A 98,232-nucleotide genomic window follows, 5' to 3' on the forward strand; every position below is an offset into this window, starting at 1 on the left:
TCTATCTTCTCCTCACTTCTTTGGGATCTCTCTATAAAACTCTCAAAAAGCTCAAACTCAGTAAAAAACTCAGCCTCAGGAAAATTGCTATCCATTATGCCTATACCGTCATACGGGTCAAGAGCTGCCACCAGAGAGTTGCCTGTCTCTTTTATAGCCCTCATATGTCTTGGAGCTATATAACCGGCCGCTCCTATTAGTGCAAAGTTTTTCATACTCAAAGTCTCCATGTCGGTTTTTCCACGATTCCTTTTACGTCCAAGACTATTTCCTCACCTCTAGACATACTCTCATAATCTTCTTGTGTTAACTTCTTAAATTCATCATGGCCGACTGCCACTATTATTGCATCATATCTCTTAGAATCAAAAGGGAGCTCATCAAGAAAGTTAAGAGGTTTTGTCTCCTTGTCGCTTCTATCTACCCAGTAATCATACACTTCCACATTTAGCTCAAACTCTTTGAGCTCTTTTATTATATCAAGTACTTTAGAGTTTCTCATATCCGGGCAATTCTCTTTAAAAGTAACCCCAAGCACGAGCACATTTGCACCCTTTAGTTTTTTATCGCTTTTGATCATCAGCTTTATAGCCTTGTTAGCTATATATCTGCTCATGCCGTTGTTTATCTGTCTAGCACCAAGTATAAGGTTTGGCATATAGCCCAAAGACTGCGCTTTATGGGTTAGATAATATGGATCAACCCCTATGCAGTGTCCGCCTACAAGCCCGGGGAAAAGCTTTATAAAGTTCCATTTAGTGGCTGCCGCCTCTATCACCTCGCGCGTGTCTATGTTCATCATATCAAATATCATGGCAAGCTCATTTATAAGAGCTATATTTACATCTCTTTGTGTATTTTCGACCACCTTTGCCGCTTCTGCGACTTTTATACTTGAGGCTCTATATGTTCCGGCTGTTATTATCGAGGCATAAAGCTCATCTATCTTTTTGGCAATAGCAGGTGTGCTTCCAGAAGTAATTTTAAGTATTTTTGTCACAGTGTGTTCTTTGTCGCCGGGATTTATACGTTCAGGGCTGTATCCGCAAAAAAACTCCTCATTGAACTTAAGTCCCGACTCTTTTTCAAGTATCGGGACGCACACCTCTTCAGTCACTCCTGGATAGACCGTTGACTCATATATGACTATATCATCTCTCTTAAGTACTCTGCCGACAGTTTGTGTTGATTTTATAATTGGAGTCAGATCAGGCTCATTGCTATGATCTATGGGAGTCGGAACAGTCACAATATATATATTGCACTCTTTTATTTTATCTATGTCGGTAGTGTACTCAATGCCGTTTTTTGCAGCTTCTTGGAGTTCGTCTGCGCCAAGCTCTTGCGTTCTGTCAAACCCAGCGCAAAGCTCATCTATTCTGTCTCTGTTTATATCGTATCCAACCACACCATACTTTTTGCTAAATGCGTGAGCCAAAGGAAGTCCGACATACCCTAAGCCGATAATACATATTTTTGTCATGCCTTAAACTCCACAACTATCTCTTTTAATTTTGTCACCTTGTCTTTGGCTGTCATAAGCTCTGCAATATCGTTATTTAGTTTTTCTATATCCATATACGTCTTTTGAGCTACGGCTATAGAGTCATACTGCGTCTTTGCCTCACGCATATCCAAAAAAAGCTCCTCATACAGCTTTTCTCCCGGACGAAGCCCTATAAAACTTATATCTATTTCTTCTTTAGAGCTTAATTCTATCATCTTTTTTGCCAGATCCAATATCTTTACGGGTTCTCCCATATCAAGCACAAAGACTTCACCGCCTTTGCCTATGCTTGCCGCCTGCAAAACAAGCTCGCACGCTTCTCCTATAAGCATAAAGTATCTTGTAACATCAGGATGTGTTATAGTGAGAGGCCCACCATCTTGTATCTGCTTTTTAAATAACGGAATAACACTTCCGCTGCTTCCCAAAACATTGCCAAATCGCACTGAGACTATCTCCGTCTCTCTACATGGCACATTCTGGGCATAGAGTTCGCATATACGTTTTGTTGCGCCCATCACGCTTGTCGGTCTTACCGCTTTGTCCGTTGAGATAAGCACGAATTTTTCTACGCCGTGCTTTATGGAGAGGTCTATGCTGTTTTTCGTACCTATGACATTGTTAATTATCGCCTGTTCTACATTTTGCTCCACTAGAGGCACATGTTTGTATGCGGCCGCATGTATGACTATCTGCGGTTTGTAAGCTTCAAAAACCTTCTCCATTGACGCCTTGTCAACGACGCTTTGCATAACTAAAACCGCTTTATGGCTCTTTAACTCCTCTCCTATGCAGTAGAGGTTGTATTCGCTATGGTCTAAAAGTATAAGTTGTTTTGCTCCGTACTCCAAACATTGTCTGCTTATCTCGCTGCCTATACTTCCACCTGCTCCCGTAATTAGAATAATCTTTGAGTCAATAAAGTTTTTTATACTCTTTTTATCAAGATCTTTAGGGTGTCGTGCCAAAAGATCTTCGATGCTCAGGTCTTTGAGCTTTTTTTCCCTGTTTTTTAGCGATAAAAGCTTAATGTCATGTATTTTAAGTTTTTTGAGTTTTTCATATATTTCATTAAGAGCGTTTGCTTCAAAGTCTTTGGCTATTATGACCGATCTTATCTCAAGCGACTCAACTGCTTTGGCTATTTCGTTTATGCCGCCAACCTTCATATTTGAAAAATATGTTCCTATGTTTTCTTCTTCATCATCCACAACGGCAGCTATGTAGTAGTTTGTCTTGTCTTTTATAAGCGCTTGGGCAAGAGGCGTAGTGCCGATAAGCAGACTTTTTGTCAAGTTTAGATTTTTGTCATTTTCTACAATAAGTCTCTTCAGTACCCTAAATAGACCCAAAAAAAGAATGGACAAAAAGAAGTCAATCATTAAAACGCTTCTTGGAAAAGGGTTAAATGTCTCAGGCGAGAGGTAGTACAAAAAAAGCACAACAGGATAGGCAAACAGATGAACATACAAAATTTTCTTTAGCTCACCTAAAGAGAAAAATCTCCATGCTACGCCGTAGATGTGAAAGAGCGCCATAAAAGTGATCTTAACACTTGCGAGCAGAGCAAATACTGCTAAAAAATTCTCTATAAAGATATCTTCTATGGTAAAGTTAAATCTAAGATTATAAGCCAAAAAAAGCGTACCCAAAGAGATAAGTATGTCAAAGAAAAGAAAAAACAGCACTCTCTTTAACGGTGTTGGCTTCATTATTATAGCAAGCTAATCGTGGCGCTTTGTAAGCAGAATGCTTTATACCACCCAACAAACTCGCCTATTCCATCAGAGAGTTTTGTATCAGGTTTATATCCAAAATCATTCATCAAGCCGCTCACATCAGCATAAGTAGAGACGACATCGCCGTCTTGCATAGGCATAAAGTTTTTCTCTGCTTTTTTGCCGAGTGCGTATTCAAGCGTCTCTATGAACTCCATCAGACTTACTGGAGCGTTATTGCCTATGTTGTAGACATTATAATTAGATGGGTTGTCTATAACCTTTATAACGCCGTCGACTATGTCGTCTATATAGGTAAAGTCCCGGCTCATGTTGCCGTGGTTAAACACCTTTATGGCTCTGTCGTTTGATATTGCATCGGCAAATAGCATCGGTGCCATATCAGGTCTGCCCCACGGTCCGTAAACCGTAAAAAATCTCAGCCCCGTAGTCTGTATGCCGTAAAGATGGCTATATGTGTGAGCCATAAGCTCGTTTGATTTTTTAGTTGCCGCATAGAGGCTTATAGGAGTGTCCGTTTTATCCGTAGTTTTAAACGGCTGTGATTCATTAAGACCGTATACGCTTGAACTTGAAGCATACGAGAGATTTTTGACACCATAGTTTCTGCAAGCCTCCAGAATATTTAAAAATCCAACAACATTACTCTGAATATACGCATGAGGATTCTCTATGGAGTACCTAACACCTGCCTGAGCGGCAAGATTACAGACCGCTTCGAACTTTTCGGTTTCAAAAAGTCTGTTTAAAGCAGTAGCATCTTCAAGGTTTGCCTTTATAAACTTATGTTTTGAATATTTTGTGCTTATTGCTAAACTGTTCTCTTTTATCGATTCTTTATCAATGCCCAGTTCTGCAAGTCTTGCATATTTTAGGTTCACATCGTAGTAGTCATTGATGTTGTCAAGTCCTACGACCTCATCGCCACGCTCTAAAAGTTTTTTAGCCAAGTGGTAGCCAATGAAACCTGCCGTTCCTGTTACTAGTATCTTCAAATTAAATCCTCTTAACTGTCACTGTTGAATATATCTCTTGTATAGACCTTATCTTTCACATCCATAATGCTATCACTCAGTCTGTTTGCGACTATGACATCGCTTATCTTTTTAAACTCTTCAATATCTTTTATGACACGTGAATTAAAAAAACTATCATCCTCTAAAACAGGCTCATAGATAACGACTTCAACCCCTTTTGCTTTTATGCGCTTCATGATCCCCTGAATTGCAGAGCTTCTAAAGTTATCCGAACCTGTTTTCATAACAAGCCTGTAAACTCCCACAATTTTTGGCTTTTTAGCCAAGATGCTATCAGCTATGAAATCTTTTCTTGTCGAGTTCGCTTTTACGATCGCCTCTATCATATTTGACGGCACGTCTGCGTAGTTGGCAAGGAGCTGTTTTGTATCTTTTGGCAGGCAGTATCCGCCGTATCCGAAACTCGGATTGTTATAGTGAGTGCCTATGCGCGGGTCAAGCCCTACCCCCTCTATGATCTGCTTAGTATCAAGTCCATGCGTCTGCGCGTAAGAGTCAAGCTCGTTAAAATATGCAACTCTCATTGCAAGATATGTATTTGCAAAAAGTTTTATCGCCTCTGCTTCGGTAGAGTCTGTAAATAAAATCGCTATATCTTTTTTAATAGCGCCCTCTGCCAGAAGTGAAGCAAATATCTCCGCTCTTTTGCTTCTCTCTCCTACGATTATACGGCTTGGGTAGAGATTATCATGAAGTGCAAGCCCCTCTCTTAAAAACTCGGGAGAGAAGATGATGTTATCAGTTTTAAACTTCTCTTTCAGGCTATTTACATAACCTACGGGAATGGTTGATTTTATGACCATTACGGCTTTTGGGTTTATGCTTAGAACATCGGCTATGACATACTCTATGGATTTTGTGTTGAAATAGTTCGTCTGCGGGTCATAATCTGTAGGAGTTGCTATGATGACATAGTCGGCATCTCTGTAAGCGGCTTCTTTATCGAGCGTTGCAGTGAAGTTTAGATCATCTCTTTTTAAATACTCCTCTATCTCTGCATCTTCGATAGGAGATACTTTTTTGTTCAACATCTCCACTTTCTCAGGGATGATGTCAAGTGCGACCACTTCGTTATGCTGCGCCAAAAGTATGCCGTTGCTAAGGCCTACATATCCGGTTCCGGCTATTGCTATCTTATAACCCATTTAAATCTAAACCTTATCTGTTCTTTTTTATTTTATGAATGGGATTATACTAAAGCGTGACTTAAATTGCTCTATTATGTTAAAATGCCAAAAAATCTCAAGATCGGTATATCTATGCTTTTTAAGTTTTTTGCCCTGTTTCTTATCAGCTTTAACCTGCATGCAAACATCGAACTAGAGGGTGTTTACTATGTAGAGAACAGAGAGGTGAACTCGTCTGTTATTACACAAAATGAAGCGGACAGTTTTCATATTTTAACCATACCCGATAGCGACTACCTGGCAAAGATAAAAAGCAAAGAACTTATAGATCTGCTTCATAAAAACGGCTACAAGAACTACGAGCACAAAAGCAGCTACGTAAACTTCGTTTTAAAGAGCCCTATTGATACATCTTTTATAAAGCGCAGACTAATAGAGTATTATGAAAAAGAGTATGAGAGCATAGAGATCATAGATATTGTCGTAGAGCCAAGAGCCTATATGGAGAGCCTTCCAGATGAGTACACCGTAGATATAAGAGAGCGAGATTATCTCTTTAACGACGGTACCATAAGCATAAAAACCCCGCAAAATATGAAATACTTCTTTGACTACTACATAAAAGCGTACGTAAGTGTATATGAGAGCAGAGATAAGATAAAAAAAGATACCAAACTAACTCCTCTGCACTATATACAAAAGAAGGTTCTACTAGAGAGATTTAGAGCAAAGCCGCTTCAAAATATAGACAATATCCAGCTGCAGGCAAAACGCCATATACCAAAGGGCAGAATCATCACTCACAATGACGTGGAGCTGTTTGATGTAATCAGAAGAGATGCTATGATAAACGTGACGATGGTAAAAGAGGGAATGGTCATTACATTTAGCGCAAAAGCACTTCAAGACGCTAAAGTAAATGATATAATAAAAGTCCAAAACAGCAACGGAAAGATTTTAAAAGTAAGAGTTACGGGCAATAACAGAGCGGAGTTAGAGTGAAAAAACGTAAAATAGTAGTAGCGACCAGCGGTGCAAGCGGAGTAAATCTCGGCTTAAAGATAGTAGACCTGCTGCCACAAGAGATTGAGAAGCATTTTATCATGACGAAAAACTCAGAGGTGGTTTTAGACAAAGAGATGGGTGCAACCATTCATGACAATGCAGATATATCGGCCAGCATATCATCTGGCTCTTTTGGGGTTGATGCTATGATAATAGCGCCTTGCAGTATGAATACGCTTGCAAAGATAGCATGCGGTATTGCCGACAACTTGGTTACAAGATGTGCCAGCGTTATGATAAAAGAGCATAAAAAGCTCATCCTTGCTCCAAGAGAGATGCCCTTTTCCGCAATAGCTTTAGAGAATATGCATAAGCTTGCAGCTCTTGGCGTCATTATTGCGCCTCCTGTCATGGCGTACTACTCAGAACAGCAGACGCTTGATGAGATGGAGAACTTCCTTATCGGAAAGTGGTTTGATCTTTTAGGTATTGAAAACAGTCTTTATAAAAGGTGGGAGTAATGAAAAAAATAGCGATATATCCGGGGACTTTCGACCCGATAACGAACGGACATTTTGACATCATAGAGAGGACGCTTGTACTTTTTGACAAGCTCATTATAGCAGTGGCTATATCGCACGATAAAAAGCCGATGTTCACACTGGATGAACGCATCAATATGGTAAAAGAGTCGGTAAAAAATATGCCAAATGTAATAGTTGTCGGTTTTGACAACCTCACCGTAGAGCTTGCACGCTCATACAATGCAACGGTTCTGATCCGCGGACTTCGTGCGGTAAGCGACTTTGAGTACGAGCTGCAGCTCGGGTACCTGAACAACTCGCTTGACGACACTATCGAGACGGTCTACCTTATGCCAAAACTCCAACACGCATTTATCAGCTCCTCTATCGTACGCAACCTTCTAAAGTTCAATGGAAAAACAGAGCATCTCGTACCAAAAGAGGTTCAAAAAATCATAGGGAATATGAAATCATGTACATTACAATAGAAGGGATCGATACGGCTGGTAAAAGTACGCAGATCCAGAGGCTTAAAGAGCATTTCAAAGATGCAGTAATCACAAAAGAGCCTGGAGCAACAGATGCTGGAAAAGAGATAAGAGAAATTGTGCTTAGTGCAAAAACGAAGAGTAAAAAAGCGGAATTTTTGCTCTTTTTGGCAGACCGTGCAGAGCATATAAAAGAGGTAATTGAGCCAAATCTAGACAAGATGATCATCTCAGACAGAAGCGTTGTAAGCGGTGTTGCCTATGCCCTGACACAGGGTGAAATCAGCGAAACTGCCATACTGCACTTAAATAGATTTGCAACCGGTGGGCTCTATCCGCAAAAAGTTTTTTTACTCTCTCTCACCAAAGAGGAGTTGGAATTTAGGCTCTCACAAAAAAAACTTGACGGTATTGAGCTAAGAGGAGTTGCGTATCTCCTTGCAATACAACAAAAACTCATAGAAGCGGCGGGGCTTTTGAACCTGGAGCTTATAATCATAGATGCCACAAAAAATATAGATGCAATAACACAAGAGATAGTGACTAATATAAAACAAGAGGAGGCAGAAAAATGAGTCAAAAATTAGCGAATATTCTCCAGCTAAAAATTGGAAAAGTCACAAAGAACAAAAAACTGACAAGTGACAAAGAGTTTGAGTCTGGTATAAAAAAGTATCCGATCGACAGTGCGTTTATGACAAAAACAGGCTTCAGAGGGGATGAAGTAGCAGACCTTATCCATCACGGCGGAGAGACAAAAGCTGTGCTGTTTTTCTCTGCAAAAACTTACGAGAAGCTAAACAGATTAAGCGGCAACAGCTTTACGCACGATGATGTCGCGCACTACGGGGAGAATCTCTTAGTCGACTCCATTGATGAGTCGGATATGTGCGTAGGCGATATTTTAAAGGTCGGAGATGCGACATTTGAAGTCTCCCAGCCAAGGCAGCCGTGCTGGAAACTCTCTACAAATACCGCAACCAAGCCGATGACAAGCATCATTTATAACAACGGTCTTACAGGATGGTACGCAAGAGTCCTACAAGAGGGAGAGCTGAAAAAAGGCGACGAGGTTATTCTTATAAAAAGAGTCTATCCAGAGCTTAGCATCGAGGCTTTAAACAGGGTCATAGTCGATCCATTTAGTGACAAAGAAGTCACACTACAGGCTATAAAATGCCCGGTTTTAGGAGAGCAGTTCAGGGATTCGCTTGAGGGAAGAGCAAAGCTTAACGACCCGAAGAACGAGCCATTTTGGTATCATAATGAACCGCAGGAGTAGATAAAAAAGAGAGTTGATTTACATCAACGAAATTTATCTCAAAAAAACTTATCATACGCCAAATTTTTATCTATAGAGAGTTGGCGTTTGAAAAAATATTTTGCAAGAATGAGATCAAAAGAGATGCGTCCTGCACGAAAGCCTCTAAGCAAGATATTGTGGTCTACTTTAGGCGCTTTTATTAGCATCTATCTGCTCTCTTTTTTTAGTCAATACTTCTCACCTCAAGACGGCTTCTTTCTGCTTGGCTCTTTTGGAGCTTCGGCGGTGCTTGTTTACGGTGCGCCGGATGTTGCCTTTTCTCAGCCTAGAAACCTTCTTGGCGGGCATATACTCTCAGCTCTTATATCTGTTGTCTTGGTTAAGTTTTTTGAAGATACTCTAGAGATTGAAGCCCTATGCGCTCTTAGCGTCTCTTTGTCGATTCTGGTAATGCACTTTACGCTAACCATGCACCCTCCAGGCGGTGCGACGGCGCTTATCTACGTCATAGGAAGCGAAGAGATAAGATCTCTTGGATGGCTCTACCCTATAACCCCGATAGCCGCAGGAGCGCTGATCATGCTACTTGTAGCACTCATTATAAACAATCTCTCAAACAACTCTAAAAGGCACTATCCGCTTTATTGGTACTGACCCCGACTACTCTTTTGGCACCAACAAGCCAATATGCGACTGCAAGGGCTACTATTACTGCGCCTATTATCAAAAGCTCTTTGCCGCTCTCCGAGGATAAAGAGTAGATAAGAACCTTACGAATAAGCGCCGCCATAGCAAGCATTATAAACGCTCCGATAGCGAATCCTTTGCCTTGGAGATGATTTATCTCTTCATGTATAAGCTCTATCGCCGCCCAAAGAACGAGCAGACTTCCAAGAACGGTAAGTATCCCCTTCTCTATCCCGATGTCTGTAAAAAAGAGCAGATAGATGTCGTACCCAAAAAGCCCTATGGCAAAAAATGCCACTAAAGCCAGAGAACCGGCAAGAAAGAAGTTTACATAAGAGTTGAACCTTTTGAGTCCTGATAAAATTATTTTTTCAACTTTGGATAAAGATAAAAACTTTCCAAGCTCCTCTTCCCTGTACGAACTGGTCAATGTGTCCAGATTTATATCTACGATCTTTTCTACCGCTTCTATCTCCATCATGCTTCTTCTGTCGTTCTCGCAGTTTTCGTAAAGATTTTTGATTATAAAAGTTCTCACAAAAGTAAAAGCAGAGTTTACGTAGTGGGTTGGAAGCCCGATGCGGACATGAATTTCGCCTATTTTGTAAAGATATGTAAAATATTCCAGATCATACTTTCCGCAAAAGAGATTAACGAACCACGCCTTTATCTTTGTTCTGTGATAATCAATGATCTTTTGATTTTTCAGAAATTTTGCAGTTGACCCAAATCCCCAGATATAGTCATAAAACTCTTCTATAAACCTGTTTGATAGCTCCTCCATTCTAGGCTGAAGCTCTTTTAAGATAAGAGCCTCCTCCTTTGTGAACTTATAGTGCTCTTTTAAGCTCTGATGCTGCTGCATTTTTTGCCCTTTTATTTCAAGATATAAAATCCAAATGTGATGAATTATAACTAAATAAAAGGTAAAAATGGTATCCTTTCAGTTAAAAAATTTTAACTACAACTTTCAACGATACAAGGATAGAGATGATCGCTTCACTTAGGGGAATGAATGATATTTTAAGCGAGGATTATGAGAGATTTACATACTTCATAGAGACCTCCTCAGAGATCGCTAAAAGATATGGATTTCACTTTATTGAGACCCCTCTGCTGGAAGAGACCGCCCTTTTTAAGCGCTCGGTAGGCGAATCAAGCGATATTGTCGGCAAAGAGATGTACCAGTTCATAGACAAAGGCGAAAATGACGTCTGTCTTCGTCCTGAGGGAACGGCTGGGGTCGTTCGTGCATTTATACAAAAAAAACTTGACCGTGCCGGCGGTATACACCGTTTTTTCTACCATGGAGCGATGTTTAGATATGAGAGACCGCAAAAAGGAAGACTCAGACAGTTTCATCAGTTCGGTGTAGAGAGCTTTGGAGTTGAGAGCGTTTATGAAGATGCTGCTATGATAATGATGGTAAGCGATATTTTAAACAAGCTTGGGATCGGCTACAGACTACAGCTAAACTCTCTTGGATGCAACGAGTGCATGCCTAGCTACAAAGACTCCCTTGTGGACTATGTCAGAAAGTGCCAAGACGGCATCTGCATCGACTGCCAAAGAAGAGTAGATACAAACCCGATAAGAGTGCTTGACTGCAAGAACGGTTCATGTCAGGAGCTCTACGTAGAGGCTCCAAAGATCACTCAAAACCTATGTGCTTCATGCAACAGCGATTTTTCTCAACTGCAGAAGATATTGGATGATAACTCTATAAAGTATGAGATTGATTCAAGCCTTGTCAGAGGACTTGACTACTACTCAAAGACAGCGTTTGAGTTTGTAAGCGACGATATAGGAAGCCAAAGTGCGATCGCTGGAGGCGGAAGATATGACAGGCTTGTCGAGTTCCTTGGCGGTCGTCCTACTCCTGCCGTGGGCTTTGCTATGGGGATAGAGAGACTTATGGAACTTATAAAGATGCCGGAGTCCACAAAAGAGGGCTACTACATCGGAGCCATGGATGATGAAGCCTTAAGCAGCGTTATAAAAATTGCTCATCAAAAAAGAAAAACCCACGCTGTCGTTATGGATTACAAAACTAAAAACCTCAAAAACCATCTAAAAGCGGCGGACAAAGCAAATGTAAAATATTGCGCCGTAATAGGATCGGATGAGATGAAAAACAAGACCATCTGGGTAAAGAACCTTGAAGACAAGAGTGAAAACACTATACCGATAGCGGAGTTTTAATGGAGCTCATACACACTTTTTGGGGCTTTTTCATAGACTTTTTTGAGCTTATTATGCTCATAGTCCTTCTATTTTTGGTAAATCTCTTCATATATGACAAATATGTGCAAAGAAATCATGCACTCCTTATAAACTACCCTATCATCGGCAGGATGCGTTACCTTTTTGAAGCGCTCAGAGAACCGCTGCGTCAATATTTTGCGGATGAGTCCTTCTACGCTTCACGCGACAAGATCGAGTGGGTCTATAAAGCCGCAAAGGATGTTCCAAACTATAAATCATTCTCCGTATCTCAGCCGTTTGAGGGCTCCAGATTTATTATAAAACACTCTTCAAACGTACTAAATGAGGATGAAGTGAGTGATGATGTAAGCGTGATCTTCGGAAAAGATAGAGAAAACCCGTTTATATCACACTCGCCTATAATCCGCTCCGCTATGAGTGACGGCGCGCTCAGCCCTGAGGCGGTACGCGCATTTTCAATAGCGGGAGCCGCTACAAACCTGACCATTAACACCGGTGAGGGCTCTCTTACATCCAACCACCTATTTACCCACAAGCCAGACCTTGATAACTGTGAGTATCTGGAGATCGTGCAAAGCACTCTGTTTTCAGAGATTGTCTTTAAAATAGTTGATAAAATATTTAATCGTGCACTTGCCCTAAAAGCCTACAGAACGATTCTTCTCAACAATAAGACTCAAAACACATATATCTACGACAAAGCTTCTCACGTGCTATTTCGCGTAAACTGGGATGCGCCTCTGGAAGCGTTTCCAAAAGAAGTTCCTTCAGACATACCCAATATGATATTTCAGATGAGCTCCGGTCTTTACGGAGTCCGCGACAAAGAGGGCAAGTTTGATGAGCTAAGATACAAAAAAGTTATGAAGTTCTGCCGTATGACCGAGATAAAAATAGCTCAGGGCGCTAAACAGACCGGCGGAAAGCTTGCAGGAAGCAAAGTCTCGGCAGATATTGCATACTACAGAGGCGTGGACGAGGGAAGAGACCTCTTCTCTCCGAACCGTTTTCCTTATGCGGATACGACTGCGCATCTTTTGGATTTTATAGAGAAGCTTCAGCATCTCTCTAAAAAACCGGTCGGATTCAAGATCGTTATCTCGGATGCCGATTCCGTAGAGGAGATGGCAAAAGAGCTCTTAAAAAGAAAAGAGTCCGGCAGGTCTCTACCGGATTTTATCTCGCTCGACAGCGGCGAAGGAGGAAGTGCCACTGCCCCTCTTGAACTGATGGAGTCTGTGGGTCTCACAACCAACAATGCTCTTTATGTACTTGATACCATCCTTAGAAGATACGGCTTGAGAGAAGATATAAAGATCATAGCAAGCGGGAAGATTTTAACCCCCGATGATGTTATAATCACAATGGCGATGGGTGCTGATGCCGTAGGAATAGGCAGAGGCTTTATGATGAGCGGCGGCTGTATCCGTGCTCGTATGTGTTCAGGATTTGGTTCGCACGTCTGTCCTGTGGGCATGGCGACACAGGACCCAAAGAGAAGAGCCTCTTACCTTGTCGTCAAAAAAGGCAAGGAGATAGGTCACTATCACAACAATTTAATTAAAAATATGAAGGTTCTTCTCTCAGTTATGGGTCTTAAGCATATCTCCGAACTGAACAAAAGACATCTTACATTTAAAAACAGAAGCGGTGAGATATATTTCGATATAGATAAATATTTTCATCAAAAATTACATATATAGGTGGATAATTTTGAAAAACTTTGGTCTTAACATCTGGTCTAACAACAACTTCATTATTGAAGACGGCCAGATAAAACTCAACTACAAATGTATGCCTTCTCTTCTTCAGATAGTAGAAGATATTCGCTCAAACGACGTAAGAGGTCCTATTTTGCTTAGGTTTCCTCACCTTATAAAGAGCCAGATAAGAACTCTCTACTCATACTTTGACAAAGCGATACAACAAAACAACTACAGAGGAAGTTTTAATGCCGTATTTCCTCTAAAAGTAAACCAGTTTCCTCATGCGGTGGATGCGGTCACATCTCAGGGAGCTCAGTACAACTACGGGCTTGAAGCCGGTTCTAAAGCGGAGCTTATTTTGGCAATGAGCAAGACTCCAAGCGGCGCGAACATAACCGTAAACGGATTTAAAGACAAAGAGATGATAACTCTTGGTTTTATTGCGGCTCAAAGCGGGCACAATATAACAATCACCATTGAGGGGCTTGGAGAGCTTGAGACCATTATAGAGGTAGCTCAGGAGTGCAACCTAAAGGTACCAAATATCGGTATACGTGTAAGACTTCACAGTGCGGGCAGCGGCATCTGGGCAAAAAGCGGTGGAATGGATGCAAAATTCGGTCTTACCTCTACTGAGATCATTGAGGCTATATCGCTTCTAAAAGATGCCAAACTGCTTGGCAAACTAAATATGGTCCACTTCCATATAGGCTCTCAGATGTCGGACATCGCACCTCTTAAAAAAGCGCTTCGCGAAGCTGGGAACATCTATGCGGAACTAAAAAAGATGGGGGCGGACTCACTAAAGAGCATCAACATCGGCGGTGGCTTGGCGGTAGAGTATGACCAGCACGTGATGTCTAGTGCCAGAAACTACTCTATAGATGAGTTTTCAAGCAGTGTCGTCTTCTTGCTTGGCGAGATCATGAATGCAAAAAATGTTGACCATCCCGATATCTTTACAGAGTCCGGACGTTTCATAGTAGCTTCTCATGCCGTATTGATAACTCCTGTTTTGGAACTTTTCACTCAGGACTATCAGGAGAAGCTCTTAAACTTTAAAGAGGTAAACCCTCCTCTTCTTGTTGAGCTTATAGAGCTAAACGACCTCTTAAACAACACCAACTGTATAGAGTACCTGCACGATGCGCTTGACCATATGGAATCGCTTCTGACACTCTTCGATCTAGGTTATATAGACCTTCAAGACCGCTCAAACGCAGAGATACTTGTGCACAACATCATCAAAAAGGCTCTTTACCTCAAATCTGCAAACCCTACGGATGAGCTTGCACAGCTTCAGGTAAAGCTTCAGGAGAGATACCTTATAAATGCATCTATTTTCCAGAGTCTTCCTGATTACTGGGGACTTGGACAGCACTTTCCGGTCATGCCGCTGCATCATCTAAATACGACCCCGCTAAGAGCTGCATCTCTGTGGGACATAACATGCGACAGTGACGGAGAGATAGGCTTTAATCCTGACAAACCGCTCTATCTTCATGATGTAAACCTTGATGAAGAGGAGTACTTTTTAGGGTTTTTCAATGTCGGTGCATATCAAGAGACTTTGGGGATGAACCACAACCTCTTTACGCACCCTAGCGAATATACGATCACTATCGATGAGTACTCTTACGAGATCAAAAATGCGGTAGAGTCAAAAAGCATTCTTGATATCTTAGACTCCATTGGCTACGATGCGGAGATGTTGTCAAGCAGACTTAAGAGCGACCTTATGAAATCTGATTTTATTACAGAGCAAGAAAAAAATGATACACTTGCAAAACTGGAGCTGTTTTTAAAACAAAACGGCTATCTAAGAACTACTAACTAGGAGTTAAAATTGGGAATTTATGCTGATATCAAAGAAGATTTTTTAAATGTTTACAAAAATGATCCAGCCCTTAGCTCTAAGCTAGACTTCCTTTTTAACTACCCAGGTGTTTGGGCTATGGCTTGGTACAGAATAGCCCACGGACTCTACCGCTCAAACTTCAAGACACTCGCAAGAGTCATTATGGGGCTAAACCAGATATTTACGAACATAGATATACATCCGGGCGCCGTTATCGGCAGAAGAGTATTTATAGACCATGGTTTCGGCGTTGTAATAGGTCAGACCTCTGTAATTGAAGATGATGTCATCATATATCAGGGCGTAACACTAGGCGGTGTATCGCTCACTCACGGCAAAAGACACCCGACCATCAAAAAAGGCGCGGTAATAGGTGCCGGAGCTAAAGTTTTGGGAAATATCACTATAGGGGAGTATGCAAAAATAGGTGCAAATTCAGTTGTAGTAAAGCCTGTTCCAGACAACGCTACGGCGATAGGCATCCCTGCTCATGTTATAGAGAAAGGAAGATGTAAAGATCCATTAATGCACAATCTTCTTCCGGATATAAACAAAGAGATGTTCGAGTATCTTCTTAAGCGTGTTGCCGTTCTTGAGCATATCTTGGTCGAAGATAATAAAGAGCTTCTTGAACAAGACCTTCAACTGGAAAACATTTACGAATCTTTTATCCGCGCTATGAAAAACTAAAAATATTTTAGTATAATTCCGCAATATTTTCAAAAAGGGTTTGAGTCCTTAGTCATAAAGAACCCCAACTTCAGAAGCTTTAAAAGAGGGCTAATGTGAGGCGAAACTTTGCGGTTGCACTTATTGTGCTGCAAAAAGTTTTAACGAAGCAGTAGCCTTCTTTTTAAACTTCCCTTTGGGCAATAAGAAAACAACCCTATTGCGTCGTTAGATTTTCTTGAATTAGCACAGCTAGTCCTGCAAAAATCTGTCTAGCAATAGAGTTATTTTCTTACTTGCTGAAGCTGAGGTTATTTATGACTAAGGACTCACTATGCTAACAGACCGTATTAACACGCTATCCGAATCGATCACAATTGCAATCTCGACACTTGCAGGCGAGCTAAAAGCTCAAGGTAAAGATATCATCAGCTTCTCAGCAGGTGAGCCTGATTTTGATACGCCTCGCGTTATTAAAGATGCTGCCATTGCAGCTATCAATGAGGGTTTTACGAAGTACACCGCGGTTGACGGCATCCCTGCCCTTAAAGTGGCAATTGCAAATAAGCTAAAGAGAGACAACGATCTCTCGTACGCTCCAAACCAGATCATCACCAACAACGGTGCGAAGCACTCTTTGTTCAATCTGTTTGCGGCAGTCATACAAAAAGGCGATGAAGTGATCATTCCATCCCCTTACTGGGTAACCTACCCTGAGCTTGTTCTCTACTACGGCGGAACGGTTGTTGAGATAGAGACGCATGATGACAATGCGTTTAAGATAACTCCGCAGCAGCTAAAAGATGCCCTTACGCCAAAGACAAAGATGATTGTCCTGACAAGTCCATCAAATCCGACAGGTGCGGTTTACTCAAGAGCAGAACTTGAAGCACTTGGAAAAGTACTTGAAGGCACTGATGTTATCGTTGCAAGTGATGAGATGTATGAAAAGCTTATCTACGACGGCAGCTTTACATCTGCGGCGGCTGTAAGCGAAGATATGTACAATCGCACCGTAACTATTAACGGTCTTAGCAAATCTGTTGCAATGACAGGCTGGAGATTCGGCTATATGGCAGCGCACAATACGGAGCTTATCCAAGCGACTAAAAAACTTCAGAGCCAAAGCACCTCTAACATCAACTCTATCACGCAAAAGGCGGCAATTGCAGGCTTAGACGGTTCGGCAGACGAAGATATCGAGATGATGAGAGTCGCATTTAAAGAGCGCCGCGATGAGGCCGTAAAGCTCATTAACGCAATTGAGGGCTTAAGTGTTTATAAGCCTGACGGTGCTTTTTATCTTTTTGTAAACATAAAAGAGCTGAGCAACGACTCTATGGAGTTTTGTAAGCAGCTTTTAGAGAAAAAAGGGGTAGCCGTAGTTCCGGGTGTAGGCTTTGGAAGCGAAGGATATTTTAGATTTAGTTTTGCAACCGACATTGAAAGTATCCGCAAAGGTATCAAACGTATAGAAGAGTTCGTACAAGAACTAAAAGCATAAAAATCACTTTCAAGTTTTGCCCTACTTTATCTCTGCATCGTAATGGCAGAGATAAATCCGCATTTGTTTTAAATCGCTTTTTAAAAAACTAAAAACTAAGGATAGAGAATGTGAAAACATAATCTTATACTAGACAAAAAATAAAAAATAAAAAAGGATAATTATTGTTAGCAAAGTATTTTAAAAAAGAGGAGTGGTTCTCCAATATAAAAGGAGACACACTAGCAGGCTTAGTCGTCGCGCTTGCCCTTATACCCGAAGCCATAGCTTTCTCTATCATAGCAGGAGTCGATCCAAAAGTAGGACTTTACGCATCTTTTTGTATTGCGGTAGTCATAGCATTTGTGGGCGGTCGTCCGGGAATGATCAGTGCGGCAACGGGTGCAATGGCGCTTTTGATGGTCACACTCGTAAAAGAACACGGTTTAGAGTATCTTCTTGCGGCTACCGTTTTAACAGGAATACTGCAGATGATTGCGGGGCACTTTAAACTCGGTCAGTTGATGAGTTTTGTACCCCGTGCAGTCGTTGTGGGTTTTGTAAATGCACTTGCCATACTTATCTTTATGGCACAGCTTCCCGAACTCACAGATGTTACATGGCATGTCTATGCGCTTACAGCCGCAGGTCTTGGCATTATCTACCTTTTCCCTTACATACCAAAAATCGGAACCCTGCTCCCTTCTCCGCTTGTAACCATTGTAGTAATAACTTTGGTTGTAATACTGTTTAACATAGACGTAAGAAATGTCGGTGACATGGGCGCGCTCCCTGACACACTTCCCATCTTTTTGATCCCTCAGATCCCATTTAATCTTGAGACTCTGATGATAATTCTGCCATACTCTGTCTCACTGGCGGTAGTGGGTCTCTTGGAGTCTTTGATGACGGCTACTATCGTAGATGATTTAACGGATACAAAGAGTGATAAAAACCGAGAGTGCAGCGGTCAAGGTGTAGCAAACATCGCTTCTGGTTTTATGGGCGGTATGGCAGGTTGTGCAATGATCGGACAATCTGTTATCAACGTAAAATCGGGCGGACGAACAAGACTCTCGACTCTTCTGGCGGGTGTCTATCTGCTTATTATGGTCGTCTTTTTAAGCGATCTGCTCTCCATAATCCCAATGGCGGCACTTGTTGCAGTTATGATAATGGTCTCTATCGGCACGTTTGACTGGGGAAGCATTAAAAAATTAAAAACACTTCCTATCTCGACAAACGTTGTTATGGTGGCAACCGTTGTTGTCGTTGTCTGGACGCACAATCTGGCACTCGGCGTATTTGTGGGTGTACTTTTGGCATCACTCTTTTTTGCAAACAAAATCAGCCACTTTATGTACCATGAGACATCTTACGACGAAGCAACAGACACGAGAGAGTACAAGATTATCGGACAAGTTTTTTTCAACAGTGCGGACAGATTCGTAGAATTCTTTGATTTTAAGGAAGTTGTGGAGAATATAACGATAGACTTGAGTAGAGCTCACTTCTGGGATATTTCTGCCGTTTATGCACTTGACAAAGTAGTCATCAAACTGCGCCGTGAAGGTGCAAATGTGACACTAATCGGGCAGAATCAGGCGAGCAGTACAATCATAGACAGATTTGGTGTACATGATAAACCAGAAGAGATAGAAAAAGTTATGGGAGGACACTAAGATGCAAGATGTAAAAAGTATAGAACAGGCGGTTTTTGCCTGCGTTGACGGTTCAAAATACTCAGAGTCAGTATGTGATTATGCGCTTCATATAGCAAAGCAGCTGGGCCTAACATTAGTATTGCTAAATACGATCGAACACCCAAATGCCTCATCGGTTACAAACCTCTCGGGAAACTTGACTCTTGGAGAAAGAGATGTACTTCTTGATGAACTCTCAGACGAGGATGCGCAAAAGAACAGAGAGAGTATAAACCACGGCAAAGAGATCTTAAAAGAGCTAAAAGATAGAGTTGCCCACAAAGGCTACAGTAACGTAATCATCTCTCAAAGACATGGAACTCTATATGAAAACCTCAAAGAGCTCGAAGATAAACTAAGAGTAGTGATATTCGGCTTCTCAGGCATGGGACATATGCAAAAAGAGGATGAAGTAGGCTCTTGCGTTGAGAACATTATAAGAGATGTCGATGCACCGATAATCTTGGTAAACAGAGATTACTCCCCCATAAAAAGTGTCATGGTGGCTTTCAACGGCAAAAGCGGCTCCATCAGAGCTTTAGAAGAGCTCTCCTCTTCACCGATGCTTGAGCATGATATTAAAAGATACGTTGTAAATATAAACAACGATAAAAACAGCTCAGATGAGTTGATAGCCAAAGCAAAAGAGATTATCAAAGATGAGACTCTAAATTGTGAGTTTATCCAAAAATCTGGTGAGCCTCTAGAGAGCATCTTGGAGTGCATTAACAAAAACGATATTGATATGTTAGCCATAGGTTCTTACAGCCACGGCAAACTAAAGAGCGCTCTCTTTGGAAGCCTTACGACGAAGCTTATTCAAAACGTAAAGATTCCCCTCGTTATTTTAAAATAGTATCTTCAAGCTTAAAATCCTTAATGTAAAAGATACCGACACCCTGCCCGGTCTCTTTTACATCTACATCTATCCTAACAGATCTGCTGAGGCTGTACTGCAGCGTCAGGCTTGAAATATCATCGTTTTTATAGACCAGACGCACCCGTTTTCCAAAACGTTTTCCTATCTCATACCCCAGTGTTCCATCCTCATTTGTAAGGATATTGAGCGTATCTATCTTTAGGTTTGCCGAGCTGTTTAAAAACCCCTTTAACCCGGCACCCAAAGCCAGTGTGCCAAGAGAGCTTCTTGAACTCTCACCGCTTGTCTCAAAAACAGATGACGAGGCCTCGCCAAAGAGAATATATGAGATAATGTCGTCTTGACTCATCTGCGGGTTCGATGAGAGGATAAAGACTGGTGATTCCACTCTGTTTGTTATATATATCTCTATGTCTACATTATCAAGCGTGTAGTGGTGAAGATTGAGATTTAGGTACGGATTGGCGTAGTGCTCATCATGAAAATATATCTCGCTCTCGTCAAACTCAAACTCTCTCTCACTTATGCTAGCTGTCCCGCTGTGTATCTGCAGTGCGCCGAGTATCTGCAACAAAGAGCCGAACTCCTGATAGATCACTATGTTTGGAGTAACCAGAAGCTCTACATCCTTTATCTTGTACTCTATGGGTTTTGATGAGTAGACCCTTATATTTAGCTCTCTATTCTCATGCTCTTTTTTGGGCGGTTTAATATCTTGGATGATAATAATATCCTCATCCTTTATAGCATACTCTTTTTTTGGAGCATAGGTAATCACTCCGCCTAGTATCTCAATATCGCCGCTGACACTCTGTGAGCCGTTGCTATCCGCAAACGCTTTAATATCAACTCTTACACTTACATTTGCATCCTCTGATTCATAACGAAACTTATCGCTCTTTAGAGTAACGTCAGCACTCATTTTAGAGTAGTTCAGCTCTCCGCCTATAAGCAGATTGTCATAGACCCAAAACTCTTTTAACTCAATGATATCGCTTTTTCTTAGAGAAATTTTTGAGGCTCTTTTTGAATAAACTCTCTTCTGCATAACTCCAAGATCATAGCTTTTAACTATGACCTCTCTATCTGCATAAAAAAATTCAACATAAGAGTCTCTATCCGTATATATATTTTGAGGATCAAGCTCTAATCTATACCGGGGAACATCAACTCTTGCATCTACTTCAACTCTCTCTTTAAGTACTACTTTTGCTTTTAAGATGGCAGAAGCATCAAAAAGCAGACTCTCATCCATAAGTTCAAGTTCTAACAGAAGAGCTTTGATGGAGTCAATATTTGACTCCACCGTGAACTCTCTATTTTGAACATTTCCTTTTATGTCAAATCTGTTCTCCCCCGCCTTTATAACACCGACAAGACCATTTTCATCCTCAAAGAGCGTCAAAGAGAGCTTGCCGGTACCTATGCTTGCTCTTAAGCTCTTCTCGTTTTTTAACACAAAGATATTGAGCTTGGAGAATCTCTCAATGTTATACTCTCTTAAGTATGGCGCATCGCTTTTAGGATAGAGTTCGCCTACAAGCGTTACAGAGTCGCTCTTTAACTCGACTTTTGCATCCAGATCCGCATAGATGCTACGGCCATTTAGCAAAAACTCTTTAAAATCTTTTGTCTTTGCATTCAGGCTCATATCTTTTGCCGAAATATCAAACTGTGTCAGATTCTCATCACTTTTTATAGCAACACTAAATCTATCAAAAGGAAGACCAAGCTCATCTTGAACTATTTTTGCCTCTAGGTTTGATACAACTTTCCCATCAAACCCTACTCTGCTTTTCTGCTCGACTAAAATCTCATTTTTCTCATAAAGAGCGGTGTAATCGGATGAGAGCGTAAAGAGATCATCACCGAAACTATAAGTCGCATGAAGCTCTATATTTTCTAAAACAAGATCTTCAATATCTTTAAAGACAACGCTCTTTAGCGATGTTTTCATCTCTGCTTCTTTGCTAGATATGTCAAAAAAGAGCTCAATCTCGCTTGGCGCATATGTTAAAAAACCGAGATACTCATTATTAAACTTCTCACTTGGCAAAAGCGCAGATCTTCCTTTGATACTGTTTTTCTTCACACTCCCCTCAAGAGCAAGAGTTGCATAGGGAGTCTCTGCCTCAATAGCAATACTGCGCACATCTACCGTCTCTCTGATGCTTACATCTAAAGCTTTAAGGTTTAAGCCGTAGATATCCTCTTTGTAGGCTACTTTTACGTTTTGTATATCTACTTTTGAGATATTTAGAGCAAAAGCGGATGACTCCTCTGCACTCTTGGTTTCTAGAATTTTATCTGCATCAACAAAAACTCCCTTGGCACTGATGGAGCTTAATCTTGGAGTCGGACTCATCAGCATTAAAAGATTGTACTTCACCCTAAGCTCATCTATCTCTACGCTGTCCTTATACTTTACGCCTCTTATAACGACTCCGCCAAAGAGGGTTCCATCTATGCCTTTATACTCCACATCATACTCTTTTAGATAGTTCTGTGCCAGATAAGGCACTACATCTTTTTGAAAGAGAGCCATCAAGACAAGTACCGCTCCAAGCAGTGCAAAAAGAGTTGTAAAATATAAAAAGGCATAGACTCTTTTTATCAAAACAGCTCTCCTATGTGGAAGTGGATAGCATACTGCTTTGTGGGGTCTTCTATGTCAAAACCCATATCTATAGCTATAGGACCGATAGGTGTTCTGTAGCGAAGACCAAAACCCGCGCTGTAGTATCCGTTGTCATAGCTTGGCATACTATCGTTACCCAAAAAGGTGTTGTCGCTAAAGAGAACTCCTCTTAAGTTGCCTATTATGTCGAAGCGTATCTCAGCCGTTGCCTCTACTATGGAATTTGATCCGATCGGATTATTCCTCGCATCAGTCGGCCCCAGCTTTCTATAGCCGTATGCACGATTGCTATGCATACCGCCTGCAAAAAAGCGATAAGATGGAGGGACATCTCCATCTTTAATATGGAGCGTTCCAAAGGTGGCTCTAAATCCTGCAATATAGTCATCTATAATAGGCAGAATATAACCTCCCGTTGCCTTGAATTTATAGTAGGTAGCATCAGATATATCGCTCTTTAATGAACCCATTATTTGTGAGTTTATAAAGTATCCGCTTGTCGGGTCGAGTATCTTGTCTCTGGTGTCATAACTCCACTCCAGCCTAGGAGAGACCAAGAATATCGTATACTCGGGAATGAGTATCAGATCGTCACTGTCGTATGTTTTTGACCTGTCAATGTATATGCTCTCTTTAAAGAGATGAGGAGTTCTCTTCTGCAAAAGGTAAGGCTCAACAAAGACCCTGCTCTCTTTAAAGGTGACAAAATCCTCGTTCTCGTAACCTGCCTCTAGCCCGAGTGCATTTCTGTTTAATAGCGGCATATCAAAACCTGCTTTTAAGGACTGCTTTATCTGCGTTAATCTTGTTTCGATCCCAATAGTCTTCAGGTTTCCTAAAAAGTTTCTATGTTTGAGTCCAAGCATCAGCATTCCTCCCTCATCGCTGCTTGCCCCAAGACCCGCTTGAAAACGCAGAGGATTCTCATTCTCAACTACGCTTAGAGCCAGATCAACGCTGTTGTCTCTATTTACCTTTGTGTCTATTATCGCTTTTGATATACCCTCATGACCATAAAGGTTCTCATAACCCATAGCTATTTTGTTCGAAGAGAAAGGTTCACCCTCCTCTATATGCAAGATAGACTCAAGTATCTCTGCGTCGATATTTTTTGACGCCATCACCTCTATCTCTCCAAAGCGGCAGCTCTCGTTTTGCAAAACTTTATAGCTCAAATATGCAAGATTCTTCTCTATATCTATCCAAGCTTTTGCGTCAAGCTGGGCTTTACAAAAACTGCTCTGTGCGTAGAGAAGTTTTATATCTTTTTTGCTCTGTATAAACTTGTCGGCATCAAAAACATCCCCCTCTTCAAACGGTATCTGCTTGTCTATATCAAGAAGTGCGGAGTAAGTGATGGTTTTGACGATTATGGGCTCGTTCTCTTTGATGATTATGGTTATGGAGTCTTTATCTCTGATGTGGGATATCTCTGCGTGGTAAAAGCCTTTTGACCTGTAGTACCCTTTAAGAGCCTCTTTTGTCAGTTCTACATCTTTTGTCTCAATCACAGGCTCATCGGCATAAAATTCAAAAAAATAGGGCTTATGTAGCTCCAGCGCCTCATAAAGCTCTCTAGATGAGATCTCTTTGTTCTGGCTAAAAAAAAGGAGGGGAGTTTCGGCAAACAGAAGTGTAGAAAAGAGAAGAGAGATTAAAAATTTCGTTTTCAACTACACTCCCGTAACACCTTATTTTAACTCTTTAAGAGCCTCTATGACTTCATCTAGGTTTTTAAGCGGAATATGCACCTTCCACTCGGGCTCGTTTGCATTTCCTACAAGTGATATACCAATGCTAGCCACACTTGCACTTCCCGCACCGTAAGGCTCGTCTATCTTAGTTACGCTAATAACACCTTTTTTCGTTCCGCTTAATTGAATTGTTTTTGACATTAGCTCATCCTTTTGTTTCTTATTTGATTAGTTTAGCAATTTTACCCTGAAGTTTCAACCACAATCTGTGCTCCATCAGAGGAAATCCAGCAAAGGTTAAGCCGCTCTTCTCAATGCTCTTTGTAACACCGCTGCGTGCAGCCATAGTTGTAAAAGGAGCGATGCTTAGATGCCCTGCCGTAGCGCTCTGACCGCCCATGACCACGTTTCGCCCCATCGTAGTCGAGCCTGAGATTCCAGATTGGGCTACAAGAACGGAATACTCCCCGATAATGCAGTTGTGCCCTACCTGAACAAGGTTGTCTATTCTCACACCGCGTTTTATAAGGGTCGTTCCAAAAACCGCTCTGTCTATTGTAGTCGAGCTTCCGATCTCAACGTCATCTTCTATAACGACATTTCCATTTTGGTATATCTTTTTATGCTCGCCCATCTTGTTTGTCGCAAAGCCGAAGCCGTCGCTTCCTATGGTAGAGTTTGCGTGGATTATACAATCGCTCCCCACCTTGCAGTCTCTATATATTGTCACACTCGGATAGATTATTGTATTGTCTCCGACAACAGCGTTAGCACCTATATATACATGAGCCATGATCGTACAGTTCTGGCCTATAATAGCGCCGTTTGCTATCTCCGCCTTTGGGGATATTACAGTGCCTTCGCCTATCTTTGGCTCTGGCAGGGTCGCATCTTCAACAGGCGGTGCAAAATATTTTGAGATGGTTGCCATCTCCCAGTATGGATGCTCGACCACCAAAGCAACAGAGCCATCAGGAACGAACTCTTTTGTGTGCGCATCAACTATTATCGCGCCCGCATTTGAGTTTTGTATATCTTTTATATATTTTGAATTTGCAACAAAAGATAGCTCGCTTTTTGTAGCATCTTTAAGTGTATTCATCTTTGTAATCTCAAAACTCTCACCGCTAAAATCACACTTTAAGATCTCTGCAATCTCTTTTATATCCATTGTATCTCCTACTCGTTTAACTTCGCTATCCTTGCTTGAAGCCTTTTCCAATCTCTATGGTTCATAAGCGGAAACCCGCTGTAGACTCCGCCGCTCTTCTCTATGCTCTTTGTAACACCGCTTCTTGCCGTAAAAGTTGAGAACGGCGCAATGCTCAGATGGTCGCTAAAAGCACTCTGTCCGCTTACAACACAGTTGCGCCCGAGCTTTGTAGAGCCACCAACCCCAGTTTGTGCTACAAAAATAGAGTATTCACCGATGTCGCAGTTATGTGCGATGTGGATAAAATTATCAAGTTTTGTACCGCGTCTTATAATCGTAGAGTTAAAGACAGCTCTATCGATCGCACAATTTGCGCCTATCTCTACATCATCCTCTATTATAACATTTCCGTTTTGATATATCTTTATATGTTTGCCCTCTTTTGTGTGCGAAAAACCAAAACCATCAGCCCCGATAACCGTTCCTGCATGGATGATGCAGTCGCTTCCGATAACAGAGTCTCTGTAGATAGTGACATTTGGGTATATAACCGTATTGTCTCCGACTGTGACGTTCGTGCCTATATATGCACCTGCCATTATGGTCACGTTCGAGCCTATAACTGCACCCTTCTCAACTCTTGCCATCGTGTCTATATAACACTCCTCGCCTATGATCGCATCGCTAAGCTGCGGCTCAATAGGTTTTTTATGAAACAGCTTGGTAGCCTCTGCCATACAGATAGATACATCTTCGCATACAATATAAGAAGAACCATTTGGAAGATGCTCGATCAGTGCGTTTGTTATTAAAAAGGCGTTTGCCTTTGAGGAGTTTAACTCGTCTGCATATCTTTTATGAACTGCAAACGCCAATTGTGAAGGCGAAGAGAGGGATAGCTTGTTCATAGAGTCTATCTCTAAATCTTCTCCCACAAGCTTTAGTTTTAGATGCGAAGCTACATCGCTAAGAAGCACTTAGACCTATCTCTCTAGTGCTACGGCACCGCTTCTTACAATCTCTTTTGGATTGTATTTGTTTATTATCTTTAAGAAGTTGTCTACTCTCTTTGGCTCATCTGCGACCATTACTATGATCACATTCTCTCCCACGTTAACTATCTTTCCGTTGTATGCTCCGCAAAGCGTGCTTATATCCGTAATATTTTCAGAAACAGGGAACTTAATAAGCGCCATCTCTTTTTCAACCAGATCAGCGTGCTCATAAACCTTTAAAACAGGTATAAGCTTATGAAGCTGCTTTGTGATCTGCTCTATAACTCTAACCGAGCCTGACGTAACTATGGTAAGCCTGGAGTACTTACTCTCCGGGATAGGAGCTACGGTTAGCGACGTAATGTTATAACCGCGTCCGGAGAAAAGGTCTGTAATACGAGAGAGTACGCTCGCTTCATTTACGACAATAACAGAAATAACTCTTCTTTCACTCTTTTCCATTATTTTTTCTCCTTTTTCTCTAATAGCATCATATTAAAGAGCGAGCCTCCGGCAGGAACCATCGGCATAACGTTCTCCAATCTCTCGACCACGACATCTATAAAAGCAACTACATTTTTCTCGATAGCATCTTTGAGCGCTGCATCAAACTCATCTTTTGTCGTAACCCTATACCCTATTCCGCCAAACGCCTCTGCAAGCTTGACAAAGTCAGGCTGAATACTAAGGTCGGTCTCACTGTGTCTCTTTTCATAAAAGAGTGTCTGCCACTGACGAACCATACCCAGATAGTTGTTGTTAAGTATAATATTTATAACAGGCAGCTTCTTCTCAACCGCGGTCATAAGCTCTTGACAGTTCATAAGTATAGAGCCGTCCCCTGTAAAGTTTATGCTTATCTTCTCCGGCGAGGCAGCCTTTACACCCATAGCCGCAGGAAAACCAAATCCCATTGTTCCAAGACCGCCTGAACTTATCCATTGGCGCGGACGCGTGAACGGATAGAATTGCGCAGCCCACATCTGGTGCTGCCCGACATCTGTCGAGATATTTGCATCATCACCTAGAAGTTCGCCTACTCTCTCTATGACCCATTGCGGTTTTAATCTATCTGTATCTTCATGATATGTAAGCGGATGAAGCGTGTCAAAGTTCTTTATGATCTCTCTCCAAGATGCATATTTCGTAGGATTTATGTTTGTCGATTGCTTAAGCATCTCCTCTACAACGTTTTTAACATCGCCTACTATCGGATAATCCGCATTTACAAGCTTTGAGATACTTGCAGGGTCGATGTCAACGTGAATAACGCCTGCATTTTTTGCAAACTCGGATAGTTTTCCGGTTACTCTATCATCAAATCTTGCACCAAGGCCTATTACCAAGTCAGTCTCGCTCATAGCCATATTTGCGGCATAAGAGCCGTGCATACCGAGCATTGAGATGAGATACTCATCATCGTGAGCCAGAGTCCCTCTTGCCATAAACGTCTCAACGGCAGGTATACCAGTTGCATGAACCAGCTCTCTTACTTCGTAAGCCGCATTTGAGTTTATAATACCTCCGCCTAGATAAAAGAGAGGTCTCTTTGCTTTTGCGATAGCCTCCATAGCCTTTTTGATCTGACGCGGATTCCCTTTTGTATGAGGCTTATAAGTCTCAAGATCAAGTTCCAAAGAGTAGTCGAACTTCGCTATCTGAGCCGTTACATCTTTTGGAATATCGACATGGACAGGGCCTGGACGACCGCTTGCAGCAATATAGAAAGCCTCTTTAAGTATACGAGGAAGCTCCGTTGCATCTGTAACCAGATAGTTGTGTTTTGTGCATGAGCGGCTGATCCCGACAGCATCTATCTCTTGAAACGCATCAGTTCCTATAAGGCTCATTGGAACCTGCCCGCTTATAACTACCAATGGAATAGAATCCATATATGCGTCCGCAAGTCCCGTTACCGCGTTTGTAAAACCTGGACCGCTTGTTATCATTGCAACACCGACTTTTCCGCTGGCTTTTGCATAGCCCTCTGCAGCATGTACTGCAGCTTGCTCATGTCTAGTCAAAATATGTTCAAATTTATCTTGCTTATAAATCTCATCGTAGACATTCATAATTGCTCCGCCGGGGTAGCCGAATACCTTCTCTACACCCTCTGCAATTAAAGCTTCAATGACCATCTGAGCGCCACTTATTTGCATGAAAAGTCTCCTATATTAAAAAATTCGCCAATTATATATAAAATGAGCTATATCTGAGTTTAAATGCAAAAAGCACTTTTAAAATAAAATAATCACACAGTTTCATGCTCAAATTTTCATTTTGTGATAAAATTGTAACAAAATTAACATCTTAGAACAAATTTGTAAAGATATTGTAAAGACTTTGTCAAACAAAAATTGACACTCTTCTCATATACTTTTAAAATCTAATAAAAAGGATTTAGGATGTTGATATCAAAAACAACAGCTCCGTTGCTTGCTTTGCTTTTAGCAGCGTCTGCATACGGTGTTGAAAACGTAAAGGTAAGCGGGGGTGCGAAGTACTGGTACCAAACAACTGCAAAGCAAGATGCTGCAAGAAACGATATGTTTCAGCAGAACACAAGTGTTGGGGTTGCTGCTGTTGAGCTGGGAGTAAGTGCGGATCTTTACGAGGGGTTAAAAGGGAAAGCTAGTGTTATAGGACTTGACAGTCTTGGGCTGGAGCAGAGTTTTGTAAAAGATATCTCATCTGCGGGTGCCGGACGAGAGGCAGACAAAGGCTACTACAGAACACAGATATGGATAAGCGAGGCGAACCTTGATTATAAAATAGCAAATACATCTGTAATTGTCGGACGTCAAGCACTTAACACTCCGTTACTCTTTACAGAGAGATGGAACGCTTCTTATAATACATTTGATGCAGCAGTTCTGATCAACAGCGATCTTCCGTACACTACACTTGTAGCTGGTTACGTTCATCAGCACAACGGCGGTTCAAGTGCAGGAAACGCAACTGCAACCAACTTTCCAAGTACTACAATGCACGACGGAAGCTACTACGGTTTTGGAAGCTCTTATGACGGTACAAAAGTGACAGACGGAAAAAGAAGAGCGTATGCATTTGGTGCGATGATAAAGCCACCTGTTGAAAATCTGGCCGTAAATCTGTGGTACTACAATATTAACTCAACATTTACTGCTTACTGGGCGGATGCGGAGTATAAAAATTCCGGACTATTTTTCGGAATTCAAAATGCGGGTATAAATCTAGCGGCTTCAGGCATCGACGATGCGATGATTACTGCTGCAAAAGTCGGATACAGCGTGGATAAATTCAGCGCGGATATCTCTTGTTCTACTACCGCAACAGGTGAGAATGGTACGGCGACAATTGCAAATGCTGCAACGGGTGACAAATCTAAAGTATATACACAGTCGGTATTTCAAGACGGTGCATTTGTCGGTGCGCGCGATACTGATGCCATAAGAGCTGCGGCAAGTTACCAGTTTGACGGATTAAAACTAACAGCTTCACTGCAAAATGCAGAACAGACTTCAAAAGAAGGAATGGAATTTGACCTGATTGCATCTGCAAAACTGGGCAAGTATGTAAGTTTAACGGGAATTTATATTCATCAGGATGTTGATGAAAAAACAGCAGCAGACTTCAAGAACGATGCTATCCGTCTAATCGCTGCCGTTAAATTTTAGGAAAATCATGTTTAATGCTCTGGCTCTAAAAGTTTCTCTCCTACAATCAACTTAAAGAGCCCGCGCATCTGCCGATCTTGTTAGTACAAGATACCTTTATCAGGGTGAGGCTGCTCACCTCTGATAACCGACTTATCATCACTAGAGCTCTGAGCTGCGCTTAGAGCGATAGTCATACTCATCATCACAAAAATCATTGAGACAACTTTTTTCATAAGCAAACTCCTTTATCAAAAGATTCATACTTACATATCCGATCATCATCACAAATATGACCGAAAATATAAATGTGATAAAATAATAACAAAACTAAAGACTAATTTTGTCTTATTTAGCAAATAAATTAGAAAAACTTATCTTGCATGTACAAATTGTAACACTTTTTATTATAACGACCATATAGGTCGTCAAGATTTTCGTATGATTTTATTATAAAATGGAGTTTACTATCATAGATGGTCTCCAACTCTGTATGGAACCATGTTTTTGCGAGTTTATATTGATCTTACTATTAGGAAATTTGACCTTAAAATCCTCAAAAAAGCCCTCTATACGCTTTGTTAAGCCATAGTAGAGCATGTAGTTTTTTATCCCGTTCTCTACTCTTTTTTGATCCATTTCTTCATCAAGCGCTCTATAGAGCTGTGTTATATGCGCCTTTGAAAAGATCTCTGCTATATCTTGGATTTTGGACTTTATGCTCATATATTTTGCCAAAACTCCCTTCGCTCCCTCTATATCTGCATAAAGAGCGAAATCACCTGCTTTTTCAAGGTCTTCTTCCCACTCTCTATGGAGAATTCTGCCCTCTTGGCTCTCTTTTAGAGTCTTAAACTCATCCATAATTGTGTATGCAAGAGCTCTGTTTTGCTCTTTTATGGCAGTGAAAAACTTCCGTTTTGCCTCTATGAGGGCAATGCTCTCTTTTGCCTCATCCCTAAAGTCATCAAAGTCGAGCAATATGCGAAATATCTGAAGCGCTGAGTTAGATTCTCCATTGCCAAGCATCACCTGAGCTTTCATATACAGAGAGTCGGAGTAGTTAATAAGAGCTCTGTATTCAGGATACTCTTTTAAGAACTCAGCCTGTTTTACGATCTCTAAAGCGAGTTTGAACTTTCTGTGAGTTATCGCTTCTCTAAATCTTTTATAGACATTTACGTTTTGTATAAGTTCTTGGATAAGAGCCGTTTTTTCGCTTATTCCCCTATAAGGCAGCAGTATCTCTTGAACTTTATGGCTTAACTTTTGATCAAGCATATACTTTTTTGCAACTGCAAGGTCCCGCTCCCACTGAGCCTCCATCGACTTATAGACCTTTGTCTCTTTGTATAGCGGGTGAAGATTCACCAAAGCGTAGGCAAGGGAGAGCTTTTTTGCCTTTACGTATGATAAAAACTTCTCATACTCGGAATACTCTGCCATAAGCTTTTGCATCTGCTGTTTTTTAGAAGCAATAACCAGAAAATCTTTAAACAGACTCTCTGCCTTTGCTTTTTCAGAGTTCTCTAAAAGCAGCTTCGCTCTTTGAAGGGTCTTTTCCCAAAGCATCTCAAACGTTTTATAGGGTTTTGTATATACCAAAAGCGGGTTCTCTCTTATGCAGCTTGAGATGTTGGCGTACTTTTTCTGCTCAAGAAGTTCGCGCAGATGCTCCTCTTTATCAAAAATATCATATACGAGAAGTTCGCCGTTGGCACTCCCTGCAATAAGCTCCTCTTTTTCTTCATCAAAGCTCAAAGAGGTGATCGCATCTGAGAGTTTTATATACTTTTTTGATATCTGTTCGTAACTGCTAAGATCATATACAAGAACATACCCGAGCTTTGTACCCAAAAAAAGAAATCTGTTTTTGCTTCCCACGCATACAGAGAGAACTTCGTCATGTATCCCTTTGAGTCTTGCTATGACTTTGGCAGAGTTTATATCCCAGACTATCGCATTGCTCTTTTTATCAAGGCTAAAGAGCCTGCCCTCTTCTAAAAAATCAACCTTTAGCACGGGTGCTGAGTGGGCTTTTAACTTGCCGTGCGGAGTCATCATTGCCAGATTATACAAAGAGATGTTTTTGTCGTAGCCAGACGTTGCAGCCCATTTGCCGTCTTTTGTAAATGCTATATCGGTTACAAAATCTTTATGGGGAGGGAGCGTGAAAGTAAGCTGTGCACTATTTATATCTATGCCGTATGTGATCCCCTCATCACCGCAGGAGAACATATATCTGCCTTGAGGCTCTATCGCAACACAGGAGACCTCTCCTTGATGTCTATCGACCTTAGTAAGCAGCTTTTTACCTTTAGTCTCATAGAGCATAGATGTTTTATACTCTTTATCGATCAAAGCAAAATATTTTGCGTCACCGCTAAATGAGACTACTTTTGAGCCCTGTCTTGTATGAGCAACGTCAACTTTTAGCTCATCTGTGAGCTTTAGAGTCTCCAAATCAAGATATCTTATAGTAGTAAGAGCGTCGACCGCCAAAAGCGTTTTAGCGTCCAAAATCTGTGTATATATTACCGCTTCGCTAAAACTGCTTTTTTTTATCGGCTTCATTATCTGCTTAATCTCTTATGTAGTTTTCTTCTTTTAACACTTTATAGATCATATTTTGATGCTCTTCGCCCTTCGTCTCAACGTGAACGGTAACGTTCGCGTCACCGTAATCAAGCGATATAGAGGTTCTGTCATAGGCGATATGTACGATATTTGCATTAAGCTCTTGAAGTATCTGGGTAAAGCGCATCAAAGAGCCCGGTTTATCGACCAAAGTGACCGTGAGCTTCATCTTTCTGCCAGATTTCAGCAAACCCTTCTCAATAATAACCGAGAGAAGTGTTACGTCCATATTTCCGCCGCTGAGAACCAGAGCTACTTTTTTGCCTCTTAGGTGTTCGAGCTTCTCATGCAGAAGTGCTGCAACTCCTACGGCTCCGGCACCCTCGACCACAAGCTTTTGTTTCTCAAGCAGAAACAAAATAGCGCTTGCTATCTCCTCGTCATCCACACTTATGAATCTATCTACGCTTTGTAGCATATAACCAAGAGTGATCGGTGACGTGTCACGAACAGCAATACCGTCTGCAATAGTTCTCACACTTAGACTGTCCACCGGACTCTTTAACTCAAAAGAGTTCTTAAGCGCAGGAGCGCCCTTTGCACTCACCCCGATAACTTCTATCTTTGGATTAACGCTCTTAATTGCCGCAGCCATGCCCGATATAAGCCCGCCGCCGCCGACAGGAATGACCACCGCATCCAAATCATGACATTTGTCTAAAATGTCAAGAGCCAGCGTTCCCTGACCTGCTATGACCTCCTCATCCTCAAAAGGGTGAATGAACGTCAAAGAGTTTTTCTTGCCGTGCTCAAGAGCGTAAGCATAAGCCTCATCGTAATTCGTTCCGTGCAAAATCACCTCTGCACCGTAATTTTTTACGCCGTTTATCTTTGTAAGAGGCGTTGATTCAGGCATAACGATGACCGCTTTTATGCCGAACTTGGAAGCTGATAGTGCGACTCCCTGAGCATGGTTTCCTGCACTTGCCGCTATAACTCCGCACTCTCTTTGCGCATCACTGAGCGTTGCTATTTTGTTGTATGCGCCTCTTATTTTAAACGCGCCGGTTACTTGAAGATTCTCTTTTTTGAGATAAACCTGACATCCTGAACCATCGCTTAGATGGGGAGCGTATGAGAGCGGCGTATCTACGACGACATCTTTTATGCGCTCTCTGGCTTTGTAGATCTTTTTTACGTCAAACAACTATGCCCCCTCGTGCAAGTTACGATGTTCCACCATTGTGCACATATTTTGGACTACTCTCATGCCTGCAGCTTTAGCACGAGCGGCAGCTTCATTGTTTACGATCTCTTTTTGTGCCCAGAACACCTTAACATCACCACGTGCTATGCAGGCATCTGCCACGTTATCAAGCTCTTTTGGCTTTCTGAAGATGTCTACCATATCTATCTCAAACGGAACCTCCGCAAGTGAACGGTATACCTTCTCGCCTAAAATAGTATCCTCTTTAGGATAGATAGGAACTATCTTATACCCTTGCTCTTTTAGGTACTTTGCGACTCTGTTGCTCGCCTTTGTCTCATCGGGAGAGAGCCCGACAACCGCTATAGTTTTTGTAATATCAAATATCTCTTTAATCTCTTGCTTGTTTGAATTTACAGTTGGGAATTCGCACTCCATTATAAAACCTTTAATTTGAAAAATTTTCTAATTATATCCAAAGTTTCTCCTGCCCTATGCGGTAGAGTGCGAAATCATACTTTAGCGGGTCCTCTTTGTCAAACTCTTTTAGTTTTGCCGTAAGTTCTATCGCAGCTTGCAGGTCGTAGCTTTTTCTACTCAGAAGTCCCATCTTTTTTGAGACATTGAAAGTGTGTGTGTCAAGCGGGATGATAAGGTCGCTTTTGTCAACCCCGCTCCAAAGACCCATGTCGATGCTGTCCTCTCTTACCATCCATCTAAGATACATCATCCAGCGCTTTAGCGCCCCCGCTCCCTTTGTTTTTAGAGTGACTTGAGAGATTAGAAAGTTATAACCCATGCTCTCATATGGATAGAGTTCTCCAAGAGCTTTTATAACCTCGTTTATCCCCTCTATCGTACTTCTGTTTTTGCTATATCCTGTTTTAAATACCTCTTCCAACGTACTCTTTTCATTGAGCCGTTTCAGAGCGATAAACAGAGCCGCAACATCCTCGGACTTTTGAAATCTGTAGTAGTGATTTTTAAGCCCCTCTCTAATCTCATCATCACTTTTTTGCAGAAGCGAGAAGTCAAGAGAGTTTAAAAACTTCACTATCTGCTTTACATTTCCGTAGGCAAAAAGAGCACAGATAAGCGAGATGATCGGGTCTTTATACTTGTGCGCAACCATAATGGGGTCTAGCCGCTCCTCACATATCTCGCCCTCGCAGTTGCGCTTGGCAACTTCTAAATCAAGCAGTTGTTTTATCTCTATGTCTAATTTATTTAGGTTGTTCATTTTATTTTGCCTATCTTTTCAACTTCTTTGCGACTCAAAATCCTCATCTGTTCAATGGCTATTTTATTGAGTTTTTGAAGTCTCTCTTTTTGCGATAACCCATCATGTATGAAATGTGCATTCAGAGACTCCATATTTGCCAAACAAACTAGTTGATTTACATCTGCCTCATCTCGTATATTTCCTTTTTTATCTCCATTTTTGTCTCGCCACTCTTTTGCAGTCATGCCAAATAACGCCATATTTAAAATGTCAGCTTCACTTGCATAGACAAAGTTTATCTGAGCAGGGTTAAGCTCTTTTGGGATTAGATTTTCCTTGATGGCATCTGTGTGGATTTTGTAGTTTAGTTTTGTGAGATTTCTTCTTATATCCCAGCCAAGTTGCTTTAACTCAGCTTCTTTTAGCCTTTGAAACTCTTTGATAAGGTAGAGTTTAAACTCAACAGACACCCAAGATGCAAACTCAAAAGCGATGTCTTTGTGTGCATATGTCCCGCCATATCGCCCAGATTTTACAATCAGACCTATAGCATTTGTGCCGTTTATCCACTTTGTAGGGCTCATTGTGAAACTATTAAGTCCAGCTTCTTTTCTAAACCCGTCGAATTCGACGGGTTTAAAATCTGGGTTGTTGAGCTGTTCCCAAACGCCCAAAAACTCTATGGTATTACGATTACGAAGCCAGTTTTTAATGATGTCATTTGCAAGTGCATCATCTTTGTATTTTGCTATGTCGGTTATGCAGATATAGTCTTCTTCTCTAATCTTTAATGTTGCAATTTCACTGCTTAGTACTGTTATTTTTGCCATTTTGTTTTATTCCCTTAGAGTCAATTATGGCAAATTTGCCGTAATTAAAACTTATGTTTGATTTATTTAGCTTGTCCATTGTTCTGAGTTCCAAGTATTGATTTTATAAATAGTACTCAAATAATTTATTTTTATTAAAAAATATGTCATTTTGAAATATTTTTCTATTTATAAGCTCTAACTTAAGAATAATGAAGGTGTTTCTTTAATGCAAATGATAAAGTTTTTTTCGCTCGCTTGAACCTGCTATGTTAAGCTGTTTTCTGTATTTTGCGATGGTGCGTCTTACCATCTGGACTTTGAACTTCTCTTGGATGAGCTCCAAAAGTTTCATATCGCTTAGAGGCTTTGCCCTGTTCTCGTTTTTGACCAGATTTACCACAAACTCTTTTATAGCCGCATTTGAGACATCTTCATCTATAGCCGTGGTAAAGAACTCTTTCATGGCAAAGATGCCTCTGTTACATGCTATATACTTGTTCGCAATGGCTCTTGAGATGGTTGATGGATTGTGTCCGAACTCATCCGCCAAAGTTTTAAGAGTTAGCGGCATAATGGAGCCACCCGTGAAGAACTCATACTGATACTCGACTATCATAAGCCCGACTTTGTAGAGTGTCGCTTTTCTCATATCCAGCGCATCTACAAGACTTTTCGCCTCTTTTATCTTTTGAGAGACAAACTCATGCTCGACCCCGTAGTTAGTATCTATGTGAATCGTCGGATAGTAGGCGTCATTTAGCTTTACCTCTATCTGCTCATCTTCGTTGAAAAATATCATCAGATCTGGAACTATCTGTGATGACTCCTCTTGATACTCGATTGAGGGAGGATTTTTAAAAGTACCCAGAACACGCATGACCTCAGGAAAATTCTTCTCATCCGAATAGGCGTAAATATTCTCCAGATCTTCTATGACTTTTACAGCTAAAGAGTAAGCCTCATCACTCACATCGGAGCTGTCCAACTGAAACAGAAATGACTCTGAGAGGTTTTTTGCCCCGATGCCAACAGGCTCTACATGTGCAAAACGAAGTCGGATTTTTTCAAACTCAGCCATCTCAATACCGTTATTTGAACAGAACTCTTCGCTATTGCCTTCATAATAGCCGTTCTCATCAAGATTTGCGACAACAAAAGATGCTATTTTTTGAGATATGGGTGTAGGAAAAAGAGGAGCTTCCAACTGCTCATCCAAAACGTCAAAAAGTGAGCGGTTCTGAATGGTCAAGGCCTCTATCTGCTCGGTTCTGGAGTTGCTTATAGAGGAGTTTATGATCTTTTTGGGAATTCTCTTCTCAAAATCCTCCTCATATCCGCTCGATACTTCAACAACGGGATTTGACTCGACAAACGGAGCCATCGCCTCGCCTAGATCGCTTAAGCTTGAGTGCAAGATAGGAAGCCAGTTGCGCAGAGTGTTTGAGAGCTTGTGCTTGTTCTCTACGCTATGTGTCTGTCTTAGAGCCGCCATACTTTCTTAAGCTCCTAGAGCTTAAACTCCTCGCCCAAGTAATGTTTACGAACATCAGCATTCTGACCTATCTCGGCACTTGTTCCGCTTGCCAGCAGTGAGCCCGATTTTATTACATAGGCTCTGTCGCAGACATCGAGGGTCTCACGCACGTTATGGTCGGTTATCAGTACGCCTATTCCATAAGATGCAAGCTGTTTTATGACTGTTTGGATATCCATGACGGCTATTGGGTCAACTCCGGCAAAAGGCTCATCCAGAAGCAGAAATTTCGGCGAATTTACCAAAGCTCTTGCGATCTCTACGCGTCGTCTCTCCCCGCCGCTGAGGCTTATGCCTTTTCTATAGCGTATCGGCTCGATGTTGAACATATCAAGAAGCTCTAAAATTCTCTCTTCTTGAGCCTTTTTATCCTTTATCTTTACCTCTGCGGCGATTAAAAGATTGTCCTCAACGCTAAGGTCTTTAAATATTGAAGCCTCCTGAGGAAGGTAGCCTATCCCCTTTAGGGCTCTTAGATGCAGAGGCATACCAGAGAGGTTCTCATCATCAAAAAAGACCTCACCGCCGCTTGATTCAACAAGACCGCAGATCATATAAAAGGTTGTGGTCTTTCCCGCTCCGTTTGGTCCTAAAAGTCCGACAACCTCGCCGCTTTTAACCTCAAGGCTCACACCTTTTACGATCTCAAGGTCTTTTATCTTCTTTTTTAGCTCTACTGCTTTTAATGTGTGCATATTGTGTACTCTCTTTTATCATCAGAAATTTTTTCTATAGTAATAGTCATATTTTTAATCTCAGCCGAGTCTAATATCTCAGCCAACTCATCATCGCCCCACTCTACAAAATGAAGCCCCTCTCTATCAAGCTCTTCAAGCATTCCCAAAGAGATAAAGTGCTCAAGCCCGTGATTGTAGATGTCGTAGTGAAAGACCCTCTCCCCGTAACAGTGCTGCAGAGAAAATGTAGGCGATGTAACTTCATCTTCAATGCCTAGATGCTTGACCACTCTCTTTACAAAAGTGGTTTTTCCAGCCGCCAAGTCTCCGCGCAAAATAACCACGCCGTTTCTAAAATTCTCAACAACATCCTTGATCAAAGTGTCAAGCTCTTGGAGCGAAAGTAGATATTTTCTCATAATTTGTTTGATATTTCAATGATTTGTTTGAGTTTTTCTTTGGCTTTTGATGTTTGTATAACTTCTCGTGCCATCTCCAGACCATCTTGAATATCACGCGCCAAGCCGTCAACCATAAGAGATGCAGCCGCATTAATTAGCACTATATCTCTCTGTGCATCCGTTGCCTTGGAGTCAAGGATATTATATAAAATATGCGCATTGGCTTTTGCATCACCGCCGACGATGGCACTCAGAGGTGCTCTTTTTATATTATGCTCATGAGGGTCTATTATAAACTCGCTGATCTTGCCGCCACTTAGGCGTGAAGCGTAAGTTATGTCGCTGATGCTTATCTCATCCATCCCCTCTTTGGAACTAACGACCATAGCTGAAGTCGCACCGTTCATTCTTAGTGCTTCGGCTATTTTTGGCACAAAAGATCTATGAAAGACTCCCAGAAGTGACTTTCTTGCTCCCGCAGGGTTTGTTAAAGGCCCCAAGATATTAAAAATAGTCTTATCGGGGATGCTCTTTCTAACAGGCATGATAAACTTCATGGCTGGGTGGTGATTTTGCGCGAACATAAATGTAAAACCGCTCTCTTCAAGAAGTCTTGCGCTCTGATCAATATTGAGATCTAGCCTTACACCAAGCTCTTCGAACATATCCGCACTTCCCGATTTTGAAGTGACAGAGCGGCTTCCGTGCTTTGCCACCATACTTCCGCAGGAAGCGGCTATTATTGCTACGGTTGATGAGATATTAAAACTTCCTATCTTATCTCCGCCAGTTCCTACTATGTCGATAACTTTTGAGCGCAGATAGTTGGATATCGGCAGATTGATCGCAAAAGAGCGCATAACTTCTGCGGCAGCAGCTATTGTCTGAAACTCCGTGTTTTCATCAAGCTTTACACCCAGAAGAAGCTCTCTCATCTGCTCATCGCTCATCTCATGCTTAAAAAGCGAGGTAAATAGTTCTTTTGCCTCTTCGTAATTCATGAAATCTCCTTTATATACTCTTCTTGAAGGCTTTTTGGCGTTGATTTCGTCTGCGGTATCTGCAGGACTTTATACTTTTTTACCGAGTTTAGATAGTTTATGGTTATAACGTCTCCAACGGCAACGTTTTTACTCGCCTTTGCCACAACGTCATTTATAAGCACGACTCCGTTTGCTATCATATCCTGAGATACGGAGCGTCTTTTTGTAATATTTACCGAATTTAAAAATTTATCTACTCTCATAAAACACCGTTTGCATATTTTTGCATATTGTAGAGAAATAAAACTGAAATAGATGTAAGAGTTGGAACATTTTTTGCATTAAATCTTATCGGATGTATAATTTTTAAATATTTACGATGCAAATCCTGTTCTAAAACACTCTTTCTCAACAACTATTCTCTTCTGCTTCTCTTTTCTTTTGGTATCTTTTTCGACAAATATCTTTTTGCGGGTTTTTGGGTCCATCTCGGTATAGTACATCACCGCAGAGTATGTTCCTGGGGTCGGAGTGAAGACCTGAGCCTGTTCCGGGTTCATCTTCAGCTCCTGTGTTGTAAAGCGCTTTAACTCATGCATATCCTTCTCTTCGCACCCCGGATGAGCAGCGATAAGATAGTAGGTTAAAAACTGCTTCTTGCCCTCTTCCTTGTTCAACTGGTCATACATCTTTTTAAACTCCACCAATGTCTCTTTTCCAGGTTTTCCCATAAGCTCTAAGACATGCTGCTGCGTATGCTCGGGAGCAACTTTTAACTGACCTGAAATATGGTGTTTTACCATCTCTTTTAGATATGAATAGCCATGTTTTTTATCTGCCGTTATCAAATCGTACCGCACTCCAGAGGCAATAAACGCCTTTCTTACACCCTCGACTTCTCTTATCTTTCTAAGAAGGCTGAGATTTCGGCCGTGGTCTACATGCATAACCTTGCATAGTCTGTCGGCATCTACGCATCTAATGTCATCACACGTCCCTTTTTTTAGCTTTTTGTCGCACTCATATCCATACATGTTGGCCGTCGGTCCGCCGACATCGGCTATTATTCCCTTGTAATCTTTGTACTTGTTAAAATATTTCGCCTCTTGCAAAATATTCTCTTCCGTTCTGGTTCTTATGGTTCTTCCCTGATGAACTCCGATCGCGCAGAAGTTGCACTCTCCCCAGCACCCTTGATGCGTCATTATCGAGAACTTTATGGTCTCGAGACACTTCACTTTGCCATCTTTTGCGTAGTATGGATGAAGCTCTCTTGTAAAAGGAAGATTTGCGTTTGCGTCCATCTCTGCCTGATTCAGGTAGTCGCACGGCGGATTTTGTATAAGAAAGCGTGTGTCAACAGGCTGACATAAACCATTTGCGCTTATTGGATCGTTATTGTCGTAAAAATCATCAAAAAGGTCTATATACTTCTCTTTGTCATCCAAACACTCTTGATGTGAGGGAAGCTGTATGTACTCATATACGGGCTCTTTTGATATATAGCAAAGCCCGCGGATATCTCTGTAGTCCCTCCCCTCGTCCAAAGCGCGTGTCAGCTGCTCTATGGCTATCTCGCCCATTCCGTAAACCAATATGTCAGCTTTGGAGTCAAACAGGATCGGCTTTTTGAGTCTATCCGCCCAGTAGTCATAATGGGTGACTCTTCGCAGACTTGCCTCAATTCCGCCCAGAACAAGCGGCACCGTGTTTTTAAAGTATCTTCTGATCAGGTTGCAGTAAACGCTAAGCGCACGGTCAGGTCTTTTGTCGTTTTTTCCGCCCGGGGTGTAATCATCCGTGCTTCTAAACTTCTTTGTCGCCGTATAGTTTGAGACCATGCTGTCAACGCTGCCGCCGCTCACTCCCCAGTAAAGACGGGGCTCGCCGAGGCGCTTGATATCGACATCGCTGTTAACATCAGGCTGACCTATCATACCGACACGATACCCCATTCTCTCCAGCATCCGCCCGACCATCGCAACGCCTATGTAAGGAGAGTCTATGTAGGCATCGCCGCTAACTAAAATAATGTCGCACTGATCCCACCCTTTTGCATCCATCTCCTCTTTGGTAGTCGGAAGAAAATCTCTTGTAGTAAATGTTAACGTATCTCTTTTGGTATCTTTGGTTCTGTTTCTTCTGCTCAATTTGCACCCTTGAAGATGAAAAATCATATTTTTATCTTTTGTTTGTATAATAATACTCAATAATTTAGAGATTATAGATAAAGTGCGGATATGAAAATAGAGATAGACAGAGTAAAAGTAATAAAAAACGCCATTATAGTAGTGCTATCGCTTATCACTGTTTTGGTTCTTATTTTAGGCGTTTTAAGTTCAGATTTCACAAAACTTCAAAAATACGATGTGGCTGCTAAATCTCCAAGAGAGAGCGCTTACAACCGTACAATACTATCAAGTCTGAGCAACGGCATGAAAGTATCTATCAGCAGCGACTCAAAAGCTAATCTTGGCGACTTTGTCTTTAATATATCGGGTGATAAAAAACTTATTGCAAATATTGCTATAAAGTATAAACCTGTAAAAGATGAGAACTCTTGGTTTAGCGACAGTGATGAAATAAAACATGAGATACTTAAAAAAGGCGTTATTCTAAGGGATGCTACTATAAACACATTGCTTGGATACTCCGCCGCCAATGCTAACAATGAACAGATGAGAGAGAAACTGAAAGAGACTCTGAACAAAAACCTCTCTTCCTGCGAGATAGAAGAGGTATATTTTAACCAGTTCATAATTCAGTGATGATCTAGCTTTAAAATATAAAAACATACAAAATAGGCAAAATTATGTTATATTATTGCCTCTATTGTTAAAGGTTTAAATATGTTTAAAATAGATCTAAATCACAAATTATTTAAAACAGTTGCACTGCTAATCATATTTTCAAATGTCCTGCTAACTATCTATATGTACGATAAGGTCAAAAGCTTTATTGAGACAAGAGCATACCACAGGGCCGAGACTCTAAAAAACTATTTCTCATCCATGCGATATGTATATCATCAGCAGTTTATGAAGAGCGATCTTAAGATCGACAACTCTACTATCGGATTTCTGCCTGCTCACGCATCTTCATTAATCAGCGATAAGTTTTCAGAGCTATCAAACAATGACATCTCACTTAGGAATGTCACCAATAGGCCCAGAAACCCTGCAAATAAGGCAGATGTTTTTGAAGAGGAGGCAATGGAATATTTTAAAAATAACCCCTACGCCGATATGCATCTGGCAAAAATCTCAAAAAACAACAAGAGATACTTAAACTATACCTATCCTCTTAAAATTGAGCAATACTGCCTAAAGTGCCACGGCACGAAAGAGGAGGCAATGCCATCGATCAGAGAGAGATACGACACCGGCTATGACTATAAGCTAGGCGACATCAGAGGTGTAACTAGCATTAAGATACCTCTTGAATCCATCGCAGACCAGACTATGGAGATCTTCTATAAAACTATGGCCATGATCTGGTTTAGTATTATTTTTCTATTGACCATCATACACTTTGCCATCAAAGCACTTATGAAAAAAGACATTGAGCAAAAAGAGATATTGAAAAAAGAGGTGGAAGTAAAAACATCCTATCTGAAAAAACAGCAGAGTGAACTGCAGCATCTATTTGGCATCTTAAAAACGGTAAAAGATTTTAACCAGATCCTCATCAATGCCAAAGATGTTGACGAACTAATAAAAAATACGACTCTCTCCATGCACTCAAATACATCATTTGCCAACGTAAAAATATCACTATGCGAGGATGGCGAGCTTGTCGTAAAGAGCTCTGTGGGCATCATTAAAGAGACCGAGATAACACAGGTAGAGAGAGATGTCTTTGATAATAATCGCTACATCTTTTTAAAGAATTTTGATGAGACTTTGCATGAAGAGTGCATGGAGAAGGTAAAAAAATACGGCATTATCGAGATATACTCTCTTCCTCTTAGAAAATATCATAATGCGCAAGAAGCACTCGGCACGATCACTATATATTCTAAAGAAGATAAGGGGTTTAGTAAAGAGGAGAGAGATCTGATAGATGAGCTCTCAGGCGATATCGGCTTTGCCATAAACTCTTTTTACCAAAAAGAGGCGATCAACAAACTCTCTTTTTATGACCCGCTTACAAATCTTGCCAATCAATCTCTTTTTGAGAAGCATATAACTCAGGCTCTTGAGAACAGCTACAAAAACATGAAGTATGGCGCTCTTATGTTTATGGACATTGACAACTTTAAAAGCGTTAATGATCTCATGGGTCAAGATGAGGGAAATAGAGTTTTAAAAGAGACCGCCAACAGACTCGCAATGCAGCTAAAGGACGTCTCCATGATCTCACGGTTCGGAAGCGACAAATTTCTGGTCTTGGTTGAAAATCTCTCGAACAAACAGGAGAGTGCAGCCGTTATTGCGGAGGAGTATGCCAAACAGATATTAGAGATAACAAAAGAGCCTTTCACTCTTAAAGATAAAACATTTTATCTTACTTGCAGTATCGGAATAGCACTTTTCTTTGACGACGTAGAGACTGCCGCTCTGCTTTTGAACCAAGCAGAGTACGCTATGCGTACAGCAAAAAAAGATGGAAAAAACATCATACGGTTTTATGACAGCTCTCTTCAGGAGAGTACAAAATCAAGATCTCTGCTAATTCAAAATATCAAAGAGGCGCTAAAAGAGAGAAGATTCTTTGTTCTTTATCAAAAACAGTTTGATAAAGATAAAAAAGCAGTCGGCGCTGAAGCGCTTATCAGATGGCAGCATCCGACTATCGGAGTAATATCTCCCGCAGAGTTCATTCCGCTTGCAGAAGAGTCTGGGGTAATTAAAGAGATAGGACGTTTTGTTCTTGATAATGCGGCAGATTTGCTTACGTCTTGGGCAAAGGACGATGCAAAAAAAGAGTGGAGGATATCGGTAAACGTCAGTCCACTTCAATTTAGAGATGCAGGCTTTGTAAATGAAATAAAAGAGCTCATAAGCACCAAGATGATAGATCCGAACAAACTCAGACTTGAATTGACAGAAGGCGTGCTGATAGACAACCAAAAGAGTGCGATGAAAAAGATCGAGGAGCTAAACGTTTTTGGCGTATCGCTCTCTATTGACGACTTTGGAACAGGCTACTCAAGTCTTGGCTATCTTAAACATCTAAAGATAGATGAGCTAAAGATAGACCAGTCATTTGTCATGGGTCTTCTTAATAACAACTCCGACAAAACCATAGTCAAAACGATAATCATGATGGGCAAAGAGTTTAACTTTGAAGTAATTGCAGAAGGCGTAGAGACAAAAGAGCAGTTTGAGCTCTTAAAAGAGATGGGTTGTGATCTCTTTCAAGGCTTCCACTTATCAAAACCCTCAAGAGCAGAGGATCTTTAAATAGTTAAAATTGCGGCTGCAGGAAAGGTATAACCTGCTTTTTACGGCTAAGAACACCGTCTAACCAAGCTTGATTGTCTTGAAGCTTTGTATTGAACGCTTTTTCAACTTTGCTTGCATCATCGCTGAGCACTAAGAGCTGAGAGCCCTCTTTCATAATGTCGGTCAAGAGGATTATTATCGTATGTAACCCCTCCTCTTGCTTCATCAGTTTCATATCCGCAAATAGATCACCGATCCTGTCATTTAGCACAGATATATCTACCATCTCCAACTGCCCTATTCCGACTTTTGTACCGTTCATATCAAAAGCTTTATAGTCTCTTGTGTTGAGATCTCTAGCACTCGCGCCCTCAACAGCCGATTTTGCTATGAACATCTCCATTGCAAGAGCTTTATAGTCTTCAATACCGCAAATCTGGGAGAGCTCTTTGACCGCTTTTGTATCAATTTTTGTACATGTAGGAGATTTAAAGATCACGGTATCGCTTAATATCGCGCACATCATCATACCTGCAATATCTTTTGGAATATCAACTTTGTGATAGTCGTACATCTCTTTTATAACTGTGTTTGAACAACCTATCGGGCGAATCCAGCACTCAAGCGGAGTATCTGTAGTAATGTCGCCTAATTTGTGATGGTCAACAATTCCCAGTATTGTTGCTTCTTTTATATCTTTTGGAGCCTGTGCAAGATCTGAGAAATCTACAAGATAGACCTTTTCGCCCGCATAAGATGTTTTAAGCTCAGGTGCCTCTGAGCCAAATCTCTTGAGTATAAACTCCGTCTCCGGTGATATATCGCCTTGGCGTGTAGGCACACAATCCTCGCCTAGCTTGTTTTTTAAATAAGCAAGAGATATTGCACCTACTATTGAGTCTGAATCAGGGTTAGTGTGACCAAAAATATATGTTGACATGTCTGCAGCCTTTAAATTTTTTTGTAATTATACTGAATTTTTGTGTTGTAAAATAACGATATAATTTCACAATGGATGAAATAAGCAACTACATAAGCACCGATATATTTTTTTACCACTCACTTATAGTCTCCGGTGCCCTTTTAATTATAATGGTCTTGATCCACATGCTCTACAACAGACGCACTCCCAACAGCATAACTGCCTGGCTGCTCTTTATAATCCTGCTTCCTTACGTGGCGGTAGCTCTGTACCTTATTATAGGCTCAAGAAAGAGAGAGAAAAGATACAAAAAAGAGACTCTTATTCTCAAAAACAGAACCACAGATGAAAACATACAAAACAGCGTAGATAAGATGTTAAGAGAGTACGGCATTGCCGATGCTTCAAAAAACAGCGAGTTTAAGCTCCTCTTTGATGCAGTGGAGACTTACAATGAACTTCTATCGTCCATAAACGAAGCAAAAAAATCGATCTACATAAGCGCATATATCTTCAAATACGACAGAGTTACAAAAGAGATATTAAATGCTCTCATTAAAAAAGCCAAAGAGGGGCTGGAGATCAAGATACTGATAGACTCTTTGGGCTCGCTTCCTCTGTATCTGCTTCGTCACAGACTTGAGAAGCTAAAAAAGAGCGGCGCAAAAGTGGAGTTTTTTATGCCTGTTTTTGAGATGCCATTTAGAAACTACATAAACCTTAGAAACCACAGAAAGATATACATATTTGACAACGAGAAGGTTTTAAGCGGCGGGGCAAACCTCTCAAAAGAGTATCTTGGTCCAAAAGATGACAAAAGCAGATGGCAGGATGTTATGTTTATGCTCAAAGGCGGCTCAGTTGAGCACTTTTTTGAAGTATTTGCTTCAGACTGGCAATACGCCTCAGATGAGCAGATAGAGTACGCAAAGAGCGAATTGCATGAAGATGGAGAGATATTTTTGCAGGTAGTTCCTTCAGGTCCGGATGTCGATAAAGATATTCTTTATGAGGTTTTACTCTCGGCGATATACGGAGCAAAAGAGAATATATATATCATAACTCCCTACTTTATTCCGAATGAGACACTCATACAAGCGCTTATCATAGCTCACCACAGGGGAGTGGATATAAAGCTTATAACTCCAAAAGAGGCAAACCACACTATCGTAAATCTTGTAAGAAGCTCCTACATGAGAGAGCTTGAAGAGGCAGGTATAAAGATATATCTCTATAGCGGCGCTATGCTTCACGCTAAAGCGATCATCTTTGATAGCGAGACTCTGATCCTAGGAAGCGTGAACTTCGATAACAGAAGCCTTTTTCTAAACTATGAGGTTGGGACTTTTGTCTACTCAAAAAAGATCATAAGCGAGGTTGAACTTTGGGCGCAAAAGCTTATAGAGGACTCCTCGTTCGGAACAAAAAACGTCTCTGCGCCAAAGAGGATATTTGAAAACCTTCTGCGCATACTCGCTCCACAGCTCTAAGGTCTTTTCATGTTTGCGCCAAAGAGTTTTGTAAAATCGCTAAGACATCAAGAAGAGAGCCTAAGAGGAGAGTTCACTCTTCTGTGCTGGAACGTGGCAAAACTTACAATGAGCATCTCCTACAAAGAGTTTATAGAGAGACTTATACAAAGCCATGACTTTGATCTGATGCTGCTTCAGGAGGTCAAGAAGAGCATCTCACATGAGCTTGATATTTATGACTACTCCTATGTGCTCTCTCCAAATATAGAGACAAAAAAACATATTTTCGGCGTCTTAAGCGCTTTTAAATCGTCATGCGAAGATGAGTTCGCCCTGCTTAGCAAAAAACGTGAACTCAGATATGCTACACACAAGGTCTCGCTTATTACACATCATAAAATGCCAAACAACGACATACTTCTTGTAGTAAACCTGCACGCTATAAACTTTGTAAACAACAGTGCATTTAAGAATGAGCTTGACCATCTTTATGCATCTGTGCAAAACCATAAAGGAGCGATGATAGTAGCTGGTGACTTTAATACTTGGAATCTTAAAAGGGTGCAGTTTTTAAATGAGTTTACGCACAATCTATCACTGAAAAAGGTTGAGTTCGGCGACGACAAACACATCAAGAAGATATTTACAAACTCACTCGATTACATCTTTTACAGATATCTGAACCTTACATACTCAGAGGTCATAGACAGTAAAAAGATCTCCGACCATAACCCCATTATCGCAAAATTCTCTACTCTATAAACTCTACTACCTCTTCAAGCGGCAATCTCAATTGAGACGACTGCTCATTTACTCTATATCCAAAAGGGAGTATCAAAGATAGTTGATATTTTTTAGTATCAAGCCCTAGTACCGCTTCTACATCCTCTTTGTCAAACCCCTCTATCGGGCAGCTGTCTATACCAAGCGTTGCCGCACATGTCATCATATTTGCCGCTGCAATATATGTCTGCCTTGCAGTCCAGCAGAGTATATTTTCATCGCTGCTTAGCGTTTTGCTAAGATGAGTCGCATACTTATCCATATAAAAATCAAGCATCTCACTCGGCATCTCTCTTCTTGTAAATCTCTTCTTAACCACTCCATACTCAGGCTTTACGCTCTCTATGGCAGCGAGTATGACTACAAGATGAGAACAGGTTGTGATTTGGGGCTGGTTCCAGCAGTGAGGTCTGATCTTAGCTTTTAGCTCCTCGTTTGTAATGACCAGAAATTTCCACGGCTCCATTCCGAACGACGATGGAGATTTACGCCCCGCTTCAAGTATCTCTCTGATCTCTTTATCCGAGATTTTTCTGCTCTCATCAAAAAGCTTGCAGGCATGTCTGAAATCCATCGCCTCTTTAAATGTTTTGCTCATATCTTCTCCTCTAGTTTCATATTGTAGTCTCTATTTAAATAAAAGATTATATACTTCCAAAATTAACAAAACTCCCTTTGAAAGAATAATAAAAGAAACGACAGCATGGAAAGCTTTGCACTTATTTTTAGCGCCATTTTTATTGGGTATATTTTAAGTAAATCCGATCTTTTTCCCAAAGAGACTCCGCTGATACTGAATCAATTTATTCTCTACATCTCTGCGCCCGCTCTTGTTCTGCTTAAAATTCCAAAACTAAGCTTCTCTATTGATGCGCTCATCCCTGTTTTTATCGCTTGGAGCGTTATGAGCATGAGTGCAATAGCTGTCTTTTACCTCTCAAAACTCTTCTCGTTCACTAAAGAGGTAACGGGCTCTTTAATGCTTGTGGCGGTCTTAGGCAACACCACCTATCTTGGCATTCCTATTGTCAGTGCATATTTTGGAGAAGATGCGCTCGGCTATGTCTTAATGTACGATCAGCTTGGAACTTTTATAGCGCTCTCGACCTACGGAACCTTTGTCTCTGTCTACTACTCAAGCACAAAAGAGGTAGACATACGCGCACTGTTTTTAAAGATACTATATTTTCCGCCTTTTTTAGCCCTTATTATTGCACTTTTTTTAATTGGCACCTCTTTTAATCCCGTCATAGAGAGCGTGCTCGCTTCGCTTGCCGCTACCATCATCCCTTTAGCGCTCGTAGCTGTCGGCCTTCAGCTCCGCTTTAAGCTCCCAAAAGATGATATTAAGCCATTTTCCGTAGCTCTGGCAATAAAACTTATCTTTGCTCCGCTTGTCGCTATCTTTGTCTGCACTATCTTCGGATGGAACTCAGAGGCGGCACTTGTCTCGATCATGGAATCATCCATGGCGCCTATGATAACGGCAGCGGCTGTTGCTTCTATGGCAGGTCTGGCTCCGCGCCTTAGCTCTGCCATTGTGGGGTATGGGATCCTCTTATCGTTTGCAACAACGTGGATCTTTTATCATTTAATTACATAAAGGAAGAAAAATGGAGTGTTATTGCGGCAGTAAAAAAGAGTTTAATGAGTGTTGTGAGCCGTTTTTAAGTGGTGATTCAAAACCAAACTCTCCTCAAGAGCTTATGAGGAGCAGATACAGCGCTTATGTTCTTGGCAATGTTGAGTACATCATAAACACTACCGTAGAAGAGAACCGATACCCTGATGATGCACTGCTGATAGAGGAGTTCTCAAGGGCTGTTTCTTGGCTAAAACTAGATGTGCTACAAGCCAAAGAGAGCATTGTAGAGTTTAAAGCTTACTACAGAGACAGCGAAGGGATAAAGGTTCAGCATGAGAGAAGCAGCTTTGTTTATGAAGATGGTGCTTGGCTCTACAAAGACGGAAAACACTTCAGCTCCAAAATAGAGCGCAATGAACCATGCCCCTGCGGGAGCGGTAAAAAATACAAAAAGTGCTGTGATAAACAGACTACTCTTTAAGACTGTTTTTTAAAATGCTCTCTATCATATTTTTAAAAATAAAGTAGTGCATAGGTATAAGCATATACCAATATATTCTACCCCATATACCTTTTGGGTAGAAGTATGCAGACTGAATAAGTTTCTCACCACCTAGTTTAAACTCCAACCATGCATGACCTGGTATCTTCATCTGTGCATAGAGCAGAAGTCTCTCATTCTCCCGTATGTCTTCAACTCTCCAAAAATCAAGACACTCACCTAGTCTCAGATCACAGCTGTCGCGTCTGCCGCGATTGAGCCCTACACCGCCCAATGCTTTGTCAATAATGCCTCGAATCTCCCAAAGAAAGTCATAATCGAACCAGCCATTTTCTCCGCCGATTGACTTGATAGCTTTAAAAATTTTCTCTTTGTCATAAGAGCTGATATCAGCCTCTTTTCTATCTACAAAAATTGCATCATTTATCTCTCTAGTGTGCTTTTTATCCCAAGATGAGCCGTCTGCATCGCTCCATCTGCTTATGACTTGGTTCTGTTCTATCTCTTGTACTGCTTTTTTTACGGCATCAATGTAACTTATTGGAGTTATATTGGCGAAATATTTTTCTGCATTATCATTTTGAACTGTTACTTCAGATCTCAGTCCCTCTATAAGCGCTTTTGCTACGCTAAAAGGAACAGGTGTAAAAAGATTTAACCAGTAAGAAGAGAGAGTAATGCTCATAAAAGGAACTGCAATAAGATACCTTTTTAAACCAAGAGCCTCTGCAGTTTCAAGCATCATATCTCTGTACATCATCTTTTTTGCGCCTATATCTACTACCAAATTTTCATAATACTCAAGATACAAAGATGAGAAAAGATAGCTTATAACATCGTCAACGGCGATCGGCTGAGCATAGGTATCTACCCATTTTGGGGTAATCATAACGGGCAATTTCTCAACAAGGTTTCTTATGATCTCAAAGCTTGCACTCCCTGAACCTATGATAACTCCCGCACGCACCCAGACAGTCTGCACAGTGGTTGAAGAGCTGAGTATCTCTCCTGTCTCTATTCTGCTTAGCAGGTGTTTGCTTGTATCGCTGTTCTTTACTCCGAGTCCGCCGAGATAGATGACTCTTTTAACACCGCACTCCTCTGCCACATCTATAAAATTTTGAGCCGAGAGCCTGTCGAGGTCCTTATAGTTATCCTTACTTAGAGAGTGGATAAGGTAGTAAGCGGTATCTACTCCCTGCAGTGCTCTTCTTAGAGCCTCTTTGTCAAATGTGTCACCCTCTATGATCTCTATGTTCTTGTTTTTATCTTCTGAAAAACTATTTTTATTTCTAACAAAAACTCTAAGTTCTATATCTTTTTGATTTTTAAGAAGATTTTTCAACCGTCTGCCAATATATCCGTTCGCACCTGTGAGTAAAACTTTCATGGTCATCTCCGCTATCTGCAATAAAGAGTATTCTAAAGCCCATTGGCAATATTAATCAATCTCTTAAATAAAACTTGCTACCATCCTATTATACATAAAATAAAGGGCAGTTCTTGACACAGCAAAATTTTAAGAAATATTTTATTATCTATTTTATAATTTTTGGGATTTTGATCTCTCTATTTAGTGCTATTAGCACCTATATAATCCACATGGGCGATATAGAAAAAACCATAGATGCCAAAGCGCAAGATATATTTGAGATAAAAACTCAAACCATCCTAAAACCTGCAATAGAAAATATGGATGACATTGCAATATCTTTAAGAGAAAATGAGCTTGTAAAAGATTTTATTCTCACAAAGGGTGCAGATAAGCAAAAAAGACTTGAGGAACTCTTTCTTGCCCTGATGGGTATTGAAAACAGAATAATGCAGACGAGGGTTATCGATAAAGACGGCAAAGAGCTTGTCAGGGTAGATAGAAAAAATAAAGAAAGTAAACCTTTTGTCGTAGAGAGCTCAAAGCTTCAGGACAAAAGCAGTAGAGACTATTTTAAAACAGTGTCTAAACTGGCACAAGAGAGTGTTTGGCACTCAAAACTCGACCTAAATATAGAAAACGACAAAATAGAAGTACCTTATAACCCTACCATTAGAGTAGCTGCGCCCCTGCTTAAAGATGGTGAGTTTATGGGAATGGTCATTGTAAACATCTTAACGCAAGAGCTTTTCAATGCAATGGGCACATCATCAAGCTTTACACACTATATTATAGACAAAGAGAAAAACTATATTTTTCACCCTAATGAAGAGTACTCTTTTAACAAGTACAAAAATATCAAAAGAGGCATCCATGAAGATTTTCCAAATGGACTAGATGCCAAAGATGGAATTTACGTATACCCTATAGACGATATCTTAAAAAACGAAGATAAAGCGTTCTTTATCTTAAAGACAAGCGACACTTACGAAGAGAGTCTGAAAAATGAGATACTCCAGAGCGGTGCTATCGTTTTGATCTTAACTGTAATACTTAGTTTCATTACCTCTTTTTATGTCTCAAAAGCCCCTGCAAAACTTCAGACCTCTCTTTTAAATGCACATAAAAAACTAAAAGAGTACACCTCTATAATCGACAGATATATAATAACTGCTACGACCAAGACTGACAGTACCATTTTGGGTGTAAGCAGCGCATTTGAAGAATCCAGCGGTTATTCAAAAGATGAACTGATCGGGGAAAAGATGAGTATTATAAAAGATCCCGGCAGAGACAAAGCCATCATAAAAGATCTGTGGGAGACGATATGCTCTAAGAAAACATGGGTCGGAGAGATAAAAAACAGAAAAAAAGACGGAAGCACATACTGGCTTGAACAACACATAGTCCCAAAAATAGATAAAGAGGACAATATAGAGTCTTTTGTCTCTATAGGGATAGATATAACAGCTAAAAAAGAGCTTGAAAAACTTGCCACCATAGATAAACTGACAGGCATATATAACAGAAGAAGAGTTGAAGAGTTTCTGCAGATAGAGATGGAGGTCGCAAAAAGACACTCTCAGCCGTTATCTCTGATTTTAGTTGATATTGACCATTTTAAATCTGTCAACGATACTTACGGACATCAGGTCGGTGATATGGTGCTAAGCCAAAGTACAAAAGTAATATCTCAAAATTTGCGCAAATCCGATATATTCGGAAGATGGGGCGGCGAAGAGTTTGTAGTTATCTGCCCTCAAACAAACAAAAACGAAGCTTTTGTTCTTGCCCAAAAGCTCAGAGCTGCCATGGAGGAGCATGAGTTTGAAAAGGTCGGGCACAAAACTATCTGCTTAGGAATTGCCGAACTCGAGCATGAGGACAATGAAAAAACATTAGTCGAAAAAGCAGACAAGGCACTCTATGAAGCAAAAAACGGCGGAAGAAACAGAGCCGTTATTTTTACCTGAAGCGATCATCTATTTTAAGTAACTGGGACATCTATGGAAAATATTATTACAAACATTGATTTTGAAGCTCTTTTAAAACTATCTTCGATTATAGGACTGAGCGTAATCGCTTCGATTATTGCCTATTTCATATCAAAAAAATATATCATAAAGATCATACATAAGCTGATATTTAAAACAAAGTCCAGCTGGGATGATACGCTTGTAAAGTCAGGTTTTTTTGAACAGCTCGCCCATATTGTTCCGCCGCTTGTCATCCTCTACTTCTCTAGCATGTACCCGCAAAACATGCAAGATGCGCTCTCGCAGATAGTCGGTTTTTGGATAGCTATAGTAGTTATTAAAAGCATAGATAAGTTTCTATCAGCTCTTTTGGATATTTACAACTCTTTTGAGGTCTCAAAAGAGAAGCCTATAAAAGGGTATATCCAGCTACTCAAGATGTTTGTCTACATCTTAGGTTTTATCATCGCTGTTTGTATTCTGGTCGGTGTTTCTCCGTGGGGTGTTCTAAGCGGGGTGGGTGCATTTACCGCGGTACTTATGTTCATCTTTAAAGACACCATCCTCTCGCTTGTCGCAAGCGTTCAGATCGTGGCAAACGACCTCTTCAAGGTAGGCGACTGGATTGAGGCTCCGAACTTTGGAGCGGACGGGGAGGTCATAGACATCGCGCTTCACTCCGTAAAGGTGCAGAATTGGGATAAAACGATAGTTACTATCCCTACTTACAAATTTATGGAGAACTCCTTTAAGAACTGGCGCGGGATGAGCGATAGCGGTGGCAGACGCATAAAAAGGGCTCTTTTTATAGATGTGAACTCCATAAAGTTCTGCACTCCTCAGCTACTGGAAAAACTGAACAAAATAGAGATAATAAAAGATTATCTGCAAGAGAAACAAAAAGTGGTAGACACTACCGATGAGATAACTCTAAACAAGAGAAAGCTCACAAATATAGGGACTTTTAGGGAGTATGTAAAGAGATACCTGGAAAATAATCCAAACATTGACAGCAAAAACTTCACATTTATAGTCAGACAGCTTCAACCTACCTCAAAAGGCGTGCCTCTTGAGATCTACGCTTTTAGCAACAAAAACAAGTGGGCGGAGTATGAGGATATACAGTCCGATATTTTCGACCATCTTCTTGTCGCCCTAAAAGAGTTTGACCTCAAACTGTATCAAGAGCCATCGGGAGAGTTTGGAGCTAAGTAGCACTCTTTATATACTCATGAACCTCTTTTGCGTCTCCTCTAAAAGTGACCAGATGAGAGCGCTTTTGTATCTGGTAATCATACATCGGGTCGTAATACTCACGTAGGAGATACTCTACCCAATCCCTATACTTCTCAAAAGAGCCACTTCTCTTCTGCTCTCCAAGCGCATCTTCAAAAATTGCGTAAACTTCTCTGTATCTCTGGTCACCAAGCCGCCTCTTAATTCGCTCCATAGCGCTTTTAATATCCAGCTGCCACGCCTCAAGAGCATCTTTGTACCCTGCACTCTCATACATTTTTTGAGCATCGACGACATATTCGTTTAGTGTTATATCTATGCGCTCATCCATCTCTCTCTCAAGTATGACAAGAGGCACTTTTGGTAAAATATCAATAAAGCTATCAGGCATAAAGACGCTACCAACGTGCTTGCCTTCATCTTCAAAAACAAGTGTTTTAAAACCTTCCTCTAACTTTTGGATTATTTTATATATCAAATTGTTCTCAAAGTCTATCTGTGAAGTCTGCGGAGTGATCTTTCTTCCAAAAGAGGAGCCTCTGTGGTTTGCAAGAGCCTCAAGATCAATTGCATTTTGCATCTTCTTTAGCTCTATGGTCTTTCCCGATCCCGTTCTGCCGCCGAGAAATATCGGTTTGAACTGTTTATAGGAGTTCTCAAGCTCATCCAAGAGATAACTTCTAAAAGCTTTGTAACCGCCCTTTAGACGCACTATCTCTCTGCCCCTCTCACCGATCCACTCTTGAGCGATCTTGGAGCGCTGACCGCCTCTAAAACAGTACAGAAGTGCATCTGGATTTGCATCCATAAAACCGAGCCAAGCCTGTACCCGCTGCTCTTTTATATCTCCGCTTACAAGCTCATGTCCAAGCTCTATAGCCTTTTCGTTACCTCTGTTTTTGTAACAAATACCTACTTCATGTCGCTCTTCATCGCTCATTATTGGTAGATTTACGGCGTTAAAAAATGCGCCTTTTTTAAACTCGACGGGAGCGCGAACATCTATAAGCGGAGTGTTGTTTAAGACAATAGATCTGAAGTCATCAAAGAGTTTAGACACCTACAAAACCTCTACCAAGTGCTTGCCTTGTGCCAGAGTCTCTCCTATGGGCTCAAGTTCCAAACCTTCTGAGCGCGCAGTGCTGTAGAACTCATCAAGAGCATCTTTTTTAACAAGTACTAAAAGCCCGCCTGATGTCTGTGCATCGCAAAGTATCTCTCTTTGTTTATCGTTCATCTGAGATATCTTATGACCGTAGCTCATAAAGTTTTTACGAGAACCGCCGGGTATGCAGCCCAAAGCTCTATATTTTTCAACATTTTGCAGAAGCGGGACTTTATCAAACCAGATATTGGCACTGATGCCGCTTGCTTCACAAATTTCACTTAAATGCCCCAAAAGACCAAATCCGGTAATGTCCGTCATGCTTACAACACTCTTCAGGCTTGCCAATGCGCTGCCTGCTCTGTTTAGCGTTACCATCGCATTAACTGCCGCATCTATATGGGTATCTTCTATCTTTTTTTGCTTTTGCGCCGTTGTAAGTATACCGATACCTATAGGCTTTGTGAGAAATATATAGCAATCCTCTTCGCCGCCGCTATTTTTCATAAGGTTCTCATTCTCGACCAAGCCCGTAACCGCAAGCCCGAATATCGGCTCGGGAGAGTCTATGGAGTGTCCGCCTGCAAGAGGAATTCCAGCCTCTTCACAGGCCGCACGACCTCCCTCTATTACTTGCTGCGCGACATCGCTTGAGAGCTTATCGATCGGCCATCCGAAGATAGAGATAGCCATAAGAGGCTTACCGCCCATTGCATAAATATCACTTAGCGCGTTTGTCGCGGCAATTCGTCCGAAAGTAAAAGGGTCGTCCACAATAGGCATAAAAAAGTCGGTGGTCGAGAGAACCGATGTTCCGTTGCCCAGATCATACGCCGCCGCATCATCTTTATGCTCGTTTCCTACAAGAAGCTGCGGGTAGAGAGCAGTTGAAATGTCTGTTTTTAGTATCTCATCAAGAAGCATCGGGGAGATCTTGCATCCGCACCCTGCTCCATGGCTATATTCTGTTAATTTTATTTGTTCCATTATTTTCCTTGAAAATAGCGATACTACTTATGCAGCGCTAGCTCTTTTTTGAGATATTCGCCCGTATAAGAGCCTGTTTTCTTATGCTCGTCTGCCACTTTTTCAGGGCTTCCTTCGGCGATAATAAGGCCGCCGCCGCTACCGCCCTCAGGTCCCATGTCTATGATATAGTCGGCATTTTTTATCATGTCGAGGTTATGTTCAATGATAAGCACGGAGTTGCCAAGCTCTACGAACTTGTGAAGAACGCCCGTCAGCCTGTCAACATCGGCAAAATGAAGCCCCGTGGTCGGCTCATCCAGTATGTAGAGCGTCTTGCCGGTATCTTTGCGGCTAAGCTCTTTGCTAAGCTTGATCCTTTGCGCCTCACCGCCTGATAGCGTGACGGCATTTTGACCCAGAGTTATATAGCCGAGACCGACATCTACAAGAGTGGACATTATCTGGTTTATCTTCGGGATGGGCTTAAAAAACTCATACGCTTCATCAACGCTCATCTTGAGTACATCAGATATGTTCTTGCCCTTATAGAGCACTTCTAGAGTCTGCTGATTGTAACGCGTGCCTTTACATGTGTCACACTTGACCATGATGTCCGGCAAGAAGTGCATCTCGATCTTGTTCTCGCCCTCGCCTTGGCACTTCTCGCACCTTCCGCCTTTGACGTTGAAGCTGAACCTTGAACTTGTATAGCCTCTTATCTGAGCCTCTTTTGTCTGTGCAAAAAGGTTTCTTATCTCATCCATTACGCCCGTGTAAGTCGCTGGGTTTGATCTCGGAGTTCGCCCTATCGGACTTTGGTCGAGATAGATCACTTTGTCCACATGTTCTAATCCCGTTATCTCGACCCCCGCTACTTTGTTGACCTTTCTTGCATGATTTAAAAGCTCTCTGGCTGTCGGAAGAAGTGTCTGAAGCATCAAGGAGCTCTTTCCGCTTCCGCTCACGCCCGTTATACAGACAAAGTTGTTTAGCGGTATCTTTGCGCTTAAATCGGTTATATTGTTAAGTGTGACGTTCTTTATCTCTATAAACTTATCCTGCGCTCTTCTGTAAAAATACTCAATCTTTTTTCTGCCGTAAAGATAGTCCGCGGTCAGTGTTTTTGCCTTTTTTAGCTTATCAAGCTCTCCTGCAAAAACGACCTCTCCTCCAAATTTTCCCGCACCTGCTCCGATATCTACTATAAAGTCCGCATTCTCAATGGTCTCTTTGTCATGCTCGACGACTATAACGCTGTTCCCCTTCTCCTGAAGGCTTCTAAGCGTGCGGATAAGTTTTAGCGTATCTCTCTCATGCAGCCCGATGCTCGGCTCATCCAAAACATATAAAACACCGGTTAAACCGCTGCCTATCTGCGAAGCTATGCGGATTCTCTGCGCCTCTCCTCCGCTTATGGTTCTTGCGTCACGCCCAAGCGTGATATAGCCAAGACCGACATCAAACAAAAAGTAGAGTCTCTCGCGTATCTCATTTAAAATAGGTGCGGATATCTGCTCGTTCTGTTTTGAGAGAGACGAGAAGTTGCCCTCTTCTTTGAACCACTCATAGCTCTTTGCAATAGGCATATCCAAAATATCTGCAATACCTTTGCTTGCCACTTTTACTGCAAGTGACTCTCTTTTTAGTCTGTGCCCCCTGCAGACGTTGCAGACCTTCTCACTCATATAGTCAGCTAACTCTTTCTCATCTTTGAACATATCGTATGCTATCTTGATGATTCCGGGCCAGACGCGCTTAACTTCATGGGTTTTCCACAGAAAGCTAACTTCATCGATGCCTCCGTGGAGTATCGCTTTTTGTTTATACTCAGGCAGTTCTGAGTACGGCACGGTAATGTCGATGTCGTTTGCCGCACAAAAGCCTTTTAAAAAGGTAAAGTAGTACCCTTTGTTAAAGCCGTATACTATCTTTACGGCACCCTTTTCTATGCAGAGGTCTCTGTCAATTATCTTGTCTTGGTCGAGTGCGTAGCGAAGTCCAAGTCCGTCACATTCGCTGCAGGCTCCCTTTGGAGAGTTAAAAGAGAAAGAGAGGGGTTCTAGCGGATCAAAACTTATCTTACAGTCAAAACAGGCATTGTGTTCGCTGTAGTGTATGTTGGAGTTCTTGAGTCCAAGCTCTTCATGGTTCAAAATGTCTATCTCAAGTTCGCCGTAGCTCTCTTTTAGCGCTTTTTCAACGTCAGCGGCTATTCTCTCTTTGTTCTCCTCCTTGACTACGACCCTGTCTATAACGACCTTGATGGTATGCTTTTTCGTTTTGCTAAGCTCTATCTCTTCATCTAGCCTTACCATTACGCCATCGATCATCGCACGTACATACCCTTTATGTACCAAAGACTCCAAGATGTCATGAAAGCTTCCCTTTTTTTCACGCACCAAAGGAGCCAAAAGAACAAGCTTTGCACCCTCTGGGAGTTTTGCGACCTCGGCGATAATATCAGACGCGCTCATCTGAGAGACCACCTTGCCGCATTTATGGCAGTGCTGAGTGCCTATTCTGGCATATAGAAGTCTCAGGTAGTCATATATTTCAGTAATTGTCCCAACCGTTGAGCGCGGATTTTTAGAGGTTGTTTTTTGATCTATCGCAATTGCGGGAGTAAGCCCCTCGATCTTATCGACATCAGGCTTGCTTACACGGTCTAAAAACTGTCTAGCATAAGAGGATAGAGACTCCATATAGCGTCTCTGCCCCTCAGCATATAGCGTATCAAATGCCAGAGTTGATTTTCCGCTTCCGCTAAGACCCGTAAATACGACCAGCTCGTTTTTGGGTATCTCAAGCGATATATTTTTTAAGTTGTTCTCTCTTGCACCGACTATCTTTATAACATCTCTTTTTTTCATTTATGACCTATATTCCTCTAAAATAATATTCTCTGTATCAAGTATATAACAATTAATAGATAAAAACCCGCTAATAGTTTTTTCTGCAGAACCGAATCTACGCTGTCTTTAAGAAAGATACCGACATAGACGCCTATAAGTGATGCGACGCCAATAACTATTCCGCTAAAGAAGTCTATATCTCTGCTTAAAGTATGAGATATAACCCCAGACACAGATGAGAAGACCACAAAAAAGAGCCCAGCAGATATCGCTTTTTTGATATCCACATGCAAGAAACTAACCAAAATAGGCACTAAGATGATGCTTCCTCCAACTCCTATAAGCATGCTGAGAAGACCTACAAAAAAACCTATTACAAACAGAACTACTCTGTTTAACTCCTTTTGCTCTACATCTATGCTTGTTTTATAGAAGAGCCTGCTAAGCGCAAAGAGTGCAAATGCCAAAAATATAAGCTCTAACGCAAGATCACTAAAGAGCGAGGTTAAAAATCCGCTAAAAAGCGCTCCGACAAAGCCGCCTATGCCTATCGTAAAGACCATAGGAACATCAAGCGTTCCCTTTTTATTGTTAAGGTAACTTCCATACAGCGAACTAAAGAGCATCTGCACTACGGATATGCCGATAGCCTCTTTTATGCTATAGCCCAGAAGCAGCAGCAGAGGGACAAGTATGGTTCCGCCGCCGATCCCGAAAAACCCCGAAAGCAGACCGACACCTATGCCTAAAAAAATCAATTCAATCATCATCAAAACTTTTTTTGCAATTATATCATCTTAATGGCTCCACATAAATATATTAAGAATTTTTAGAGCTACCCTTATGTATAATTTCCCAAACAGGGGTCAAAAGAATGTTAAACACAATTATAGAAGCTTCAAAAAATTTCTGTATCCATCAGATAAGACTGCCTTATGAGATGCATGACAATGTCACCAAAACGAGAACGGTTATTGCTTATATAGATATAGAAAGTATAGACGGCAACAAGCATAGAGTTTACATCGGCGCAACTCCGAGTTTTGCGCAGAGAATATCTACACTTCTTTTAGAAGAGGATGAGAGCGATGAGGATACTTTGATAGACATGACTCTTGAGACCGCAAACCTTATAATAGGAAGCGCAAAGGTTCTAGCAAGTCAGAATGAGTCCGAGTCTTACAATATGTCCACTCCGCACTTTGAAAAAATAGATATTTTTGACTTTAAGTATGACAATGCAAAAGTCTTAAAAGTAGAAGATGATGAGATGATCATCGCTATTAAGGAACTATAGTTGAATAAAAGAAGACGCACTTATGGGGCTAAAGAGTTTACGTTCGATCCTGAGAGAGAGCTCTCATGGATGGACTACTCCGGTCTGCTGGACATGGAAGTGGAGTTCGTATCTGAACTGGGAGAGACCGAACTCTCAATAGGCGATATTTTAAAACTTACAAAAGGTTCTATTATAGACCTGAAAAAACCTGCTGGCGAGAGTGTCGAGTCATATGTTAACGGTCGTATATTGGGAAAAGGCGAGGTAATGGTCTATGAGAAGAACCTTGCTATCCGTATAAATGAGATACTGGATTCAAGTGCCGTCTTATACCATCTTGCTAAAGAGAGACTATGATAAAACTCTTCTTGATCTTCCTGCTTCCGCTTTCACTTTACGCTTCAAAGATCTTAAGCTATAACATCTACGACAGAACAGAGAGAGTTGATGTTATGATAACTTTTGACACTCCGTATGAGGGCGTTATAAAACAGAGCTCAAGCGACTCAAACATTCTAATAAAGCTTGAAGATGCCTCAATAGAGTCTGCAAAGGTAAAAAAACTCTCATCCAAATATATAAAGTCAATTACCATAACTCCGATGTCTGGCTATACGCAGATATCTGCGAATGTGCCCCCTTCCGTAGCTCTTCAGGCATCTAAAACATCCGACTCCTACGGTCTCAGATTAAGATTTACTGCGGCTGCACAAGCTCCTAAGAGCGTTAAGGAGCCACTGCAGACGGAAGCTCCCTTGCTTGCTTCACTTCCGACAAAAAAGAGTGACGACATAGCGCAGAGCTACTACATAGTTATAACAATTTTGATCATAGGGATAATCATACTTTTTTACATCAAAAAAAGAGTCTCTACTCAGCCAAATGTAAAAAAAACATCTTCATGGCTATTTGCAGAAAACAATAACAACAATACCAAAGAGGCTGCTAAGATGAAGCAGCCAAGCATCCAAAACGGTGATGTCACTATAAGATTTCAAAAATCTCTAGATGAGCAAAACAGTGTGGTGATGCTTGATTTTGGCGAACAGAGCTATCTTGTTCTTATGGGAAAGAACAATATTCTGCTTGACAGATTTACACACAACAGACCGACAACACAGGATGATTTTGAGTCTATTTTACAAAGCAGACACCAAGAGCTTGACAATTTTTTAAACGGCGGCGGTGAGGACTCAAAAGAGGAGTATCTGCAAGCATATAAAGAGAAGGCTGCTTCTGTCAGATATGAAGTTTAGATCAAGAAGCGTCTTGGTTGAAGCGGTTTTCCAAAAGTTTTTGAATCATATTTAGATTTGCCGTGGTAAGTCTGTACTTCTCATCCATCATCTTGCTTATATGATAGACTTCGGTTACTGTTATGCCGTATGGGTCTTTCTTCTCTTTTACGACCTTCTCGTCCTCAAACGAGTAGAGGTATAAGCTTTTTCTGGTCAGCTGTATATAGTATGTAAGCACTATCTCATCGGAGTGCTTCTTCTCAAGTGCTACAATGACTCTCTGATCATCCCTGCAGCTATTCTCCAGCTTTAGCACATCTCTCATTTGCGCCGCGTCTATAAAACCTATATAGAACTTATTGTAAAGATCGTGGTATCTCTGTATCTTCTCACTCATTAAAAAGTTCATATCGAGTATATGTTTTTTATTGCTGTTGATGGTCTTTGTGATCCAAGAGATGGTGTTGTAGTATCTAAACGGATAGAGTTTCAAAGAGTGCGCCTCTATCATCTTTGGAGATTTTATTCTCTTTTTGGGCATCAGTTTTTTTGCATCCGTATCTACAATATAATCAAGAACCTCATTTGCAGAAAAGCCCTCTGTAAGCCAGACCGTACAGTAAGAGGGCAGCTGCCTCACTCCTGTAGCTCCCTCGTTTAAGATTATAAGAGCTTTTATCTCATAGTTTGGAAATATTATCTCAAGGAGCGCTTTTTTCTTTCTAAGTCTTTTTCTAAGTTTTAGAACCGATTTTACAAGCGTCATCTCTACAAAGTAGAGCTCTTTGTTCTTAGTGATAAGCATAGCGTCAAACTCACTTATCTCTCTGCTTTTGGTTCTGTATACTATCTGCTGTTTTTCGCTTATCGAGAGTGTATTTGCATGAGCTTTGATCTTGTCTTGATGAAAACCTTTTAAGACGAACTTCTCGATCTCATCATTTTCTACTGCGTATATAAGGAGTTTTTCATAGATAAAGTTTTCAAAAACTTCGCCCTCAAAAGAGCGGTATGAACTTAAATAGTGAGGATCATCTTTGCTTACTCCTCTTCTTATCAGAGAGAGAAGATGTTTTACGTTGTAGTCGTAGTGCAGTAGGTTATCGCCTATATCGCTGTGGTCTAATGTCTTTATTGATTTACTTATCTTTAACAAACTATCTCGCTATTACTAAAAAAGTCATCTATTACAGCGCGGTATTCTTGTACGTCAGATATACGGTTTACACTGTCTCTAAGTGCTGATGCACCCCGGTAACCTTTAGAGTAGGTATGAGTATGTTTTCTAAACATAGGAACTCCGTGGGAGCCATAAAACTCTATCATCTTATCAAAGTGCTCCATGATTATATCATGCTTTATGTTTTTGTCAATAAACTCACTGCCGGATTTGAGCTGATGAAATATCCAAGGAGCGCCAACCGCACCCCTTCCTATCATAACTCCGTCCGCCCCCGTGTGCTCTAAAACCCACTTTGCTTTTTCGTACGAATCTATGTCTCCGTTTGCGATCACGGGGATTTTCACAGCCTCTTTGATCTCTTTTATGGCATCATAGTCAACTGCGGCTTTAAATTTTCCAGCGCGTGTTCTGCCGTGAACGGCTATAAAATCCGCGCCGCTATCCTCTACTATCTTTGCGATCTCTATGTGGTTTTTTTTCTCAAAACCGAGTCTTATCTTTACGCTTGTTAGACTTTTATTTGAGGTCTCTTTGATAGTTTTTATAATATCGCCCATTAAAGGAAGGTTTAAAAGCAGAGAGCTACCGCTGCCGTGTCCAACAACTTTTGGCACTGGGCAGCCGCAGTTAAGATCGATTATATCTATCCCCTCTTGCTCATTCAGTATCTCGACAGCCCGGCGTATGACGTCAACTTCGGCACCTGCTATCTGTACGGAGTATGGGTCTTCATTTGGGCTTTTTTGTATCATATGAAGCGTTTTTGCAGAGCCGTGAACCAGAGCGTTTGAGCTAAGCATCTCGCTTACAGTAAGGTCTGCTCCGAACTTTTTAACAACGCTTCTAAAAGGCAGGTCGGTATAGCCAGCAAGCGGGGCTAAAACAAAGACGGGCTTTTTAAAAGATAGTTTTTCACTCATTATAAATTTAACGTACTATATAAAGAGATTGATGTCAAAATGTTTTCCGCAATCTCTAAGCGCGCTGTACGCTTTAAAAGTCAGATACTCATTAGGCTGGGATATGTCAAGTATCTCTTTTGCAGGAGACAACATCTCCAGATCAAAAAGAGTAAAGAGGTAAGCTTCCGTTGCAGCTTCGCCCTCATTGCTCAATGTTTCAAAAAGTTTAATTCTCTGCTCCGGAAGCATTGACTTTGAGAGCTTTTTAGAAGCCTCGATATACTCTTTAGAGTCAAGTTTCAGATCATGAAAAAGAGCTATCAGAGAGTCGTTTGAGACCTCTAGCGTATGCTGATCTGCATTTACTCTTGAAAGTATCTCAAAAAGAGCCTCTCTGCTAAGCGCATCTTTATACTTCTCGATAGCATAAAGAGGAGCATACTTTACAAAATCTACATAGACCTCTTTGCGAAGGCTGATATCATACTTGTTTTTATCGCTTAAGATATCTTCGGCGCTTATATCGCCTTTTTTATATCTGTTTCTCTCATTTTGAATGACCAAAGGGTTTGAAGATTTAAGGGAGTATTTTTTCAACTCGACCGCTTCGCCGCCTCTTATGCTGTTTATAAGAGTAAGAACATCTTTTAGTTTTTTGTTCTCGATGTTTGCATCAAACTCCCCGATCGGGAAAATGGTAGCATTGTCAACAAGAGAACCCAGCAATTTGTATCTATCTGTCTTGAATGAGTTTGAACGCTCCTGCTTTCCAAGATATGCATCTACGATCGCATCAACTATTCTCTCATAATCCTTATCATATTTGCGTTTTCTTAAAGTACCTAAAAACGAGTAAAAAAGCATATGGATAACGCTGGCAGCATACAATATTATCATAGGGATGATTACCCACACTGCTACAGAAAATGACGGCAGTGCTGTACCAAAAAAGTCAATACTTATGCTATCTTGTGTTACGAAAGCATAAACATACCATCCTATTAGAACAATTAATATCAGCGCTGCGATTGTGTATCTTTTAATATGCATCACATACTCCTTATTTAGATTTTTCTACGATCTCTCTACAATCTATACAGTATATCGCATGAGGCTTAACTTTCAATCTTTGAAACCCTATAGGGTCTTCACACATCTCACAAATTCCATAATCACCGGATGCGATCTTTCCAAGAGTCACGTTGATCTCTCTTAGCTCTTTCTCCTGCTGTCTCACGATAGCGCTCTCTACCATAGAGCTGTTATCAACAGATGCATGATCGCCCTCGTCGTTAAGCTCTAGCAGGCTTAACTGGTCAAGTTCATCATTTACACCTTTGATGTTTTTAATTATCTGGTCTCTTCTACTCTCTAAAATCTCTTTAAAGTATTTTAATTCGCTATCTTGCACTTACTTTCCTTATTTGTGATATGGGTGGTTGCTCAAAATTGAAAATCCCCTATAAATCTGCTCAAGCAAAACTGCTTTTGCAATCTTATGACTCATAGTTATATTTCCTAAACTTATAACGACATCGCTTTTTTTCAAAAACTCGTCCTCAAAGCCGTAAGCTCCGCCTATGAAAAATTTAATCGCAATTTTACCATCTAATAGCTTACTAAATTCATAACTATCGATTATTTTTCCATCAGGATGCAATATTACGTTAAAACCTTTTGATATATAAGGCTCTAAAAGTTTTGAATAAGCCTGCTTTGAAGCTTCAGGTGAGATAGTGTGTGCTTTTGTTACATCTTTGTTAAAAAGTTCCGTATCGTCTACTTTTGCAAAGCGGGAGATCATCTTTATAAGCTCTTTATAGAGTGGATCATAGGTAGAGCGCTCTTTTTTTGCTATTGAGACTATCTCTATATTCATAAAAGCAGTCCGCTTCCTATGACATGATATGTCACGTTAGAAAATTTATCGCTCTTCTTTACGCCGCCAATTGCCGCGACAAAATGTTTTGAGTGTGAGGCGATCTCATCAAGACTCTCGCCCAAGACAGCTGATATATCACTTTTTGTAGCAGTGCTTCTGTAAGCTCCGAGACCTATATAGTTCAAATCCATCTCATTTGCCTGCAGAACTTCCTCTTTACTGTGAGTTGAAATGCCCAGTATCTTATCTTTTCCAGTAACGCCTCTTAATATCTTTATAGCTTTTAAAGGGTCGGGGTCTATCTCTCTTAGATCCTCTTGCCCGACATGTACACCGTCGCAAAACTCTACAAGCTCATACGCATCGTTTACTATTAAAAACCCCTCATACATATTTCTGATCTTAATAAGCTGGCGTTTGATTAATTGTAAATCCGCACTTTTATTGCGGTACTGTATTATTTCCGCCTTTTGCTCTTTGGCAATGCGGATATACTCCTCTAAAGAGATAGCTCTCTTATCTAGAAGCTCCTGGTCACAGAGTGCGTAAAGACGCATTATGCAACTTTTAGAAGCGTTAGGAGGTCTGAGAGTGTTTTTTTAAGATTGTTTCTATTTACAACCATATCTATTGAGCCCTTTTCAAGCAAAAACTCTGCTCGCTGGAACCCATCAGGAAGAGCAGAGCCGATCGTCTGCTCGATAACTCTCTGCCCGGCAAAACCGATCAAGGCTCCCGGCTCAGCAATGATAATATCGCCAAGCGTAGCGAATGATGCACTGACACCGCCCATTGTAGGGTCAGTAAGAACGGAAATATATGGAAGGTTATGCTTTGATAGTTTTGCCAAAGCAGCGGAGGTCTTGCTCATCTGAAGCAGTGAAAAAGTACTCTCCTGCATTCTCGCTCCGCCGCTTGCACTAAGGATGATAAGTCCCTGTCTCTTCTCTATAGCACGATCTACCGCACGGACGATCTTTTCACCCTCAACAGAGCCTAAAGAGCCGCCCATAAAAGCAAAATCAAAGATTACGACTTGTGCAGGAACACCGTTCATCTCACACTCTCCGCTTACAACGGATGAAGTCTTGCCTGTTTTAGCCTCTGCATCTTTAAGTCTCTGTTTGTATGATATTTTATCTGTGAATTTCAGCGGATCGACAGGTCTTAAAGTAGAATCATACTCAACAAATGTTCCCTCATCTGCTAAAAGTTCTATTCTCTCTTTTACGCCTATTCTTATGTGGTATCCGCATTTAGGACAGACATGTCTTTGATTCTCGACCTCTTTGTAGTACATAAGGGATTGGCATGATTTACACTTTACCCAATGTGCGGGAGCTTCACTTTTAACCGGTTCTTTTATATTTTTGTTTCTAGAAAAAATGCTAAGTAAGTTCAAAAATTATCCTTTTTTATATATTATCGCGGGAATTATATCGAATTTATACTTTATTTTTATAATTTTTGATGATAGAAGGAGACGTATATGCAAAAAAAATGCATATACATAAAAAACTATTTAAGGAGTGCTTTTACTATACTTCTTGCAGCTTCACGCCCGTCATACGCGGCAGTTACTACAAGGTCGGCACCTCTATAGCAATCACCCCCGGCATAGATTCCAGAAGTTGTAGTCTCGTGAGTCTCTTCATTTATTATGATTCCGCCCCACTTGTTGGTATCTATGCCATTTTCAGCCAAGAAAGAAGGAGATTCAGGATCAAAACCAAGAGACATAATGATAACATCGGCATTTACCCTGTATTCGCTCCCTTTTAACTCCTCCATCTTTTGACGTCCGCTATCATCTTTTGCGCCAAGAGTAGTTTTGATCACTTCAACACCGACGGCATTGCCTTTATCGTTTAATATGATCTCTTTAGGAGAGACGAAGAATGTAAAGTCAACTCCCTCTTCCATTGCGTTTTTATACTCTTTTTGGCTTCCGGGCATATTGTGCGCATCACGTCTGTAAAGACACGTTACACTTTTTGCGCCCTCTCTCTTAGCAGTTCTCAGACAATCCATAGCAGTGTCTCCGCCGCCGATAACGACTACGTTTTTATCTTTGAAATCAAACTTTTTATCATAAGAGAGCTTGAAGTTCTTTCTTTGAATGGCAGTCAGGTACTCCATCGCTTTGTAAACATTTGGTGCCTGTTCGCCGTTTATAGAGGCTTTTTTTGCTTTTGTGGCGCCGATACCTATGAACATAGCGTCATGATTTTGAGCAATCTCTTCAAAGGTTATATCCTTGCCTACTTCGCAATTTAGCACAAGCTCCATGCCCGCCTCTACAAGAAACTTTATACGGCGCTCTATTATCTTTTTATCAAGCTTGAAGTTAGGGATCCCGTAGGTCATAAGCCCGCCTGCTCTGTCGCTTCTCTCATAAACCGTTACGGCGATGCCTGAACGCAGAAGATATGTAGCAGCAGAGAGCCCGGCAGGACCGCTTCCTATGATCGCCACCTTTTTATCTGTTGTAATTCCAGGAAAATCAGGCTTAAGCCCTGCTCTAAATCCCTCTTCCGTTATATGCGTCTCAACAGAGCCGATCGTAATTGCACCATGACCGTCATTTAGAGTACAGTCACCTTCGCAAAGTCTGTCATGCGGACAAACACGCCCCATAACTTCAGGGAACGGAGATGGTTCGTTTGAGAGTTTAAATGCAAACTCCAGATCTTTTTCGCTTACAGCTTTGAGCCACTGAGGTATATAGTTGTGAAGCGGACACTTGTTAAGACAAAACGGGTCTCCGCACTGGATACATCTCTCGCTCTGCGTTGCAGCTTCACTCTTGTCAAAAACTTCGTAAATCTCTCCAAAATCCTTTGTTCTCTCTACGACTAATCTTTTTTTTGCTTCTGTTCTTTCAATTGTTAAAAATTCTCTCATGATTAATCTCCGATCTCTAAGTTAATAGGCAGTTTAGTTAGATTTTTAGGTTTTACAAGCCAGAAGTTTCTCACCTCTATTCTAAAGTTGTCAAGCAGCGCTTTTGCCTTTTTGCTCTCGGTCTCGACAACATAATCTTTAAGAAGTTTTTTAAGGTAGTGTCTAGCCTCATCGGTCTCGTCCGTATCTATCCTTACCAACTCCACAAGCTCACGGTTCGCATTTTCGAAAAATTTGTGCTCCTCGTCATATACAAAACTGATCCCGCCTGTCATACCTGCACCGAAGTTTATTCCCGTACGTCCGAGTATCACGACCACACCGCCGGTCATATACTCACATGCGTTATCTCCGGTTCCCTCGACTATTGCCAGTGCTCCGGAGTTACGAACCGCAAATCTCTCTCCTACGCTTCCTGCAACATATAGCTTTCCGCCTGTTGCTCCGTAAAGACATGTATTACCGCCCGCAGCAAATTTTTCGCCGCTGTTTTTAGAGGTAACGATTATCTTTCCTCCGTGCATACCTTTTCCGATATAGTCGTTTGCGACACCGTTTAGGTAGATTGATACTCCATGGATCAAAAATGCGCCAAGAGCCTGTCCGCTGATACCACTCAGGTTGATGCGGATAGTATCGGAAGCAAGCCCTTTATCACCGTAGTACTCAGCTATCTCGCCGCTTATAAGCGCACCGAAACTTCTGTTTACATTCGTGATCTTTCTGTTGATCTTAACAGGATGCTCAGGGTGTTTTATGGCGCTCATCGCCTCTTTAAGTACATCTTTTTCAAATGCGTTGTCATCAAACGGAGGATTTGTAAGCTGCTGGCAGCTGTTTACCCCCTCCTCTTGATGTAAAACAGCGCTAAAATCGAACTTTTGAGCGAAGCTGTCATCTGTGACTTTTAGAAGATCGCTTCTGCCTATCATCTCCTGCATAGTTCTAAATCCAAGCTCTGCCATGATCGAGCGTATATCTTCAGCCAAAAGAGTAAAATAGTTTATAAGCTGATCTACATGCCCTTTGAAGAACTCTTGACGGAGTTTTTCATTTTGCGTGGCAATACCGACCGAACATTTATTGACGTGGCATATGCGCAGCATTTTACAACCTACGATAGTTAAAACACCTGTTCCGAATCCATAGCTCTCAGCACCCAGAAGTGCGGCTTTTACAACATCAAGTCCTGATTTTAGACCTCCGTCGGTCTGAAGCTCTACAACTCTTCTGAGGTTGTTTGCTTTTAGTGCGTTGTGCGCTTCGCTAAGTCCAAGCTCCCAAGGGTTTCCTGCAAACTTGATAGAGGTCAGAGGTGCAGCACCTGTTCCGCCGTCTCCGCCCGAGATTATGATCTTGTCCGCATAAGCTTTTGCGACACCTGCGGCAATAGTTCCGACACCGATAGTCGATACAAGTTTCACTGCGACTCTTGCTTTTGGATTTACCTGCTTAACGTCAAAAATAAGCTGTGCCAGATCCTCGATAGAGTAGATGTCATGGTGAGGAGGAGGCGAGATAAGCGTAACACCCGGAACTGTATGGCGAAGCTTTCCGATAAGAGGCGATACTTTATGCCCAGGAAGCTGTCCGCCCTCTCCAGGTTTTGCACCCTGAGCAACCTTTATCTGTATCTCCTCTGCACTTCTGAGATATGCAGGCGTGACACCGAAGCGCCCTGAAGCTACCTGTTTGATCTTTGAGTTTCTCTCTGTGCCGAAACGCTCAGGATCCTCTCCGCCCTCTCCACAGTTTGACTGCGCACCAATTGCGTTCATTGCGATCGCAATTGTCTCATGCGCTTCGGGACTGATAGAGCCAAGACTCATAGCTGCTGAGGCAAATCTTTTAAATATCTCCTCTTTAGGCTCGACTTCAGAGATGTCGATCGGCTTTCTGTCAGATTTTATATCAAAGAAGTCGCGAATGAACTTCAGACCTCTTTTGTTTACAAGGTCTCTTAGTCTCTCATAATCTTTCTTGCTTCCGCTGCTTGCCGTAGCATGGATCGCATGAATAACTTCAGGCCCGAAATCGTGATGTTCCTGTCCGCTGTAGAACTTATAGTATCCGCCAATGTTTAAAGGAAATATTTTATTAAAGCCGTTCTGCTCAAATGCCTGCTCATGATATCTTGTAAGTCTCTCATCTATATCACTGTAATCAAGTCCGTTAAGAGCCGAGTTTGATGCCCCAAAACACTCGCTCACTATCTCACGGCTTAGACCCATGACATCGAAAAGTCCTGAGTTTCTGTAAGATGCTATAGTTGAGATGCCCATTTTAGACATAATCTTAAGTATTCCCGCATTCAGTGAGCCATGAACTGCTTTTAGCGCTACATTACAATCTACCGTAATCGCATTTGATCTTTTAGTATGTTCGATAACGGTTTCGGCTAAGAGCTTAGGGTGTATAGCATTTGCACCATAACCGATAAGAACCGCTGCACTGTGAGAGTCGTATACCTCACAGCTCACAGCGACCATAGATGCCAAATGACGCACCTTTGCTTTTAACAGAGCAGAGTTAAGACGTCCGATAGCCATTGCCATAGGAATTATTTTATTCTTTTTGCTAAATTCGCTATCATCTAGAATAATGATTCTCGTACCTTCGTTTTTTACCGAATTTACGACATTTTCAACCAAAGCATCAAGCGATTTTTTCAGATCACTCTCGTATGCAGTTGAAAATGTTTTGTTGCGGTAAAAATCCTGATAGCTTGGCGACTTCTTATCTCCGAACGATTTTAAAATAGAGAGTTTCTCGCTTGTTATAATAGGAGATATAGATTTTAAACGGTGTGCATGAAACGGCACTTCATCAAGGATGTTGTGAACTTCTCCAAAGCCCGTGTTCAAGCTCATAACCACTTTTTCTCTGATAGGGTCGATCGGAGGGTTTGTGACCTGGGCGAACTTCTGCTTGAAAAAGTCGCTAAAAGCCCTCTGTTTATTTGAGAATGCTGCAAGCGGCGTATCATCACCCATTGATCCTACAGCCTCTTTGCCCTCTAAGATCATAGGCTCTATAACCTGCTCTATAACCTCATGAGTAACGTTAAAGTATCTCTGTCTTGCTATAAGCTCCTCTTTTGTATATTTAGGAGTCGACATATACTGATCCACCACATGCTCCTGCAGGTAGATCATATGCTCGTTCAGCCACTCCATGTACGGGTTTGAGCTCTTTAGGTAGTCGTTTATATCGCTGTTTTTGAATATTCTGCCGTTTTTAAGGTCAAGTCCGATCATCTCGCCTGACTGCAGACGGCCTCTCTCTTTTATATCCTTCTCGGGAATATCTACAACACCGTATTCACTCGCTATAAGAAGCGTATCATCTTTCGTGATTATATATTTTGAAGGGCGAAGTCCGTTTCTATCAAGGACACATCCTACATATCTTCCATCGGTTACGGAGAATGCGGCAGGTCCGTCCCACGCTTCAAAAACAGTTGAGTGGAACTCATAAAATGCGCGAAGCTCAGGGTCCATATGCGGAGCGTTCTGCCAAGCAGCAGGTATTACAGCGCGGACAGCTTTGAAAAAATCCATGCCGTTTACAAGCAAAAACTCAAAAAAGTTGTCTGCGGAAGCACTGTCTGATGATTTAGGCTGTAAAATAGGCAGTATTCTCTGTATCTCTTCATCGGTAAAGACTTCGCTCTTGATAGATTCGGACTTGATCTCTACGTTAAAACGGTTCCCCTCGACAGAGTTGATCTCTCCGTTGTGAGCAACTGCGCGAAACGGCTGAGCAAGCCTCCACTGCGGAAGAGTATTGGTTGAAAATCTTTGGTGAAACAGTGAAAACGAGATCTTGAAGCTCTCATCTTGAAGGTCTATAAAAAACTCTTTGATATGCGTAGGCATTACAAGTCCCTTGTAAGAGAGGACCTTTGAGCTCATAGAAGCTATGTAGAAATCATTGTCATCTTCAAGTTTATGTTCGCTCTCTTTGCGTGAGAGATATAAAAGAGCATCGAATCTATTGGTTGCCATTATGGAGTTTGGAGTAATAAATAGTTGAACGATCTTAGGAAGAGTCAGAAGTGCCTGTTCTCCAAGCGCATCTGTATTTACGGGAACAAATCTGCGAAGCACGACTTTTAGATCATTTTCTTCACATATATCCTCGATTACATCTAAGTTTTTAAGATCTTTTGTAAATACGCAGGCAACAGCAAACTGTTTTGGCAGTTCAATTCCCTCTTTTGAGGCCTCTTTGCGAAGAAACTCTTCCGGAAGCGAAAAAAGCAGCCCGCTTCCGTCTCCTGTTTTTCCGTCTGCCGCCACGGCACCGCGGTGCATCATTCTCTCCAATGCAGTTACGGCATCATTTAAAACTTTGTGTGAAGGTTTGTTTTTAATGTTTGCAACAAGCCCGAAACCACAATTATCTTTAAATGATCTCAATAAATCATGATGTTCAACCATATTAACTCCTAAATTTTGCAATTTTATTGAATTTTTTTACAAATTTAATCTCTTTTTAAAGAAACTTGTCCTATTTAGAGATTGGACTTGCATTATACATTTTAAAGGTTTAAAAAAATATAATATCAGTAGAATTTTTTTTAGAAAGTTTAAAAAATGCGTAGTAAAGAAGCAGAGAGATGCAAGGGTTTATTCTAAATCTTAATAAAGTCAAAGATGAAGATTTAATAGTCACTATCATATCAAGAGAGAACTTAGATACTCTTTATAGGTTCTACGGAGCAAGACACGGAGTTATAAACCTGGGCTTTAAGATCGACTATGAGAGAGAGGCTTCATCCAAATCGACCATATACAGATTAAAAGATGTGATACACATAGGGTTTAAATGGATAAACGACTACAAGCTGTTGAGATTGTGGCAAGATTTTTGCGCCCTCTTTTACAAACATCTCAAAGATGCCGAAGAACTCGATGAGTTCTATTTTGAATTGCTGGATAGTGCCTCAAAGAATTGGAACAGACAAAACCCGAAGAGAGTTGCGGTTGAATCATATATAAAACTGCTCAGGTATGAGGGAAGACTCCATAAAGAGTTTGAGTGTTTTTTATGCTCAACTCCGATAACAAAAGATGAGATATCGCTGATCCGCGCATTTCTGCCGACCCATAAAGAGTGCACTCATACGTTTAGCGTAAAAAAGGATGCTTTGCTGGAGCTATTTGAGAATGACTCAACGCTCTTTTTGAATGACGATGAAATAGAGAGACTCTGGTATATCCTGCTTGAAGGGCTATAGCCTTAAACTACTATCTCAAAAATATTGAACTTTCCATCATGGTAATAGAGAAGTTCAAAACCGTGTTTATCCATAATTCTTCTAACCAGACTAAGCCCCAGACCATACCCTGACTGATTTCTTGAGTTATCACCCTGCGTAAAAGCTTCGCAATAGTACTCCAAAGGTTTGTCCAAAACATCACCCACGCTTTTTACAGATATGTTAGTATCTTTGACAACCACATATACCGGTTTTTCGGTTCCGTATTTAAGCGCATTGTCAATCAAGTTCTTAAGAGCTATTGAGAGGTAATTAAGGTCCCCTTTTATCTCAAAGCTTGACTCTATGGTAATATCTACAAGATTTTCATCCTCTATGAAAAGCTTAGAGAGCGCCTCTCCTACAAGGGTATCGGAACTAAAGTTTTCGATGTTGAGTTTGTTTTGATTTGCATTAAGTTTTTCAAGGCATAAAAGCTCGTTAATCATCTCATCTATTTGAAAAAGCGCCTTGTTCAAGATTCGTTTGTACTTAGTATCTTCTATCATATCAAGCGCTATCTTTGATTTTGAGATAGGGGTCTTTAGCTCATGTCCTATGTCACGCAGCAGTCTCTGTCTGGATGTTATAAGGTCTTGAATATTCGATGCCATAGAGTTAAATGTCTTGGCAACCTCTCCTATCTCATCTTTACACCCTGTTTTAATTCTTAGACAGTACTCACCCTCTCCAAATTTTCTGATGATCTTCGATATATCCTTTAGCGGGTATACCATCTTTAAAATGATTAGACACAGCAGTATCAATATAAAAATATCAGCCACTATCATATAGTTTAAGAACTCTTTTTTCCCAAAATTGTTATCTTGTGAGAGATCGACGACCAGCATATCGTCATCCAGATATTTCATATAAAGAAGATATTTGTTCTCCTTGTCTTTTAATATCTTTATGCTTGAGAAATCAGTATTGTATTCATGAAGTATGTGTGACTTTTCAATATATCTTCCCTTATCCTCTATAACCTCGAACTTTAGCTCTTTTAGTCTCTCTTCCAAGCTCTTTTGATCGCTGTTTGACATATATTTAAACAGCTCTCCTGAGACGTGAATGTACTTGTCTCTAAGCAGCATCTCAATAGTATCTTTTGTTAGTTTGTTTATCTCTACCGAGACAAAGAACATCAAAGAGAATGTGATTAGAAAAAATATAATTACTTTGTAAAAAATAGACATCTGTTACCCTATAAATTTATAGCCTATACCCCATATAGACTTTATATATTGAGGATCTTTCGAATCATCACCTAGTTTTTGCCTTAGATTGCTTATATGCATATCTATCGTTCTGTCTTTGGAGCTGTACTCAATTCCGCACACCGCATTTGATATGGACTCTCTGGATAAAACCTTGCCGATGTTAAACAAAAAAAGATGCAAGATGTCATACTCGATCTTTGTAAGATCCAGTGCAAGCCCGTCTATCTTTATCTCATGCTTGTCTTCATCTATCTCGAAATTGCTTATAGTCTTGTTTTTGCTTGTTCCTCTTCTTAAGATCGCGTTGATCCTAAGAACAAGTTTTCTTGGTTCATAAGGCTTTGCCAAATAGTCATCCGCACCAAGATCAAAACCGAGTATCTTGTCTCCGATCTCGCCTCTTGCCGAAGAGATAATAATCGGAATTGCCGATATTTGCCTGATCTTTTTACATACGTCAAAACCGTCCATTTGCGGCAGCATCAGATCAAGGACGACAAGAGAGTATTTATCGCTGTAATTTTCCAGATGAGCAAGCGCCTCTTTTGGCTGAGTGAAAGCCTCTACATGCAATTCATAGTTCTCAAGATAGTCGCAGATCAGCGTCTGCATATCCAGATCATCTTCTATAAGTAAGATATTATGCATCACTTCACTTCCCAATCATCAATGTACTTTACAAAACTGATCCTCTGATCTATGCTCAAAAGAGAGTGCATTTTCGTAAGAAAGTTTTTCTCGATCTCTCTGGCCATGACATCTACGCTCTTATCAAGAGTCTCTATGTCATGAATACTGAGATGATCTTTTAAAAAAAGATCCTTTTTCTTTAGCTCTGTCTCATCTTTGAATTTTTTAAACTCTTTTAGCTGAGTTCTAAACTCAAACAGGATCTCTTTTGCCGCATTGTTTTGTTCTTCTGAGAGGTTTAGATGGGAGAGTTCTTTATTTATATGCTGAACTTTGTGATCTGCCATCAGCAGAGCAGATAGAGAAAATAGTAAAAAAATAATGTACTTCAAATTAAATGCCCCCTTTAACATAAAGTGACTATTTTAATACTTTTATTATTTAATACACCTTGTTTGGCTATAAAACTTCTTTAACTTTTCTTATATGTTCAATAAATAGCTCTTTCTCTTTATAGCCCGATAGTCTGTAGTTTTTTAACTCTTGTCTCTCTGTGTCAAAAAAGATAATGCCCGGAGGTCCAAAGAGGGAGAACTTTTTTAACATCTCTATATCGAAATCTGTATTGTCCGATACGTCGACCTTTATCCTCTCAAACTCTTCTACCTCCAAAGCGACATCTGCTCTGCTAAGGACATCGGCATCAAGTTCTTTGCAGTTTTCACACCATTTTGCGCTAAAGTAGACCATAACGGGCTTGGATGATTGACGCAGCTCACTATAGAGCTCTTTTGCGCTTATTGTTTTAAATGTTACTTCAGTGGCAGTTACTGAGCTCATCTTGCTTGAAGATACAAAAGGCTCAAGCGGAGTCTTGATGCTTTTTGCGCCGCCGATAGCCCCGACAATAAGAACAACTCCATAGATAAGAGCGAGCATGGAGAGAAGTTTCTTGAGCTGCTGCATTCTGCTTATATCTACACTTTTGATATTTTCAAACGGGTTCATAAATATAGCTACGGCGACAAGAAGAACTCCCCATAGCAGAAGTATTGTTTGCGCCTCCAATATTCTGGAGAGAAGCCAGATAGAGAAGGCTATCATCGTAAAGCCGAAAAAGAGCTTTACATCCTCCATCCAGATGCCCGGTTTTGGCAGAAATTTACCCGCACCAGCACCAAGCATAAGAAGCGGCACACCCATTCCAAGGCTCATTAAAAATAGAGACATACCGCCTAGAAGCTCATTTCCGCTCTGTCCTATATAGATAAGAGCGCCTGCAAGAGGAGGCGCTACGCACGGACCTACTATCAGCGCAGAGAGCACTCCAAGCAAGACTACGCTGTAGTATGATTTATCTCTGCCCCAAAGTGCTCTGTCGTTAAGAAAAGATTGTATCTTCTTTGGCATCTGGATCGTAAAAGTACCAAACATTGCCAAACTCAGTATGAAAAAGAGAGAACTTACCGTTACTATGATCCAAGTCTGCTGAAAAAATGCCTGTATATTGCTTCCAAGCGATGCAGCCAAAACACCTGCAAGTGCATAAACCACCGACATTGAGACAACATAAGTAAGAGATATTAAAAACCCCTGTTTCGTGCTAATGCTATCTTTTTTGGAGATTATAACTGCTGAGAGTATAGGTATAACAGGAAGCATACATGGAGTAAATGCGAGAAGAAGACCAAAACCGAAAAATGTTGCAAGTGTCAAAACTATACTGCCGTTTTGAAGCATATCTGCGATCGCATCCTGCTCGCTTTGAGCCTCTTTGGATTCTAACGATAAGATTGAATTCTCATCTTTGAGACTCTCTTCTTTAAAAAGTCTGTACTCTTTTTCAAACTTCTTTAATTCCGAACATCCGTCATCCAATGAGCATAGCTGATAGTTGAGTATGATCTTAAATTCGCTCTCACTATCTCCTTCAAGATTTGCCTTTATATTTACGTTATCAAAAAAAACATCCTGCTCTTTATGCTTTGTAGAATCAGGAAAGAATATACTGCTGATTGCTACGCCATCCCCTTTGACACTAAAATCTAGAGTCTCATCGAGAATATAGCTCTCATCTTTGAGGGAGATAATCAGATCAAAACTGTTTTTGTTTTGAGTAACGCTTATAGATGCCGAATCACTACTGCTGCCAAAAGCAATAATCGGTAAAAATATTGCAGTTAAAACAAAGTGTAAAATGTATCTCTTAAAAATTTACTATCCTTGTAAAACTATATATTTTTTATATACTAATTATGTGAACTTGCCGTTTTGATAGCCTGCATGATCTTTTTGAAATCAGGCTCATCACCGACATTTGGAACTATCTCTTGATAAACGATTCTTCCATTTTTACCGATAACGAACACTGCTCTGACAAGCAGTCCCTTTAGCTCACCGTCAGTTACTATTACGCCGTAATTTTCGCCAACTTCCCTGTAGGCAAAATCAGAAGCTATAGAGATGTTTTTAATCCCCTGCCCCTTACAAAAACGATCATCGGCATATGGAAGATCCATTGAAACGACAGTCATATCGACTCCGTCAAACTGCTTTATCTCATCGTCAAATCTTTTTGACTGTGCAGAACAAATAGGAGTGTCGATGGATGGCACAGTAGCAATAACCTGAACTCTATCGCTCTTTCCGCCGATAGTTTTTATTGAAAAATCCGGCTCTGTAACACGAGCAACAGGCGCTTTTGCACCAACTACAGGAAAGTTTCCTTTGACATTAACGACCTCCCCGTTATAGTTGATCGCAGCTTCAGCAGCAATCAAAGGTAGTGTTGAGAACACCATAATAAACAATAAAACTATTTTTTTCATCCGTATACGCCCCTTGGTATAAAAAAGTATCGGATTATAACAAATTATAAACTCCTAAGCAATTAAAATATAATAATTTTTTATGTTTTTTAAAATTTCATACACCGTTGTTATAACAATAGTTTGAAAACAATGGAGTTTTCGTCGGTTTTGCGCGTAATCTTAGGTCGAATTTAAAGCTATATCGAAAGTTTCTTTTGCTAAAATTGTGATAATTTTATAATAAATGGAGTACAAATGTTACTGTCAGTTAGATCTCGAATAATTTTTACAATTTTATTTTTTGCTGCCCTTGCTATCGGTTCTTTATATACTTATATATCCTATACTTTTAACAATTTCTCCAATAAAACCGCAAAACAGTCTCTTACTATGCTAAGTCAATCGATCTTTCAAACAGTAACACAAAGTATGCTTGCAGGTGACCCCCAAGTTGTTCAAGAGACACTTGATAGAGCAAGAAAAATTCAGGGTATTGAGTCACTGGATGTTTCAAAATCAGAACTTGTTTTAGAGATCTATAAAAAAGATGGTGAAACCTTTGCGGCAACCCCGATGGTTAGAGATGTTTTTGCAAGTAAAGAGCCTAAAACAATTGAAAAAACACAAAACAACCACCACACTATACAACTTCTAAATCCAATGATAGCAGACAAAAGTTGCACATCATGTCACTATAACGCAAAGGAAGGAGATATTCTAGGTGTCATGAATCTTGTTGTCTCTTTAGATTCAAATGACAAAGAGATCAATGACACAAAAATAGTCTTGCTTATTACGCTTGCAATAGCTTTTATAACTTTTGTCATTGTGATGAGCCTTTTCTTCTCAAAAGAGGTTATCGCACCGTTAGATGAACTTCGCTCACGAATAAGAGCCCTTGTTGATGGCGACAAAGATTTAACAAAACGAATTGAGGTTGTACGTGAAAACGAGTTTGCTCAATCTGCATATGCGGTCAATGATTTTGTAAGTTCTATACAAGATACAATAAATGACGTAAAATCTCTTGGAAGCAAAAATGTATCGATCGCAAACACGATCACCAATGCATCATCATTTATAAACAAAAGCATTGAAGAGGAGAGCATTATAGTATCTCATACTACGGATAAAAGCAGATCTATAAAAGAGATTCTTGACCTCTCTATTGAGATGGCAAAAGAGACACAGCAGAGAGTCTCACAGGCAAACGCAAATCTTGAATCTTCAAAAGAGGCACTAGGTGAACTGGTAAATGAGGTCGAGTCTTTTATTGAGATAGAACATGATCTATCAGACCAATTAATGCACCTAAAACAAGATGCAGACCAGGTTAAGAGCGTCCTTGTTGTTATAAAAGATATAGCAGAACAGACAAACTTACTAGCTCTCAATGCTGCAATCGAAGCGGCGCGAGCAGGCGAACATGGACGCGGTTTTGCCGTCGTAGCAGATGAAGTGAGAAAACTTGCAGAACGTACACAAAAATCACTTACAGAGATAGAGATAAGCGTCAGCACTATTGTTCAATCCATAAATGACGTAAGCGACAAAATGAATGAAAATGCACAAGGCATGCAGAGGCTTACAACGATTTCACAAGATGTTGAGCAAAAGGTGAATGATACATCATTGGAGATGCAGCACTCCATCGAAGTTGCCGTTAAATCAGTCGAGGATTCAAAAACGATGGTAAAACATACTGATGAGATAATTAATCAAATTGCAGAGATAAACGCTCACTCCTCTTCAAATAAAGAAAAAGTAATAAGCATTGAAAATGATTCCAAGAATCTGCTTGAAGTGGCTCATTTGCTAGATTCTCGTATTAACGAATTTAAAAGCTAAAAAAAGTTCTTGCATAATTGCAAAAACTATATTATGCTTTTTTAGCCACCAAAGAAGCGACTTTTATTCTCTCGCCTCTTAAATTAGTATCGATTTTCTCTTCATAGTAGATAACATCAAGCCCTATAAAAGAGTGCAAAAGCTCATTCTTGCGAAGCAGATAGTCTAAGTTCGTAGTAGGGAGATTAAAATCTCCGTGAGCAACTATAAAGGTCTCAAAAACCAAAACTCCGCCACTCTTGAGCGCCTCTTTCATCTGAGAGACCAGACGACGGTTCAGGTAGTTTACATTGACGATCAGGTCATATTTGTTAGGAGTCAGATTGTATTTGTCTAAATCCGTATCTATCTTTTTTATCGTCGAGCTGTTCTTTACACGCTCCAAAGCGTAGTCTGAAATATCGACCGCATCAACAAGAAAACCCAGATCAGCCAAATAGTGGGTGTTTCTCCCTGTACCGCACGCTACATCTATCGCCTGACCGACCTTGGCATGACCTATATACTTCTCAAGCAGCGGAGAGACCTCCTGCGGCATAGGATTGTCCAAATATCTCTCATTCCATCTCTGTTTATCTTCTTTCATAATACATCCCCCTTAAGATAATCTGTTTTTATAATCTTGATATCCAAACTCTTTTATAACATCAAGAGTGTTATCCTCTCTTAGTATAGCCAATGAAGGTAACTTGATACCGTTGAAAGTCGTGTTTTTTACAAAAGTGTAGTGGATCTGATCTTCAAATATCACCCTGTCCCCCACCTGCAGCGGCTCATCAAAAGAGTAGTCCCCCATAATGTCTCCTGCCAGACAGGTATTTCCGCCAAAACGGTAAGTATGCTTTTTCTCTCCGGCTTCGCCGCTTCCTCTAACCATTGCACGGTAAGGCATTGCAAGCGTGTCAGGCATATGAGCTTCTGCCGAAGTGTCCAAAATAGCTATATCCATACCATTGTGCACAATGTCTAAAACTGTGCTGACAAGCACTCCGGTCTGCCATCCCACCGCTTCACCAGGCTCCAGATAGACATCAACATCATACTTTTCTCTGAACTCTTTTATGATGCGGATAAGCTTATCGACATCATACCCTTCTTTTGTTATATGGTGGCCTCCGCCGAAATTGATGTATTTCAGCCCTTTAAAATAGTTTGAGAATTTTGCTTCAAAGGCCTGCAGCACATCCTCCAGCGCATCGACGTCCTGCTCGCACAGAGCGTGAAAATTGAGTCCGTCAACATACTCCAAAACCCTCTCATCGAAATTCTCAAGCGTAGTGCCCAGACGGCTGTATAGTCCACATGGATTGTAGATATCTTTAGGCGAAGAAGACTGCTCCGGATTTATTCTCAAAGAGAGACTGATATCCGAGTCTATCTCTTTTACTCTATCGTAATATTTAAAAAGCTGATTCGGTGAGTTAAAGACAATATGGTCGGATATGCGCGCGATATCTTCGATATCTTCATCTTTGTAGGCTGGTGAGTATGTGTGGACTTCCAGATTCTCATCATCTTTTGCAAACTCCTCTCTAGCCAGCAATGCCTCATGCAGTCCGCTTGCTGTGCACCCTTTTAGGTACTGCTTTACAAGATCGAAGGTGCTCCACATGGCAAAACCTTTAAGAGCCAAGATTATCTTAGCCCCGCTCTCTACTTGAACACGGTTTAAGATCTCAAGATTTGCACGAAGCAAAGACTCTTCACACATATAATAGGGTGTTGACGGCCAGTTAGAATTTTGCATAATCTTCTCCACGCTTTTTGCTATTTTTTTCTCATTCTGTTTATTAGAATTTGGTTGTACTTCTCTTTTACTCTTAAGGCTATATGCTCAAAATCACCAGCGTCAAGCCCCATCTCTTCAACTATTTCGCAAGCCTCTTTTATTGACTCTTTTGTCAAAACGTTTCTCGGATTTACGGCAGTTCTTATAACATCGAGCGAATCTATATACGATTTGACTTTAGGACTTACTTTTGTCTCAAAATCAAGCCCTTTTAATATCTCTACATAGAGAGGCTCAAGCATCCAGTGCTCAAAAAGAAGCGCGCTTAGGTAGTATGTCGTAGTTCCAAGCAGGCTGTACTCATACTCAATGACATTTTTTGCGTTTCTATAGCCTATCTCAAACTTCTTTGCATAGTGGCTCTTTAGAACCTCGTTTGCCAATACCAGTTTTCCGGTCTCCATTATCAGTGCCAAAGGAGACATAAACTGGGCATGTCTGAGGTCCACTCTGGAGTACCACTGCATCATAAGAGTGCTTTGAAGCTGACATATATCGTTAAATCTTTTATTGTCAACACCGTATATCTCGGTATCTGTTTTTAGCTCTTTGTCGACTGCATATTTCAAGACCAGACCGTATATCTCATCTGTCCCAAAAAGCGTAACAGCCTGAGCGATCGAGGCTATCTTTCTTGAAAAGCCGTATATCGGAGCGTTTATCATCTTTAGGATATTTGCAGCGAGTGCAGCATCATCCTCTATAACCTTTACAAGTCTTATAATATCGATATTTTGAGAACCGCAGCTGTATATCTGCCTTATAATAAAAGGCGTATTTGATAGCGGCGGCAGAGACTCTATGTTCGATATTACATGCTTAAAGGTCATATTTTTACGCTTCTAGCTCTTTTATCTGCCAAGGCAGCCCCTGTGTATTCATCTCATCCATAAAAGGATCAGGATCCATCTGCTCCATATTAAATACTCCTACTCCGCTCCAGATGCCCTTTAACATAAGTTTTGCGCCTATCATGGCAGGGACGCCTGTCGTGTATGAAACGCCTTGAGAGTTTGTTTCTTTATAGCACTCTTCATGGTCTTTAACCTGGTAGATATATATCTTTCTCTTTTTCCCGTCTTTGATTCCCTCTGCGACAATACCGATGTTTGTCTTGCCTTTTGTGCGAGGTCCCAAAGATGCAGGATCTGGAAGAAGGGTTTTTAAGAACTCTATAGGAACTATCTTCATACCCTTGTGCTCAACCGGCTCAATTCCCAACATGCCGACATTCTCCAAGCACTTCATATGCGTCAGATAGCTCTGCCCGAATGTCATAAAAAATCTTATGCGCTTAAGCCCTTTGATATGTTTTACAAGCGACTCCATCTCTTCATGGTAGAGAAGGTAACTGTCTTTTGGACCAACCTCAGGATAATCCCAAACCTGCATTATCTCCATCGGCTCAGTCTCTATCCACTCGCCGTTTTCCCAATAGCGCCCTTTAGAAGAGACTTCTCTTAGATTGATCTCAGGGTTGAAGTTTGTTGCAAACGGATATCCGTGATCGCCTGCGTTACAATCCAAAATATCTATGGTATGTATCTCGTCAAAGTAGTGCTTTTGCGCATATGCACAAAATACGTTTGTCGCTCCCGGGTCAAAACCACTGCCTAAAAGCCCCATGATGCCTGCTTCTTTAAACTTCTCATCTCTTGCCCACTGAAGCTTGTACTCAAACTTTGCCTCATCCGGATGTTCATAGTTCGCAGTGTCAAGGTATGGCGTCTTAGTAGCTATACAAGCGTCCATGATTGTCAAGTCTTGATACGGAAGTGCAACATTAATAAGAATGTCGGGCTTGCACTCGTTTATAAGCTTTATCACTTCATCGGTGCTGTCGGCGTCAACAGAAGCCACTTCGATATTTGCATTTGGAAGCTCATCTTTTATCTCTTGGCATCTGCCTACTGTCCTGCTTGCTAATACTATACGACCAAAAACGTCTGCATTCTGTACACATTTATGCACTACGACACGACCTACTCCACCTGCACCGATAATCAATGTTGTTCTCAAATCTTCATCCTTTTCAATTTTATAACTCTCTGCCTTAATTCGTCCGCCTTTATCTCATGCGAGATCGGCTTTCCGAAATAGAGAGTGATCTCCCTTTTTTTCAAAAAGCATCTTTTTGAATCGCCCTTATGCCTTGCAAAAAGACTTCCAAAAACTCCGTCTATATGAAACGGAACAATGACCGCACCGTTTCTCTCTATGTATTCATATCCTCTGTAAAACTTTGCGATCTCAGAGCTTCTGGATATTTCGCCCTCGGGAAATATTGCTATTATTCTACCATTTTTTAATCTCTTTGAGGTTTCAATAAATGAATCTTTTGAAGCTTTTTTTGAAACAGGAATAAGCTCCGCCATCCTAAAAGCCCAGTTAAATAACTTCCAGTTGTAGATATCTTTATCTATTATGTAGTTGATTCTTTTCTCTATGGGCAGCTGGAGTATGAACCAGTCTATCCAGCTGACATGGTTGCCCAAAAGCATAACCGCCCTGTTCTTTGGAATATTTTCCAACCCGACGTAGTTGAATCTATACCTTATTTTAAAAAGAAGCTCAAAGAGCTTCCATACAGCCATGATAAAATAACTTTTAAAACTTGCTTTTTTCACGTCCGACTAATCGTCCTTTTGCGCCAGTGTGGTGCTCCAGCCCTCATAATAACCATGCTCTGTTTTTATAAGAGAGTATAGCTGTGCTACTACTTTTTCAACCTCTTCTTCAGTAACAGGATGTTTTTTAACAACTGCTACTCCGTGCTCGAACTCTTCGCTGCTTATGTCATCTTTAAACTCAAATCCGTGCTCTAGCGCGTTTTTGACGAAGCGCTCTTTTTGTGTAGCCGTATCAAACGACACATAGTGCTCTACATCTCTTGATATAGAGAGCTCATCGCCCTCTTCTTGAAGCAGAAATATTATCTTTTGGCTCTGAATATTGTGAAACTCCAGCTCGGTAGGAAAAAGATTTTTAGCATAATAATCCCACTTTGCATCTTTTACCACGCTGCTCTCATATTTGTACCCGCTATCTTTTAACATCGCAGCACAAAGCGCTTCAAGATTTTTTGAATCTCTTGCATAAAAGTAGAACTCATGCCAACCCTCACAAACTCTCTCTCCTACATATTTTGCCATCTTCTGATGCTCTAAAGAGATAATTACGGACTCTTTTAGTTCCAAAAACTGCTCAAAAGCCAAACCGCTATCTTCTATATTGTTTGGTTTTACAAACAGACTGTACAACCAAGGATAATTATCTTCATAATCCTCTACATCAACCTCTACTTCTATGTTAACCTCTGCAGAATCTTCCACTCTGCTAAATATCTCTCTCATCTGCCATCTTCAACTGGATTTTTACTTATTAACTTTATTAAAAACTCAAAACTGACTCGCTTAGTTTTGAGTTTTATTAGAAGTTTATTATAACAAACATAGCTGAAAATAGCTCTCCAAGTGTTTCAATAATGATTATCATTTTAATATTCAATTAAGGAAAATTAATCTACAATTCTGCATATTGATAAACGATAATGCTTATCAAATTCAATTAACAGGAAAGAAGATGAAACTCTATAAAAACAAATTGGGATTAAGTATAGCTGCGGCAATTATGTTAACAAGCAGCTTACAGGCTGACACTGCTTCGGACATTGCAGAGTTAAAAAAAGAGATAGCAGCGCTTAAAGAGCAGACTAAAACATTGGCAGATGAGACAAGCAATCTGCAGATGGGCTTTAACTACACGACCGTAGATAGTGAGAAGTCGCATAGCGGGCTCGCTGCTGCGGCATCAAAGGTCTACTACTCAAAATCGCCTTTGAGTATCGGCGGTTACGGCGAGATGTACTACTCGCACACAAACAAAGAGAGCGGCTCAAACAGCTCTAAAGTTGACGTATACAGGTTTGTTCCATATATAGGCTATAAGTTTACGGACAATATCCTGCTAAACGTAGAGCTTGAGTTTGAGCACGGCGGAGTTGCAAATGACGGAGGTGCTGCAGAAGGCGGAGAGGTTATAGTCGAGTTTATCTATCTTGACTTTTTGATAAACGAAGCTGCAAATATCAGAGTCGGTAATATGTTGATGCCTTTGGGTCTGATAAACGAGAGACATGAACCCACACTTTTTACGACAGTTCAGCGACCAAACACCGCAAAGCAGATCATTCCGACGACTTGGCATGAGAGCGGCGTAATGGTTTACGGAGACGTATTTGAAGGGCTGGAGTATAAAGTTATGGGAGTTACTGCCCTAAATCCGACCATAGACAGCGATACAAGCTGGCTAAGAAGTGCGCGCGGCGGCTCGTTTACCAACAATGATCCGAAACTAGGTTTTGTAGCAAGGCTTGATTATACAGATATAAATGGGCTGCTGGTTGGGGCTTCGGCTTATATGGACTCAAAGATAAATATGTTCGACATTCACGCGGACTATAAGGTAAACGGCTTTAGAGCATACGGCACATACGCCGAGGCGAAACGCTCGGACGCGCTAGAGTTGGCAGGTGCACTATCTCAGGTAAAAGCAAAAGGCGGCTACTTAAATCTTAGCTACGACCTTTTAAACTTTAGTTCATCTAGCGATAAACTGCCGATTTTCGTTCAATATGAGAGCGTTAATCCTGCCGACAGGCTGACCGATGGAAGCTCGCTTGATTCTACCGATACGACGACATTCGGTATAAACTATTTCCCTCACGAGCAGGTAGTTTTAAAAGCGGACTATGCTATGCAGAGCAAAGACGGAGTTGATTCCGATACGTTTAGTCTCTCAATGGGATTCATCTTTTAACTTATGTTACGCGCTGAAACGAACTTGTCCGTTTCAGTGGCAGGGACAAATGTCCCTACACCCCCTAAAGCTACGAAAAACAAGTTTTTCGAGAATTTCAAGATGCTTAACGCTCTTATTGACAAAGTTCATTGACAAAAAAAATTTTATTTTATACAATCCGACAAAATCAGGAGGCCCTATCTGCTATGAGAAAACTTTTACTTTACACACTTATATTTTGTACTTTGCCGCTGAGTGCGAAGATGCTTATCTCTCCCATTGATGCGATGAAGCAAAACTATGGGGCAAAAAGTAAAATAATCGAAGAGAGCATCATCCTTAGCGGTGCTGAGGCAAAAAAAGTTCAAGATGCATCACAGGTAAAACTGGGCACTAAAATATTTAAAGTTTTTAAAGCCGTTGAAGATAGCAAAACTCTCGGTTACGGAGTTTTGATCAACAGAAAGATACGCTCAAAGAACGGAGTCGTGCTATACATGATATCGTCCGAGTCTGTTTTAAAAGGCATTGAGGTGATAGCTTTTAACGAGCCTATGGAGTACGTGCCTTCTAAAAAATGGATGAGTCAATTTGAAAATGTAGATACTCAGACATCACTTATGCTCTCCAAAGATATTCCTACTATTACAGGTGCGACGCTGAGTGCAAAAAGTTTTGTGGACGGCTCGAGAATCGCTTTTGCCATCTACAATGAGCTGTTAAAAGGCAAGTAGTGAAGTTCACCGTTATAAAGAACCTTCAAAAAGATAGTGCTATGAGCCTTATACTGAGAGGCTTTCTTATTTTTATACTTCTGTATCTTATCTCCGACATCTTTGTGATGAAGTCAAACTTCGGCATCTCGCCAGAAGCTCTGAGTGCAACGCTTTTTGGAGATGAAGAGGCTTACATAGACCCGATGAACGAAGCATCCTTTTTGGAGTTTTGGCACACGCAGATATTTTTTATAATGATGATCCTGCTCACCCTTAGCTCCATTTTTATAAGAGTTGCGAAAAAAAGCAGAGCCGTTCTTACAAACACCCTTATGATAAGCGCCATTTTATCGCTTGTATCGCTGGCTTTGGCTTTTTATCTCTCCAGCCTTTTTGTAAACGTATATCTTATAACCTATTTTCTCTGGCATCTTGCGGCTCTTTATATGATCCTCTACTCATTTTGGAAGTTAAATGCAAGAAGCGTATAAGCTCTCCATCCTCTACTACTTGGCATTTTCTCTGCTTCTGATAGTTAGTGCGGTTATGCTTTTTGAACATAAGATAGGCTTTAGCTATAGCGCGGTTTTAGAGTACTACGTCGGAAACGAAGAGAGATTCATACCTGCCCAAAGTGCAGGAGGAATTTTAAAGATAGTATTGCCTCATATCTTCGTATTTGGGCTTTTTGCTATGGTGCTTTTGCACTTTTTGGTATTTACGAAGCTAAGAGGGGAAAAGAGCCTGCTTCTTCTCATCTACGCTGCATTTGGCGTGGCTATGCTTGAGGTATTCTCGCCGTTTTTGATAATAAACGGATTTGAATTCTTTGCATATATAAAACTTTTTTCTTTCTTTGCTCTGTTGGCAATTATCTTATATATCTCATGGCTGCTTTTTAAGAGCATCTCCTATGAGTAAGTTCTTTGCATACTCTGATATATTTTTGCTAACAACCAGCTCGCCATCACCCTGCATAACTATATAGCCAACTCCTAAGCCATCCATAAACTCATAAGCCTTTTTGATCGGCATTACGCTTGCCGCGGTCGCATAGGCATCAAGATCACTGCTTGATATATCGCCAACAAGTGTTATGGATACAAAGAGGCTCTGCGGCCTTTTGGCTTTTGGGTCTATTAAGTGGTTATTCTTGGTTGAGATAACGTATCTGTTATAGTTTCCGCTGGTAGTGATGCCAAGGTCATCTTTTGTGGTCTCAAACGAGAACAAAACGTCATCCTCCTTGAATGGACTTTGCACCTCTACTTTGCACACAGATAGACATCTTATATCTCCGCTTGCCGCTATAATGGTGCTTTTTGCATCTTTGCTTCTAAAGAACTCCGCTGCCTTATCCACGCCAAACCCTTTTCCCATGCCGCCGAGATCTAATTTTACGCCCTCTTCTAAAAAAGCCTCTTTTTCGTTGAACCTCAGAGCGCCAAAGGAGACATTCGCACCAGAGAGCTCAGCTAAAGAGGCAACACGCTCATCCTCTCCGAATCTGTATAGATCTTTTGTGATCGAACCTACCATAATGTCAAAATATCCATCTGTTACGGCATAGTAATTTTTACTTAAAGAAAGTGCCTCATAACTAAAAGCATCAAGCTCTGCGTGTCGGTTTTTGTTGAGCTGGTATATCTTTGCATCTGGATCGTAAGACGAGAGCGACTTCTCGACCTTTTTGATGATCTCAAATCCGTCTGTTATGAGGTCGGCATCCCTCTCGTCTGCCGTGATAGTAACAAATGTGGACATGATAACCTGAGTTCTAGATACCGCTTTGGCATCTACAAGAAAGAGAGTAAGTAAAAAGAGTGAGAGAAGCTTCAAGAGAGTTTAGATATCTGCTAAATATCTATAACCTCGTTTATCTCTAACCCAAAGCCGCCAAGTCCTACAAACTCGGTCGCTTTCATGGAAGTCAGCAGGTTCATCTTTGAGATGCCGAACGATTTAAGTATCTGCGCGCCTATTCCAAACTCTTTCATGGCAGCGTTATCATGATGTGTAGGCTTGTTTATGAAGATCAAAACACCGCTGTTTTGTTTTAGATAGTCGATAGATGAGATAAGGTTGCTGTATTTTTTCTGGTTTAAAAGAAGTTCCATATCCGGTATAACATTATGCACTCTTACGTTTGCCACAGATGTTACGCCATGAAACACTATTGCAGTATGTTCGATTTTGTCATGATCTGCAAATGTGTACTTCTTTACTTTTGTGCCGAAAACCTCAATATCTTCAACTTCAAGCTCGTTTACAAGCCTCTCGTTTGCAAGACGGTACTCGACAATATCCGAGATAAAAACAGTTTTTAGATTGTGCTTTTCGCCGAATATATCAAGATCGTCACGGCGTGCCATAGTACCGTCCTCTTTGATTATCTCACAGATAACCGATGACTCGCTAAGACCTGCAAGGCGGCATAGATCTACAGAGCCTTCCGTATGACCGGTTCTTACAAGAGTTCCGCCGTCTTTTGCAATAAGAGGAAATATATGTCCCGGCTTTACGAGCTCATCCGCGTGGCTGATAGGGTTTGCCAATATTTTGATAGTATCATCCCTCTCCTTCGCCGAAATGCCTGTTAGAGCATTTTTTGCATCCACCGAGACTGTAAACGCCGTCTCATAAGAGGATGTATTTGAGCTAACCATCGGGTTTAGTTCAAGTCTTGTAGCGATACTTTTGCTGATCGCAACACAGATGAGCCCTCTTGCGTGCGTAGCCATAAAGTTTACGTGAGCAGGTGTTGAAAAAGCAGATGCATAGACCAGATCTCCCTCGTTCTCTCTATCTTCATCATCGATCATAATGACCATGTGACCCTTTTTTATCTCCTCAATCGCTTCTAATACTCTTTGTGTAGGTGTCATATATACTCTTTGTTTTTAATACCGCAATTGTATAGAAAAGTTGATTAATTTTAGTTCAAACCATTTTTGTAAATTTGGCTGGGCTTTTCTTGACAATGAAGGCGTATTTGCCTATAATTCCACTCCAACAAACATATTGACCTTGTTTGTAAGTGGCGCGGAATAGAGCAGTTCGGTAGCTCGTCGGGCTCATAACCCGAAGGTCACAGGTTCAAATCCTGTTTCCGCAACCAATTCTTTCACTTTTAATTGTTGGGGTATAGCCAAGCGGTAAGGCAACTGGTTTTGGTCCAGTCATTCGGGGGTTCGAATCCCTCTACCCCATCCACTTCTACAATAAAATGATTAATTTTTGTTTTAATCTAGGAAGTTTCGACTGAGGAATACTGAAGTATCCGAAGGAAATACTGACGAAGAGTAAAACCAAAAGTACCATTTTAAAATATCGCGGAATAGAGCAGTTCGGTAGCTCGTCGGGCTCATAACCCGAAGGTCACAGGTTCAAATCCTGTTTCCGCAACCAAAATCATAATTTTTTCTTACGCCCATTCAACAGCCAAGTGTGACAATCTGATTTTTATAATGTAGTTTCGAGTCATCAATCCACTCAGCAATTTTACCGAAGAAAACCGCATGAGGTGTTTTGTATCCTAACTCTTTTCCAGGTCTATGGTTTAGTATCTCTTGTATAGCTGTGATTTGCTTATGTGAGTAATCTATAAACTTACTTTTATCGTTTAATTATAAAACTTTGAAATACATACACAGCAATAAACCAATATAATAGACTCTATGACAAATATATTAACTAGAGCAAGGGATTATAACCTACCTTTAAGATTATCGTAAATTTTATTTTTTTCTCTTTTCCCTACGCTCAACACAAGAACAACAACCTCCTCATCTTTTATTTCATATGCTAGTCTGTATCCAATATTTCTTAATTTGATTTTATATACATTTTCATATCCGGAAAGCTTGTCCTTTGCTACTCTTGGACTCTCTAGTCGTTCTTGTAGTTTCTTTTTAAATTGCTCTTTGATCGTAGAGTTTAATTTTTTCCATTCCTTGAGGGCTTGGGGCATAAATTCAAGATTATAGCTCATTTATATCTACTCTTATTGGCTTTTCATCACTCTTTTTAGCTTTTTCTACTTCTAATGAAAGATAATAATCATCTATAATCTCCATCATCTTCTCATATAGTTTACTTGGAACCAGATAAGCACTGGGTATATTATGGTTAAGTATGGCGATGGCTTCATCTCCAGCTTCATTTAAAAGTTGTGTGGGAGATTTTTTTAGCTCAGTTATACTCGCAGTGTAGTTCGACAAAATCGGTTGCATTTTAAATCCTTTATTCAGTATCTAATATTATACTAATTATAGTATCTATTTGTCAAACAAGACGGATTTCAACAACCCGAAGGTCACAGGTTCAAATCCTGTTTCCGCAACCAATCAGATACCCTTTTATCTCATCAAAATATTTCTCTATATTCTCAAAACTGTGGCTTCCGCCCTCTTCTATGGCAAACTTGGCATTAGGCAGTCTGTTTACGGCCTCTCTGTAATCAAGCAGCTCATCACCCTTTTGAAGCAACACAAAGAAGTTCTCCTGCTTTTTAGGTTCGGCTTTGTAACCTTTTAACATCTCAATATGCGACTCTCTCCATTCAAAACTGCTCTCATCATAAAAATTCGGTGCCATACCGAGCACTTTTTTTAGTGTCTCGTACGGTTTTACAGACGGGTTGATAAGCACAGCTTTTAGAGCGTACTTCTCAGCCAGATACATGGCATAAAAACCGCCTAAAGATGAGCCGATAAGATTTACACTGCCGCCGTAAGACTCTATCATCTCCTCAAGCGTTTTTAGAGCCAGATTCGGGACATAAGAGAGTGAGGGAGCGATAAATGGCTCATCTATGCTCTTGAAATAGGTGCGAAAAAGCTCTGCCTTTACGCCGCAACCGCTACCGCCAAAACCGTGTATGTATATGGTCATCTGCCTCCTCCCTAGTTTGTGTTTTTAAATTAAAATTTCTTTTTCCAAAACTTCCCAGTGTCCGCGGGTTCCACCAACTCTTTGCAGTATCCCTTTTTCTTTGAGTTTTGCTAAATTTTCTTCTATTTTTCTTTTTGATATGCCGACAACATCAGATAATTTATCTGCAGAAACTTTACTGTTTTGCATTATTTGTTCTACTATTATTTGCTGATTTTGGGTAAGATTACCGACTCTATTACCGACTCTATTACCGACCTTTTCTATTGCTTCAAATATAGACTCAAGCATAAACTCTATAAAAACAGTGCTTTCTCCATCGCTTCCGCAAATTTCTAGCACTTTATAATACTCTTGTTGTTTGTCTCTAACAATACTCTCAATCGGGATAATACTAAAAGTACTATTCCAACTTTGCAATATCAAACTTTGCCAAAATCTTCCCATGCGACCGTTTCCATCTGCAAAAGGGTGAATAAATTCAAATTCATAATGAAATACGCTACTTGAGATAAGAGGATGTTCATCTGTTGCCTTTAGCCAAGCAAACAAATCATCCATGAGACTTGGCACTTGCGATTGTGGCGGTGCAACATGCACCACACCATCTCTACCACCGACACCCACATCACTATTTCTATAGCTTCCGGCTTTTTTAAGAAGCTCGTCCATCAAGATTTTATGGGACTTTAGCAAGTCTTTTTCATCAAGGAAGTTTAAAGTATGTATCTGCTTATAAAGAGCTATCGCCCCTTTTGCTTCTGCAAGTTCATTAACCGTTCCGAGTACTCTCTTGCCTTCAAGCAGAGCTGTAATTCTATCTTCATCAAGCGTATTTCCCTCTATTTGAAGAGTTCCTGTAATAGTTCTTATTTGATTAATTTTTCTAAGCATTGGCAAATTTGTATCTGCTTCCTTTGCTTCAAGTTTGCCGATATTAAGACTTATCTTGCTTATTAAATCTATTATTTTTGATGTAATAGCATATGGCGGTTTATAGCTCATCCCAAACTCTCTCTAACTCTGTTTTTTACTTTAATGGCACTTATAACGGTTTTAATGATACGATTGTTTTATTTAATTGAACCATAAACGGTGCGTGTAAACGCAATTATGTTATATTTTCGTATATAAATTAAGGTTTGAAAATGAACGGATACATACTGCTCTCACACGGTAGCAAGGTCAAAGCCTCAAATGACGCAACAAGAGAGGTTTTAGAGAAGTTACGGGCAAATATTGAAAATATTGAACTCGCTTTTTTGGAGTTGGCTGAGCCCGATTTTGAAGATGCGGTAAAAAAGTTAAAAACAGCCGGCGTTAGCAGTGTTACAGTTTTGCCTCTTTTTTTGGCTCCGGGAAAACATGTCAGAGAAGATGTGCCGCATCTTGCCTCTTCGTGTTCACAAAAGTATGATATTAAAATAGAGGTTTTGGATCACATAGGCGCTAACAGTGCCTATGTTAAGATGATAGAGGATATTCTGCTTAGCAGATAGCTTTTTATTTTACTATCCAAAGATGGCTGTACCAGTACCATCTGCCATCGTTTGAGGGAGCCGTGCAGGTATATCTGTCTCTTGGAGCCTTTAGCGCTTCATCTGTTTGTACGCTGAACTCTCTATCCGATAGCCACTCAACGGTTATCGCTTTTCCGCTGGAGAGGTAACACCCTACATTTTTTAGAGGATGTTTGAGCTTTATGGTAAGTTTTGGAGGATTTTGCTCTTTTACCAGAGGTTCTATCGATGAGACGCTATCTATAGGAAGAGGCAGAGTTTTAAGCTTTAGAGTAAAGCCGTCCATATCCGCATATGCCTCCGACATTGCAAAGCGCGGCAGAGTCCTGGTGTCGCTATGCATCCCGATAGCGCCCGACGTCTGAGTTATTCCGATATACCCTAGGCTTTGGATATACTCCGCACTCTCTTTTGTATACTCTCCAAAAGGGTAGGAGAAGAGCTTTGGGTTTTCATTCGTAGTCTCTCCAAGCTCCTCTTGAAGCCTCTTTTGTGCAGACTCTATCTGCTCTTTTATTCGCTTTTTCCAGTCCTGCTCATCTTCGCCCTCTTTTGGGAGCATATAGTCATGTGTTGTCGAGTGGTTTGCAAACTCTGCTCCAAATGCCTGCATCTCTCTCATCTCATCCCAGCTCATATAATTTTTAGAGCCGTTATCTGCCGGTGTACTGTTTACAAATACCGTAAAAGGGAAGTTATACTTTTTAAACTTTTCAAACGCGTTAGTGTATATGCTTTTATAGGCATCATCTATAGTTAGTGCAACGACTTTTTCTGGGATCTCTCTGCCCTCTAAAATATGGCGGACTATCTTTGAGAGGCTCCAAACATTGTAGCCGTTTTGCGAGAGATACTGCAGATGAGCTTCAAACTGCTCCATTCTTATATTTGTTGAGGGGTATCTGCTATCGCCAAAACGGTGGTACATAAAGACGACTGCCCCCTCATCATCCATTTTACTGCTGTTTTGTGCGCTCAGAATCTCTGAAAAGAAAAACAAAAGCAAAAGATTAAGTAACAATTTTCTCATTTTAACACCCGCTTTTTTCTTTGAACTATAGCAAAATTATGGTTGCCAATCCAAGAAAACTAAAAAAGCCCACAATGTCCGTAACCGTTGTAAGAAGCACGGAAGAGCCTACTGCAGGGTCGATATCTGCCTTTTGAAGAAGCAGAGGGATGAGTGAGCCGAAGAATCCCGCCGTGATGATATTTATAACCATTGAGGCGGCTATTACTACTCCAAGAAGAGGCAGAGCAAACCATATCCAGGCGATAACGCCTATGACCACGGCAAAAATAAGGCCGTTCATAAGAGCAAGATAGACCTCTTTTAGTATGGTCTCTTTGGCATCTTCGCTGCTAATGTCTCCGAGCGCCATCTGGCGTACCGTTACGGTAAGTGTCTGCGTTCCTGCATTTCCGCCCATAGAGGCCACTATCGGCATCAGTACAGCAAGTGCGACAAGCGATTGCAGGGTCGCATCAAAGAAACCGATGACGATGGATGCCGCAATAGCAGTTATAAGGTTTATGCCAAGCCAGTAGGCACGATATTTACCTATGTGAAAAAGGCTCTCCTCCTGCTCTGCCTCTTCATTAACACCCGCAAGGTTATAGAGCTGTCCCGTTGCACGCTCCTCAATGATGTCGTAGATGTCATCAGAGGTTATACGCCCAAGAAGCTTTCCTTTTGCGTCAGTGACCGGGATCACCCCCATGTCGTACTTTGAAGCGACCTCTACTACATCATGTATGTCATCCAAAGCCTTTACGGAGATAGTATTTACACCTTCTCTTACAAGCTCTCTATAGTTTACGTTCGGTCCGAGGAGTATAAGATCTTCTAGAGGAATTGAGCCCAAAAATTTACGATTTCTGGTAACTACATAGACCTGATAGACGCTGTCTAGCTCTTTTTGAGCCTTTAGACGTTTAAGGCGGCGTATGGAGTCTCCGACCTGCTCATCTATAAATGCCGAAAAGAGCTCGGTCTGCATATATGCACCCGCTTCATACTCATCGTAGGCTATAAGGGTCTGCAGGTTTTCTCTATCTTTATGCGGAAGGTTCTCTAACACCTCCTGCGCTATTTTTTCATCTACCTCTTCTATATTTCTTATAAGCTCAGCCGCATCATCGGTATCTAGCGTGTTTGCCAAAGATGCAAGTTCGCTCGGCGTAAAGTGCTGGAGTATCTCTTCATGGCAGTGACGTGGCAGCTCTATCATAACATGAGCTTGAAGCTCTTGCGGGAACTTGGAGAGCTCCTCTAGATAGAGACTTTCATCTTCATCACGAAGCTCAAGCAGATCCTCTGCAATATCGTATGGGTGTACGGTCGCATCTGTGCCTTCTATGTACTTGTTTGCCTTATCCCGAAGCAGGGCTACAAGCTCCTGTGACGATAGTTTCATCTATTCTCCAATATTTTCAATAACTATTTTGAGTATGTTATCTTTTCGTTTAGTAAAACTTTTTGTCTCTCTATGATCGTATCTTCATCCTGCAAGATATTTCTAAACTTCTTATAGAGCATATATTCGACGACTATAGCCAACACTCCAAGAACTGAAAGAAAGATCAGCATGTCGCCTAATCTAACGCCAAAATAGTCAAATATCATAGCGGTAAGGGCACCGCCTATAATAGCCGATGAGACAAAAAAAGATCTAAGGATCAGATAATCCTTTATCTCGATCTCATCTTTCATAAAGTGGATTGTGTGAACCCTCGATATCTCAAACGTGATCGCCTGAATGGTAAAAATGCTCAAAATTATATATGTAAAAATAACTATATCCACCATATAAAGCGAATAACTGAGAATTTGTATAATATCTAAAATAATTACAAAAAGATAAATATTATATATTTTCACCTTTTTAAAAAGTGGCTGTATAAGCCCGTCGGTAGCTCCTATGAGCATATAAAAACTGATCATAAAGACAGGAAGGTACATACCTTCAAGCTTTGTGATATAGGGCATGATCGTCCAGTCTATATATGTAGTTACAAAAAGGACGATAACCTGAAGTTTAAGCAGTTTGCTTTTTAATAGATCGCTATATATCTGCTTGTAATGTGTCGTCGGCATATCTTAACTCCATCAGATAGGCATCACAGCCGTCTCTGTAAAAAGCTTTTAGTTTTTTGAGCTCGCTAAAGCCCATCTTCTTATATAAAGCTATTGCCGCTTCATTGTCAGTTCGCACTTCAAGAAGCACTCTTTTAAAACCTAAAGCTAAGAGCTCCTCTAATGCCAATAAAAGCAGCTTTTGCGAAATTTTTCTATTACGGTAGGAGGTGCTTACCCCCAAAGAGTAGAGTTTGGCATCTTTACGCCTGATAAGCACCAAGACATAGCCCGCCAAAGCACCATCTACCTCCGCCACATAGAGCAGATTGTTTTTAATGTGATACGCAAAAGAGCCTCTGGAGAGAGGGTAGTTTTGCGGCAAAAAAAGCTCCTCCTCCAGCACACAAAGCGAAGAGAGGTCTGCGTTTTGGGCTTTTCTCAGTATCATTTTTGGTAGATCGTATACTTTGGAACAAGTTTGAAAGGACGGTATGACATCTTGACCTTGCGCAGGTTCTCAAACCCCATATCATCGCCTACATTTATATAGACAATATTGTAGTGCTCTTTTAGCATTTTGGAGAACTCTCTAAAGATAAACTGGGCACATCCCAATATCTCGAAGTCTGTTTTTTCAATAATAACCGTTGCAGTATCTTTGTTTATCCTCTCGCCGACCGTAAA

Annotated in this window: 94 protein-coding genes, 3 tRNA genes and 1 pseudogene; 35 read left to right on the forward strand and 63 right to left on the reverse strand. The window is 40.9% G+C overall.

Features of this window, described 5'->3' with window-relative positions; all coding sequences use genetic code 11:
* The 5 genes and pseudogenes from RBR61_RS05545 to RBR61_RS05565 all read right to left on the reverse strand — a co-directional run.
* Positions 1-215 (reverse strand): annotated as a pseudogene (locus RBR61_RS05545) (oxidoreductase); the annotation flags it as partial.
* Between the two features lie 2 nt (positions 216-217).
* A complete protein-coding gene (locus tag RBR61_RS05550) occupies positions 218-1,483 on the reverse strand; it encodes a nucleotide sugar dehydrogenase (protein ID WP_320342661.1) in 1,266 nt (421 codons plus the stop codon).
* On the reverse strand, positions 1,480-3,219 hold the full coding sequence (locus RBR61_RS05555; RefSeq protein ID WP_320342663.1) for a nucleoside-diphosphate sugar epimerase/dehydratase: 1,740 nt from the start codon (positions 3,217-3,219) through the stop codon (positions 1,480-1,482). The genes RBR61_RS05550 and RBR61_RS05555 overlap by 4 nt, the downstream gene beginning before the upstream one ends.
* A gap of 2 nt (positions 3,220-3,221) precedes the next feature.
* Entirely contained in the window at positions 3,222-4,241 is a 1,020-nt protein-coding gene (locus RBR61_RS05560; RefSeq protein WP_320342664.1) for an NAD-dependent epimerase, read from the reverse strand.
* An 11-nt stretch (positions 4,242-4,252) separates the two neighbouring features.
* Positions 4,253-5,428, reverse strand: a complete 1,176-nt coding sequence (locus tag RBR61_RS05565; protein ID WP_320342666.1) for a nucleotide sugar dehydrogenase — start codon at positions 5,426-5,428, stop codon at positions 4,253-4,255.
* An 84-nt stretch (positions 5,429-5,512) separates the two neighbouring features.
* Here RBR61_RS05565 and flgA point away from each other — a divergent pair, with 84 nt between their 5' ends.
* The 6 genes from flgA to RBR61_RS05595 all read left to right on the forward strand — a co-directional run bounded on the left by flgA (position 5,513) and on the right by RBR61_RS05595 (position 9,345).
* Positions 5,513-6,412, forward strand: a complete 900-nt coding sequence (gene flgA, locus RBR61_RS05570; protein ID WP_320342668.1) for a flagellar basal body P-ring formation chaperone FlgA — start codon at positions 5,513-5,515, stop codon at positions 6,410-6,412.
* Positions 6,409-6,936 (forward strand): UbiX family flavin prenyltransferase, encoded by a 528-nt coding sequence (locus RBR61_RS05575; protein ID WP_320342669.1) that lies wholly within the window; start codon positions 6,409-6,411, stop codon positions 6,934-6,936. The genes flgA and RBR61_RS05575 overlap by 4 nt, the downstream gene beginning before the upstream one ends.
* Positions 6,936-7,427 carry a pantetheine-phosphate adenylyltransferase gene (gene coaD, locus RBR61_RS05580; protein ID WP_320342670.1) on the forward strand — a complete coding sequence of 164 codons (492 nt, stop codon included), beginning with the start codon at positions 6,936-6,938 and terminating at the stop codon, positions 7,425-7,427. The genes RBR61_RS05575 and coaD overlap by 1 nt, the downstream gene beginning before the upstream one ends.
* Complete coding sequence (tmk, locus tag RBR61_RS05585; RefSeq protein WP_320342672.1) at positions 7,412-8,002, forward strand: dTMP kinase; 591 nt, start codon at positions 7,412-7,414, stop codon at positions 8,000-8,002. The genes coaD and tmk overlap by 16 nt, the downstream gene beginning before the upstream one ends.
* Positions 7,999-8,709: an MOSC domain-containing protein gene (locus RBR61_RS05590; protein ID WP_320342673.1), complete on the forward strand. Its 711-nt coding sequence runs from the start codon at positions 7,999-8,001 to the stop codon at positions 8,707-8,709. Before tmk ends, RBR61_RS05590 begins: the two co-directional genes overlap by 4 nt.
* An 87-nt stretch (positions 8,710-8,796) precedes the next feature.
* Entirely contained in the window at positions 8,797-9,345 is a 549-nt protein-coding gene (locus RBR61_RS05595) for an HPP family protein (RefSeq protein WP_320342674.1), read from the forward strand.
* Here the strand turns inward: RBR61_RS05595 and RBR61_RS05600 are convergent.
* Positions 9,314-10,243, reverse strand: coding sequence for a protoglobin domain-containing protein (locus tag RBR61_RS05600; protein ID WP_320342675.1), 930 nt, complete (start codon positions 10,241-10,243; stop codon positions 9,314-9,316). The genes RBR61_RS05595 and RBR61_RS05600 overlap by 32 nt on opposite strands.
* Before the next feature lie 125 nt (positions 10,244-10,368).
* Between RBR61_RS05600 and hisS the strand changes: the two genes are divergently transcribed.
* From hisS to RBR61_RS05635, 7 genes are all read left to right on the forward strand, one after another.
* Complete coding sequence (gene hisS / locus RBR61_RS05605) at positions 10,369-11,580, forward strand: histidine--tRNA ligase (RefSeq protein WP_320342677.1); 1,212 nt, start codon at positions 10,369-10,371, stop codon at positions 11,578-11,580.
* Positions 11,580-13,307, forward strand: a complete 1,728-nt coding sequence (locus tag RBR61_RS05610; RefSeq protein WP_320342678.1) for an FMN-binding glutamate synthase family protein — start codon at positions 11,580-11,582, stop codon at positions 13,305-13,307. Before hisS ends, RBR61_RS05610 begins: the two co-directional genes overlap by 1 nt.
* Positions 13,308-13,317: 10 nt before the next feature.
* A complete protein-coding gene (gene speA, locus RBR61_RS05615; RefSeq protein WP_320342680.1) occupies positions 13,318-15,147 on the forward strand; it encodes a biosynthetic arginine decarboxylase in 1,830 nt (609 codons plus the stop codon).
* Between the two features lie 9 nt (positions 15,148-15,156).
* Positions 15,157-15,858, forward strand: coding sequence for a serine O-acetyltransferase (gene cysE / locus RBR61_RS05620; RefSeq protein ID WP_320342682.1), 702 nt, complete (start codon positions 15,157-15,159; stop codon positions 15,856-15,858).
* 313 nt (positions 15,859-16,171) lie between these two features.
* Positions 16,172-17,341, forward strand: a complete 1,170-nt coding sequence (locus RBR61_RS05625) for a pyridoxal phosphate-dependent aminotransferase (RefSeq protein ID WP_320342683.1) — start codon at positions 16,172-16,174, stop codon at positions 17,339-17,341.
* 164 nt (positions 17,342-17,505) lie between these two features.
* Positions 17,506-19,002, forward strand: a complete 1,497-nt coding sequence (locus RBR61_RS05630) for a SulP family inorganic anion transporter (protein WP_320342684.1) — start codon at positions 17,506-17,508, stop codon at positions 19,000-19,002.
* Position 19,003: 1 nt separating this feature from the next.
* A complete protein-coding gene (locus tag RBR61_RS05635; protein ID WP_320342685.1) occupies positions 19,004-19,879 on the forward strand; it encodes a universal stress protein in 876 nt (291 codons plus the stop codon).
* Here RBR61_RS05635 and RBR61_RS05640 read toward each other — a convergent pair.
* The 7 genes from RBR61_RS05640 to RBR61_RS05670 are packed head-to-tail and all read right to left on the reverse strand — an operon-like array spanning position 19,866 to position 28,542.
* Positions 19,866-22,520, reverse strand: coding sequence for a translocation/assembly module TamB domain-containing protein (locus tag RBR61_RS05640; RefSeq protein WP_320342686.1), 2,655 nt, complete (start codon positions 22,518-22,520; stop codon positions 19,866-19,868). The genes RBR61_RS05635 and RBR61_RS05640 overlap by 14 nt on opposite strands.
* The gene (locus tag RBR61_RS05645; protein WP_320342688.1) at positions 22,517-24,214 is read right to left on the reverse strand and encodes a BamA/TamA family outer membrane protein; all 1,698 of its coding nucleotides are present in this window, start codon (positions 24,212-24,214) and stop codon (positions 22,517-22,519) included. Before RBR61_RS05645 ends, RBR61_RS05640 begins: the two co-directional genes overlap by 4 nt.
* 18 nt (positions 24,215-24,232) lie before the next feature.
* The gene (locus RBR61_RS05650) at positions 24,233-24,436 is read right to left on the reverse strand and encodes a hypothetical protein (protein ID WP_320342689.1); all 204 of its coding nucleotides are present in this window, start codon (positions 24,434-24,436) and stop codon (positions 24,233-24,235) included.
* Positions 24,437-24,455: 19 nt separating this feature from the next.
* Positions 24,456-25,406: a UDP-3-O-(3-hydroxymyristoyl)glucosamine N-acyltransferase gene (gene lpxD / locus RBR61_RS05655; protein WP_320342690.1), complete on the reverse strand. Its 951-nt coding sequence runs from the start codon at positions 25,404-25,406 to the stop codon at positions 24,456-24,458.
* Positions 25,407-25,414: 8 nt separating this feature from the next.
* Positions 25,415-26,365 (reverse strand): UDP-3-O-(3-hydroxymyristoyl)glucosamine N-acyltransferase, encoded by a 951-nt coding sequence (gene lpxD / locus RBR61_RS05660; RefSeq protein WP_320342691.1) that lies wholly within the window; start codon positions 26,363-26,365, stop codon positions 25,415-25,417.
* Between the two features lie 6 nt (positions 26,366-26,371).
* Complete coding sequence (ilvN, locus tag RBR61_RS05665) at positions 26,372-26,845, reverse strand: acetolactate synthase small subunit (RefSeq protein WP_320342694.1); 474 nt, start codon at positions 26,843-26,845, stop codon at positions 26,372-26,374.
* Complete coding sequence (locus tag RBR61_RS05670) at positions 26,845-28,542, reverse strand: acetolactate synthase large subunit (RefSeq protein WP_320342695.1); 1,698 nt, start codon at positions 28,540-28,542, stop codon at positions 26,845-26,847. The genes ilvN and RBR61_RS05670 overlap by 1 nt, the downstream gene beginning before the upstream one ends.
* A 246-nt stretch (positions 28,543-28,788) precedes the next feature.
* On the opposite strand from RBR61_RS05670, the gene RBR61_RS05675 reads away from it, so the two are divergent.
* Positions 28,789-30,039, forward strand: a complete 1,251-nt coding sequence (locus RBR61_RS05675) for a hypothetical protein (RefSeq protein ID WP_320342697.1) — start codon at positions 28,789-28,791, stop codon at positions 30,037-30,039.
* A gap of 80 nt (positions 30,040-30,119) precedes the next feature.
* Here the strand turns inward: RBR61_RS05675 and RBR61_RS05680 are convergent, their stop codons facing one another.
* The 12 genes from RBR61_RS05680 to RBR61_RS05735 form a co-directional block, all read right to left on the reverse strand.
* Positions 30,120-30,254, reverse strand: a complete 135-nt coding sequence (locus RBR61_RS05680) for a hypothetical protein (protein ID WP_320342698.1) — start codon at positions 30,252-30,254, stop codon at positions 30,120-30,122.
* Positions 30,255-30,468: 214 nt separating this feature from the next.
* The gene (locus RBR61_RS05685; protein WP_320342699.1) at positions 30,469-32,592 is read right to left on the reverse strand and encodes a WD40 repeat domain-containing protein; all 2,124 of its coding nucleotides are present in this window, start codon (positions 32,590-32,592) and stop codon (positions 30,469-30,471) included.
* Between the two features lie 7 nt (positions 32,593-32,599).
* The gene (gene ilvA / locus RBR61_RS05690) at positions 32,600-33,802 is read right to left on the reverse strand and encodes a threonine ammonia-lyase (protein WP_320342700.1); all 1,203 of its coding nucleotides are present in this window, start codon (positions 33,800-33,802) and stop codon (positions 32,600-32,602) included.
* Entirely contained in the window at positions 33,803-34,240 is a 438-nt protein-coding gene (locus RBR61_RS05695; RefSeq protein WP_320342701.1) for a CoA-binding protein, read from the reverse strand.
* A 31-nt stretch (positions 34,241-34,271) separates the two neighbouring features.
* Positions 34,272-35,042: a TIGR02757 family protein gene (locus RBR61_RS05700; protein ID WP_320342702.1), complete on the reverse strand. Its 771-nt coding sequence runs from the start codon at positions 35,040-35,042 to the stop codon at positions 34,272-34,274.
* The gene (locus RBR61_RS05705; protein WP_320342704.1) at positions 35,039-35,854 is read right to left on the reverse strand and encodes a KilA-N domain-containing protein; all 816 of its coding nucleotides are present in this window, start codon (positions 35,852-35,854) and stop codon (positions 35,039-35,041) included. The genes RBR61_RS05700 and RBR61_RS05705 overlap by 4 nt, the downstream gene beginning before the upstream one ends.
* Positions 35,855-36,059: 205 nt before the next feature.
* Complete coding sequence (locus tag RBR61_RS05710; RefSeq protein ID WP_320342706.1) at positions 36,060-37,328, reverse strand: RNA polymerase factor sigma-54; 1,269 nt, start codon at positions 37,326-37,328, stop codon at positions 36,060-36,062.
* Positions 37,329-37,342: 14 nt separating this feature from the next.
* On the reverse strand, positions 37,343-38,065 hold the full coding sequence (gene lptB / locus RBR61_RS05715) for an LPS export ABC transporter ATP-binding protein (protein ID WP_320342707.1): 723 nt from the start codon (positions 38,063-38,065) through the stop codon (positions 37,343-37,345).
* On the reverse strand, positions 38,053-38,466 hold the full coding sequence (gene tsaE, locus RBR61_RS05720) for a tRNA (adenosine(37)-N6)-threonylcarbamoyltransferase complex ATPase subunit type 1 TsaE (protein ID WP_320342708.1): 414 nt from the start codon (positions 38,464-38,466) through the stop codon (positions 38,053-38,055). The genes lptB and tsaE overlap by 13 nt, the downstream gene beginning before the upstream one ends.
* On the reverse strand, positions 38,463-39,449 hold the full coding sequence (gene trpD, locus RBR61_RS05725; RefSeq protein ID WP_320342710.1) for an anthranilate phosphoribosyltransferase: 987 nt from the start codon (positions 39,447-39,449) through the stop codon (positions 38,463-38,465). Before trpD ends, tsaE begins: the two co-directional genes overlap by 4 nt.
* The gene (locus RBR61_RS05730) at positions 39,446-39,694 is read right to left on the reverse strand and encodes an RNA-binding S4 domain-containing protein (RefSeq protein WP_320342713.1); all 249 of its coding nucleotides are present in this window, start codon (positions 39,692-39,694) and stop codon (positions 39,446-39,448) included. The genes trpD and RBR61_RS05730 overlap by 4 nt, the downstream gene beginning before the upstream one ends.
* Positions 39,695-39,805: 111 nt before the next feature.
* Positions 39,806-41,581, reverse strand: coding sequence for a YgiQ family radical SAM protein (locus RBR61_RS05735; protein WP_320342715.1), 1,776 nt, complete (start codon positions 41,579-41,581; stop codon positions 39,806-39,808).
* A 90-nt stretch (positions 41,582-41,671) separates the two neighbouring features.
* Between RBR61_RS05735 and RBR61_RS05740 the strand changes: the two genes are divergently transcribed.
* Both RBR61_RS05740 and RBR61_RS05745 read left to right on the forward strand, forming a co-directional pair.
* Positions 41,672-42,199 (forward strand): flagellar basal body-associated FliL family protein, encoded by a 528-nt coding sequence (locus tag RBR61_RS05740; protein ID WP_320342717.1) that lies wholly within the window; start codon positions 41,672-41,674, stop codon positions 42,197-42,199.
* Between the two features lie 81 nt (positions 42,200-42,280).
* Positions 42,281-44,836, forward strand: a complete 2,556-nt coding sequence (locus RBR61_RS05745; protein WP_320342718.1) for an EAL domain-containing protein — start codon at positions 42,281-42,283, stop codon at positions 44,834-44,836.
* A 4-nt stretch (positions 44,837-44,840) separates the two neighbouring features.
* Here RBR61_RS05745 and RBR61_RS05750 read toward each other — a convergent pair whose 3' ends face one another.
* Positions 44,841-45,758, reverse strand: coding sequence for a manganese-dependent inorganic pyrophosphatase (locus RBR61_RS05750; RefSeq protein WP_320342720.1), 918 nt, complete (start codon positions 45,756-45,758; stop codon positions 44,841-44,843).
* Between the two features lie 71 nt (positions 45,759-45,829).
* Between RBR61_RS05750 and cls the strand changes: the two genes are divergently transcribed.
* Positions 45,830-47,230, forward strand: a complete 1,401-nt coding sequence (cls, locus tag RBR61_RS05755) for a cardiolipin synthase (protein ID WP_320342722.1) — start codon at positions 45,830-45,832, stop codon at positions 47,228-47,230.
* 9 nt (positions 47,231-47,239) lie between these two features.
* Positions 47,240-47,974 (forward strand): endonuclease/exonuclease/phosphatase family protein, encoded by a 735-nt coding sequence (locus tag RBR61_RS05760; protein ID WP_320342724.1) that lies wholly within the window; start codon positions 47,240-47,242, stop codon positions 47,972-47,974.
* On the opposite strand, the gene RBR61_RS05765 is transcribed toward RBR61_RS05760, so the two are convergent.
* A complete protein-coding gene (locus RBR61_RS05765; RefSeq protein WP_320342726.1) occupies positions 47,964-48,593 on the reverse strand; it encodes an NAD(P)H-dependent oxidoreductase in 630 nt (209 codons plus the stop codon). The genes RBR61_RS05760 and RBR61_RS05765 overlap by 11 nt on opposite strands.
* Positions 48,594-48,698: 105 nt before the next feature.
* Here RBR61_RS05765 and RBR61_RS05770 point away from each other — a divergent pair, with 105 nt between their 5' ends.
* The gene (locus RBR61_RS05770) at positions 48,699-49,598 is read left to right on the forward strand and encodes an AEC family transporter (RefSeq protein ID WP_320342727.1); all 900 of its coding nucleotides are present in this window, start codon (positions 48,699-48,701) and stop codon (positions 49,596-49,598) included.
* Between the two features lie 10 nt (positions 49,599-49,608).
* Positions 49,609-50,061, forward strand: coding sequence for a YchJ family protein (locus RBR61_RS05775; RefSeq protein ID WP_320342728.1), 453 nt, complete (start codon positions 49,609-49,611; stop codon positions 50,059-50,061).
* Here RBR61_RS05775 and RBR61_RS05780 read toward each other — a convergent pair.
* Positions 50,051-51,472 carry an SDR family oxidoreductase gene (locus RBR61_RS05780; protein ID WP_320342729.1) on the reverse strand — a complete coding sequence of 474 codons (1,422 nt, stop codon included), beginning with the start codon at positions 51,470-51,472 and terminating at the stop codon, positions 50,051-50,053. The two genes, RBR61_RS05775 and RBR61_RS05780, sit on opposite strands and share 11 nt — an antisense overlap.
* A 212-nt stretch (positions 51,473-51,684) precedes the next feature.
* Here RBR61_RS05780 and RBR61_RS05785 point away from each other — a divergent pair, with 212 nt between their 5' ends.
* Both RBR61_RS05785 and RBR61_RS05790 read left to right on the forward strand, forming a co-directional pair.
* A complete protein-coding gene (locus RBR61_RS05785) occupies positions 51,685-53,427 on the forward strand; it encodes a diguanylate cyclase (RefSeq protein WP_320342731.1) in 1,743 nt (580 codons plus the stop codon).
* Positions 53,428-53,460: 33 nt separating this feature from the next.
* Positions 53,461-54,645 (forward strand): mechanosensitive ion channel family protein, encoded by a 1,185-nt coding sequence (locus tag RBR61_RS05790; RefSeq protein ID WP_320342733.1) that lies wholly within the window; start codon positions 53,461-53,463, stop codon positions 54,643-54,645.
* Here the strand turns inward: RBR61_RS05790 and mnmH are convergent.
* From mnmH to RBR61_RS05810, 4 genes are read right to left on the reverse strand one after another with little or no spacing between them, the layout of a single operon-like run.
* Positions 54,638-55,726: a tRNA 2-selenouridine(34) synthase MnmH gene (gene mnmH / locus RBR61_RS05795; RefSeq protein ID WP_320342734.1), complete on the reverse strand. Its 1,089-nt coding sequence runs from the start codon at positions 55,724-55,726 to the stop codon at positions 54,638-54,640. The genes RBR61_RS05790 and mnmH overlap by 8 nt on opposite strands.
* Positions 55,727-56,758, reverse strand: a complete 1,032-nt coding sequence (gene selD, locus RBR61_RS05800) for a selenide, water dikinase SelD (RefSeq protein ID WP_320342735.1) — start codon at positions 56,756-56,758, stop codon at positions 55,727-55,729.
* A 23-nt stretch (positions 56,759-56,781) separates the two neighbouring features.
* The gene (gene uvrA, locus RBR61_RS05805; RefSeq protein ID WP_320342736.1) at positions 56,782-59,610 is read right to left on the reverse strand and encodes an excinuclease ABC subunit UvrA; all 2,829 of its coding nucleotides are present in this window, start codon (positions 59,608-59,610) and stop codon (positions 56,782-56,784) included.
* A gap of 17 nt (positions 59,611-59,627) precedes the next feature.
* Complete coding sequence (locus RBR61_RS05810; protein ID WP_320342738.1) at positions 59,628-60,359, reverse strand: sulfite exporter TauE/SafE family protein; 732 nt, start codon at positions 60,357-60,359, stop codon at positions 59,628-59,630.
* 107 nt (positions 60,360-60,466) lie between these two features.
* Between RBR61_RS05810 and RBR61_RS05815 the strand changes: the two genes are divergently transcribed.
* Genes RBR61_RS05815 through RBR61_RS05825 form a run of 3 tightly spaced genes read left to right on the forward strand, consistent with a single transcriptional unit; the run spans position 60,467 to position 62,127 of the window.
* Entirely contained in the window at positions 60,467-60,889 is a 423-nt protein-coding gene (locus RBR61_RS05815; RefSeq protein WP_320342739.1) for a chemotaxis protein CheX, read from the forward strand.
* The gene (fliN, locus tag RBR61_RS05820; RefSeq protein ID WP_320342740.1) at positions 60,890-61,228 is read left to right on the forward strand and encodes a flagellar motor switch protein FliN; all 339 of its coding nucleotides are present in this window, start codon (positions 60,890-60,892) and stop codon (positions 61,226-61,228) included.
* Positions 61,225-62,127, forward strand: coding sequence for a hypothetical protein (locus RBR61_RS05825; protein ID WP_320342741.1), 903 nt, complete (start codon positions 61,225-61,227; stop codon positions 62,125-62,127). The genes fliN and RBR61_RS05825 overlap by 4 nt, the downstream gene beginning before the upstream one ends.
* A 1-nt stretch (position 62,128) precedes the next feature.
* On the opposite strand, the gene RBR61_RS05830 is transcribed toward RBR61_RS05825, so the two are convergent.
* The 9 genes from RBR61_RS05830 to gltB all read right to left on the reverse strand — a co-directional run bounded on the left by RBR61_RS05830 (position 62,129) and on the right by gltB (position 73,422).
* Positions 62,129-63,265 (reverse strand): hypothetical protein, encoded by a 1,137-nt coding sequence (locus RBR61_RS05830; RefSeq protein WP_320342742.1) that lies wholly within the window; start codon positions 63,263-63,265, stop codon positions 62,129-62,131.
* Positions 63,259-64,212, reverse strand: coding sequence for a tRNA dihydrouridine synthase DusB (gene dusB, locus RBR61_RS05835; protein ID WP_320342744.1), 954 nt, complete (start codon positions 64,210-64,212; stop codon positions 63,259-63,261). The genes RBR61_RS05830 and dusB overlap by 7 nt, the downstream gene beginning before the upstream one ends.
* A 15-nt stretch (positions 64,213-64,227) precedes the next feature.
* On the reverse strand, positions 64,228-65,244 hold the full coding sequence (locus RBR61_RS05840) for a hypothetical protein (protein ID WP_320342746.1): 1,017 nt from the start codon (positions 65,242-65,244) through the stop codon (positions 64,228-64,230).
* Between the two features lie 10 nt (positions 65,245-65,254).
* A complete protein-coding gene (dksA, locus tag RBR61_RS05845) occupies positions 65,255-65,605 on the reverse strand; it encodes an RNA polymerase-binding protein DksA (RefSeq protein WP_320342748.1) in 351 nt (116 codons plus the stop codon).
* Between the two features lie 9 nt (positions 65,606-65,614).
* The gene (locus RBR61_RS05850; protein WP_320342750.1) at positions 65,615-66,073 is read right to left on the reverse strand and encodes a 23S rRNA (pseudouridine(1915)-N(3))-methyltransferase RlmH; all 459 of its coding nucleotides are present in this window, start codon (positions 66,071-66,073) and stop codon (positions 65,615-65,617) included.
* Positions 66,070-66,633 (reverse strand): thiamine phosphate synthase, encoded by a 564-nt coding sequence (locus RBR61_RS05855; RefSeq protein ID WP_320342751.1) that lies wholly within the window; start codon positions 66,631-66,633, stop codon positions 66,070-66,072. Before RBR61_RS05855 ends, RBR61_RS05850 begins: the two co-directional genes overlap by 4 nt.
* On the reverse strand, positions 66,633-67,478 hold the full coding sequence (gene accD / locus RBR61_RS05860) for an acetyl-CoA carboxylase, carboxyltransferase subunit beta (protein WP_320342753.1): 846 nt from the start codon (positions 67,476-67,478) through the stop codon (positions 66,633-66,635). The genes RBR61_RS05855 and accD overlap by 1 nt, the downstream gene beginning before the upstream one ends.
* A gap of 116 nt (positions 67,479-67,594) precedes the next feature.
* Positions 67,595-68,980, reverse strand: coding sequence for a glutamate synthase subunit beta (locus RBR61_RS05865; RefSeq protein WP_320342755.1), 1,386 nt, complete (start codon positions 68,978-68,980; stop codon positions 67,595-67,597).
* 2 nt (positions 68,981-68,982) lie between these two features.
* Positions 68,983-73,422 (reverse strand): glutamate synthase large subunit, encoded by a 4,440-nt coding sequence (gene gltB / locus RBR61_RS05870; RefSeq protein ID WP_320342757.1) that lies wholly within the window; start codon positions 73,420-73,422, stop codon positions 68,983-68,985.
* A 179-nt stretch (positions 73,423-73,601) separates the two neighbouring features.
* On the opposite strand from gltB, the gene recO reads away from it, so the two are divergent.
* Positions 73,602-74,222, forward strand: a complete 621-nt coding sequence (recO, locus tag RBR61_RS05875) for a recombination protein RecO (RefSeq protein WP_320342759.1) — start codon at positions 73,602-73,604, stop codon at positions 74,220-74,222.
* A 2-nt stretch (positions 74,223-74,224) separates the two neighbouring features.
* On the opposite strand, the gene RBR61_RS05880 is transcribed toward recO, so the two are convergent.
* From RBR61_RS05880 to tpx, 5 genes are all read right to left on the reverse strand, one after another.
* On the reverse strand, positions 74,225-75,439 hold the full coding sequence (locus RBR61_RS05880) for an ArsS family sensor histidine kinase (protein WP_320342761.1): 1,215 nt from the start codon (positions 75,437-75,439) through the stop codon (positions 74,225-74,227).
* 3 nt (positions 75,440-75,442) lie between these two features.
* Complete coding sequence (locus RBR61_RS05885) at positions 75,443-76,111, reverse strand: response regulator transcription factor (protein WP_320342765.1); 669 nt, start codon at positions 76,109-76,111, stop codon at positions 75,443-75,445.
* On the reverse strand, positions 76,111-76,485 hold the full coding sequence (locus tag RBR61_RS05890; RefSeq protein ID WP_320342767.1) for a hypothetical protein: 375 nt from the start codon (positions 76,483-76,485) through the stop codon (positions 76,111-76,113). The genes RBR61_RS05885 and RBR61_RS05890 overlap by 1 nt, the downstream gene beginning before the upstream one ends.
* A gap of 67 nt (positions 76,486-76,552) precedes the next feature.
* Positions 76,553-78,307: a protein-disulfide reductase DsbD gene (dsbD, locus tag RBR61_RS05895; protein WP_320342804.1), complete on the reverse strand. Its 1,755-nt coding sequence runs from the start codon at positions 78,305-78,307 to the stop codon at positions 76,553-76,555.
* 35 nt (positions 78,308-78,342) lie between these two features.
* The gene (gene tpx, locus RBR61_RS05900; RefSeq protein ID WP_320342768.1) at positions 78,343-78,921 is read right to left on the reverse strand and encodes a thiol peroxidase; all 579 of its coding nucleotides are present in this window, start codon (positions 78,919-78,921) and stop codon (positions 78,343-78,345) included.
* 372 nt (positions 78,922-79,293) lie between these two features.
* Here tpx and RBR61_RS05905 point away from each other — a divergent pair, with 372 nt between their 5' ends.
* On the forward strand, positions 79,294-80,751 hold the full coding sequence (locus tag RBR61_RS05905) for a methyl-accepting chemotaxis protein (protein WP_320342769.1): 1,458 nt from the start codon (positions 79,294-79,296) through the stop codon (positions 80,749-80,751).
* Positions 80,752-80,782: 31 nt separating this feature from the next.
* Here RBR61_RS05905 and RBR61_RS05910 read toward each other — a convergent pair whose 3' ends face one another.
* Genes RBR61_RS05910 through RBR61_RS05935 form a run of 6 tightly spaced genes read right to left on the reverse strand, consistent with a single transcriptional unit; the run spans position 80,783 to position 85,893 of the window.
* The gene (locus tag RBR61_RS05910; RefSeq protein ID WP_320342771.1) at positions 80,783-81,337 is read right to left on the reverse strand and encodes a methyltransferase domain-containing protein; all 555 of its coding nucleotides are present in this window, start codon (positions 81,335-81,337) and stop codon (positions 80,783-80,785) included.
* Positions 81,338-81,349: 12 nt separating this feature from the next.
* On the reverse strand, positions 81,350-82,498 hold the full coding sequence (nspC, locus tag RBR61_RS05915) for a carboxynorspermidine decarboxylase (RefSeq protein ID WP_320342773.1): 1,149 nt from the start codon (positions 82,496-82,498) through the stop codon (positions 81,350-81,352).
* Positions 82,499-82,518: 20 nt separating this feature from the next.
* Positions 82,519-83,370 (reverse strand): HDOD domain-containing protein, encoded by an 852-nt coding sequence (locus tag RBR61_RS05920; RefSeq protein ID WP_320342775.1) that lies wholly within the window; start codon positions 83,368-83,370, stop codon positions 82,519-82,521.
* Between the two features lie 4 nt (positions 83,371-83,374).
* Entirely contained in the window at positions 83,375-84,559 is a 1,185-nt protein-coding gene (locus RBR61_RS05925; RefSeq protein ID WP_320342777.1) for a saccharopine dehydrogenase family protein, read from the reverse strand.
* Entirely contained in the window at positions 84,556-85,167 is a 612-nt protein-coding gene (locus tag RBR61_RS05930; protein WP_320342778.1) for a 1-acyl-sn-glycerol-3-phosphate acyltransferase, read from the reverse strand. The genes RBR61_RS05925 and RBR61_RS05930 overlap by 4 nt, the downstream gene beginning before the upstream one ends.
* 6 nt (positions 85,168-85,173) lie before the next feature.
* Positions 85,174-85,893 carry a DUF695 domain-containing protein gene (locus tag RBR61_RS05935; protein WP_320342779.1) on the reverse strand — a complete coding sequence of 240 codons (720 nt, stop codon included), beginning with the start codon at positions 85,891-85,893 and terminating at the stop codon, positions 85,174-85,176.
* Positions 85,894-86,122: 229 nt separating this feature from the next.
* Here RBR61_RS05935 and RBR61_RS05940 point away from each other — a divergent pair, with 229 nt between their 5' ends.
* The 4 genes from RBR61_RS05940 (at position 86,123) to RBR61_RS05955 (ending at position 88,977) form a co-directional block, all read left to right on the forward strand.
* A complete protein-coding gene (locus RBR61_RS05940; RefSeq protein WP_320342781.1) occupies positions 86,123-87,358 on the forward strand; it encodes a porin in 1,236 nt (411 codons plus the stop codon).
* Between the two features lie 188 nt (positions 87,359-87,546).
* The gene (locus tag RBR61_RS05945) at positions 87,547-88,074 is read left to right on the forward strand and encodes an FMN-binding protein (RefSeq protein WP_320342783.1); all 528 of its coding nucleotides are present in this window, start codon (positions 87,547-87,549) and stop codon (positions 88,072-88,074) included.
* On the forward strand, positions 88,074-88,547 hold the full coding sequence (locus RBR61_RS05950; protein WP_320342785.1) for a hypothetical protein: 474 nt from the start codon (positions 88,074-88,076) through the stop codon (positions 88,545-88,547). Before RBR61_RS05945 ends, RBR61_RS05950 begins: the two co-directional genes overlap by 1 nt.
* Positions 88,531-88,977 (forward strand): hypothetical protein, encoded by a 447-nt coding sequence (locus RBR61_RS05955; protein WP_320342786.1) that lies wholly within the window; start codon positions 88,531-88,533, stop codon positions 88,975-88,977. Before RBR61_RS05950 ends, RBR61_RS05955 begins: the two co-directional genes overlap by 17 nt.
* On the opposite strand, the gene RBR61_RS05960 is transcribed toward RBR61_RS05955, so the two are convergent.
* Both RBR61_RS05960 and RBR61_RS05965 read right to left on the reverse strand, forming a co-directional pair.
* Entirely contained in the window at positions 88,942-89,895 is a 954-nt protein-coding gene (locus RBR61_RS05960; protein ID WP_320342787.1) for an FAD:protein FMN transferase, read from the reverse strand. The genes RBR61_RS05955 and RBR61_RS05960 overlap by 36 nt on opposite strands.
* Before the next feature lie 17 nt (positions 89,896-89,912).
* Entirely contained in the window at positions 89,913-90,941 is a 1,029-nt protein-coding gene (locus RBR61_RS05965) for a bifunctional 3,4-dihydroxy-2-butanone 4-phosphate synthase/GTP cyclohydrolase II (protein WP_320342788.1), read from the reverse strand.
* Positions 90,942-91,097: 156 nt separating this feature from the next.
* On the opposite strand from RBR61_RS05965, the gene RBR61_RS05970 reads away from it, so the two are divergent.
* The 3 genes from RBR61_RS05970 to RBR61_RS05980 all read left to right on the forward strand — a co-directional run bounded on the left by RBR61_RS05970 (position 91,098) and on the right by RBR61_RS05980 (position 91,464).
* Positions 91,098-91,174 (forward strand) — tRNA-Met (locus RBR61_RS05970).
* A 20-nt stretch (positions 91,175-91,194) separates the two neighbouring features.
* A tRNA-Gln gene (locus RBR61_RS05975) sits at positions 91,195-91,269 on the forward strand.
* Between the two features lie 118 nt (positions 91,270-91,387).
* Positions 91,388-91,464: transfer RNA gene (locus RBR61_RS05980), tRNA-Met, on the forward strand.
* A 298-nt stretch (positions 91,465-91,762) separates the two neighbouring features.
* On the opposite strand, the gene RBR61_RS05985 is transcribed toward RBR61_RS05980, so the two are convergent.
* From RBR61_RS05985 to RBR61_RS06000, 4 genes are all read right to left on the reverse strand, one after another.
* Positions 91,763-92,047 (reverse strand): type II toxin-antitoxin system RelE/ParE family toxin, encoded by a 285-nt coding sequence (locus RBR61_RS05985; RefSeq protein ID WP_320342790.1) that lies wholly within the window; start codon positions 92,045-92,047, stop codon positions 91,763-91,765.
* The gene (locus tag RBR61_RS05990; RefSeq protein ID WP_320342792.1) at positions 92,037-92,288 is read right to left on the reverse strand and encodes a type II toxin-antitoxin system prevent-host-death family antitoxin; all 252 of its coding nucleotides are present in this window, start codon (positions 92,286-92,288) and stop codon (positions 92,037-92,039) included. Before RBR61_RS05990 ends, RBR61_RS05985 begins: the two co-directional genes overlap by 11 nt.
* Positions 92,289-92,379: 91 nt before the next feature.
* Positions 92,380-92,949 carry a YqiA/YcfP family alpha/beta fold hydrolase gene (locus RBR61_RS05995; protein ID WP_320342793.1) on the reverse strand — a complete coding sequence of 190 codons (570 nt, stop codon included), beginning with the start codon at positions 92,947-92,949 and terminating at the stop codon, positions 92,380-92,382.
* A 24-nt stretch (positions 92,950-92,973) separates the two neighbouring features.
* A complete protein-coding gene (locus RBR61_RS06000) occupies positions 92,974-93,954 on the reverse strand; it encodes a Fic family protein (protein ID WP_320342795.1) in 981 nt (326 codons plus the stop codon).
* Positions 93,955-94,097: 143 nt separating this feature from the next.
* Here RBR61_RS06000 and RBR61_RS06005 point away from each other — a divergent pair, with 143 nt between their 5' ends.
* On the forward strand, positions 94,098-94,448 hold the full coding sequence (locus RBR61_RS06005) for a CbiX/SirB N-terminal domain-containing protein (RefSeq protein WP_320342796.1): 351 nt from the start codon (positions 94,098-94,100) through the stop codon (positions 94,446-94,448).
* Positions 94,449-94,452: 4 nt separating this feature from the next.
* On the opposite strand, the gene RBR61_RS06010 is transcribed toward RBR61_RS06005, so the two are convergent.
* From RBR61_RS06010 to RBR61_RS06030, 5 genes are all read right to left on the reverse strand, one after another.
* The gene (locus tag RBR61_RS06010) at positions 94,453-95,499 is read right to left on the reverse strand and encodes a polysaccharide deacetylase family protein (RefSeq protein ID WP_320342798.1); all 1,047 of its coding nucleotides are present in this window, start codon (positions 95,497-95,499) and stop codon (positions 94,453-94,455) included.
* A 25-nt stretch (positions 95,500-95,524) separates the two neighbouring features.
* On the reverse strand, positions 95,525-96,886 hold the full coding sequence (gene mgtE, locus RBR61_RS06015; RefSeq protein ID WP_320342800.1) for a magnesium transporter: 1,362 nt from the start codon (positions 96,884-96,886) through the stop codon (positions 95,525-95,527).
* A gap of 23 nt (positions 96,887-96,909) precedes the next feature.
* Positions 96,910-97,566, reverse strand: coding sequence for a hypothetical protein (locus RBR61_RS06020; RefSeq protein WP_320342801.1), 657 nt, complete (start codon positions 97,564-97,566; stop codon positions 96,910-96,912).
* Positions 97,535-97,996: an N-acetyltransferase gene (locus RBR61_RS06025; RefSeq protein ID WP_320342802.1), complete on the reverse strand. Its 462-nt coding sequence runs from the start codon at positions 97,994-97,996 to the stop codon at positions 97,535-97,537. The genes RBR61_RS06020 and RBR61_RS06025 overlap by 32 nt, the downstream gene beginning before the upstream one ends.
* A partial coding sequence (locus RBR61_RS06030; protein ID WP_320342803.1) for a phosphatidylglycerol lysyltransferase domain-containing protein occupies positions 97,993-98,232 on the reverse strand: 240 nt, incomplete at its 5' end. The genes RBR61_RS06025 and RBR61_RS06030, both read right to left, overlap by 4 nt.

This window comes from Sulfurimonas sp. (assembly GCF_034005705.1).
Classification (GTDB): domain Bacteria; phylum Campylobacterota; class Campylobacteria; order Campylobacterales; family Sulfurimonadaceae; genus Sulfurimonas.

Coding starts and splice junctions, on each gene's coding strand:
- coaD (WP_320342670.1), top strand. CDS start 6,936: ATGAAAAAAATAGCGATATATCCGGGGACTTTCGACCCGATAACGAAC.
- RBR61_RS05635 (WP_320342685.1), top strand. CDS start 19,004: ATGCAAGATGTAAAAAGTATAGAACAGGCGGTTTTTGCCTGCGTTGAC.
- RBR61_RS06005 (WP_320342796.1), top strand. CDS start 94,098: ATGAACGGATACATACTGCTCTCACACGGTAGCAAGGTCAAAGCCTCA.
- RBR61_RS05865 (WP_320342755.1), bottom strand. CDS start 68,980: ATGAGAGAATTTTTAACAATTGAAAGAACAGAAGCAAAAAAAAGATTA.
- mgtE (WP_320342800.1), bottom strand. CDS start 96,886: ATGAAACTATCGTCACAGGAGCTTGTAGCCCTGCTTCGGGATAAGGCA.
- RBR61_RS05990 (WP_320342792.1), bottom strand. CDS start 92,288: ATGCAACCGATTTTGTCGAACTACACTGCGAGTATAACTGAGCTAAAA.
- RBR61_RS05785 (WP_320342731.1), top strand. CDS start 51,685: ATGGGCGATATAGAAAAAACCATAGATGCCAAAGCGCAAGATATATTT.
- RBR61_RS05625 (WP_320342683.1), top strand. CDS start 16,172: ATGCTAACAGACCGTATTAACACGCTATCCGAATCGATCACAATTGCA.
- nspC (WP_320342773.1), bottom strand. CDS start 82,498: ATGCAAAATTCTAACTGGCCGTCAACACCCTATTATATGTGTGAAGAG.
- trpD (WP_320342710.1), bottom strand. CDS start 39,449: ATGAATTACGAAGAGGCAAAAGAACTATTTACCTCGCTTTTTAAGCAT.
- RBR61_RS06000 (WP_320342795.1), bottom strand. CDS start 93,954: ATGAGCTATAAACCGCCATATGCTATTACATCAAAAATAATAGATTTA.
- tpx (WP_320342768.1), bottom strand. CDS start 78,921: ATGAAAAAAATAGTTTTATTGTTTATTATGGTGTTCTCAACACTACCT.
- RBR61_RS05780 (WP_320342729.1), bottom strand. CDS start 51,472: ATGAAAGTTTTACTCACAGGTGCGAACGGATATATTGGCAGACGGTTG.
- tmk (WP_320342672.1), top strand. CDS start 7,412: ATGTACATTACAATAGAAGGGATCGATACGGCTGGTAAAAGTACGCAG.
- RBR61_RS05750 (WP_320342720.1), bottom strand. CDS start 45,758: ATGTCAACATATATTTTTGGTCACACTAACCCTGATTCAGACTCAATA.
- RBR61_RS05945 (WP_320342783.1), top strand. CDS start 87,547: ATGAGAAAACTTTTACTTTACACACTTATATTTTGTACTTTGCCGCTG.
- RBR61_RS05610 (WP_320342678.1), top strand. CDS start 11,580: ATGGAGCTCATACACACTTTTTGGGGCTTTTTCATAGACTTTTTTGAG.
- recO (WP_320342759.1), top strand. CDS start 73,602: ATGCAAGGGTTTATTCTAAATCTTAATAAAGTCAAAGATGAAGATTTA.
- RBR61_RS05855 (WP_320342751.1), bottom strand. CDS start 66,633: ATGCGTCTTTACGCACTCTGTGACCAGGAGCTTCTAGATAAGAGAGCT.
- RBR61_RS05555 (WP_320342663.1), bottom strand. CDS start 3,219: ATGAAGCCAACACCGTTAAAGAGAGTGCTGTTTTTTCTTTTCTTTGAC.
- RBR61_RS05940 (WP_320342781.1), top strand. CDS start 86,123: ATGAAACTCTATAAAAACAAATTGGGATTAAGTATAGCTGCGGCAATT.
- RBR61_RS05770 (WP_320342727.1), top strand. CDS start 48,699: ATGGAAAGCTTTGCACTTATTTTTAGCGCCATTTTTATTGGGTATATT.
- RBR61_RS05550 (WP_320342661.1), bottom strand. CDS start 1,483: ATGACAAAAATATGTATTATCGGCTTAGGGTATGTCGGACTTCCTTTG.
- RBR61_RS05675 (WP_320342697.1), top strand. CDS start 28,789: ATGTTGATATCAAAAACAACAGCTCCGTTGCTTGCTTTGCTTTTAGCA.
- RBR61_RS05920 (WP_320342775.1), bottom strand. CDS start 83,370: ATGACCTTTAAGCATGTAATATCGAACATAGAGTCTCTGCCGCCGCTA.
- RBR61_RS05815 (WP_320342739.1), top strand. CDS start 60,467: ATGTTAAACACAATTATAGAAGCTTCAAAAAATTTCTGTATCCATCAG.
- RBR61_RS05745 (WP_320342718.1), top strand. CDS start 42,281: ATGTTTAAAATAGATCTAAATCACAAATTATTTAAAACAGTTGCACTG.
- hisS (WP_320342677.1), top strand. CDS start 10,369: ATGATCGCTTCACTTAGGGGAATGAATGATATTTTAAGCGAGGATTAT.
- RBR61_RS05765 (WP_320342726.1), bottom strand. CDS start 48,593: ATGAGCAAAACATTTAAAGAGGCGATGGATTTCAGACATGCCTGCAAG.
- RBR61_RS05790 (WP_320342733.1), top strand. CDS start 53,461: ATGGAAAATATTATTACAAACATTGATTTTGAAGCTCTTTTAAAACTA.
- flgA (WP_320342668.1), top strand. CDS start 5,513: ATGCCAAAAAATCTCAAGATCGGTATATCTATGCTTTTTAAGTTTTTT.
- RBR61_RS05680 (WP_320342698.1), bottom strand. CDS start 30,254: ATGAAAAAAGTTGTCTCAATGATTTTTGTGATGATGAGTATGACTATC.
- cls (WP_320342722.1), top strand. CDS start 45,830: ATGGATGAAATAAGCAACTACATAAGCACCGATATATTTTTTTACCAC.
- lptB (WP_320342707.1), bottom strand. CDS start 38,065: ATGCACACATTAAAAGCAGTAGAGCTAAAAAAGAAGATAAAAGACCTT.
- RBR61_RS05590 (WP_320342673.1), top strand. CDS start 7,999: ATGAGTCAAAAATTAGCGAATATTCTCCAGCTAAAAATTGGAAAAGTC.
- lpxD (WP_320342690.1), bottom strand. CDS start 25,406: ATGGATATAAAAGAGATTGCAGAGATCTTAAAGTGTGATTTTAGCGGT.
- tsaE (WP_320342708.1), bottom strand. CDS start 38,466: ATGAGAAAATATCTACTTTCGCTCCAAGAGCTTGACACTTTGATCAAG.
- RBR61_RS05600 (WP_320342675.1), bottom strand. CDS start 10,243: ATGCAGCAGCATCAGAGCTTAAAAGAGCACTATAAGTTCACAAAGGAG.
- RBR61_RS05995 (WP_320342793.1), bottom strand. CDS start 92,949: ATGACCATATACATACACGGTTTTGGCGGTAGCGGTTGCGGCGTAAAG.
- RBR61_RS05840 (WP_320342746.1), bottom strand. CDS start 65,244: ATGCATATTAAAAGATACACAATCGCAGCGCTGATATTAATTGTTCTA.
- RBR61_RS06020 (WP_320342801.1), bottom strand. CDS start 97,566: ATGCCGACGACACATTACAAGCAGATATATAGCGATCTATTAAAAAGC.
- RBR61_RS05685 (WP_320342699.1), bottom strand. CDS start 32,592: ATGAAGCCGATAAAAAAAAGCAGTTTTAGCGAAGCGGTAATATATACA.
- uvrA (WP_320342736.1), bottom strand. CDS start 59,610: ATGAAAAAAAGAGATGTTATAAAGATAGTCGGTGCAAGAGAGAACAAC.
- RBR61_RS05910 (WP_320342771.1), bottom strand. CDS start 81,337: ATGAAAGAAGATAAACAGAGATGGAATGAGAGATATTTGGACAATCCT.
- RBR61_RS05985 (WP_320342790.1), bottom strand. CDS start 92,047: ATGAGCTATAATCTTGAATTTATGCCCCAAGCCCTCAAGGAATGGAAA.
- RBR61_RS05775 (WP_320342728.1), top strand. CDS start 49,609: ATGGAGTGTTATTGCGGCAGTAAAAAAGAGTTTAATGAGTGTTGTGAG.
- gltB (WP_320342757.1), bottom strand. CDS start 73,422: ATGGTTGAACATCATGATTTATTGAGATCATTTAAAGATAATTGTGGT.
- selD (WP_320342735.1), bottom strand. CDS start 56,758: ATGGAACAAATAAAATTAACAGAATATAGCCATGGAGCAGGGTGCGGA.
- RBR61_RS05710 (WP_320342706.1), bottom strand. CDS start 37,328: ATGGCGGCTCTAAGACAGACACATAGCGTAGAGAACAAGCACAAGCTC.
- dusB (WP_320342744.1), bottom strand. CDS start 64,212: ATGAGTGAAAAACTATCTTTTAAAAAGCCCGTCTTTGTTTTAGCCCCG.
- RBR61_RS05885 (WP_320342765.1), bottom strand. CDS start 76,111: ATGCATAATATCTTACTTATAGAAGATGATCTGGATATGCAGACGCTG.
- RBR61_RS05705 (WP_320342704.1), bottom strand. CDS start 35,854: ATGGCAAAAATAACAGTACTAAGCAGTGAAATTGCAACATTAAAGATT.
- RBR61_RS05565 (WP_320342666.1), bottom strand. CDS start 5,428: ATGGGTTATAAGATAGCAATAGCCGGAACCGGATATGTAGGCCTTAGC.
- RBR61_RS05730 (WP_320342713.1), bottom strand. CDS start 39,694: ATGAGAGTAGATAAATTTTTAAATTCGGTAAATATTACAAAAAGACGC.
- RBR61_RS05825 (WP_320342741.1), top strand. CDS start 61,225: ATGATAAAACTCTTCTTGATCTTCCTGCTTCCGCTTTCACTTTACGCT.
- RBR61_RS05695 (WP_320342701.1), bottom strand. CDS start 34,240: ATGGAGTGCGAATTCCCAACTGTAAATTCAAACAAGCAAGAGATTAAA.
- RBR61_RS05965 (WP_320342788.1), bottom strand. CDS start 90,941: ATGACACCTACACAAAGAGTATTAGAAGCGATTGAGGAGATAAAAAAG.
- RBR61_RS06025 (WP_320342802.1), bottom strand. CDS start 97,996: ATGATACTGAGAAAAGCCCAAAACGCAGACCTCTCTTCGCTTTGTGTG.
- RBR61_RS05850 (WP_320342750.1), bottom strand. CDS start 66,073: ATGAATATAGAGATAGTCTCAATAGCAAAAAAAGAGCGCTCTACCTAT.
- RBR61_RS05670 (WP_320342695.1), bottom strand. CDS start 28,542: ATGCAAATAAGTGGCGCTCAGATGGTCATTGAAGCTTTAATTGCAGAG.
- RBR61_RS06010 (WP_320342798.1), bottom strand. CDS start 95,499: ATGAGAAAATTGTTACTTAATCTTTTGCTTTTGTTTTTCTTTTCAGAG.
- RBR61_RS05740 (WP_320342717.1), top strand. CDS start 41,672: ATGAAAATAGAGATAGACAGAGTAAAAGTAATAAAAAACGCCATTATA.
- RBR61_RS05810 (WP_320342738.1), bottom strand. CDS start 60,359: ATGATTGAATTGATTTTTTTAGGCATAGGTGTCGGTCTGCTTTCGGGG.
- RBR61_RS05935 (WP_320342779.1), bottom strand. CDS start 85,893: ATGAGAGAGATATTTAGCAGAGTGGAAGATTCTGCAGAGGTTAACATA.
- ilvN (WP_320342694.1), bottom strand. CDS start 26,845: ATGGAAAAGAGTGAAAGAAGAGTTATTTCTGTTATTGTCGTAAATGAA.
- RBR61_RS05955 (WP_320342786.1), top strand. CDS start 88,531: ATGCAAGAAGCGTATAAGCTCTCCATCCTCTACTACTTGGCATTTTCT.
- RBR61_RS05700 (WP_320342702.1), bottom strand. CDS start 35,042: ATGAACAACCTAAATAAATTAGACATAGAGATAAAACAACTGCTTGAT.
- RBR61_RS05650 (WP_320342689.1), bottom strand. CDS start 24,436: ATGTCAAAAACAATTCAATTAAGCGGAACGAAAAAAGGTGTTATTAGC.
- RBR61_RS05880 (WP_320342761.1), bottom strand. CDS start 75,439: ATGTCTATTTTTTACAAAGTAATTATATTTTTTCTAATCACATTCTCT.
- RBR61_RS05760 (WP_320342724.1), top strand. CDS start 47,240: ATGTTTGCGCCAAAGAGTTTTGTAAAATCGCTAAGACATCAAGAAGAG.
- RBR61_RS05905 (WP_320342769.1), top strand. CDS start 79,294: ATGCTAAGTCAATCGATCTTTCAAACAGTAACACAAAGTATGCTTGCA.